The sequence below is a fragment of the Acinetobacter minutum genome, from assembly GCF_035916735.1.
Lineage (GTDB): Bacteria > Pseudomonadota > Gammaproteobacteria > Pseudomonadales > Moraxellaceae > Acinetobacter.
The window spans coordinates 1-93,411 of sequence record NZ_JAQIHG010000009.1; the positions used below are offsets into that span (position 1 = coordinate 1).

The following is a 93,411-nucleotide window of genomic DNA, read 5'->3' on the forward strand; positions in this document are numbered from 1 at the left end:
TCGCGCTGATGGTAGTGTGGGGTTACCCATGTGAGAGTAAGTCATCGCCAGCTCATTATTCTAAAAACCCCCGCCATGATTGTATGGTGGGGGTTTTTTCTTTGCCGGGTGAAAAGCTGAATTAGGATATTTGAGTTGCTGAAATAAAAATAAATACATAATAAATAAAGGGTTTTTAGACTAATGTTGAATTTTAAACCTCGATGTTTTGTGTGAAAGTTGCTCTATCTACCGAGAGGCTAAAAAGTAATTTGAAGTGCTAAATGAGCTTCATTTTATAGTTGGCGATCACGGTTCATTGAAACATAACCCACAGGAGGTGAGGAATGGCACATCAAGCAGTGAATGCCAATAACGTCATTGATCACGCAAAATTTGGTCCCTTTCATTTTAAAGTCGTGGCATGGTGTCTACTGATCATTTTATTTGATGGCTATGACTTGGCCATTAATGGCGTGGTTTTACCGCTATTAATGGAAGATTGGGGGTTGAGTGCTGTACAAGCAGGTATGTTAGCCAGTACAGCATTGGCGGGTATGATGTTCGGTGCGATGACTTTTGGATCTTTGGCCGATAAAATTGGCCGTAAAAAAGTCATCATGATCTGTATCGTGCTGTTCAGTGGTCTAACTTTTGCGGGTGGATTTGCCTCCAATCCAACTGAATTTGCGATTTTACGTTTTCTTGCCGGTTTAGGCATTGGTGGCGTGATGCCAAACCTCGTAGCATTAACTTCCGAATATGCACCGAAGACCATGCGCAGTACTTTGGTTACGACCATGTTTAGTGGTTATGCGGTAGGCGGTGTGATGGCTGCTTTACTGGGTTCTTGGTTTACTCCAGTGTTTGGCTGGAAAATCATGTTCTTTATCGCAGGTATTCCATTGTTTTTACTGCCAGTGATTTGGAAGTTTCTGCCCGAGTCTCTTACTTTTATTGTTAAACAAAACAACCAAGTACAAGCTCGACAGATCGTACGTCGGTTGGCACCTGAGGTGACAGTTACGGATACTACGATTTTTGAGTTACACAAGGTGGATGTGCCTGAGTCAGCGAGTGTAGTCAGTCTATTTAAACGTGGTCGTGCCACCAATACTCTCTTGTTCTGGCTAGCATTCTTCACTTGTCTATTGACTATGTATGCACTCAGCAGCTGGTTGCCAAAACTGATGATGGCGGCAGGTTATTCCATGGATAACAGCCTGATGTTCATGATGACCATGAATATGGGTGCTGTCGTGGGTATTGTGGGTGGTGGTATTCTGGCTGACCGTTTCCATTTAAAGCCGGTTCTGATGTGCCTCGGAATCATGGGTGCAATTGTGATGAGCTTGATGGGGCTACAATCTTCTCAGTTCTTGTTATACATCCTAGTGTTCTTGGCCGGTGCTGCATCGATTGGTTCGCAAATGTTGTTGTATAGTTATGTTGCACAGTTCTATCCATTGGCCGTACGTTCAACTGGTATTGGTTGGGCCTCTGCGATCGGTCGTATGGGGGCAATTGTGGGTCCGATTCTGATCGGTGCCTTACTGGGGATGAGTTTGCCTGCGTATGTAAACTTTATTGCCGTGGGCATTCCGGTGTTGATCACTGCGATCGCCGTGGCATTAATTTGTCATGATCAGCAGTCTGATAAAATTGATACAACAGCACCTGCTGCAGCGGAATTAGAAACTGCCTAATATTAAAGCATTGAAAAAAGCCTTCATGAAAATGAAGGCTTTTTTATTGTCTGCAAATTTCCATAGATGATCGATATTGATTCAATAGCCCCGCTATTTCTAACGAAATGAACCTCTTTAATTTTGCCGATTTCATTTGAATGCGGAACTGTTCTATAGCCTCATCTATTAAATGAGTTAAATCTGTTATGTGATCTGGAAAAATGCCATTTTGCAAATGAATATAAGGAGAGATTCCATTCCTTTATTTCAAATGGTTGAAGAGACAGACAAAATTTCGCTGATTTGATTCCCTTAAAAAGATTCGGTGTTATGCTCATTCAGTAGATGGATGCATTAAATTGATGACTCTAAGCAAGGATGTGGCTGTGCTGAGTGTTTTAACACAACTTTTGGGTGGGATTGGCCTGTTTCTTTTGGGAATGTCCTTGATGACGGATAGCCTGAAAGCGATTGCAGGGGAGAGCCTACGCCTGTGGCTGACCCGATTTACTGGATCTCCGCTCAAGGCTATGTTTTCCGGTATAGGTTTGACTTTACTGGTGCAGTCTTCAACCGCCACAACTTTAGCGACGATTGGTTTTGTCAGTGCCGGAGTGCTCAGTTTCAGTCATGCGATTGGGGTGATTATCGGCGCGAATATTGGAACCACCAGTACTGGTTGGATGGTAGCCTTGCTCGGGTTGAAATTCTCGATTGCCAGTTTTGCCTTACCGATTATCAGTATGGGGGCTTTATTAAAACTCTTTGGCCGTGATCATGTCGCTTTACTTGGACTGGCAATTGCAGGTTTTGGCTTATTATTTTTTGGTATTGATCTTTTGCAAACGGCAATGGCCGATGCAGCACAACGGGTTGATTTTTCAGCCTGGTCTAGTGAAACACTACTCACTCGCCTGATGTTGGTACTGATTGGTCTGGTCATGACCATTTTATTGCAGTCTTCCAGCGCTGCCGTGACTACCACACTGGCAGCTTTGGCAACTCAAACCATCGACTTACAACAGGCCTTGGCCCTGGTGATTGGACAGAATATTGGAACTGTTGCAACTGCAGTACTCGCAGCAATTGGCGCTACTGCCAGTGCCAAACGGACCGCTGCAGTACATGTGATCTTTAACATGCTAACAGCCGTCATGGCTTTTTTCCTGCTCTTACCCGGTTTTGTTTGGCTGGCACAATCGGTGGCTTTATTGCAGCATGTTGATGCTGTAGTTATGGTTGCTGCTTTCCATACTGCTTTTAGTTTGCTGGGAGCACTGATTTTTATCCCGCTGATCAAGCAGCTGGAACAGCTGATTGTGTATTTGATTCCAGAGAAAGAGCTGACCAGTATCCGTTATTTGGATGACTCTTTGCTTGAGGTTCCCGCACTTGCGATTGCTGCTGCTGAAAGTGTATTACGCCAGACAATCGTCGATATTTATACCTTGCTGTTGAAGTGCCTGCGGGGTGAGATTATTGCCTCGATGGTACACACCCAGGAATTGGGCACCATCTTGCAAAAAGTGGAGCAATATCTGCAAGACATGCCTGTGCCTCAATCCAAGGCAGACCAGCAACGGCTGATCGCACTGTTACGATTGATGGTTTATGCACGGATTTTATATGGGGATTTACAGACGATTGCTAATATTGAAGTCTTGAGATCACAAACCGGACTGGATCAGGTATTACAGCAGTTTGCCGATCTGCTAGACAAGCATATTCCGTATTTGCTGGTTGATCCGTCGGAAAAATTACCACTCGCGTTGGTGGAAGAACTGACAGCAACCCGTTTCTGGATACGTGAACAGCAGACTGTATTACGGCATCAAGTTATTGAACGTTCGGCGAATGCTCAAATCTCTGCCGCACAGGCGTTGAATCTTTTGGCTGCACAGCGCTGGCTGGAACATGTGGTGGACCATACCGAGCGCGTGGCAAAAATTCTACATGATGAACAGCATTTAGAGACTGGTTAATTGTCGGCGTGCGTGTTTCAGGGCCGTACGTAAGCCTTCTTCCAGGGTTGGATGATAGAACGGTTTTTGCAAAATGGCATCTACCGTCAACTGCTCATCAATCATCCAGGCAAGTAGATGAGCCAAATGTTCACACTCGGTCAGGAATAGTTCTGCACCCAGAAGTTGTCCCGTCTGAACATCGACGTAAACTTCAATGGCACCTTGATTTTTACCCAGTACCAAAGCCCGTCCCTGTTTTTCGTAGCTACTTTGCCCTGTGACAAACTTATGCTGCTCGCTTTCTAGTTGCTGGTAAGACTTTCCTGCAATTGCCATTTGTGGAGAACTGAAAACAATCGCTAAGGGGGTTAGGGTTTTAATCGGTTGAGTTTGTGGATAACTCAGGCAGTTGTGCACAGCCTGTTTTCCTTCATGGGCTGCTTCATGCTGAACTGGAGTTTGGCTGAAGGCATCACCCACAATAAAGATGGGATAATCACCTAGCTGTTTGCTCTGGGCATCAACCGGTAGTGATTTAATCTCGTTAAAGGCCGGATCGATATTTTCCAATTTTAAGCTTGTTAAGAGGCTTTGTCGGCCTGTGGCATTCAACACATAATCGACTCTGATTTTTTTTGCTTTGCCTTGATGGGTATAGGTGATTTCAACTTCATCATTGTGTCTTTGCATACTGTCCGGCAGTGTTTCAAACAGGATATTCAGCTCTTGGCCAAGCACTTGCTGGGATAAGGTTTGCAAGGTTGGGCTAGACAGAATTCCGGCTTTATTGCTACGGGCAAAAATGGTGGTTTCAACCCCCAAACGTTGCATGGCTTGTGCTAGTTCCAATGCAATCACACCGCTGCCAATCACGGCCAAAGCGCGTGGTAATTCAGGCAATTCAAAAATCTGATCTGAGTTGATCAGACGCTCAGCCAAGACCTGTTGCCATTGTGGTTGCAGTGCGGGTGTTGAACCTACAGCCAGAATAAAATGTTTGGCTTGATAGCGTTGTCCCTCTACTTCAACGGTCTGTGCATCAACAAAATGTGCCTTACCGGAAATTTTGTGTTCTGCCGGCCATTTTTCCACACTTTTTAAGGTTCCGGCAGTAAAGCGGTCACGCAAGCTACGCACATGTGACATCACTTGAGAGGTGTCGATTTGACTTGTTACCTGCAAAGCGACCTGTTCGGCATGCTGAATATCATGCATACGCTCGGCGGCCGAAATGAGAACTTTACTCGGCATACAGCCGACCCGTGCACAGGTGGTATCCCATGGGCCATCATTGATGATTAAAATGTTTTGAGTGTGTTTAATGGCTTCTTGATAAGCGGCAATACCTGCCGTCCCCGCACCGATAATAATAATGTCGTACATAAGATTCTAGGAATAAAGAAAAGCGTATTTTCAATATATAAGAAAATCCGGGATGCGGAAGGGAAATCTTGCAAATCCTTACATTCACTGCAGAGTAAAAAACTTGAGTAAGGTTGGCTTGCTGCTGTTAATGGATGGACGTTCCTACAGAAACGCTCGCGGTTGGGCGTATTTGCATGGAAGAACAAGCACTGACACTGATCAACACGATACAGAGCAAAACTAACTTTTTCATCATTCATCCTTTAAACCTGATTTCGGCCATCAGCTTAATCGAAAAACATGGGGGTGTTTATAGCAATTATGCAATTTCAAATGAGGTGTAATGATGGGAATATTGAGGAGATAAAAAAAGCCCGAAAAAATTCGGGCTTCGCTTAGCGAGAGGATTAGTCGTCTAGCAGATCCATCTGTTTGGCAAGCTGATACAGGTTGTTTGAGCGATTACCAGTACGGCAGAACATCAAGACTGGTTTTGGCAATTCATTATAATGATTGGCGAAAGTACGTACATCCACTTCGGTGATTTGACCGGCAACCACAGGTTGGTAGACATAATCCAGGCCTGATTGACGTGCTGCTTCTTCAATTTGTGCACTGGTCGGTTGTTCTGGGCCACCTTCCATATCTGGACGGTTGTTAATAATCGATTTGAAGCCTTTCTCAACCACTTGAGCGACATGTTCAGGACCAATCTGGCCTGCAAAGCCGACATTCTCACTCATTTTGTTACTCCAGAGTATCTGTATGTTTTATGCAGTATGATAGCATTAAGCTCGTTCTTGAGTTGCAGTCACCTGAATTTTTACAAGAAAATACCAACAAAATATAACGTATGGGAGCAGCTATGTACGCTTATACAGTTGAACCACTGTATGTCAAAAGCGGTCAGGATGTGATTGCTGCCGATTTTTATCGCCCTAAAGCCTTAGAAAAACCTGCAGTGATTCTTATGGCACATGGTTTCGCAGGATTACGCCATTTCAAGCTGATTCGTTATGCACAGCGTTTTGCACAGGCCGGTTATGCTGTCGTGCTATTTGATTATCGGTATTGGGGTGGAAGTACCGGCCGGCCGCGTGAACTGGTCTCTATTGAAAAACAGCTGGATGACTGGCGCACCATGATTCAGCACGTAGCGGCACGTAAGTCGATTGATCCTCATCGGATTGTGCTTTGGGGTACGGGGCTGAGTGGGGGCTATGTGCTTAGCCTTGCTTCTGAACTGAATAATCTACAGGCCGTGATGGTACAAGTGCCATTTGTTGATGGTGCCGAAAGCGTTAAACGTTATCCATTAGCATATTTGCCAAAAGCGCTGAAGTTATCGAGCCAGGACTATATGGGCAGTAAGGTAGGTTTAACGCCGGTCACCTTACCGGTGGTAGATCCGAATGGACTATGCTTCCTGCCACGTGAGGATGCCTATGTCGGCTATCAGGCTATGCTAAATCCAGACTATTACTGGAGTGGAGAGGTACCAGCCCGGGTATTTTTTCATTTAATGCGCTATCGTCCGATACAAGCAGTGCGAAAAATTAATATTCCCGTCCTGATGATTGCAGCACAATATGACAGCCTGATACCGGTTGAGTCGGTACGGCAAACGGTGAACCATCTGGCCCCTTTTGTCGATTATCATGAGTGGGAAATGCAGCATTTTGATATTTATCAGTCTGTTTGGTTGGAAAAAGCCATCATGACCCAATTAGAATTCTTAAAACAGCATATTGGAGTGAACTCATGATTATTGTATGTCCTCATTGTCAGGCCAAAAACCGGGTGCCTGAAGAAAAACTGGAAGCCGGGCCGGCGTGCGGACAATGCCACTCTGCCTTATTACCATTGGCACCGATTGAGCTGAATGAACAGAATTTCAGTCATTTCATTTCCAATAGTGATTTACCTATTTTGATTGATTTATGGGCCGATTGGTGTGGACCATGTAAAATGATGGCGCCGCATTTTGCTCAAGTCGCAAAACAGAATCCTCGAGTGATCTTTGCCAAAATCAACACGGAAGAATCACCTCGACTCAGTGCTGCTTTTCATGTACGCAGTATCCCGACGTTGGTGCTGATGAATAAGACCACTGAGATCGCGAGGATGAGCGGTGCACTTCGATCTAACGAGTTACAACAATGGTTAGATCAGCAACTTAATGCCCATGTTCGGAGTTAATGTGTCAGATTCTTATATAAAACCGGAAGGGACGCTTTCCCTTCAAACCATCGCAATGCCAGCCGATACCAACTGGAGTGGAGATGTTTTTGGGGGATGGATTGTTTCGCAAATGGATTTGGCGGGAGCGATTCACGCTGAACGTTTTAGTAAGGGCCGCTGCGCGACCATTTCGATCAACCAGATGACTTTCCTGGTGCCGGTCAAAGTTGGGGATGTGATCAGCTGTTACACCAAAATTCTCAAGGTGGGCAATACTTCCATCCAGATGCAGATTGAAGTGTGGGATAGCCATGACTCTTCCCGTCCTGCAAAACGTGTGACCGAAGGTGTTTTTACCTTTGTTGCCGTGGATGTGAATGGCAATAAACGTCAGATTCCGCAAGAGGTCAAACAAAAATTCCTCGATGCACAGCATTAAATCTCCTGTATAAAAAAAGCCCCTTGTGGGGCTTTTTTTGCTGTGGGATGTGCTGTAGAGCAGGATTGCCCATGCATGCACATCGGATCAGGAAGCGTGGGCTGTGCGGGTTTATGAGCCGATTAGTCTTTAAAGTTATTAAATTGCAGAGGTAGGCCAAATTGCTGCTCACGCAGGAAATTCATCACTTGCTGCAGGGTATCGCGTTTTTTGTCCGTCACACGGATCTTGTCGCCCTGAATAGATGACTGCACTTTGATGCCACTTTCTTTAATCGCCTTGTTGATCTTTTTCGCGCTATCTGAATCTAAGCCATCTTTGAGCTTGATCACTTGAATGACGTTTTTACCTGATGCAGTGGCTTTTTGCGGATCAAGGGCTTGAACATCGACCTTACGCTTATAGAAGTGGTTTTCCAGCATGTTGTAGACTTGTTCACACTGGAAGTCACTTTCGGTAGAAATCTTAATTTCTTTCGCTTTTTCATTTAGTTCAATAGAAACGTCTTGCCCACGGAAATCAAAACGTGTTGCAATTTCTTTTTGAGTGTTTTGTACAGCGTGATTCACTTCGAATAGTTCAAGTTCAGACACAATATCAAAAGATGGCATGGTTTAGACCTTTACAAAGGGAAAGAATATTTGAGATGCTAGGGATGTTTTCTTCATTTGCCAAGTGTTGTTTATATCAAAGGAGTGCGCAATGATCCGTAAACAAGAAATTACAACATTTGAGTTCCCAGAAGGAGCGATTATCTGGGATGTCCGTGATTCAAATGCCTATGCAGAGGGTCATGTTAAAGGTGCGGTAAATCAACCAATTAATGGTTTAACGGCCGACAGCCTAACTCAAGTGGCAGCGGATCAACCGATTTATATGCTGTGTGGCGGTGGTAGTAAGGCCCTGCGTGCGGCAGAAAAATTAGAGGCATTCGATCAAGCACGTGAATACGTGATCCTTGTGGGAGGTACGCGCGCAGCACGTGATGCTGGTTTGCCTCTTGAGCAGGGATAAGCAAAAAAAGCGCCTTCGGGCGCTTTTTTATGGATCAGTGCGAAGAAAACAACAACACTTTAATCTCACTCATGATGCGCTTTCTGAGCATGATAGGGTTTTTTGCTCTTGCTCTTTTTGAAAAAACGTTGCGGATTCAGTCGCTGTAACACAGCCTCTGGAACAGGGCAGGCTTCTTCTAGAATCAGTGCAGCGAGTACCTCACTGCAGAGAGGTGCAAATAAAAAGCCCTTTGAGCCCAAGCCAGCAAAGGTGTAAATCTCACTGTCGGGATCAAGTTTACCAAGCACAGGGAAATAGTCCGGACTTTGTGCCCGTATTGAGGCGCGTCCTTGCCAGCGTTCAATCGCTGGAAAATCTTGTGACTCACCCGGAAAGACGGTGTTAAACAGATCAGCATTGTGCTGATGATCTTCCAACAATACGTCACTGTCATCCCGCTGTGGATGGAATGAAGCCCCTAAAATCAGATGTTGTGGATCCAGTTGCATACAATAACCACCATAACTGAAGGCCTGATCGACCGGCAGTATTGGATGTGCTAAAGGAATCCAGCTCACCTGACCGCGAATCGGTTTCAGTAGTGGATAATTCTCGAAGAAATCTGCGCTTTGTTGTGCACAGCACACCACGGCATGATCAACACGGGCAATACAATCACCGGCCTGATTGAAAACCTCAATACCCGCATCCGACTGAACCAGTTGTTTAATCGTGGCGATTTCAAGCTGAATGAGAGGATGTTGTACAATCTGATCACGCAGCTGATGCGGAAATACCGCTCCCGCCTTGCTGAGTTTCAGGCTGGCATACGGTGTATTTAACAGGGACTGTTGCGGCGTCTGTGCGTGCAGTAGTCCAGCAGGGTACTGTTGGGCTAAGTCCAAAAGTTCATCAGGCTTTTTCAATGCCAGCTGATTGACCTGCAGAGGACGGAAGGCTAGGAACTGGGCATAATGGCGCAACGCATGTTGCCAGCAGATGGTCATTAAATGGGTATGACTTTGCTGAATCGGGCTGAGTTTTGGGTTGAGTAATGCCAGTGGATTCCCCGATGCACCCGATAAGGCCGCTTTCCGCTCGTAAATCTTAACTTGATGGCCACGTTGTGCCAGAGCCCAAGCTACACTTAAACCGGCAATACCCGCGCCAAGTACTGCAATCGTTTTGCAGTTGTCTCGCTGATTTAGGGACGGAGAAGAACACGTAACGCCGTCACTGGTAGTAGGCTCAGGGGCCTGCCAGATAGCCTTGAGCATTTCACGTTTATGACCAAAACCACGCGGTCGTGAAATTTGGACACCATGAGCAGACAACCCTCGTTTTAACACACCTGCCACACTGAACGAGGCAAAGGTCGTGCCGTAACCCGACAGACGAATGATATGTTGTAAGACATTTTCCGCCCACATATCTGGATTACATGATGGGGCGAAACCATCTAGAAACCAGGCATTGACTTGCTGGGTTTTCACCATGGCAGGGAATACAGCTTGGGCATCACCCAACCATAAGTCCAGGCTGAAGCGTTCTTTCGGAAAAGAGAGACGATGGCAGCCAGCAATCGGTAAAGGGTATTGGGCGATTAATTGTTCAGCCAAAGGTGCGAGTTCTGGCCAGGCATTTAATGCACGGATCAGATCAGCCTTGCTGAGTGGAAATTTCTCCACGCTAATCGCATGTAAATGGCTGTGATTGTTGGGGCGAACTTGTTGCCAGAGTTGCCATAAGGCCAAAATGTTCAGACCGGTACCAAAGCCGGTTTCGCCCACACAAAAATAGTCATAGTCTGCCAGTGCAGCCAGACGTGGTGAAAGGTCGTTACCATTTAAGAAAACATGGCGGGTTTCCAATAAGCCATTATCTTTGGAAAAATAGACATCACCAAACTGTTTCGACACTGGCACGTCGATGCCATCGACCTGCTGCCATTCCAGATCGGCGGTTTGAATCGCATCTGACATGATGTTTGTCCCTTGTACGAAAGCCAGTCGTGCTGTATCCGGGTTTTACCACTGACGACGACGTTTGGTATAGATATAACTGGCAAGAAGAAAGCCAAGCAGCACACCAACCGCTAGAGTCGCAGCGCCGTATAGAAACATTTGTGCGCTACGTTCACTTTGTAGTACCTGTAACTGCACGCCTAAGTTATCGTTTTTGAGTTGTAGTTCCTGATTTTGTGCCAGCGCAGCAAGATTGGCTTTTTCTAGCTGTTGCAGGCGCGTGCTCTGGTCTTTGACCAGGGCTTTAATTTTGGCATCCTGTAACGCTTTGTTCTTGGCAATCTGTTCAGCAGTCAGTGGTTGCACTTCTTGAGGTTGACCGGTTGGACTGGCTGTGGCATTGGCTGGAAGAATACCCGGTTTGGCTGCGGGTACTGTTGCAGTCGTCGCCGGGGCGGAAGTTGCCGGAGCCGGCCGTACCGCTGCGGGTGCTGGCGTTTCGACAGCCCAGGCAGAAGAACAAAAGAGGCTTAACGCGAAGAGGCTTTTGACCACACCCTGCATGACATTATCCTTTTGGAAATGCTTTGTTGAATGGTTTAACATCAATATGGCCATACACACCGGCTTTTAGGAATGGTTCATCTTGTAACCAGGTATCCAGCGCTTCACGGCTGTCAAAATCGACAATAATCGTACTGCCATAAAAACCCGCCTGAGGATTGCTTGGATCTTTGGGCATTGCACCTGCCACAATTAAACGACCTTCATCATCTAATTGCTGTAAACGTTCAACATGTGCAGGACGGGTTGCCAGACGTGTTTCCACGGTTCCTTCGTTATCGGTGCAGGTGACTACAAATAAAGGCATAGAATCTGTTTCTCTTGAGAATCGGTGAATTATTCTTCGGTTGACTTAAAATGCTTACGCAAGATGATGAACTGGATAATGATAAAAGAAAACATCACGATCATGTCACCAAAAGCGGTAAATTCTCCCCAATATTTTCCACCCATAAATAAAAAGGCAAAAAATACATGTAGACAGGACATGACCACAAACATGGCGGCCCAGGCAAAATTCAGATTTTTCCATCCTGCAGCTGTCAGATGCAGAATCGGACCGAATAAACGCTTGATCAGTGGCGTGCGATCTTTACTGAACCAAGGAGATAGCAAGAAAGCGCCGGCAAATACCAGATTGAGCAATGCCGCTTTCAGACGGATATAAAAGTCATCACTTAAAATCAGGGTAATGCCACCAAAAATCACCGTCATGAACAGCACTAGCCATTGCTGTTTGTCCAGACGGAATTTTTGCATGACAAATAAAGCACCGTACACCACCAGCATGGAAATAATTAGTCCTGTGGTTGCGACCAGAATATTGTTGTTATCGACACCGCCTGCTGAACCGATCAGTTGTAAAAGAGGATGTTGTTTGTCTGTTGGCTCAACAGTTTTATAGAGGTAGAAGAAAATTATGAGCGGCACAAAGTCGAAAAGTGCTTTCATGTTAGAGTATCTGATCTGTTCAAGTGAATGGCATAGTATAAAAGATGCAAGGCGTAGATTTACATACACACAGTAATATTTCTGATGGAACTTTGTCTCCAGCAGCACTGGTCGAATCTGCAGTCGCACATGGCATTCATACCCTGGCACTGACAGATCATGACAGTATGGATGGGGTGCTATTGGCACAGCAGGCGGCACAGTCACAGCCACTCGATATCATCACGGGCGTAGAAATTTCCAGTCAATGGTCGCGGCCAGCCACCCAGAAAAGCTATGGCGTGCATATTGTGGCCTTGAATATGCAGAATCCGGAACCGCTCTATGATGCACTGGCCAAACAGAAGCAGATCCGTGCACAACGTGCTGAACAGATTTGTGCCTTGTTACAGCCACTGATTGGCCGGCAGATTTATGATGAAGTCTTGGCTTTGGCGGATTTTCAAGCGGATCATATTACCCGAACCCATATCGCCAAAGTTTTGGTGAATCAGCAGATCGTTAGCCGGCCGCAACAAGCCTTTGATCGTTTTTTGAAAGAAGGAAAGAAAGCCTTTGTGCGTTTTGATGGTTTAAGTCTGCCAGAGACAGTGCAGGTGATTCAGCAAAGCCGCGGTTTTGCCGTATTGGCGCATCCGACTCGTTATGATCTCTCCGCCACCAATGTCCGCTACCTAATCGAGTTGTTTGCGCAAGCAGGAGGTCATGCTGTTGAACTCCCACCAGGCATAGATCCTTTATCTACCCGGCAGATGATTGACCGTATGATCGCACAATACCAACTCAAGGTCTCAGTCGGCAGTGATTTTCATGGTGAGAATATGCCCTGGATTCGACTCGGACATATTCCTAAGGTGAATCCTGAACAGTACGGGATCTGGCAGGATTTTCAATAAATAGACGAGACGGCTTAGAGCAAGTTATGGTCTTGGGCTTGAATGGGCGGTGGAGTCGGTTTGCCGAGACTGCCGAGTAATTCAATTTCAATCATGCGCACCATCGAATCAAGTGGCAGGTCATTGCTTTGCGTGCCGAAGGGTTCTTCAATTTCACTGCTCAGTGCATCAAGGCCCAGAAAGGTGTAAGCCAACAGGCCGACCAACAGTGGCGTCACCAAGCCTAGCGTTGAACCTAAACTGAAAGGCAACATAAAACAGAAAAAATACACGGTTCGGTTCAGCAGAACCGAATAAGCAAAAGGCAAGGGAGTGTTGGCAATTCGGTCGCAACCGGTTTGCACCATACTTAGCTCTGCGACATGCTGGTTCATTTGCATGTAAATTACGTCGGATATTTCACCATCTTTGAGTGCTTGCAGCAGTTCCCAGTGAATCAAGGTGAGGGTGTATTGTGGCGCATTGTGATGTTGGTACAGCTGGGTGAGTGCCTGCTGACTGAGTCCACTGGTTTCAACCAGCTCGGTCGGATTCGCGGTCTGGTGGCGTAGACGGTCACGCAACACATTGGCAAAGACAATCACATGCTGAATCACACGTTCACGGCGGGCTTGTGTCAGAACCCGACAGTCACGATCAAAATGCCGGGAGTTGGCGATGAGAATTCCCCACAATTTTCGCGCTTCCCACCAGCGGTCATAACAGGCACTGTTTCTGAATCCCAGGAAAATCGACAACACTACTCCGATCAGGGTAAAGCCCACCAAAGGGACTTCTGGCACATGCAAAATATTGAGGTAAGTGAGGCCGCCGATAATGGTCGAAATCAGCATCACAAAGCCCAAAGAGGGCAAAATTTTCGGCAAGATGGTGCCGCGCCAGGAAAACAGAACTTTCAGGATGCTGGGTTGGTCGCGAACGATCATGTTATTTGAATCATCACTAATTTTGGTTGATCTTTACCAGTTGTCTTGACTTTGTCAATAAGCGGCTGAAGGACTTTATTGAGATTTGATGAGTTGTTGTTCGGCAAAAGAAAAATTGCCATCTGCTGCGATAATACAATGATCTAAAAGACAAATTTCCACCAGTGCGCAGGCTTGCTGTATTTGTTGGGTCAAGTGCAAGTCCTCGGCCGAAGGATGTGCCCGGCCATGCGGGTGATTATGAGCAATCACGATATGGCTGGCCTGTTGGCTGATCGCATAACGTAGCAGTTGATTGATCGAAATGCTGCACTGATTCAGGGAACCGTAGAAAAGCTTTTTAAAATGCAGTTTGCGTAATTCGGCATCGAGACACAGCACGGCAAAGACTTCCTGCTGTTCTTCTAGCAGTTCATAACGTAAATAATCCATGACCAGCTGGGAGTGGTTTAGTTCCGGTCGGGCGTGCTGAAAATGGTTACGTAGATAACGCCGTCCTAATTCCTTGACCGCCATCAATTGAGAGTATTTGCTACTGCCAATTCCATGAAACTGGCTGAGATCCTCTAAGGAGGCATCAAAAATAGGATTCAGATGACCGAAATGCTGCAGCATCAGGCGTGCCAGTTCAACGGCTGAGTGTTGTTGTGATCCCGAGCGCAGAAAAATGGCCAGCAATTCGGCATCGGATAGGCTCTGTGCACCCTGGCTCAGTAGACGTTCACGAGGGCGTTCTTGTTCCGGCCAGTCTTTGATGGATTGATGCATGATTTTTGATTTCTTTTTCTCATGTTTTTTTAATTATTGAATCCCGGTGAATTTGCAGGAGCATCACTTGGGTCTGTCATTATTTAATGCTATTGTTGGCGCCACTGCAACAGAAAGGTAGCCTGTTCGTGAGCTTTGATTTAAGTGTAATTCCTCATAAAAATATTATTTTAGCTGTTACAGGGGGGATCGCCGCCTATAAAAGTGCCATTTTGGTCCGCCGTTTAAAGGACTATGGTTTTAATGTCCGGGTAGTGATGACGGAAGGCGCACAGGCATTTATTACACCGCTCACTTTTCAAGCTTTGTCGGGTAATCCGGTACATACCGCATTATTAGATCCAGAAGCCGAAGCGGGTATGGGGCATATCGAGTTGGCACGTTGGGCGGATCTGGTGCTGGTGGCTCCTGCGACGTGTGACACTCTGGCCAAATTTGCCCATGGTTTGGCAGATGACTTGTTGAGCACGCTTTACCTGGCCACGAAAGCTCCAGTATGGGTTGCACCGGCGATGAACCAGCAAATGTGGGCCGCGAAAGCCACACAACGCAACCTGCAAACCCTGATTGGTGATGGCGTACATGTGATTATGCCGGATGCGGGGGCACAGGCCTGTGGTGATGTAGGGCTGGGGCGTTTGCCAGAGCCTGAAGACATTGCACGTCAGGTCACCGAATATTTTCATCAGGCCCAGCGTGCGATTGCAGAAAAGTTTGGCTTACTGGCTGGAAAACGCGTGGTGATTACCGCTGGACCCACGCGTGAAGCGATGGACCCAGTGCGTTATATATCCAACCATAGTACCGGGAAAATGGGCTTTGCTTTGGCTGCGGCCTGTTATGCAGCCGGTGCTAAGGTGACCTTGGTCGCTGGCCCGGTAACTTTGGATACCCCAAATGGCGTACGCCGGATCAATGTGTCCTCTGCACAGCAAATGCTGGATACCAGTTTGCAGTTATTAGATGAAGGCTGCGACATTTTTATCGCGACAGCAGCTGTTGCAGATTACCGTGTGGCGCATGTGGCGGAACATAAAATCAAAAAAGCGGGTGATGCACTTGATCTATCGCTGGTGAAAAATCCGGATATTGTGGCGACCATCGCACAGCAAGCCAAACGACCGTTTATGGTGGGTTTTGCCGCTGAAACGCAAAATGTGGAAGCCTACGCAGCCGGTAAACTGGTGGCGAAGAAACTGGATATGATTGCCTGCAACGATGTCTCACGTACAGATATTGGTTTCGCTTCTGATGAAAATGCCATGACGGTATTTTTTGCTGAGCATTACCACATGTCAAAACGAGATCTGGAAAAAGCCTCCAAACAAGAAATCGCACAACAATTGGTCGAAGCTATGCATGATGCCTTATATCCTTCGGCTCATATGCAGGATGAGGATTTTTAGCGTTTACTATATTGATAAAAAAAGACCGCTATGGCGGTCTTTTTTTATATCATCAGACGATTACGCTTGGCCTTCAGCGGCGGCTTGAGCACGTTGCATGTTGGCTTCAAATTCCGCATCAAAGTTGATTGGGGTCAACAGTAATTGTGGGAAGCTGCCTTTGGTTACTAAGTCATTCACTGCTTCACGTAAAAACGGGAACAGAATATTTGGGCAGTACGCACCTAGAATGTAGGGCAAACGTTCATCTTCAACGTTGTCGACTAGGAAAATACCGGCTTGAGTGACATCCACGATAAATGCAGTTTCACCTGCATTTTGTGCTTCAACCACAACCTTTAACGCCACTTCAAAATGGTTTTGATCAATTTTTTCTGCAGAAGAGGATAAATTGATGTTCAGTTCAGGTTGCCATTCTTTGGTGAATACTTGCGCGCCAGGAACTTCAAAAGAAATGTCTTTGGTATAGATACGCTCTAATGCCAATTGTGGTTGAGCTTGTTGTTCTTCACTCATGTATTAAGTCCTTAAGATAAAAAATTAAGCCAGTAATGCGTCGAGTTTGCCTTCACGTTCTAATGCGTAAAGTTGGTCAAAACCGCCGATAAACTGCTCGTTAATAAAAATTTGTGGCACTGTACGATGGTTGGTGCGTTGCATGAGCTCTACACGCACTTCAGGTGCTTCGTTAGAGAGGTTAATTTCTTTATAAGCCACGCCTTTACGCTCAAGAAGCTGTTTGGCACGAATGCAGTAAGGGCATACAGTCGTTGAATAGATGGTCACTTCAGCAGCCATGAGAAATCTCCTTAAGCTTTTGCTTTGCTTTTGACGAGAGGTAAGCCTTGGGCTTTCCAGTTACTAATACCGCCATCAAGACGATAGCTATCTGCATGACCGACTTGCTGTAGGGCACTGCCAGCCACTTGACCGAGATTGCAGATAAAGACCAATGGGCGTTCAGCCGCTTTCAGTTCATCTGCATGACTTGCGATTTGGTTATACGGAATATTACGGCTGCCGCTAATGTGACCTTCACGGAAATCTTTGGCATCACGTAAATCAATCAGGATGGCATTTTTAGCTTTGACCAAAATACCGAGTGATTGTGGTGAGATTTTGCGACCGTTGCGTTGTCCCTCAAAAATGACGAACAGTACAATCAACACCCCTAAGGTTCCAAACAAGAAGGGGTGATTCCCCATAAACTCCAGCCAACGTTCCACAAGTCACCTAAATTACAATCAAAAATTGATCTCAAGTATATCCGATATATATGGCGATCAAAATCGCCGCTTCAAGCTTAGTTTGCAAAACAAAACTAATTTTTTTGCTGAGCTTCGGTAATTTCATCGATCAGGCGTAAATAACTCTCTAGGCGTCGTGGCAGGATCTCGCCTTGTTCTGCCGCCTGACGTAACGCACATTGTTTTTCATGCTTATGCGTACAGTTTCTGAACTGGCAATGTCCAAGCAGGTTTTCAATCTCAGGGAAGCCATGACGGACTTTATCTAAGGTTAAATGCCATAAACCAAATTCCCGGATCCCAGGTGAATCAATCAGGGCACCATTTTCGCCAAAACCGATTAAACGCGTCGAGGTCGTGGTGTGCTGACCCAGTGCCGAGTTCTCGGAAATGATATTGGTCTTCTGCGCTGCATCCGGCACGATGTGATTGATCAGCGAGCTTTTGCCCACACCTGACTGACCGACAAAGGCTACGGTTTCACCATCCAGGCGTGTTGCTAAGGCTGATAAATCTCCTGTGGATTGACATAGCATGACTTCATAACCCAGCTGACGATATTCTTCCAACAATTGCAGGATCGGATCATTTTCGGTTAGCAAATCAGATTTGTTGAGTACCAGCAAGGCCGGAATCTCGGCATCTGCACAGGCCACCAGATAACGGTCAATCAGCATAGGGGCAGGTTCTGGCAAAGGTGCAAACACCACCACAATCAGACTGATATTGGCAGCGACAGGTTTGACCTTGTGATAGCGATCCGGACGGGTCAGCAAGGAACGTCGTGGATGAATCGCGGTGATAATGCCAAGTCCAGTATTGGGGTCAGCTTGCCATTTGACCCGGTCGCCTGTGACCAGTAGCTCCAGATTGGTTCGGGTATGACAGCGCCATACACTGCCCAGTTCTATCGGCTTCCAGAACGGTTCAGGTTCACCGGATTCGACCACGGGTTTTTCAGGATGAGGATCAGGAATGGACAGGGCTTGTACTTCTAATTGGCGGCCATAATGTTGTACCACCAAGCCTTCAAGGTCATTGGACGTATCCAATTCTTCCTGACGATTTTGCTGCTGTTTCTGAATCCGACGTTGTTGTTGTTCAGTCAACCGGCGTTTACGAATTAGAGCCATTCATATCCTAGAAAAAACCACGTATTGAGGAGGGCAAAAATAACATGAAGCAGGTGGTGAATTACAGCCAAGATGCAAGAAATTTGCTACCATGCCGCTTTAGCAAAACTTTAAGAATCACCTTTCATGAGTAGTAGCCCAGATACCCGGTTAATTTGGATTGACCTAGAAATGACCGGTTTAGATACCGTTAATGATGTCATTATTGAGATAGCCACCATTGTCACGGATGACCATTTAAATATTCTGGCGGAAGGACCGGTACTGGCAGTTCATCAACCGGATCGTGTCTTGAATGCCATGGATGAATGGAATACCCGTCAGCACGGTCAGTCCGGTCTGATTGAACGTGTGCGTCGCAGCAAATTGACCGCACAGGATGCGGAGCAGCAGACTTTGGAATTCCTGAAAAAATGGGTGAATCCGAAAGCCTCGCCGATGTGTGGTAACTCGATTTGCCAGGACCGTCGCTTCCTGCACCGCTTGATGCCAGAGCTAGAACAATTCTTCCATTATCGCAACCTAGATGTCTCTTCGGTGAAAGAACTGGCGAAACGCTGGCGTCCGGAGATTATGAGTGGCCTGAAAAAAAATGCGTCACACTTGGCGATGGATGATATTCGCGATTCGATTGCCGAACTGAAATATTACCGTCAGTATTTCTTTATTACGCATAATGACTAAATTATTTGAACAATCAGGAAGAGGCATCCGCCTCTTTTTTTATGGAAATGATTCAATCAGCTCGAATCAGATAAGCGGTTACAAAAAGCAGCAACCTATGGCTGAGTTTCTTGTGCATTTGGTCTAATATCAGATTATATCCTAAATGATAACAATGAGATGAGCTATGCAAAGTAACAATCCTATTTTGACCCGGGTCGAGACCTATGCCGATGTTCACAAGCCTATGACCGTGCAGGGTGCGATCCGTAAGTCCATGTTGCTGACCAGTATTTCGGCCATTCTGGGTGTGGCCCTGTTTTTTTATGCGGCATTGACACAAAGTGCAGCGATTGCCTATGCCGCTGCCATGGTCGGTGCAATAGGGGGCTTGATTCTGGCCTTGATCACTACCTTTAAACCGAATACGGCACCAACTTTGGCGATCCCCTATGCGTTATTTGAAGGGGCTTTCCTTGGCGGAATTTCCTTTGTCTTTCAAGCTAAATATCCGGGCGCACCATTACAGGCGTTATTGGCGACCTTTGTTACGACCCTGGTCATGTTTGCTCTCTACAAATTCCAGATTATTCGTGCGACCGAGAAATTCAAATCCGTGGTGATTTCTGCCACTCTGGCGCTCTGTATCGTGTTTGTGGTGCAGATGGTGATGCAGCTGGCTTTTGCTTCAAGTATTCCGTATATCTTTGAAAGCAACTGGCTGGGGATTGGTTTTGCGGCATTTGTAGCTGTGATTGCCTCCTTAAATCTCATTCTAGATTTTGACCTGATTGAGTCCGCAGCAGCCCAGCGCGCCCCCCAATCGATGGAATGGCTCTGCGGCATTGCCTTATTGGCGACCTTGGTCTGGATGTATATTTCTTTCCTGCGTTTAATTGGTCTGTTATCCGAAGACTAAATCTGGACTTTAGGCCAGTAAATCGCCGTATTTTTATACGGCGATTTTATTTTGCATGAAAAAAAGATGCATTATGCAATTACGTAACGGCTCCATAATTGGCATTATGCCCATAAATTATTTCAAGTGAGATTCACATGGCACAAGGACTATTGGCGGGTAAACGCTTTCTCATCGCGGGTGTTGCCAGCAAATTATCAATCGCATTTGGTATTGCACAAGCATTGCATCGTGAAGGCGCTGAATTGGCTTTCACTTATCCAAATGAAAAATTAAAAAAACGTGTAGATGAATTTGCTGAACAGTTTGGTTCAAAGCTGGTTTTTCCATGCGACGTTGCGGTAGATGCCGAGATCGATGGTGCTTTTGCTGAATTGGCAAAACATTGGAATGGTTTAGATGGTGTGGTTCACTCCATTGGTTTCGCACCAGCCCACACTCTAGATGGTGATTTTACCGACGTAACAGACCGTGAAGGCTTTAACGTTGCGCATGACATCAGTGCTTACAGCTTTGTTGCGATGGCACGTGCTGCAAAACCATTGTTACAAGCGCGTCAAGGTTGTTTATTGACTCTGACTTATCAGGGTTCAGAACGTGTTATGCCAAACTACAACGTAATGGGTATGGCCAAAGCATCTTTGGAAGCTGGTGTACGTTATCTTGCATCGAGTTTGGGTCCAGACGGTATTCGTGTGAACGCGATCTCTGCAGGTCCAATCCGTACTTTAGCGGCTTCTGGTATCAAATCTTTCCGTAAAATGTTGGATGCCAATGAGCGTGTTGCGCCATTACGCCGTAACGTGACCATTGAAGAAGTAGGTAATGCTGCATTATTCCTGTGCTCACCATGGGCTTCTGGTATCACTGGTGAAATTTTGTATGTCGATTCAGGTTTCAATACTGTAGGTATGAGCCAAGCGTTATTGGACAACGAAGACTAATTCGCTGTCGGATACATAAAAAAACAGCACCTTGGTGCTGTTTTTTTATGATTGAAATTTTAAAGTTAAGGCCGAGCTGTATTGTTTTGGATTGACGAGCTAGAGGTGATTGGCGAGCCACCTAAAGCTTGCATCAAGGTAACATAAGCTTGGTATTGGCTTTGCTGTGCCTGCACCACCGCAATACGGGCATTGCGGCTGGTTTCCTGAGCGTCTAATAAATTTTTTAGTGCAACAGCACCATTTTTATAACGGATCGCGGTCAGGCGTTCCGTACGTTCCGCGAGTGTCAGATTCTGCTGTTGGTAAGCCAATTGTTGTGTCGTTTGCTCTCGGTTTGACAGGGCATTTTCCACATCGGCAAAGGCCTGATATAAGGTCTGGCGATAATTCAGAATACTTTTTTCATAATCTAGCGCACTGATCTGAAGGTCGCGCTGCATGTCGTTATATTGCAGAAAGGGCAGGCTGAGATTGGTTCCCAGCGTTAGTACTGGATTCTGCAAGAGTTGGGTTAACGAGGTACTGCTGGAACCGACATTCCCGGTCAGGTTGATCGAGGGGTAGAAGCTGGCTTTAGTGGCATCTTTATTGGCCAGGGCTTTACGTAAACGCAGTTCTGCTGCACGTAAATCCGGACGACGTGCTAAAAGATTCGCGGGCAGACCGGCTGCGATAGTCGGTAAACGTGTTTGGCTAAGACCTTTGGGTTCATCTAGATCAAGCTGTTGCACGGGCACATGTAATAACACGGCAAGTGCAGTCCGTGTTTCGATCAATCGCTGTTGAATCTGGCTGAGTGTTGCTTTTTGACTTTGTAGCGCCTGTTGTGCTTGCACGACTTCTAGACCGGAGACTGCGCCCGCACGGTATTGTGCACGCACCAGCTCCAGTAATTTTTCAGAGCTGGCTAGGCTTTGTTGCGCCGTATCTAAATGCTGATGCAAATAACCCAGTTGCCAGTATAAATTGGCTGTGGTAGCAATCAAACTTTGTGCGGTGGCTTGTAAGTCTTCGGCACTGGCGGCGGCTTCCCAACGCGCAGCTTCGGTTTGACGATTAAGTTTGCCAAACAGGTCCAGTTCATAGCTGACCCCAGCATTCAGCGATAGTCCTTTGGACTGGTCTTGACCCGCATTTAAATCGACACTATGCCCCGCTGATGCACTGGAATTGACCCGAAACAGTTCGGCATTTTTAGCTAAGTCTGCTTGTAAACGGGCCTGTTTGAGTGTGATCCCAGCGATAGCCAGATTGCTATTTTGAGTCAGTACCCGATCGACCAGTTGATTCAGTCCAGTATCCTGAAACAGTGTCCACCACTGATCGGCATATACGTCAACAGACCATGATTGTGGCGTGTTTTTGGCCTGTTGAAAACTGTTCGGGATACTGACCTCGGGTGGCTGATACGCTGTGCGTACCAAGGCACTACAACCTGCAAGTGAGCTTGACACTAAGAGTACGGTGGCCAGCTGGGATAAACGTAGAGACATCATATTTTCCTTATTCTCGTGCCAAGGCAGCCACTGGATCCAGTCGTGCTGCATTTCGTGCTGGCAAAAAGCCAAAAATAATTCCGATCAGCGTCGAGCAGATAAAGGCGACCACCATCGATGTGGTGGAATAGCTCATCTGGAAACTACCGTTCAAGAGCTTATTGACCAGCTGACCTAGACCTAAGGCAAGCAATACCCCTAAAATACCGCCTAAAATACATACCAATACCGCTTCAATCAGGAATTGCTGCAAAATATCACTCTGTCGAGCACCCACAGCCATCCGTACACCAATTTCCTGGGTACGTTCAGTGACCGAAACTAGCATGATATTCATCACACCGATGCCACCGACTACCAGCGAAATCACAGCAATCGCAGAAACCAATAAGGTCATGGTTTGTGTGGTGTTCTCGATGGTCTGGCGGATACTGTCCGAATTTTGGCTATACACATCCTGTGCGCCGTGACGTTGTTCTAACAGGGTTAAAATCGCATTTTCAGCAGCGCTGCTGGCATATTCGTCTTTCACCCGAACGACAATACTGCGCAAATTGCTCTGGCCGAGCATCCGACCCATGACGGTCGAATAGGGTAAGTAGACATTCAGGCTGTCAGAACTGAACATGCCGGAATTGGCCTGAACCACCCCGATAATCCGGCTTGGCAGATTGCCGAGCAGAATGACCTGACCAATCGGATCACGCCCATCCGGGAAAAAGGTCTTTTGCGTATTACTGTCAATCACGACATCCTGTGCACGTTCAGTAATGGCTGTTTTGTCAAAGGTTTGGCCGGCTGTAACGCTGAGGCCTCGTACCTCAAAGAACTGTTCACTGACACCGTTTACAATTGCGGTGGCTTCGGTGTCCTGAAAACGCGCGGTGATGTTGCTATTGACTGTTGGGGATACCCCTGCAACATATGGTTGCTGCTGTAACGCATCGGCATCTGCAGGAATCAGCGTTTTGACTTGAGAGGCACGGGAATTGTCACCAAAACCACGCCCCTGATAGATGGTAATGGTGTTGGTGCCGAGGCTACTGATATTGTCCAGAATTTTTTGTTGTGATCCTTTACCTAAAGCGACAACAGAAACCACAGAGGCAATCCCGATAATAATGCCCAGCATGGTGAGGAATGTCCGCATCCGATGGGCATTCATGGCGAGCAATGCCATCTGGAAGGCTTCGGTTAAACGATCGAGTGCTGAACGCCAGGCCGGGATTTTTTTCTCTTCAGCATATTTCATCAACGAAGCATGTTGTTCTAACGGGGCATCATCGCTAGACATTTCAGGTGTATTAGGACGATCGGCAATAATCTGCCCATCGCTGATTTCGATAATCCGCGTGGCATGTTTGGCGACATTCACATCATGCGTGACCAAAATGATGGTATGTCCATTCTCATTCAGCTCACGCAAAATGCGGATTACTTCGATACCACTGTTTTTATCCAGAGCGCCGGTCGGTTCATCGGCCAGAATGACATCACCGCCATTCATCAGGGCACGGGCGATGGAAACCCGTTGCTGTTGGCCACCGGAAAGCTGGCTTGGACGGTGCTGTATTCGTTCCCCTAAGCCTAAATCTGTCAATAACTTGGCTGAACGCTCACGACGATGCCGTGCATCTACACCAGCATAGATGGCGGGTACTTCTACATTGCCAGCAGCACTGAGGTCACCGAGCAGGTGATAACGTTGAAAAATAAAACCAAAGTATTCGCGACGTAGCTGTGCCAGCTCATCGGGCTCAAGCTGTCTAGTTTCTTTGCCATTCACCTTGTAGCTGCCACTGCTGGGCTTGTCCAGACAGCCGAGAATATTCATCAGGGTGGATTTACCTGAACCAGATTGGCCAATAATGGCGACCAGTTCACCCGGGTAAATCTTCAGGTCAATGCCTTTTAAAATCTGAACAGTGCTTTCACCTGCCGGAAATTCCCGTGTCAGCTGGCTGACCTCGAGTAAAGGTTGTTGATCAGGCTGCATCGTTACATCCTCACCGGTGGGCTGCCAGCATTACGGTTGCTACTGCGTTTAGCACCGTCATTGCTACTGTCTGAACCATCTGCAATGATGACTTTATCGCCCTGTTTTAAACCTGCCAGAATCTGTGCCTGAACACGGTTATTTAAACCGACCAATACCTGCTGGTTGCGAACCTGATTATCGGTCAGCAGAATACGCACACTGGCCAGTTTTGCTTTGCCCTGTTGTAACAGATCGCGTTGTGCTGTAGTTAAGTTCAGCGGTTGTGGGCGGATCGGATCTGAACTTTTCGCATCAGTCTTCGCCGAATTATTGGGATTGTGTTGTGGCCGTTTTGCACTGTTCAGGGCTGCGGCAGGAATGGTGAGGGCATTTTTTGCTTCCGCCAAAACAATATAGACTTGTGCCGTCATATCAATTCGCAATTTCCCATCCGGATTGGGCACATCAAATAGGGCGTTATAGTAAACAGCCGTGTTGGATGAGCTGCTTGTGGTGCTGTTGTTTTCGGCATTGATCGAGCTTGGGGCGGGTTCAATCTGTCGCAGGGTTGCATAATGCCGGGTCTCGTTATCGCCTAATGTCGTGAAATAAACTTTTTGTCCCGGTTGAACTTTCATGACATCTGCTTCGGAAATCTCAGCCTTGACGGTCATGGTGTCGAGTTTCGCCAGTTTGACAATCGTTGGTGCACTCTGGTTGGCATTCACGGTCTGGCCTTCTTCCGTCACAATCGCCACAATCGTGCCATCCATCGGCGCCACAATACGGGTATAACCCAAGTCTTCTTTGGCTGTGGCTAGAGTTAACCGAGACTGTTCAATCTGGGCGGCAATCTGGGCAATTTCTGCCTGTGCTGTTTTATAGCTGGCCAGGGCGGATTCCAGTTCAGCTTTTGACGTAGCGTCATATTTATACATCTCGGCTTGACGCTGATATTCAGCAGCCACTTTACTGAGATTGGCCTGTTTCGTCGCGAGCTGTGCCTGCTGACTTTTAATGCTGGCCTCTGCTGTTTTTAACTGGTTTTCCTGCCGGTAGGAATCAATTTGTGCAATCAGCTGACCTTGTTTAACCTGATCCCCCAAATGCACATACATTTTTTTCACCTGACCGGAAACCTGTGAGCCGACACTCAGCATTTGCGTCGCTTCAAGTACACCCGTTGCAAGGACAGAATCTTCCAGATCACTGCGTGTCACATCGGCTGTGATGTATTGTGGCTGGGTATCTTTGGGCTTTAACCCATACCAGCCAATCAGTGCAATTAACAATACAGCAAGGATCAACAGGATCAGTTTAAATGGTTTTGTTTTTAGCATAAGGTCAAAATGGCAACAGTCTATATCGTTTCAGTATAAGGATGAATTGAGGACAAAACGTGTAGATTTGCACGAAAGTATGTTGAATCTTCTCCAGATCACGCTAATGCGATGTTATTTGCTCCAAGGAAAAATAACATAATGCACTGCATCTAATTTTAGATATATATCTTGATGGAAATGCAGAATAGAGATGACTCATGTGTAGGAAAGATTAATACTTTATGTTTCGAGATATTTCACGCAATGTTATTGGATGGCGTGTAATTGCCCTGTGGTGATTAGTCAGGGAGTACGTTGGTAAGTGATCAGGAAAACTGAAGCCAAGAATCAGTTCTATTGTTCTTGATGTGTAATCACATAGAAATCAAATAAAATCAATTTCTTATATTGTGATCTTTTGTTTACCCAACATAATGTAGTTGCAAAATATGAACGTAGATTCTTTAAATCAGGAGAGTTATGACCTGTGATCGACTTGGATTAAAAATGAAAAAATCTGCAATAATCCCTATAGATTTCAAGTTAAAAAGATTATAAGATCAAATCCCGTAAAAAAAATATGGGATTTGATCTTTATGGTCATCTAATAATAATTCTGTAAAAAACATAACTTGATGATGAAAAATAATGGGGCATAAATGATGGAATGGAGTGAAAGTTATAATATTGGAATTGATGTGATTGATAATCAACATCGCCAAATCCTAGATTATATTAATGCATTAGAAAAAATCATTAGTGGAGGGCAGAGAGACAAGATTAAAGAAGTCTTGGATGATCTGATCGACTATACCCAATCACATTTTAGTTTTGAAGAAAACCTGCTTCAGCAGGTCAACTATCAATATCTACCATCGCATAAAGGTATTCATGAGTTATTTGTTAAACGGCTGAATGATTGTCGTCATAAATTTGATCGGGGTGAGTCCGTCGAGAACGACTTATATCGGTTACTGTCCAAGTGGTTAATTAACCATATTCAACATGATGACCAGGATTACGTAGATTCAGTGCGTGACAATATGTTGCATTATTTACGTGCACAAGAGCAGAAAAAAGGTAAAAGCTGGTTCGCGCGTTTTTTTAGCTAAGCAATTGAAGCATCAAATAAAGTTTGACCACACATTGCGCTAATACCCTGGATGATCAAATGTTCTGGATTTTCTTCAGACATGCCTTTGATGGCTGCATCAATGCGTAGAAGGAGCATCGGCCAGGCTAAAAAACACTGTGGGTGAAAGCGGCGCAAGGCTTGTTGGTATACACTAACTTTATTTTTCCAGATGCCCAGTTGCAGGGCATTTTGCGGTTGTTCATACAGTTGCATGAGCAACCGCATTTCTTTACTCAGCGTCCATAGGATCAGGCTGTGCGGTTCACCGGAAGCAACCAGGTACTGAAAGATTTTGATGGCTTGTGCCAGCTTGCCTGCCAGCAGGGCATCACTTAAATCGTAACTGGTATAGCGTGATTGATCCTGTAAGCAGCTATACAGTTGTTCAATCTGGATAAGCGCTTGGTCAGGAAAAGTATCACTCACCCGCATCAGGCTATTTTTTGCGGCCAACAGGTTGTGTTCATGATGCTGCATCAGCCATTGCCATGCAGCAGTATCGAGTTGTATTCCGAGCTTTTCTGCTTCAACACTGAGAATGCGTTGACGATCTTGTGGATAGGTGGCGGTCAGGGGAACCACAACCCCATTGGCTTCAATCACCTGAAAAAAACTGGATTTCAGACTCGCACTGTCCTGCTTGGGCATGACGACCAAAAGCAGATTCTGTTCATTTTGCTGGATATAACTCTTGAGCTGTTTGATGCCATTGGCATCTGGCTTGATGTTACCGTGTACTTCTACCGCGAGCTGCTGTGAAAAGAGTGACAGGCTATTAAGTGCATTGAAGACATTTTTCCAGTCACTGACACTGGCGATATCATAACGTTGCCGCTCGATTTCCTGCTGCTGCCAGTGATGGCGGAACGCATCAAGCAGGTTCTGTTCAAGCAGAGGTTCCTGCCCGTGCAGGATCCAGGCACCACGTGCTTCTGTGACACGTTTTAATGCCTGCAGATAATCCAGTTTCATGAGTCAAATTAAGGTGCAGCAGTCTTAGCGGTTTTTACCAGAGGTAAACGGTTCGCTGCAATCTGTCGACTGATTTGCTGAGCGATATCATCAATCACAATACGGTTTAGATAGCTTTCTTGCTGATTATCGGTGTTAACTGTTTCTACGTCATATTGATAACTGCGTGATGCAGTTAAGGTGCGGGGTTGGGTAATTGGATTGCCTTGACGGTCTTCGATCTGGAAGGTCACGGTCAAACGCAACAACACCTCAGTGAGTTTGCCATTTAATAACTGGCGGCGTGGCGTATATTCCAGCACACGCAGCACATAGGCATCATTCGCTTGGCCCAATTGTACCCCCGATGCGGTCAGGTAGGTGTTGAGCTGACGATTCAATTCATCGGTATTGGCGGGTAAGACCAGGTTCAGTTTTTGATATACCAGAGGGGCAGCGGTGGGATTCATTCCTTTCAAATGAAAACCACAGCCGACCAAGCTTGCACTCAGACCTAAGGTTAAGACAATCGCTGCGAAACGTTGGACAAAATGCATGCGTATTCCTCTGTAATCAGGTCTTAAACGACCAGGTTAACCAGTTTGTTCGGGACGACAATTTCTTTTTTGGTTGGACCAGTCAAGAATTGTTGCACTTCAGGCAAGGCCTTCGCCTGTGCCAAAAGGTCTTCTTTTGAAGTGTCAACAGCAACTTCAAGCTTAGCACGGAGCTTACCGTTCACTTGTACCACAATCGTTTGGGTATTTCGAGTCAAAGCAGATTCATCCACTTTCGGGAATAAAGCTGCGGTCAATTCGATCCCGAACTCTGCCAGCAAGGTCTGGCTTAAGTGTGGAGCAAATGGCGCCAGCAAAATCAACAAGGTGGTGATGGCTTCACGTGCCACAGCAAAGTCATTGTCTGATTGTGGTTCAAACTTGTTGATGCTGTTCAGCAATTCCATCTGTGCCGCAATCGCTGTATTGAATGAGTGGCGGCGCTGAATGTCATCGCCCACCTTTTGGATCGTTTCATGCACCTTACGACGCAGGTCTTGTGCTTCTTTGGACAAGTTTGCCGTATCAATGGTGCTGCTTGCATTGCCTTTTTCCAGGAAGCCTGAGGCTAAACGCCAAACACGTTTCAGGAAGCGGTTGGCACCTTCCACACCGGCATCCGACCATTCAAGTGACTGATCCGGTGGCGCAGCAAACATCATGAACACACGTGCAGTATCAGCACCGTACTGGTCAATGATGGCTTGTGGGTCGATACCGTTGTTTTTCGATTTCGACATTTTTTCCTGACCACCGATGATGACCGGTTCACCATCACCTGTGTATCTGGCTGCAAGGATACGGCCTTTTTCATCGCGTTCGAGTTCGATGTCTGCTGGGTTGAACCATGTTTTTTTGCCTGATGCTTCTTCGCGGTAGAAGGTGTCGGCCAATACCATGCCTTGAGTGAGCAAGTTGGTAAATGGTTCATTGCCTTGTACCACGCCTTCATCGCGCATCAATTTATGGAAGAAGCGTGCATACAGTAAATGCAGGATCGCGTGTTCCACACCACCGATGTACTGATTCACGGGCAACCAGCTTTGCGCAGCTTCAGGTTTGACCATACCACCAGTAAAATCTGGAGACGCATAACGCGCGTAATACCAAGAGGATTCTACAAAAGTATCCAGGGTATCGGTTTCACGACGTGCATCGCCGCCACAGCATGGACACTTGGTTTCATAAAATTCTGGCATCTTGTTCAGTGGATTGCCTGAACCGTCTGGCACCACATCCGTTGGTAGAATCACCGGCAATTGATCTTCTGGAACTGGTACCTGGCCACATTTTTCACAGTTGATCATTGGAATTGGGCAGCCCCAGTAACGCTGACGTGACACACCCCAGTCACGTAAACGGAACTGGACTTTGCTGTTGGCTAAACCTTGCGGTTCCAGTTTTGCCAGGAAGGCATCAAATGCACCCTGGAAATCCAAGCCGTCAAATTCGCCAGAATTGACCAGTTTGCCGTCTTTTGAACCGTACCATTCTTGCCATTCAGTCGCTGAGAAATCAGCATCTTCAGCACCTTTGGCATCAATGACCTGTTTGATTGGTAAGCCGAACTTGTTGGCAAATTCAAAATCACGTTCATCATGCGATGGCACGGCCATCACCGCACCTGAGCCGTAAGACATCAACACATAGTTGGCAATCCACACCGGCACTTGTTCACCTGTGACAGGATGTTTGACGGACAAGCCAGTCGCCATACCTTTTTTCTCGGCAGTGGCCAAATCAGCTTCTGCCACAGAGCCCATACGGCATTCTTCAATAAATGCTTTCAGTTCAGGATTGTTTTCAGCGGCTTTGAGTGCCATTGGGTGTTCGGCAGCAACCGCGACATAGGTTACACCCATCAAAGTGTCTGCACGTGTCGTGAACACGGTCAAGCCATCGGCATAGATTTCCGGATTTGCTGAAGGGAAAGTGATTTCCATCCCTTGTGAACGGCCAATCCAGTTACGCTGCATGGTCAAGACTTGCTGTGGCCAACCTTCTTTGAGTGAATCTAAATCATCAAGTAATTCTTGCGCATAGTCGGTAATACGGAAGTAATACATTGGAATGTCGCGTTTTTCCACCAAGGCACCAGAACGCCAGCCGCGGCCATTTTCCACCTGTTCATTGGCAAGAACGGTTTGATCAACCGGATCCCAGTTCACGGTAGACAGTTTGCGGTAGATCAGGCCTTTTTTATACAGCTGGACAAACAACCATTGTTCCCAGTGATAGTACTCTGGAGTACAGGTGGCGAATTCACGATCCCAGTCAATCGACAAGCCCAAACGCTTTAACTGGTTGCGCATGTAGTCGATATTTTCAAAGGTCCATTTCGCTGGAGCAACTTTGTGGGCAATCGCTGCATTTTCGGCAGGTAAACCGAAAGCATCCCATCCCATTGGTTGCAGCACGGTTTCACCTTTTAAACGGTAGAAACGGCTAATGACGTCACCAATGGTATAGTTACGCACATGACCCATATGCAGCTTGCCGCTTGGGTAAGGGAACATCGACAGAATGTAACGATGTGGACCTTCTACAGTGTCGGCAACTTTAAAGGCTTTGCGATCTTCCCAGTCTTTTTGGACATTTGGCTCAATCGCACTTGCTTGATATTCAGGGTCAATGTGAGTAGTCATAAACGTATCGTGAACAACAATAAAAATTTTGTCGCAAAGCATAGCGCAAAATGCACCTAAAAGTGAATTTTGCGCAGCAGTTTCTTTTACAACCCTAATTTTGCAGCGACAGTCATCATATTCATATACGCTGACCGATCCATGCTGCAATTCCGCTGCAGTTTACAGAGGAGGGGTAATCGGAGCATTACTTTAATTTTTTGCTGCAGATGCAGCTGGCACTTTTTGGGACATGGTGTCGGTCATTTTTGTGCCCGGCACTGCTTTTTCAGTGGCTGCTGGTGCGGTTGCCGCTGTATCGGTTTTATTCTCTACCGTCGAATTGGGTGCCGGTGTTTGGGTGCTTGAAGTGGTTATGTTGTGATGCCAGCCATAGGTATCAATTTTGCCTTTTTTAATGGCGTGATTGGGTGGAGGGGTCGTGGTGTAGTGGGTAGAGCCATTACGATCGACCCATTTGTAATATTCTTTTGCCGACGCCGGTGTTGTGCTGAACAAAACGGCTGAAACCAGCGAAGAAATCCATAAAATATTCTTTATTTGCATTGTCATGAAGCCCCAACAAAAATGCTTAAATCGTGATGTAAATTTATACTGAAAATCATGTGGCATGATCGCCTTATTTTACGCGGACTGCTGGAGAGTTTCTGCATTTTTATTCATGAATGAACGAGAAAAATGCTCGGTTCTACGCATCATTTTTAATAAGTCTCTACAGAAATATCACAGTCTTGCCGATAAGCGTGAAAGCTGTCTGAATCTTGTTCAGGATTTAAAGTATGCGGTGAGAATTTCTGCTTAAATGGGTGGTCGTGAAATTCACTAGAAATTAAAGCAGATTTCCAGACAAATAAAGCGGAAAAAGCCGAGTTTTGATCTTGACTTTAATAGGCGAAACTACAAAAATGCTTGCTTTGGTTTTATGTGCTTTTATTCGATCACCCTTTGAATAAACGTCATGACGTGCAATGGGCATTTTCTCTAGCCGAGAAGATGATCAAAGCGAAGAAATATGTGTATCCCGACATATTTTAAATCAACACGAAGCTTATTCGGTTGTGTTGTCAGAATTTTTCCTATTTGCAGCGAAAACCACTCCACATGTGTGCTATAAACAGTGCAGACAGTTAAATGAATGAAACGCGGTTTGTGCCTTCCACAAATTGCGAGAAGATTAGGGTGAATCACGTTGGAACTTTTATCTGGTGGTGAAATGCTCGTTCGTGCTCTTGCGGACGAAGGCGTTGAGCATGTTTTTGGGTATCCAGGCGGCGCAGTTTTACATATTTACGATGCGCTTTTTCAACAAGACAAAATTAATCATTACCTCGTGCGTCATGAGCAAGCTGCTGGTCATATGGCAGATGCCTACTCACGTGTCACCGGTAAAACCGGTGTGGTGCTGGTGACTTCAGGTCCAGGCGCAACCAATACCGTGACTCCAATTGCAACTGCATACATGGACTCCATTCCAATGGTGATCCTGTCAGGTCAGGTTGCCAGTCATTTAATCGGCGAAGATGCTTTCCAAGAAACCGATATGGTGGGTATTTCCCGTCCAATCGTAAAACATAGTTTCCAGGTGCGTCACGCCAGTGAAATTCCTGCGGTTATTAAAAAAGCATTCTATATCGCGGCATCAGGCCGTCCAGGTCCAGTAGTTGTTGATATTCCAAAGGATGCAACTAACCCGGCTGAAAAATTTGCCTACGAATACCCAGAAAAAGTGAAGATGCGTTCGTATCAACCACCGCATCGTGGTCACTCTGGTCAGATCCGTAAAGCGATCGATGAACTGATCGTAGCGAAGCGCCCAGTGATTTACACCGGTGGTGGTGTGGTGCAGGGTAATGCTTCTGGATTGCTGACGGAACTTGCACATCTTCTCGGTTACCCAGTGACTAATACCTTGATGGGTCTTGGTGGTTTCCCAGGTGATGATGAACAGTTTATTGGTATGCTCGGTATGCATGGTACCTATGAAGCCAATATGGCGATGCACCATGCAGATTTGATCCTGTGCGTTGGCGCGCGTTTTGATGACCGTGTGACCAATAACCCTGCAAAATTCTGTCCGAATGCCAAAGTCATTCATATTGACATTGATCCGGCAACGATTTCAAAAACCATTATGGCGCACATTCCAATTGTCGGTGCAGTAGAGCCTGTATTGCAGGAAATGCTGGTGCAATTGAAGCAGATGAATGTGTCTAAGCCAAATCCTGAAGCGATTGCGGCATGGTGGTCACAAATTAATGAGTGGCGCAAAGTGCATGGCCTGAAATACCAGGTTCCTGCGGATGGCTCAATGAAACCACAACAAGTGGTTGAGGCGCTGTACAAGGCGACCAATGGTGAAGCGATCATTACTTCTGACGTGGGCCAGCACCAGATGTTTGGTGCTTTGTATTACAAATACAAACGTCCACGTCAATGGATCAACTCGGGTGGCCTAGGTACCATGGGTGTTGGTTTGCCGTATGCAATGGCTGCGAAACTTGCTTGCCCAGAGCAGCAAGTGGTGTGTATCACGGGTGAAGCATCGATCCAGATGTGTATCCAAGAGCTTTCAACCTGTAAACAGTACGGTTTGAATGTGAAGATTCTATGCCTGAACAACCGTGCCTTGGGCATGGTGAAACAGTGGCAAGATATGAACTACGAAGGCCGTCATTCAAGTTCTTATGTTGAATCTTTACCAGACTTCCCGAAACTGATGGAAGCCTATGGTCACGTCGGTATTCAGATTGACCATGCAGATGAGCTTGAAAGCAAGCTTGCTGAAGCGATGGCCATTAATGACAAATGCGTATTTATTAACGTTATGGTCGACCGTACCGAGCATGTTTATCCGATGCAGGTCGCAGGTCAATCTATGCGTGATATGTGGGTTGCAAAAGGGGAGCGTACCTAATGAGACATATTATTTCCGTTCTCGTTGAAAACGAATCAGGTGCGCTTTCACGTCTCGTGGGTTTATTTAGCCAACGTGGCTATAACATCGAAACTCTGAATGTTGCACCGACTGAAGATGCAACATTATCTCGTCTAACCCTCACGACGTATGGTGATGAGCATAAAATTGAGCAAATTACCAAACAGCTCAATAAACTAGTTGAAGTAGTAAAAGTAGTGGATCTGTCAGAAGGTGCTCACATTGAGCGCGAATTGATGCTGATCAAAGTCAAAGCACTGGGTTCAGCACGCGCCGAGATCAAGCGCACAGCGGATATTTTCCGTGCGCAAGTGGTTGATGTGACACCAACGACTTATACCATTCAGATTGCAGGAACAACTGATAAATTAGATGGTTTTATTGATGCACTTGCAGAAAACACCATTCTTGAAGTGGTTCGTTCTGGTGTGTCCGGTATCGCTCGTGGCGAAAAAGTACTGACCATCTAATTCAATTTAAAAGCATTTTAGCGGAGAAAACAGATGCAAATTTTTTACGATAAAGACTGTGACTTATCAATCATCCAAAGCAAGAAAGTTGCGATTATTGGTTACGGTTCTCAAGGCCATGCGCATGCGCAAAACCTTAAAGATTCTGGTGTAGACGTAACTGTAGGTCTACGTGCAGGTTCAGCTTCTTGGAAAAAAGCTGAAAATGCAGGCCTTAAAGTTGCTGAAGTACCAGCAGCTGTTGCGCAAGCTGACCTTGTAATGATCTTGACTCCAGATGAGTTCCAAGCTCAACTTTATCGTGACGTGATCGAGCCAAACATCAAGCAAGGCGCGACACTTGCATTTGCTCACGGTTTCTCTGTTCTTTATAACCAAGTTGTTCCACGTAAAGACTTAGACGTGATCATGGTTGCTCCTAAAGCACCAGGCCACACTGTACGTTCTGAATTCCAACGTGGTTCAGGTGTTCCAGACCTTATCGCGATTCATCAAGATGCTTCTGGTAATGCACGTAACGTTGCGCTTTCTTACGCTTCAGGCGTAGGCGGTGGTCGTACTGGTATCATCGAAACTTCATTCCGTGAAGAAACTGAAACTGACTTGTTCGGTGAACAAGCGGTTCTTTGTGGTGGCGCAGTTGAATTGGTGAAAATGGGCTTCGAAACTTTGGTTGAAGCAGGTTATGCACCAGAAATGGCTTACTTCGAATGCTTGCACGAACTTAAATTGATCGTTGACTTGATGTTCGAAGGCGGTATCGCGGACATGAACTACTCAGTGTCTAACAACGCTGAATACGGTGAATACGTGACTGGCGTTGAAGTGATCAATGAACAATCTCGTGAAGCAATGCGTAATGCGCTTAAACGTATCCAATCTGGTGAATATGCGAAGATGTTCATTCAGGAAGGTGCATTGAACTATCCTTCAATGACTGCGCGTCGTCGCCAAAATGCAGCACACGGTATCGAAGTTACTGGTGCTAAATTGCGTGCAATGATGCCTTGGATCCAAGCGAACAAGATCGTTGATAAAGAGAAAAACTAATTGGATTGATTTTTTCAATTAGTCAAAAATCCCCCTTATCTTAGGGGGATTTTTTATTCAAGAATAAAAATAGGTGACTGTAATTTAGGCTCTTTTTTGATCGAGAGTATCTGGGAAAATCGATTAGATTATAAATCCCATTTTTTCTGTTTAAATAAAAGCAGTATAAATGCCATTTGCTATCTTTTTATTTAAAAAAATATGAGTTAAAGCAAGATTGGTAATGATCTAGGTTCTGAAAATTGGTTTTTTTGAGAATACGTAACAAGATATAAATAAAGGCTGGTTTTTTAATATAAATATAAGTTGTTGAAAATATACTATAAAAATAGTCCGTTGAATTGTTATGTTAATTATAAAAGCCAGTTTGAGCTGATATTAAAAGTACTATTATTATATTTATAATATAATGGATAAAAACAATATATAAAAAAACAATTAGTTAGGGGTGTATCTAATATATTTATCTGTTGAATAAATATATCTATTGTGAAATGTGTTGTTTCGTTGTGAATTTACTCCAGTCCCCTAAGATAAAACTACAGTTACAAAGTTGGATTATCAACCTGATGGTAAAACCAAGTAATTGTGTCTATAAAATCTTTTTATAAAAAGACGGGAGAATTCCTATGAAACTATTATTAAAAACAACATTGTATACTCTAGCCCTAGGTGCAAGCGTATTAAGTGTGGGTACTACATATGCTGGTAATAACACCAATAATTGTGGAGGTGATTCAGGAAATGAAGTATGTAATGGTGAAATTCCAATCACTGTGTATGTACCTGAACGCTGTGAACTTGAGACAGGTGATGCAATTTCCTTTACTGCAAATGGGTTAGGCAGCAGTGATTTTAAAGTTACCAGTAATGCATCATATAATTTATTATTGACAACGGCAGGTAACGGCACAGGAACAACGTCAACTGCTAAGCTTGATGGTGGTGGTGATGATCAAACTATTCCTATTAATGTAATTACTTCATCAAGTGTTAACCCTAGTTATAATCTTGATCAACAATACACTGGTATTGCTAAAACTGTAACAGATTATACTGTGAAAGTAAGTACGTCTGGGTTGAATCTGTTGACTACAGATGCTGGCACCTATCGTGATACATATTTCATTAGAGTATCTTTCTAAGTTCTAGGAGCTGGTTTTATTCAAGGATAAGGCCAGCTTTATTTATAAAAATAATTACTTAAAAATCAAAATATTATGTTGGGTTGGGGGTGGTAATGAATCGTTTTTCATATTCTTTATTTGTATTATGTGGAATAATTTTTTTTCATCAGCAAGGCTATGCAGCGATTGCAATTGAACCAGTTCAGCTTTATTTATCGGATCAAGCCAAACAGCGTAGTACAACTTTAACATTTGATTCTAAGCGTGAAAAAATATCACGAAATTTTGAAGTTAAAGCAGTTAAGTGGACTCAAAATGAACAAGGTCAGGATATCTATGAGGTTGATCCTAGTATTATGATTAATCCTAAAGCCTTTATTCTCAAGCCGGATTCTAAACAAATGATACGTGTGGGATTTAATCGCCCGATTGCGAGTCTAGGTTTAAAAAAAGAAATGAGCTGGAGAATAGTATTTACTGAAATACCTTCAGTAATTGAGGAATCTGGATTAAATTTTGCTTTCAATATTAGTGTACCTTTGTTTGTAGGTAAGCAGAGTGATATTAATATACAATTAAAAATAAAGAAAAATAATAGAAATTCATATTTGAATATTTACAATATTGCAGACTCTCATATTCAAATTAAGGAGTTGTCTATTCTTGATCAGAGCGATAAAGAAGTTTTTAAGTTGGATAGTATGAGGTATTTGTTATCCCAGTCTCAGGTTAATTTGGAATTGGGTGATTTAAAAATCGGAGATTGGAATAAATATACAGTATTAATTAAAACGGATAAAGAAGAAAAGGGGATGAAATTTAAAATAATGGAGTAACTTTATAATGAATAGAAGAATTTCACTACTTTTGTGCTGTATTGTGTCTGTACAGGGTGTTTTAGCTACAGAACTAACAGTAAAAAATTCATCTGTTTTAAGTACAATATGGTTGAATGGCCTAGATATGGGTACAGAAATTTTATTTTTAACTGAAGATGATAAACAGTATTTAGAATGTTCTGTGCTTAATAAGTTAAATATTAATATTAAGTTGTTTGAAAATCATAAAACAGACAAGGATTTTTGTTTGGTAACAAAAAAAGAAGTTAAACTTTTATTCGATTCCTCACTTCAAGCAGTTAAATTGGATATTCCAGCAAATTATTTTATTTCTTCGAGTGATAGAATTTTATTTACAAAGCCGGAAAAGGCCAGTCTAGGCGCTTTTTTAAATTATAATTTTTATTATACAAGAGATAAAGGTGATAATGACTTTAATGCTTTGTCTGAAGTGGGAGCTTTTAAGGATAACTGGTTATTTAAAAATTCGGTTATTTATCGAAAGAATGATGTACTAGAAGGAGGAGGGGGGGTGTTTACACGCCTGAATACATCTTTGGATTTCGATTTTTCAGATAGTTTAACTGGTTTAACCTTGGGTGATACTACAACGATTTCCAATCCATTAATTAACTCGTTCCGATTTGGAGGGTTGAATTGGGGAACTAATTATACTAAATATCCAGATTTTATTTATTGGAATGTTCCGAGTTTAAAAGGCAGTGCAATTGTACCTTCCACCGTAGACTTGTTTCTTAACGGTGTAAATATTTTTAGGGAGAATGTAACTCCTGGCGATTATAGTTTACAGGTCGGTGCAAATATACAAAATGCCGGTGAGGCACAACTTGTAGTTGAGGATGTTTTGGGTAATAAGACAGTACAGAGTTTTCCTGTCTTGATTAGTAATCAGTTATTACAAAAGGATTTAAGTGAATATAATATATCTTTAGGTAAAATTCGTTATAACTATGGCATTGAAGATAGTGACTATCGTGATTTTTTTACTAGTCTATATTTTCGAAGAGGTATTACATCAGGAACTACCCTTGGTATAAATGCTAGTTATAGTGAAGACTTAAAAAATCTAGGTTTATTGTGGACTCAAGCAGTAAGTACATATTTTGTTGTGGATGTGGTTGGATTGGCTAGTCATAGTAATGATCAGAAAGGCTACTCGGTGGGATTATCAATCAATAAAAACTTTGGTAATTTTAGTTTCGGGGGAAGTAGTCGTTATTCTAGTGAAAATTATAAAGTTTTGGGGTATGAAAATAACTTTTCGATGCCTAAGTGGGAAAATTTATTATATTTAGGATTAACGGATCTTCCTCTTATTCATAATTTTAATTTGAACTATGTCGAACAAAGACAACATCAAGATAGAAATAATGTTCAAGCTGACAGAAAAGTATTAACAGCTGGATTTTCTCGAGAGATTACTTCTGCTCTATCGATGAGAGCAGGTTATTTTAAAGAATTTGATGATCAGGCCGATACAGGTGCCTTTTTATCTTTGACTTATAATTTTGAAAAAAATCGTGCGTTATATACTAATTATACTACTGATGGAGACATTGGGCTTAATTATGCCCAATCAAGCTCTGAGCAAGTGGGATTGAACTATGCACTGGGGATTGAACGCAGGGGCGATAATCGAACTTTTTATGATATTGATAGTTTGATTAAAACTCGAGTAGGAGAGTTGAGTCTTCAATATGTACGCTCGGATCAGGATGATCGAATTCAAGCAGACTATCAGGGAGCAATGGTATGGTTGGATGGTCACTTTGGTTTGACTAAATCTGTTGATAATGCCTTTGCTTTGGTTCGTGTGGGTGATTACCCTGATATTGATATTCTTCGTTCTTCAGCTGTAATTGGTAAAACCAACAAAAAAGGTTATTTATTTGTTCATGATATTCCAGCTTATGTGAAATACAATATTTCTTTTGATGGTGATCAATTACCAATTGATGATAAGGTGCCTTTTTCTAGTAAAAAGATTTCAGCTTTGGATCAGAGAGGTTATCTTATTGATTTCCCTATTTATCATGCTCAAAAAGTTCAAGTTCGTCTGATTGATGTGAATCAAAAAATGTTTGTAGCTGGTAGTGAAGTTCATGTGGATAATCTGGAAAAAGACATTTACCCAGTAGGAACGGATGGCTTAGTGACTTTATATGGTTTGTTGCCCGGAGAGCATAAACTAACTGTTTACACTATTGGAGGTAAATCTTGTCAAAGTACTTTTATTGTTGCGGAAAAAATTCCGATTGAGCAGCAAAATCAAATTATTGATCTAGTGTGCAAATAAAAAATGGCAACAGGGGTGGTTAATAATGAAAATAATAATTTCAATAGTGTTATTGCTTTTATGGATACCTGCATTGCAAGCGAAGCAATGTATGGTTGGTTCAATTACAGATCCAAAAATGTATTTGGAATATGAGGATGGAAGTCAGACAGCAACTTCCTTTAAGGTTTCATGTGATCATGCCTATGGTATTCGGTTTGGTAGCCAGAATTTAAGGGATTCAAGTGGAAATAGTTATGTTACCAATGGTAGGGATAGACTAAAAACTAGAATGAGTATATCTGGCGCTGGTAGTAACTTATGGAATGTGTCTATACCTCAATCCGCTAATTTAGATAACAAATATGTGATTTTTGTTCAGTTGGATGAGCATCCATCAGCCCTGATCCCAGCAGGAATGTATACTGATAGAATTTATATCGATTTAGCTTTCTAATTTAAATTGTCTCCTTATATGTTGCTTTAGACATACATGTTTAAAATATTACACAATACTCGAAACGCATCATAAAACTGTCAAAAAACTCGGGTAGGATGACCACGAAAAAGAAAATAATTGGTGGTTGTATGTCTGGTCTATACCCAACAGCCCTATTAAAACAACAAGATTTTCCAGAACCGTTTAAGTTTTACTTTAAACGTAAAAATAAAGAAACAATCACGGAAGAGATTGATCGTTTACAGGTGCTTGTCCGTCCTAAGCTTAAAATTGCGATTGTTACCGAAACTTGGCCACCTGAAATAAATGGTGTGGCCTTGTCTTTGTTGCAACTGTGTAAAGGTCTACAGCAAAAAGGCCATAAAATTTTGCTGATTCGTCCAGAGCAAAAAGTGCCCTGTCATGACTTTATTCCTAATAAAGAATGTTTGGTCGTGGCACAGCCGGTTCCCAAATATCCGGCTTTGAAATTCGGTTGGCCGCAATATCTAAAAGTGAGCCATGCTTTAGAAGAGTTTCAACCGCAGGTGGTACATATTGTCACGGAAGGTCCCCTTGGTTTGACTGCTCTGCAGGCAGCTAGATCGAAGAATATGCCTGTAACTAGCGGATTTCATTCTCCCTTTCAGGATTTTAGTCGTTTTTTTGATCTTGCTTTTTTGGTAAAGCCGATTCAACGCTACCTTTGTTGGTTTCATAACAGCACCCAATTGACCTGCGTTCCGAGTCAGGATACTGAACGTGCTTTACGTCAGTTCGGGGTGAGTTGTCCCTTAAAAGTGGTAGGGCGTGGTGTAGATACGCAACGTTTTTCACCCCGACATCGCTCTGAAAGTCTACGTTATCAATGGGGTGTTTCGGCCGATACCACGGTTATGTTGTATGTAGGACGTCTTTCTCCAGAAAAAGAAATTGACGTGCTGATAGATGCTTATTGTGCCAGAGCCAAAGAAACACATGCACATCAAGTGAAATTGGTGATTGTGGGGGATGGTCCTGATCGCGCACGCCTGCAAAAACTTGCCGCCAGCAGTGATGTCCTGTTCACGGGTAGTTTGACCGGACATGACCTTGCAACGGCTTATGCCAGTGCCGATGTTTTTGTTTTTGCCAGTCAGGTTGAAACCTTTGGCAATGTGGTACTGGAAGCGATGGCAAGTGGCTTGCCTGTCGTAGCTTATGATTATGCCTGTGCTCATCAGCATATTGAACATGGCGAAACCGGCTGGCTCAGTCCTTTAGGTCACAAGCAGCACTTAATCCAGTGTATTAATGTTTTGCCCAATAATCGGGTTCTTCGACAAATGGGCTTACGTGCGGTACAGCAAGCAGAAAGAATGGGTTGGCAACATCCGGTACAACAACTGGAACAGGCCTTGTATGACGTTGTTCAGGAGAACGTCATGATCACATAGCTCCAAGCGTGATGCTTGAGGAGAGAAAGCATGAATTTTAAAAATGCAAAAATTAGAATACTTGATCTCGATTATAAAGGCTGTTTGTACTTCAACCACTTGTCACATTCTCAGCAGGTGGCTGCTTTTTTTAAAATCATTAGCCGGCTAGGCGATGGCATTTTCTGGTATGTGATGTTGGTCATCGTCTGGATCTTGGAGGGACTACGTTACGGTCTGCAAATTTTATACTTGTTGGCAGGCGGTGCGGTTGGAACCAGTATCTATAAATATCTCAAGCATAAAACCACGCGCCCCAGACCTTATCAGGTGCATCAAGTGATCATTCTGGGGGAGCGCCCTCTAGATCATTTTAGCTTTCCTTCCGGACATACCTTGCATGCAGTGATGGTCAGTATCACCCTGGGTTATATTCAGCCGTTGCTGATCACACTGCTGATGCCTTTTACCATTCTGGTAGCGTTATCACGTATGATTTTAGGACTACATTATCCGAGTGATGTCCTGGTCGGTGCTGCAATTGGAGCAATGGTCGCGACGGGGATTATTTTGACTGCACCCTTCTTGAATATCATCCTCTAAGTGCAAAAAATTCTGTGTAGTGAATCTAGCGAAAGTTGAGTAATTTGCTAAAGTACAGACTTTCCTTCCGATTATTTAGGTTGAGCTATGGGTTTACGTTGGACTGATACCATCGATATTGCGATTGAGCTTTCTGAAGCGCATCCTGATGTGGATCCACAATGGATCCGTTTTACCGATTTGCATGCCTGGATTTGTGCACTACCAGATTTTAGTGATGATCCGAATAAATCGACAGAAGGTTTGCTCGAAGCCATTCAAATGGCATGGATTGATGAAGTCCGCTAAAAAATACGCAGAAAAATCTAAACTTTTACATATTGAACGCTGCTAGTTGAGCATTATGTGGTTATAATGCGGCAAATTTTTTGACGTTTAAATCTTAAGGAGCCGATCATGGCAGTTGAACGTACTTTATCTATCGTTAAGCCAGATGCAGTGGGTAAAAACCACGTTGGTGATATCTTTGCTCGTTTCGAAAAAGCTGGTCTTAAAATCGTTGCGACTAAAATGAAACACCTTTCTCAAGCTGAAGCTGAAGGCTTCTATGCTGAGCACAAAGAACGTGGTTTCTTTGCTGACCTCGTTGCTTTCATGACTTCTGGTCCAGTGGTTGTTTCTGTTCTTGAAGGCGAAAACGCGGTTCTTGCTCACCGTGAAATCTTGGGCGCAACTAACCCGAAAGAAGCGGCTCCTGGTACAATCCGTGCAGACTTCGCTGTAAGCATCGATGAAAACGCTGCTCACGGTTCTGATTCAGTTGCTTCTGCAGAGCGCGAAATTTCTTACTTCTTCGCTCAAACTGAGATCTGCCCGCGTACTCGTTAATCGGCAGCATTCAAACCAGATAAGTGTTATTATACTTATCTGGTTTTTTTATTCTCTTCAGAATGGTTTGCTTGAATATTGAGCGAATTGTTTTCATTTCTAAGACATGGTTTAGGTAATACACATGAGTTCCGAAGTGGTCGTTTCATCGGCACATACAGATGAACAGCAACATTCCTCGTCCGCTCACGTACAGCAACCGTCTGTAAAAAAAGTGAATTTACTGGGCATGTCGCGTCCTGAGCTGGAAAAGTTCTTTGAGGAACTGGGTGAAAAGAAGTTTCGCGCCGGTCAGGTCATGAAATGGATTCATCAATACTTTGTGACCGATTTTGCTGAAATGAGCAATATTTCGGGCAAGCTACGTGCCAAACTGGAGCAGATTGCGGAAATCAAACCACTTGAAGTGGTGCATCGTCATTACTCCAAAGATGGTACCCGTAAATGGGTATTTCGTGTCGGTGAGGGTGAAGGATCTCTGGTGGAAACCGTACTGATCCCTGCTGAAGATAAAACCGGTTCACGTAAAACTTTATGTATTTCCTCTCAGGTGGGCTGTGCACTCGACTGTTCTTTCTGTTCAACAGGAAAACAAGGCTTTCAGCGTGATTTGACGCCGGCGGAAATTATCGGTCAGCTGTGGATGGCGAACTATTCCTATGTGGAGGATGTCCCTGTTGCTGAGCGTACCCGTGCGGTGACGAATGTGGTAATGATGGGTATGGGTGAGCCTTTGCTGAATTATCAGGCTGTACTGAGTTCAATGTCGATCATGCTGGATGACTTCGCTTATGGCATGTCAAAACGCCGTGTGACATTGTCAACTTCCGGTGTGGTGCCGATGATTGATCAGTTGGCACAGGATATCGATGTGGCCTTGGCGATTTCCCTGCACGCGCCGAATGATGAATTGCGCAACGAATTGGTGCCAATTAATAAAAAATATCCTTTAAAAGAACTGATTGCGGCAGCCCAGCGTTATATTGCTAAAGATGGCAATGAAAGTGCACGTAAGCATGTGACCATTGAGTACGTGATGCTGGAAGGGGTGAATGATCAGCCTGAGCATGCCCAGCAGCTGATTAAATTGTTAAAAAATTTACCAAGTAAAATTAACCTGATTCCGTTTAACCCGTTCCCGCACGCACCTTATGGGCGTTCAAGCCGCAACCGGATTATTTCTTTCCAAAAAACTTTGTCTGATGCCGGATTTGTGTGTACGATTCGTCAAACGCGTGGTGACGATATTGATGCCGCTTGTGGGCAGCTTGTTGGTCAGGTGGCCGATCGTACCCGCCGAGCTGAGCAATGGAAAAAGAAAGTTGCGCAGCGTAACGAAATTATGCGATCACAAGGATAATAAAACCGAGGAAAAACCAATTGAGAAAGCCTGCGTATAAGTCAGTTGTAATATTTACAGTGTGTATGTCGGCATTCATTGTACAAGGTTGCCAGACCCATACTCCGGGTATGAGTAAAGACCCGGAGAAATCGGTTAAGGTGCGTACTCAATTGGCTGCTGAATATATCCGCAAAGGTGATCTGGATGCAGCAAAACGCTCACTCGATCAGGCACTTGAGGTGGATTCGCGTGATGCCACTGCCAATATGATGATGGGGGTGTTATTGCAGCAGGAAGGCAGTCCGCTTAACATGGAAAAAGCGGATGAGTATTTCCGTAAATCCATTTCGATTGATCCACAAAATGCGCAAGCCCGTAATAATTATGGGACATATTTATATCAGCTTCAGCGTTATAATGAAGCAATTGAACAGCTCAGTATCGCAGGAGCTACACTCGGATATGATCAGCGTTTCCGTGCCTTAGAGAATTTGGGACGGATTTATCTGCAACTGGGTGATGTAGAGAAAGCTGAAAAAGCTTTCAAACAAGCATTACAAGTGAACCGTGATTCTTATGTTTCGATGCTGGAGTTGTCAGAAATTTTTTATTTGCGGCAGCAAATACCGGCAGCTAGCCAGCTCTATCAACAGTATGTCACGGCTGTTGGACAAAATAATCAAGGTGCACGTGCACTCTGGTTAGGTATTCGCCTTGCGCGTGCCAATGGTGAAGACATGAACAAGCAGATTCTGGTGAACCAGTTACGTGCTTTGTTCCCGGATAGCCAAGAATATCAACGTTATTTGCAATTACAGTACAGTACTGAGGCCGTATGGAAGTAAATCCTAATTCACAGCAACCTACTGGTTCAAACGTAGCACCTAATGTTTTAGGAAATGTTCAACGTCCGGGTGAGTACTTGCGTCAAATTCGTGTGGCTCAAAAACTTGAGCTGGCGGATGCGGCAGCTGCTTTAAATATGCCATTAAAAACTTTAACGGCCTTAGAACAAGATGATTATAAGGCCTTGCCAGAAGCGACCTTTATCAAAGGCTATTACCGTTCTTATGCTAAATTGCTGAAAACTGATGCCACTGCGATTATTCAGCGTTTTGATGAAATTTATGCCAATGATACCGGTCTATTACCCAATCATGCCCTGAACAATTCACCGATTAAAATCATGGGGAAATTGCCAGGTTCCAACAGTGATCGCAAAAAGAAGTGGTTCAAGCGCATAGCGATTGCGATCTTGGTACTGCTCGTGATTGGATTGGCGGTAATGGGTATCCAGAACTGGTCATCAAAGAAAGAGACCACATCAAATTCACAAGCTGCACAATCCAATGTTCAAGTTTTATCTTTGGATAATGCCAATAGCACTTCTGGTGATCAGCTGGTCTTGAGTTTTAACCGTCCGACTTCGATCCATATCGTGGATTCAACTGGTAAGGTACTGGCAACAGGTCGCCAATCAAATACAATAACATTAAATGGTCAGTCTCCGTTCCAGATCCGTTTAGATGACGCAACTGCAGTCTCTTTGACTTTGAACCAGGAACAGATTTCCCTGTCTCCTTATACCGTAAACGGACAGGCTGATTTCCGTTTATCACGCTAATTCGCAACAGTAGAGCGATAGAATGATTGAGAATCCAATTAAACGTCGTCCAACCCGCAAAATTCGTGTGGGTTCTGTCTATGTAGGTGGTGATGCGCCGATTAGCGTGCAGAGCATGACCAATACGGAAACCTGTGATGTCGATGCCACCGTAGCGCAAATCCAGCGATGTGTTGATGCGGGTGCAGACATCATGCGTGTTTCCGTTCCATCCATGGAAGCGGCACAAGCCTTTGGTGAAATTCGTAAGCGTGTTGATGTGCCATTGGTTGCGGATATTCATTTTGACTATAAAATTGCGTTGGCGGTTGCTGACCTAGGCGCAGACTGTTTGCGAATTAACCCAGGAAATATCGGTTCAGAACAGAAAATCCGTGAAGTCGTGGCAGCTGCCAAACACCATGATATTTCCATGCGGATTGGGGTGAATGCCGGTTCATTGGAAAAAGACATCCAGAAAAAATATGGCGAGCCAACCGGACAAGCATTGCTTGAGTCGGCAATGCGTCATATCGATATTTTAGACCGTTTGGACTTCCAGGAGTTCAAGGTTTCGGTTAAGGCATCGAATGTATTCCTGACCATGGATGCTTACCGTTTGTTATCGAAACAGATTGATAATCCACTGCATTTGGGTGTAACCGAAGCAGGAATTTATCGTACGGGTACAGTAAAATCTGCGATCGCACTCGGTGGCCTGCTACTCGAAGGCATTGGCGATACCATGCGTATTTCGCTCGCTGCCGAGCCGGAAGATGAAATCAAGGTCGGTTTCGACATTCTGAAATCACTTGGCTTGCGTTCTAACGGCATTAATTTTATTGCCTGCCCGAGCTGCTCACGTCAGGAATTTAACGTGATTAGCGTGATGCAGCAGCTTGAAGAGCGCTTAGAAGATGTGCGCACCCCAATGGATGTTTCTGTGATTGGCTGCAAGGTCAACGGGCCAGGTGAGGCCAAAGAGGCGGATATCGGTGTGGTGGGGGCGAGCCCACGTTCATTGGTGTATCGTAATGGTGAGAAGAGCCATTTAATTGATACCAATCAGTTGGTTGATGAAATCGAGTCTATGGTTCGTCAACGTGTTCAAGAGCTTGAAGAAGCTAAATCTAAAGAGATCATTCGTAGTTCATCATGAGTTCAATCGTCGCAATCAAAGGTTTTAATGACATTCTCCCAACCCAGACCCCTGCGTGGAGACGTCTAGAACAGCAACTGGCTTCCCTGATGGATGCCTATGGCTATCAACAAATTCGTTTGCCGATGGTTGAACAGACCAATTTGTTCAAGCGTTCGATTGGGGATGCAACGGATATCGTTGAAAAAGAAATGTACACGTTCCTAGACAAAGGCAATCCGCCGGAGTCCTTGACCTTGCGTCCGGAAGGCACTGCAGGCTGTGTACGTGCCATGCTGGAACATAACCTGTTACGTGGTGCAACCCCGCGTGTTTGGTATATCGGACCCATGTTCCGTTATGAAAAACCGCAAAAAGGCCGCTATCGTCAGTTTCATCAGTTTGGCGTAGAGACCTTTGGTGTGGCAACACCGGACATGGATGCGGAACTGATCCTGATGACTGCACGTTTATGGCAGCGTATGGGTGTGGCGGATAAAGTCCGTTTAGAACTCAATACCTTGGGTGAAAGTGACGAGCGCGCTGCTTATCGTGCAGCCCTGGTTGAATTTTTGACTCAGCATAAAGATGCTTTAGATGAAGATTCACAGCGCCGTCTAGAAACCAATCCATTACGTATTTTGGACTCAAAGAACGAACGTACCCAGCAGATTCTGGAAAATGCACCGAAGCTGCATGATTTTATGGGTGAAGACACCTTAAATCACTTCGCAACTTTAAAGCAGTATTTAACAGATGCCGGTGTAGAGTTCGTGATTAACCAGAAACTGGTGCGTGGTCTGGATTATTACAACAAAACTGTGTTTGAGTGGACTACGACGCATTTAGGTTCACAAGGTACCGTCTGTGCTGGTGGCCGTTATGACGGTTTGGTGGGACAGTTAAAAGGCAAAGCAGATCAATCCGTGCCAGCCGTCGGTTTTGCGATGGGCATGGAGCGTTTGTTGCTTCTGCTCGAACAGGTTCAAGACAATACTCCAGTGCGCGATTGTGAAGTATTCCTGTTGGCCGACCCATCTTATCAGGGCAAAGCCTTGGTGCTGGCTGAACAAATCCGCAATCAGTTGGAAGCAGCCAAAAGCAATATCCGTCTGAAAGCCGGTTCACAAGGTAGTCTGAAAAGCCAGATGAAAAAAGCAGATCAATCCGGGGCGATTTATGCTCTGATTCTTGGTGAGCGAGAGTGGGAAGCACAGCAACTGGCCGTGAAACAGCTGGCGACTGCCGAGCAGTACGAAGTTGCTGTGGCAGAACTGGTTCCATTCCTCATTCAACAACTTGCACAATAAGCTAAAAAGCAGCAGAAAAGGACAATCACATGAGCGCGTTAAGTGATGCTGAGCAACTCGATAATTTGAAATCATTCTCCAAAAAATATGGCTCAGCCATGGTGAGTGGTGTCTTAATTGCGTTGATTGCCTTTTTCGGCTGGGAATATTGGCAGAAAAAAAATCTGGCAGAGTCGCAAAAGCAAACCGCCAAAGTACAATTGTTAATGGATGAGGCCAATGCACAGGCAGGAAATAAAAATGCCTTCAACCAGCTTGCAGCCTCTGCCGACAAAATCGTAAAAGATACGCCAGATTCTGTACAGGCCCTGCAGACTCAGTTGGTTTTGGCGAAAGCTGCTTATGAGCAGGGCGATTATGCACATGCGGAAAAAGCCTTGAAACGTGTAGAAAATTCTAAGCTTGATGATCAGGGCTTGGTACAGATCGTTAAATTGCGTTTAGCGTATGCTCAACTGGCACAAAAAAAATATGAAGAAGCCTTAAAAACACTGAATGACGTCACTGATCCAGCTTTTAAGGCAACTGCTGAAGAAGCGCGTGGTGATGTATATGTCGCAAAAAATGATATTGAAGGTGCAAAAAAAGCCTATCAAAATGCCTGGAATGCGTTACTTGAGCGTCAGCAAGAACGTCAAATTTTACAAATTAAACTCGAAAGTGTTGGCGTTTTAGTAGAAGATCCGGATATTGAACGCCCAGTTTTGAAAACACAAATGGATGAATCTTCATAATGTATAGCAAATATAAAATTCCATTCGCGCTTGCCGTTTTATCCATTGCGCTCGTAGGTTGTTCGAGCAACAAAATTAAAGTTGAAGAAGCAAAACCGAATCCGTTGCCAAAGCTGGCTCAATCTAAAAGCCTGGTTCCTGTTTTTAGCCATGACGTGAGTGCAACAGAACAAGCTGATCCATTGCGCTTGCAGCTGGATGTCTATAATGGTGTGATTTTTGCACTCGATCCGAAAGGTGAAGTGGCTGCCTATCGCGGCAAACAGCGCATCTGGGAAAAGAAAGTCAGCAAACGGGGGCTGAGCTCCGGTGTGACCGCTGCTGAAGGTCTGGTGATTGTTGGCAACCAGAAAGGGCAGTTGTTTGCCTTAGATCAGGCGAGTGGTGAACAAAAATGGCAGGCCCAGCTCTCTGGTGCGTTGTTGTCACCTTCATTGGTTCAGGCTGGCCGTGTGATTACTTTAGCGAATGACGGTACAGTTTTTGCACATGACCTGACGACTGGACAGCAAGTTTGGGCTTATAAACTGCAGAATGCACAGTTCAGCCTGCGTGGTTTGGCTTCTCCTGTGAATTTGGATGGTCGAACCATCTTGGTAGCATCTTCGAATGCGTATGTGTACGCGATTGATGCGCTCAGTGGTGTGCCTCGTATGCAGCGTCGTGTAGCAGTCAATAATGGTCGTTCTGATATTCAGCGCCTGAATGATATTGATGGTGATCCTGTGGTAGCTGGACGTTTCATGGTCACCAGCAGTTTCCAGGGGCAAGTTACTGTCACTGACTTAGCGGCGATGCAAGTGGTATGGAGCGAGGATGCCAGCAGTAACAAGCGTCCGGAAGTGGCTGATAATAAGGTCTTTGTCGCGAAAACCGATGGTAAGTTGATGGCTTATGATCTCGGCACAGGCCAATTAGTATGGGAAAACGATAGCCTGCTCAACCGACAGCTGAGTAATCCCGTGATGCTGGGTTCTGATCTGGTGGTCGGTGATCTGGATGGGGTATTACATCTGTTGGATCCAAATTCAGGTCAGCTAGTGGGGCGTTCGAAAACCAGCGGTGAAGTACGTTCGTTACGTGTAATTGACAATCAATTGTATGTTTCTACTCGCAAGGGGGCGTTAAGCGTTTGGCAGAATCGTTAATTTTCTGCTGCCTTATGTTAAACTAAGCACAATCCGTATTTTTAAACACGGGGTATTTGAATCAGTTCAATGCCCCGTGTTTTATTTAATTCTCTAATTTATTATTTCTGCTATTGTTTCTGATGTTCAGACCAGTCTCACTGGCTGATCTTGAATAAAGGTTAATCTATGAAACCCGTAATTGCGCTCATTGGTCGTCCGAACGTCGGAAAATCAACGTTGTTTAACCAGATTACCAAAAGTCGTGATGCACTTGTGGCCGACTTTGCCGGTCTGACCCGTGACCGTAAATATGGTGATGCTGTTTATCAGAATAAATCATTCATCGTGGTTGATACCGGTGGTATTGGTGAAAATGAAGGGGGTATTGACTCCTATATGGCGGAGCAGTCTAAAACCGCCATTCATGAAGCCGACATGATCATTTTTGTGGTCGATGCTCGTGCCGGACTGCTTGCCTCTGATGAACAGATCGCCCGTGAACTGCGTACTTTAGGTAAAAAAGTTTTTCTGGTCGCCAACAAAGTAGATGGCGTGCATGCAGAAGCTGCACTGGTTGAGTTTTATAAACTCGGTATGGGCGAGCCGATGCAAGTGGCCGCGAGCCATGGCCGCGGTGTACAGCAAATGCTGGAAGAAGTCTTGGCTGATGTGCCTGAAGATGAAAATCCAGAAGAACATGACAAGAACACTGGCTTGCGTCTGGCGATTATTGGTCGTCCAAACGTGGGTAAATCGACGCTGGTGAACCGTCTATTGGGTGAAGAGCGCGTTGTTGCCTTTGACCAGCCGGGAACTACCCGTGACTCAATCTATATTCCTTTTGAGCGTGATGGTCGTCAGTACACCCTGATTGACACCGCTGGTGTGCGCCGTAAAGGTAAAGTAGATGAAATGATTGAGAAATTCTCAATCGTAAAAACCTTGCAGGCGATGAAAGATGCGCATGTGGTGGTGATTGTCGTTGATGCCCGTGAGGGGATTGTCGAGCAGGACTTGCACCTCATTGGTTATGCACTAGAAGCGGGCCGTGCTATGGTGATTGCGATCAACAAATGGGACAACATGTCCGAATATGATCGCAAACAATGTAAGCTCGATGTAGAACGCCGTTTCGACTTTATTCCTTGGGCGAAAATTCACCTGATTTCTGCTTTGCATGGTACCGGTGTTGGCGAGATGTATCCGTCGATTCATCGTGCTTATGATTCTTCACATCTGAAAGTATCACCAGCGAAACTGACCCAGATTTTGAATGATGCCACTGAAGCGCATCAGCCACCGATGGTTTCTGGCCGCCGCATTAAAATGCGTTATGCGCATATGGGTGGACAAAACCCACCGACGATTGTTATCCATGGTAACAAGGTAGATAAAACGCCGGCAGACTATCGCCGTTATCTGGAAAACGTGTTCCGTAAAGTTTACAAACTGGAAGGTACACCGGTTCGTATCGATTTCAAAACTTCGGAAAACCCGTTTGAAGGGCGTAAGTCGCAAGTGGATGAGCGTACTGCCGCACGTCGCCGCCGTTATATCCAGAAGTTCAAAAAAGCTGAGAAAAAGTTTAAACGCTAATTTTTCAGCGCTCGCAAAGCCCAAACGTAGTTTGGGCTTTTTTTATTTTGTGGGAAAACCGCCTATACTCACCTGAAAGTTGTGATGGGGAATCAGAGATGCTACGCATTGATCTATGTGCCTTAGACCTAATTTATCAGCCGGATGTATCCTTGCCCCGTCCGACCATGATCCAGCAGCGTAAACAGGCAATATATGCCTATCGCAACCAGTGTCTGAGTCAGCTGAGTGGACAGCGGATTGAGCAGGATAGTTTCGCCCATACGCTTCATGGTAAGCCTTATCTGAAAAATCAGATTTTGGTATTTAACCACTCGCATAGCCAGCAGCATTATGCGTTGGTCAGCAGTGTACAGCATGCCCATGTGGGCGTAGACGTTGAGGATCTCAACCGCCGTGTACGGATGGATGCCTTAGCACAGCATGCCTTTCATCCCGAGGAATATGCCACTTGGAAAGCCTTGGATGAGGATCGTCATTACTGGTTTAAGGTCTGGACGACCAAGGAGGCGGTGTTAAAAGCACATGGGTTGGGTATTCGCCTGAGCCTGAATGAACTGAATACCCAAGTGCATCCCACACAAGATAAAGGGCAGATTGAACATGTCTTGTTAGGCAAGGTGGCTTATCAGAACTTTGTGTTGAATCAGGTCATGCTGACAGTTGCCTGGTGTCTTGGGGAGGGGCAAACTGAATCGGAATGGCCGCAAATCGAACTATTTCAGCATTAAAAAAGCCCATCCGAAGATGGGCTTAAATGAACAAAGTGCAACCGGATTAAGGTAAATCATCTTCAAATTCTGGTTTGACTTGCACAATAAAGTCTTGACGGTTCAGGCCACGCCATAAGGCAAAAGCGGTTCCGATATAAATCGAAGAGTAGGTCCCGACAAATACACCGACAAACATCGCGACGGAGAACCAGCATAGTCCTTCACCCCCGAGCACCATCATGGCAACCACGACCAGTAACAGGGTCATCGAGGTATGAATGGTACGGCGTAAGGTTTCAGTCAAGGCAATATTGACGATTTCACGCGGTTCAGCACCACGAATCTTACGGAAGTTTTCCCGGATACGATCCGATACCACGATATTATCGTTGAGTGAGAAACCGATCACGGCCAATACCGCCGCCAACACCGTCAGGTCAAATGGCCACTGCATCAGGGCAAAAATACCCAAGGTCATGATAATGTCGTGGAACAGGGAGAGTACTGCACCAATCGCCATTTTGAGTTCAAAGCGGATGGTCACATATACCAGCATCAGTAATAGTGCCAATGCAACAGCCCCTGCAGAACGGATATAGAGCTCATTCCCGACCTGACCACCGACAGAGTCCACCTTATGCAAGGTAGCCGCATTACCCGGTAATTGGATCGCTTTATTCAAGCTGTTGTTCAGGTCTTCAACTTTCACATCCTGCACTGGCATGCGCACAATCAGATCGGTATTACTGCCCAGGGTTTGCACCACAGCATCTTTGAATCCAGCCTGATCCAGGGCTTGAATCACCTGAGTCTGGTTGACCGCTTTTTCGTATTTCAACTCAGCTGAAATACCACCAGTAAAGTCGAGACCTAAATTTAGACCTTTGGTTGCGATAAAAAACAGGCTGGCCAAAGTCAGAATGATCGAGAGGATTGCCGCAGGGCGAGCAATCTTCATAAAGTCAATCACGCGCTCATCATCTGGGCGACCATATTGTTTGGCTTTTTGTGCTTGAGTCACATCAGTCATCATAGATCTCCTTATATGCTCAACTTGCTCAAATTACGGCGTTTGCCATAAATGAGCTGCACAATGGCACGGGTTACGGTAATCGCAGTAAACATCGAGCAGACGATACCGATCATCAACGTGACTGCAAAACCTTTAATCGGGCCAGAACCAATTGCAAACAGAATGAAGGCAACAAGGAATGTCGTCAGGTTGGAGTCAAAAATGGTGTTATAGGCGCGGTCATAACCCGCCACAATCGCCTGTTTTGGCGAGGCCCCCCATTTCATTTCTTCCCTGATCCGTTCGCAGATCAGAACGTTGGCATCGACCGCCATACCGATGGTGATCACGATACCGGCAATCCCTGGTAGGGTTAGTGAAGCACCAATCCATGACATGACGGTTAAGATCATCGCGAGGTTAAACACCAGAGCAAAGTTGGCAATCAGACCGAACAAACGGAAGAACACCACCATCCAGATCGCAACCAGCAAGAAACCGATTTGTGTTGAAAGGACGCCTTTATCAATATTTTCCTGACCGAGGCTTGGACCAACAACACGTTCTTCGACGAAGTACATTGGTGCAGCAAGGGCACCCGCACGTAACATCAAGGCCAGTTCAGCTGCTTCTTGTGGTGAATCCAGACCCGTAATACGGAATTGTGAGCCCAGCACGGCTTGTACCGTCGCAGCATTAATGACGACCGATTCAGCATATGGAGTACGTACTTCAGTTTGAACACCGGTTTTTGGATCGGTCACATAGCTGATTTTTTGTTTGTTCTCAATAAACAGAACAGCCATACGTTTACCGACGGCATTACGCGTTGCATCTGCCATCAGTTTACCGCCGGCACTGTCCAGGGTAATGTTGACTTCAGCGCCGCCCGTATCCTGGCTAAAGCCAGAGCTGGCATTTTGTACACGTTCACCGGTCAAGATACGGTTACGGTTTAACAGGAGCTGTTGACCGCTATCTAGTGAACGATAGGCAAATGCTTCGGTACCCGGTGGCAGTGGCTGATTGGCTTTACCGGTATAAGGATCGATATATTGATCATTCAGATCAGACACCAAGCGGAATTCAAGGTTTGCAGTACGACCAAGAACACGTTTCGCCTCAGCAGTATCCTGTACCCCTGGTAGTTCCACTACAATACGGTTGCTACCTTGGGTTTGTACCAGTGCTTCCGCCACACCGAGTTCGTTAATACGGTTACGTAATGTGGTTAAGTTCTGGTTGACGGCATAGGACTGAATTTCCTGTTTGCGTACATCGCTATAGGTCAATTTCAGCATTGAGCCGTTGGCAGTCGCCAGCGCCTGCTGGGTAAATTCATTGCCATTGCTGCGCAGGAAGTCCATCGCGGCTGTACGGTCTGCATTATTGGCAAACTGAACAGTAATGGCATTGTTATTCAGACTGAGACTGTTGAATTTAATTTTGTTGTCACGTAACTGGCGGCGTAAATCTGTCGCCGAGGTTTCTAGACGTTGCTGGATGGCCTTATCCATATCCACTTCAAGCAAGAAGTGAACACCACCACGCAAGTCGAGACCGAGCTTCATCGGTTTTGCACCAATTTTTTGTAGCCATTCTGGCGTCGTCGGTGCAAGGTTTAAAGCCACCACGTAGTTTTCACCCAGACCACGGCGTAAGGCATCCTTGGCTTTAAGCTGGGCTTCGGTAGAATCAAGACGTAACAGGGCGGCATTATTGGTGAAGCTATTATCGTGCGTACTAATATTTTCGCTTTTTAAAATTTGCGCTGCTTTTTGTACCACACTCTGATCAATCTGAGTGCCCGCCTTAGCACCTGAGATCTGCACAGCAGGTTCATCAGGGTACAAACTTGGCAGTGCGTATAATGTACTGATCACAAGTACGACAATGATCAGTAGATATTTCCATGCTGGATAACGCATTTGCTTTCTTCTTAAAATGAAAAAGCCGTGCGGGGTGCACGACTGTTTTTTGATTAGATGTTATTTAAGGTGCCTTCAGGCAAGACTGAAATCACGCTGGCACGCTGGATTTTGACCTCTACGCCACGGCTCAATTCAACTGCAGCGAAGTCACCTTCAATCTTGGTAATTTTACCCATTAAACCACCTGCAAATACCACTTCACTGCCTACACCCAGGCTTTCCACCAAAGTGCGGTGCTCTTTGGCACGTTTTGCTTGTGGACGCCAGATCAAGAAGTAGAAGATCGCAACGAATGCTGCAATCATCAGCAGGTTTGCTACCAGACTTGGTTGTTGAGCAGCTTCGCCAGCAGCGTGAGCAGTAGAAATAAACAGGCTCATTTTATATTCCTAAATTTAACTAAAATTGTCGTCAAAGGATGACGTGATTCGACTTGTTCTGCAATTTACCCTGTCTTTGCGTTGAGCGCAAATTTGCCCGGATCAGTCCATTGGACAAGGGGGAACTTCGAGACCACGGCGTGCATAAAAGTCTGTGACGAATTCATCAAAGGTGCCGTTATCCAGTGCATCCCGCATGCCTTGAGTCAGGCGTTGGTAGTAGCGCAAATTGTGGATTGTACCCAGCATCGACGCTAACATTTCACCGCATTTTTCCAGATGGAACAGATAGGCACGGGTAAAGTTCTGGCAGGTATAGCAATCGCAATGTGGATCCAGTGGACTTTGATCGTGACGATATTTGCTGTTACGGATACGTACCAAACCGTCGGTGACAAAGTAATGGCCATTACGTGCATTACGCGTTGGCATCACGCAGTCGAACATATCGACCCCGCGGCGCACCGCTTCCACGATATCTTCCGGTTTTCCGACGCCCATCAGGTAACGTGGTTTGTCCTCTGGCATTTTGTGCGGTAAATAATCCAGAACCTTGATCATTTCCTCTTTGGGTTCGCCAACGGATAGACCGCCAATCGCATAGCCGTCAAAACCGATTTCGAGTAGGCCGTTGAGGGATTCATCGCGTAAATCTTCATACATTCCGCCCTGAATAATACCGAACAGGGCATTTTTATTGTTCAGTACGTCGTGATGTTGAGTTTTACAACGTTTCGCCCAGCGTAATGACAGCTGCAAGGATTTTTGTGCTTCTTCATGGGTGGCTGGATAAGGCGTGCATTCATCAAAAATCATGACGATGTCAGAATTCAGGGTGTGCTGAATATCCATCGAGATTTCAGGGGATAAAAACACTTTGGAACCATCAATCGGTGAGCGGAAGGTCACGCCTTCTTCTTTGATTTTGCGCATGGCCCCCAAGCTAAACACCTGGAAGCCGCCTGAATCGGTCAGAATCGGCTTGTTCCATTTAATAAATTCATGCAGGCCACCATGTTCTTTGATGACTTCTAGACCTGGACGGAGATATAAGTGGAAAGTATTGCCTAAAATAATTTGTGCCTGAATTTCTTCAATATCACGAGGCAACATGCCTTTGACCGTACCATAGGTGCCCACAGGCATAAAAACCGGAGTTTCAACCACGCCGTGTTCAAGGGTGAGACGACCACGACGGGCACGACCCGACTGGCCTAATTTTTCAAATTCCATACCGCATCCAAATCAAGGCGAAAAAACAGTTCGCTGATTAATTTCTGTCAAAGAGCGTTATTGTCCTTGATTCTGCCCCCGAGTGCCACTGTTAAATGTAAGCGCCCGGTAAATTTTCAGTAGAGAAAAAGCGCCTGAAAGGCGCTTGAATTGCATTGCAGATCGGTGGTGCAGAGCGTTAAAAATTAGGACGGTAGTCAAAATTTTGCAGGTTGTTGTCGCGGAAAGAACGGATCGGTTTTTTCCCCGCTGTGACAGTGTTCACGATATTGTTTGGGAAAATCTGGATATGATTGTTAAACAATTCAACATTGCGGTTGAAAATACTAATCGCCGCGCTGACATTCTCATTCTGCTCATCAATTTCGTTCATCATGCGCAGATAGACTTCATTGGCTTTCAGTTCCGGGTAGTTTTCCACCACTACATGCAGGCTTTGCATCAGTTCTTTATTGAGCGACTCGATGCGTTGTAACTGTGAGATATCGGTGTTGTCCAGATTCAACGTCATGATTTGCTGGCGTAACTCGGTGACTTTTTCCAGTGTGCCTTTTTCAAAACCGGCATATTGTTCCACCAGTGGCGCCAGGCCGTCCAGCACTTTGACTTTCTGGCGTTCATAGGTGGCGACATCCGCCCAAGCGCGCTGTGTCGCGTTGTGATGACGAATGATATTGTTACGAATCACGATGGCTGCAATGCCCAATGCCAGCATCAGCAGCAAGAAAATGATTAGCCCCATAAAAAAACCTCGATGTATCGTTATTTTAAAAACGCGATTAAGTCGCGTTGTAAGTTCTCATATTCCGCCAGACGGAAAGTACGCAAATGGCCGCGCAATTTGGAAATATCATCGATATTCTGCGTTTTTGTGGAAATTTTAAAAAGATCCTGCTCACCCAAAAAGCATAACACTGGCTGTTCCGGGTGCAGGAGTAAATCACCGGAACGTGTTGCAAATAATTGATCGAGACGCAGTACCATCGCGGGAGTCAGTGTCTTGGCCAGCTGCAGGGGATTGGCACCAAAAATCCGTAATTTCTGGTTGATTTGGATGTCGCTGGTATGCCAGTCATGCAGGTACGGAAATTCAAATGTTTTGCGGGAAGACGTGACGGCCAGACCTTGTGCAGCGACTTGAAAAATAAACACGCCCCAAAGATCTTTATGAACCTCTTTGACTTTGGTTTCGTTGCCGTTCCGATCCCGCATGCGGATTTCATTGACGAAATGATATTGAAATAGCAGTACGGGGTATTGCTGTCCCTGATCATCAGTCCAGACAGTACTGGCATAGACGGGAATGGTGTTTGACACCTGACCCTGCTGAAAGAGGGGAAACAGATTTTTCAGATAGGCCTGAAAGAGAGAGGGTTGTACCGGCATGCTGATATGCACAGGTGTCTGATAAAACTGAAAACTATATTTTTGAGTAATAGTTTGCTGTTCAAGAAACTCGATGACCTCAGCAATCGGTGAGCTCTGTTCATAGGTGAGATAGCTGTAGAACCCCAGGCCAAGTGCCAGCCAGAAGGCCAGATGTGACGGGAGACCTGCTGGCAGAATCCAGATACTGAGTAAACAACATCCTGCAATCACAGCCAGCAGGATGGGAAGCACATTGTCAAAGCGTAACTGGTTATCTGTCCCCCAAGGATGTAAACCTTCCAGAAGTTCTTGATGGGATTGCGCCTGTTTGCCCAGTTCCCAAAGCCGAGCGACATTTTGCATGATTCGCTGGTTCTTTCTGCGACGCAGGTGAATCGTACGCTTGATGTTGTCGATCGGCATGGGGGAGTACTCAGGCTTTATCGATCAGCATGGCATCGCCATAACTGAAGAAGCGATAGCGCTCGGCCACGGCATGTTCATAAGCGCGTAAGATGTTGTCCCGGCTAGAGAGTGCTGAAACCAGCATGAGCAGGGTAGACTCCGGTAAATGGAAATTGGTGATCAGACGATCCACCACCTTAAACTCATAACCTGGATAAATGAAAATTTGTGTATCTCCACTCCAGGCCGCAAGTTCGCCCCCATGCGCTTGTGCGGCACTTTCTACAGCACGGGTTGCAGTAGTACCTACGGCAATCACCTTGTTGCCACGTGCTTTGGCAGCACGAATTTTTTCTACGGCTGTTTCAGGTACCTGACACCATTCGCTGTGCATGACGTGATTGGCAATATCCTCGGTACGTACCGGCATAAACGTCCCTGCACCCACATGTAAAGTCACGAAGGTTTGTTCGATGCCTTTGTTTTGCAGTGCAGTCAGTAATGCTTCATCGAAATGCAAGCTGGCAGTGGGTGCAGCCACACTGGCGATTTTAGTCGGATCATGAAATACCGTCTGATAGCGCTCAGTATCAATCGCTTCCGCTTCGCGATTGAAATAAGGTGGGATCGGCAGTTGACCATATTGATCCAGCACATCGAGAATGGGGTGTGAAAATTCTACGATATACAGATTTTCATGACGGCCCTGTACTGTAACTTTGATGGCATCCGGGCCAATAAATAATTCCACCCCGGCTTTTGGGGAATTGCTGGCTTTGATATGACAATGAGCAACATGCTGATCTAGCATGCGTTCTACCAAAACTTCCACGGCACCGCCACTGGCTCTTTTCCCTTTTAGGCGTGCTTTCATGACTTTGGTATCATTCAAGACCAAAAGGTCACCCGGATTTAACAGCTCAACCAGATTCTTAAAGAGCAAGTCATGATACTGACCTGTCGCATCAAGATGCAGCAGGCGAGACGCGCTGCGTTCTGCAAGGGGATAACGTGCAATAAGTTCGTCTGGAAGATCAAAGCTAAAATCAGAAAGTTGCATGATTTTGATAGGGAATAGAGCAGAAAATTATCCGGCATTATAAACATTTCCCTTTAAAAACGGCGGATTTGCTGATTTTTAGTACAAAAATAGTCTTTATGGTTTAAAATTAATCAACCGGTATTGTGTTGTGATTGACAGTGAAAAAAAACCGAGTATTATACGCATCACAAGCTACAAACCTTCTCTTCCCGAGGTGGTGAAATTGGTAGACGCGGCGGACTCAAAATCCGCTGTCAGAGATGACGTGTCGGTTCGAGTCCGACCCTCGGGACCATATCTTATCTCCTTTAAGATATGTTAAAAAAATCCTAAATTTTAAATCAAAATCTTCCAAGATCACTCTTGCGTTGATGTTTTTTTATTGTCATTCAGTAAGAAATTTGCAATGCTCTATGAGCCTTATTGCAATCATCTGTTGCAGAGGTTTTGTTAAGTCACTGGATGAGGGAAAGCATGGGATTAGCCTTATTAGAGATTGGTCAGGCCGATCAGCTCAGTGCATGCAGACTTTCCCTCCTATTAGGCGTCTTTACTCCGCATAATCAGGTTGAGGGTTTTTTAAACCTGGCGCGTAAAATGCTCTCTGCAGAAAAAGCACTACTTTTTTTTCATGATGAACCTTATTTCTGGCATGCAGCTCCTAACCAGTTCCATGCTGTACGGGCACAACCAAATACAACGCTTGCGCCTTTCTTTGCGGGTCAGTTTATGATGGATGAATCACATCCACGCTATGCCGACTTTTGTACCCATTTGCGACAGCTGGGCGTGATGCATCAACGTGCGCTGGCCATAGATTTACAGAAAGCAGATCATGGTTCTATCGGGCAAGTGGTTTTTTTCGATGAGCAGCCTCATCGCTTTAGCGCTGAGCAGAAACAGCTCGTCAGTGAATTTAGTGCGAGTTTGGTTCCTTATCTGACCCTGAAATTTGAACATGCAGAATTACAAGACTTGTATGAGCAGCAACGTGCCCTCAATTTTAGTAAGACGAAATTTTTGCAGGTAATCGCACATGATTTGCGTGCGCCGTTTCATGGTCTGTTAGGGTTTTCAGAGGTGTTGGCTCAGGAACGTGAAACGCTCGATGAGCCTGCAATCCAAAATATCGCCGATTATTTACATGATACTGCGCAATCGACCTATAACCTGTTAGAGGGCCTACTGAATTGGGCAATGGCTGAGGGTGGGCGTTTTGTCTATCATCCGATTAGTTTTAATCTGAAACAGGTATCGAATATTGTTTGTTCGGTATTGAATTCCTTGGCGGTAAGGAAAAATATCCAGCTGATTGATCAAGTCCCTGACGAACTTAAAGTCTTTGCCGATATCAATATGATCACCTCGGTCGTTCAAAATCTGGTTTCGAATGCGCTGAAATTTACCCATATGGATGGGAGTGGCAAGGTGGTGATCTCTGCGCGACAGCGAGAACAGCAGGTCGAGATTATGATTCAGGATACCGGTCTGGGCATGACGGAGGCTCAGCTGGCTAAATTGTTTGAACCGCAAATTGCGGTCAGCTTTCAGGGAACGGCTGGGGAGAAAGGAACCGGGCTGGGGCTGGTGCTATGTAAGCGGTTTATTGACCTGAACCATGGGGAAATTCACGTGACTTCGAAAGAGGGGGAAGGGAGTCTTTTTACGGTGCTGTTGCCTGCGGTGCAGGAGAGTACTCAATGTCTAAATGATGAACAATCTTCACAAAACCAAATCGATCCCTCGGTAAAAATGGCATAATTCATTTCCCAAACTCCGTTTTCACCTGCTATAACTACATAAAAATATTCAGGTTAAGGGGGTGTTATGGATACCCAGCAGTTACAAAAAACATTACGTGCCAGTCAATATGCCGAACAGGTTTTAGGATTATATCCTGCACAATTAGAACAAGATTACACACTCGATCAGTTTGCTGGGACTTTATCGACGCTACAAATTCAACAACGTGTCTATTCTGTTTTGACGGATATTCAGGATGAAGCCGAATGGATGCGCAAGATGCGTGCACTGCGTGCCTGCCTGATGTTTCGCTGGATCTGGCAGGATGCCAACCAGTTGACGGATGTGGTAACCCTGACGCGAGAATTGTCTGATTTTGCCGATGCCGCAATTTGTGCAGCTAAAGAATTTGCCCGTGCACCACTGGTTGCCAAACATGGTGAACCGATTGGTTATTCCGGACAGGTGCAAGACCTGATCGTAGTGGCAATGGGAAAACTGGGCGCACAGGAACTCAATCTGTCGAGTGATATTGATCTGATTTTTGCCTTTGATGAACAGGGCGAAACCAATGGCCGTAAGTGCATCGATGTGCAGCAGTTCTGTATTTTATGGGGACAGAAGCTAATTTATTTGCTGGATCACATTACGGCTGAAGGCTTTGTTTTCCGGGTAGATATGCGTTTGCGTCCTTGGGGCGATGGTTCTGCATTGGCAATTAGTCATGTGGCCTTGGAAAAATATCTCAGCCAGCATGGTCGTGAGTGGGAACGTTACGCCTGGATTAAAGCCCGGATTGTTACGGGTGGCCAAGCAGGGCATGAGTTGATGGAAATGACTCGTCCATTCGTGTTCCGCAAATATGTCGATTACACTGCCTTTGAAGCCATGCGTGAAATGAAGGCGATGATTGAGCGTGAAGTCATGCGTCGCAATATCGCAGATGACATTAAACTAGGCGCGGGTGGAATTCGTGAAGTCGAATTTATTGTCCAGGTGTTTCAGCTCATTTATGGCGGTTCCAAGCTGGAACTTCAGGATCGTCAATGTTTAGTCAGCTTGCATCATTTAGGTGAAGTTGGCCTGCTGGAGCAAACTGCGGTACAGGAACTTGAGGATGCCTATCTCTTTCTGCGTCGTGTGGAACACGCGATCCAGGCTTTAAATGACAATCAGACCCAGTCTTTGCCTGCAGAGCCAGATTTACGGCAGCGAATTGTGGATACTTTGGACTTCGCCTCTTGGGATGAATTTTTACAGCTACTTAATCAAAAACGTGCCAAAGTCACATATCAGTTTGAACACTTGATCAAGGATGAAGCACCTTCACTCAGCGCGAGTTTTGGTCAGCTGGAAGAACGTTTGAATGCTGTACTGGATGAAAATGCCCGAAATTTGGTGTATGAGTTCTGGAATGGACATGCCATCAAAAAGCTGCCCGCCAAAGCCATTCAGCGCTTGAAAAGTTTCTGGCCGCATTTGATTGAAGCAATTTTACAGTCTGAACATCCACAGATGGCCTTATTGCGTTTAATGCCATTGGTGGAATCCGTACTGCGCCGTACTGTTTATCTGGTCATGCTGATCGAAAGTAAAGGGGCATTGCAGCGTCTGGTGAAAATGGCAACGGTGAGCCCCTGGATCTGCGAAGAGCTGACGCATTATCCGGTTTTGCTAGATGAATTCCTGTCAATGGATTTTGAATTGCCAAAACGCAAGGATCTGGAGGATTCGTTACGCCAGCAACTGTTGCGTATCGAAATTGATCAGGTCGAAGATCAGATGCGGGTTTTGCGTCTGTTTAAAAAATCGAATGTCTTGGCGGTGGCAGCGAGTGACGTACTGGCAGAAAGCCATTTGATGAAAGTTTCAGATGCTCTAACTGATATTGCTGAAGTTTCGGTGAATGCTGCGCTGAATCTTGCCTATCAGATCGTGGCGAAAAAACATGGTTATCCGCAAGATGTCGATGGTCAGCGTTGCAGTTTGGATCGAAAAGCCTTTGCTGTGGTGGGTTATGGCAAGTTGGGTGGTATTGAGCTGGGTTATGGTTCGGATCTGGATCTGGTGTTTATCCATTATTTTGATGAACAGAGTGAAACCAATGGGGCTAAATCGATTAGTGGGGCAGAGTTTGCCATCCGGGTAGCCCAAAAATTCTTGTCCTTGATGACGACACAGACTTTGGATGGCCGTGTGTATGAAATTGATACGCGCCTGCGTCCTTCCGGTGAAGCAGGCATGCTGGTGACCAGCTTAAAAGCTTATGAGCAGTATCAGTTAAAAAGCGCCTGGCTCTGGGAGCATCAGGCTTTGGTTCGTGCACGTTCCATTGCCGGTGATCAGGACTTGCGCCAGCAGTTTGAAGCATTACGCTGTCGCATCTTGACCCAGCCGCGTGATGAAGTTGAGGTGCGGGCAGAAGTGTTGCAGATGCGCCAGAAAATGAAAGACCATCTGGGTTCATCCCAAGAGCAAAAAAAACATGGAATTTTTCATTTAAAACAGGATGCAGGTGGTATCGTTGACATCGAATTTATGGCACAGTATATGGTGCTTGCATGGAGTGGGTCGAAACCAGATCTCGCCCATTATTCCGACAATGTAAGAATTCTTGAAGATGCTGCTAAAGCAGGCTGCTTATCCAGTGAAGATGCCACAGCATTAATGCACGCTTATCTACGTGAACGAGCCGAGAGCCACCGTCTAGCCCTTGCAAATCAATCCATGCAAGTGAACGCTGCGGACTGGCACGATACCCGAGAGATCGTTTGCAAGTTATGGCAAAGATTAATTGATCCAACTGCATCTGCGTTGGATAGTGAATGATTGTGTAAAAATTTGGAGTGTGTGCCATGAATTTGGCTGATCGTGATGGTTTTATTTGGCAAGATGGACAAATGGTTGATTGGCGCGATGCCAAAATTCACGTCCTCACGCATACGTTGCATTACAGTATGGGTGTCTTTGAAGGTGTCCGTGCGTATGAAACTCCTAAAGGCACCGCGATTTTCCGTCTTCAAGACCATACGAAGCGTTTGTTGAATTCTGCAAAAATTTATCAAATGAAAGTACCATTTGATCAGGCTGCGCTCGAACAGGCGCAAATTGATGTGGTACGTGAAAACAAACTTGCATCTTGCTATTTACGTCCATTGATCTGGATCGGTTCAGAGAAATTGGGTATTGCCGCGACCAACAACACTATTCACGCTGCAGTTGCAGCATGGGGTTGGGGTGCTTACCTTGGTGAAGAAGCCATGGCGAAAGGCATTCGTGTGAAAACTTCTTCATTCACGCACCATCATCCAAACGTGACCATGTGTAAGGCCAAAGCATCAGGTAACTACACTTTGTCTATTTTGGCACACCAAGAAGTAGCCCATGCCGGTTATGACGAAGCCATGCTAATGGATCCGCAAGGCTACGTTTGTCAGGGTTCTGGCGAGAACGTGTTCCTGGTGAAAGATGGTGTGTTACATACACCTGATATCGCCGGTGGTGCACTGGATGGTATTACCCGTCAAACCGTAATTACGATTGCCAAAGATCTTGGCTATGAGGTCGTTGAGCGCCGTATTACTCGTGATGAATTCTATATCGCTGACGAAGCATTCTTTACTGGTACTGCTGCAGAAGTGACCCCAATTCGTGAATATGATGACCGTGAAATTGGTTGCGGTTCACGTGGTCCAATCACCACTCAAATCCAGCAAACCTTCTTTGATGCTGTTCAAGGTAAAAATCCGAAATATGAGCACTGGTTAACTTACGTTAAATAAGTCGATCGGCTATCATTTAGAGGCGAAGCGTAAGTTTCGCCTTTTTTATTGGGAAGATGTTATGCATATTGTCTATGTCAGTGATGGAAAAGCCGGACACCGTTCACAGGCGTTAGGGCTATATCAGGCAATGCAAAGACAAAGTGTAGTCGATGTGACTTTTCAGGAAATTCCACTTCAGGAGTTGTCATTACTGGATTTGTTCTCCGCTTTATTTTCCCATCAGCTTGATGGCATCACCCCAACACCAACTTTCATTTTTGGGGTAGGCAGTCATACACATTTGCGTGTCTGGCTATTGGGGAAAATTTTCCCAACTGCTAAAACCGTGATCTTGATGAAACCGAGTTTACCCATCGCTTGCTTTGATTATGCGGTGATTCCAGAACATGATGGAATTCCGGCATCCGACCATGTGATTGTGACTAAAGGGGCATTAAACCCGATTGTAAATGAACAGCGGCATATACCGAATCAGATTCTGATCGCACTCGGCGGTAATTCAAAACGTCATCAATGGAATAGTAAGAAGGTGCTGAAAGCACTGAAAAATATTGTTGAACAGAATCCGGATGCAGACATTATACTGACGACATCTCGACGTACACCCGCAGAATTTCTTCCCTTGCTGTCACAACAGGATTGTGTGAAAAAAATACAGGTCTTTCCTGTAGAGCAAACGCCACAGGGCTGGATTTTTGAACAAATGCAACAGGCTGAGGCGGTCTGGGTGACAGAAGACAGTATCTCGATGATTTATGAGGCATTGACTGCAGGGTGTAAGGTAGGGGTGATTGCAATTGATCAACTGAAACAGGATCGGATCATTCGTTCCATTCAAGAATTGATGCAACGAGAAGATATTTCATTGAATACCAGACTGAAGGAACTTAAATCACCCGCAACTTTAAAAGAAGCAGAGCGTGTGGCAACATACCTGTTATCTCAAAAATAACGAGACAATCTTGTGATTTATTTTTTGCTACTGTTCCTGATTTTGTTGATTGCATTCAGTTATAAATATGCATGGTGGAAACCAGCAGTGAATTGGAAACAACCACGTGTATTAATGTATCACATGGTACGTGAGCCTATCGATGGTGCGAAATTCAATAAATTGCGTGTGAAACCAGCTGAATTTGAAAAACAGGTGGCTTGGATGAAAGCGCAAGGTTTTCATTTTGTCACCATGCAGGAATTACAGGATCATTGGGGGAGGCATCCAGAAAAAACCGTGGCTATTACCTTTGATGATGGTTATCTGGATAATCTGAAAAATGCCTATCCGATTTTGGAAAAATATCATGCCAAAGCAACGATCTATGTCGTTGTGGATCGTCATGATCGTGACTGGTCGACCTATAAAAAAGCTCATCATAATAGTGGCGAGTTAGCAAAAGAACCTAAATTGAATGATCAGCAAGTCCAATTTTTGGCGCAGAGTGGTTGGGTAGAAATTGGTTCACATACCTTGACCCATGCCAATCTGGATAAACTCAGTGATGAAGAATGTTTAAAAGAATTGGTTGAATCTAAGCACCAGTTAGAGCAACTCATCCAGCAACCAGTGAACAGTTTTGCTTACCCGTTTGGTATTTATAGTGCACGTGATGTTGAGCTGGCTCGGCAAGCCGGCTATCACAATGCAGTGACGACCCAAGAAGGGATTGATTCAGTCGATCCTGATTTTATGCAGCTGCAAAGAATCAAGGTCAGTGGAAAGGATACATTATTTGCTTTTAAATTACGTTTAAAGCTGGGTTCCCGAGAAGGTTAAGTATGCGTATTACACTTGTGATGGCCAGTGATGAAGACGGTGGACTGGAAAAGCATGTTTTAGAATTAGCAGATGGACTAGCTGAAACAGGACATCGGGTTTCTGTCATTGCGCATCCATGTTACCAGCATCAACTCAAACAACATATCAATTTTGTTGCATTTGACATGAGCGGTAGTCGTTACAATCCTTTGACTAAATATCGATTAAAGAAAGAAATTCTGAAAACTGATCCTGAAATTTTACATGCACATGCCTCTAAAACGGCAAAACTGCTGCAATCGATGTTGCAGCAGTTTCCATGTCCGAGTGTAGTGACGGTACATGGAGCAAAATCCAACTTAAAACCGTATTTGGCTTTTGACCGGATTATTGCCGTGAGTCAGCGTGTGGCTGATTCGTTTGCTCGACCGGATAAAACGGTCGTGGTTTATAATGGGGTGAAAATTACCCAGTCTCCACAACCCTATCAGCCCAACCGAAAATTTATTGCAATTGGCCGTTTAAATGAAGTGAAAGGTTTTGACCGATTATTACAGGCTTGGCAACAGATTCCTCATCAATTGACGATTGTTGGGGATGGCGAGCAACGGATACAGTTGGAGCAGTTGGTTCAGCAGTTACAACTGGCCAATCGAGTCACATTGCTAGGTTATTCTGATCAAATTGCGCAATTATTGACTGAGCATGAGGCATTGATCGTATCCTCCTTGCGTGAAGGTGGGCCTTATACTTTAAGCGAGGCTTTATTGTTGCATCGCCCAGTGATCGGGACTGATGTCGGGATGATGCGAGAGTTCGTACCAGAACAATTTTTATGTCCGCCTGATGATGTTGCAGCACTGTGTGCTGTTATTAATAATTATCTGAATACTTCAGATGTCGATAGACTGTTTCAGTCAGCCTATCAACATGCAGCTGCAAAGTTAACTTTTACTGCGATGATTGGGCATACTTTGGATGTCTATCAGAGTATGGCTAAAACAACGGTCAAAATATAAAGGACAGGTCATGAAACCTTATATTCTCGCTCTAACAGATGGCAAAGGTGGTCATGAAACCCAAACCAAAGGGATGATCACCTTACTGAGCGTGGAAGGGCAATATGAGGTTAAATGGTTAACAGTCAAAAAAGTCGGAAAGCTAAAGAAGTGGTTGCTGAAAACGGCTTTTTCTATTTTAAATCCTTCTAGGGCTTTAGGGTTTTATTTGAATTCTGCCTCGGAATGGCAAAGTTTATCATGTGCTTATGTGGTTTCTGCGGGCGGTGAGACGCTTCTGCCGAATGCATTACTTAAGAAATATTTTTATCAACAGGGGCAAAACACTAAGAATGTGATTGCGACTTCACTCAGAGGAATGCCTGCTGCTAATTTTGATGCTGTTTTTACCATTGATGAAAAATATAAAAATCAAAAGCCTTTTATTTATTACCCAATTGCACCGAATAAGCAACTTACCTTTGAGCTAGAGAAAGCGGTTGAGCAGGCCAAGAAAAATCTGGATTTAATGGAACAAAAAGTGTTGAGCATCCTAATCGGAGCAGACACCAAAACCTCCAAAATTGGGACTTCTTCTGAATGGATTGAGTGGATTGAAGCCCTCACGTTGAACTATCCGGATTGGAAATTTCTGATCAGTACATCCAGGCGCACCCCCAAAGCTTTTGAGCATGATCTGCAGCAAGCCTTCACAGCAAATCTACAGATGGCTTTAACGTTGGTCAACCATGGTCAGCAATGTGATATTGCTGATTATATTTACGCAGCAGATTTAATCGTTTGTTCACCTGAATCAACCTCGATGATTAGTGAGGCATTGGTGAGTGAAAAGAAAGTATTGATTCCTGTATTCAAATCCAGTGTATTCGATACGGAACTTGACAATTATCTGGCTAAGTTTGAACAAGAGCGATGGCTTAGTAAGCTTTATATCGATAAAATGACAGACCTAATCGGGGTGGTTGAGAAGATTACACCGCAGAAACATAGAATGAATTTGCTCGATCAATTTATAGATATCTAACTCTCACTATAGAGCTTAACTATTCTGATCGATGTTCTAAACATTCTTCTTTGATATTATTGGTGTAGTCTAGATTTTTGGGGGAAAAATGAGATTTTTAATTACAGGTGGTGCAGGCTTTATTGGATCTGCAGTGATTCGCCATATTATTCAGAATACAGAACATGAAGTCTTAAATGTTGATAAACTGACCTATGCTGGTAATCTAGAATCTTTAAGTTCCATTTCTAATCACTCTCATTATCAATTCTCTCAAACTGATATTTGTCATCGTGCTGCGCTCGATCAATTATTTACAGATTTCCAACCTGATGCAGTGATGCACTTGGCTGCAGAATCCCACGTAGACCGTTCGATTTCTGGGCCTTATGCTTTTATTGAAACCAATATCATCGGCACTTATCAAATGTTGGAAGCAAGCCGTGCTTACTGGTTGGGTTTAGATGACGAAAAGAAGGCTACATTCCGTTTTCACCATATTTCCACAGATGAGGTCTATGGTGATTTAGAAGGAACAACAGACTTATTTACAGAAACAACCTCTTATTCTCCTAGTTCACCTTATTCAGCAAGCAAAGCGAGTTCAGACCATCTGGTTCGTGCTTGGAATCGGACCTATGGATTACCGGTTTTAGTGACCAACTGCTCCAATAACTACGGTCCTTACCATTTTCCAGAGAAACTCATTCCATTGATGATCTTGAATGCTTTGCAAGGAAAAGCACTTCCAGTCTATGGGAATGGCCAGCAAATTCGTGACTGGTTATTTGTAGAAGATCATGCTCGCGCACTTTATACCGTAGTGACTCAGGGTCAAATAGGCGAAACCTATAACATTGGTGGTCACAATGAAAAAGCCAACATTGATGTGGTACTTACGATTTGTTCTTTACTAGAAGAATTGGCTCCTAACAAACCCCAAGGTGTTGAATACTATCGAGACTTGATTACCTATGTAAAAGACCGCCCAGGCCATGATGTACGTTATGCGATTGATGCTTCAAAAATTGAACGTGAATTGGGCTGGACGCCGCAAGAATCATTTGAAACGGGACTACGTAAAACAGTTGAATGGTACTTAAACAATAAAGAATGGGTTGAACACGTGCAAAGTGGTGAATATCAATCCTGGTTAAACAAGCAATACCAAGGATAAATATGAAGATTTTATTGCTTGGAAAAAATGGTCAGGTCGGGTGGGAACTACAACGTGCTCTGGCTCCTTTAGGTGATGTAATTGCATTAGACCGTCATTGTCTAGCAGGCTTGTCTGGTGATATGACCCAACCACGAGCGATTTATGACACCATCATCACTGTAAAACCTGATGTGGTCGTGAATGCTGCTGCTTATACCGCCGTGGATTTAGCTGAAACGGAACAGGAGCAAGCCGATTTAGTCAATCATCAAACTGTAAAAGCTGCAGCTGAAGCGTGCCAACAAGTCAATGCGTTGTTCGTGCATTATTCGACAGACTATGTTTTTAATGGCTTAGGTCAGACAGCATTTCTTGAGATGGATCACATTGCACCCTTAAGTGTTTATGGTCTAACCAAAGTGCAAGGTGAGCAGGCAATTATTGCAAGTGGTTGTGATTATCTAATTTTCAGAACCTCATGGGTCTATGCTGCCCGAGGAAAAAACTTCCTGAAAACTATGCTGAATTTGGCTCAGCAGCGAGAAGAACTTTCTATTATTGATGATCAAGTGGGTGCCCCCACCTCGGCTGAGCTGATTGCGGATATTACGGCACACGCTATTCCACCAACAGTGGTTGATAGCACAAAAACAGGGGTTTATCACCTTGTAGCAAGTGGTGAAACTTCATGGTTTGGGTATGCCAATTATATTTTTGAGCAGGCACGAGTCTTAGGATCGGAACTGGCTGTCCAAAAGGTCAATCCCATTCCAACCACGGCGTATCCAACTCCAGCCACACGACCACATAACTCACGATTGAACAATCAAAAATTACAGCAAACCTTCAGATTGAATTTGCCGCATTGGCAAGAAGGTGTAAAACGAATATTAGCGGAGCTATTAAGCAAATGAGTATGACGCGTAAGGGTATTATTTTAGCGGGCGGTTCAGGTACACGCTTACATCCAATTACCAAAGGTGTGTCCAAGCAACTTCTACCAATTTACGATAAGCCGATGATTTACTATCCGCTTTCTGTATTGATGCTGGCGGGTATTCGTGAAGTTCTAATTATTTCAACACCTGAAGACCTTCCAAACTTCGAAAAATTATTGGGAGATGGTTCCCAATTTGGTATTGAACTGAGCTATAAAGTGCAACCTTCTCCTGACGGTTTGGCACAAGCATTCCTGATCGGTGAAGAATTTATTGGCCAAGACAATGTTTGTCTAATTTTGGGTGATAACATCTACTACGGCCAACACTTCAGTGAACAGCTTGAAGCTGCGAATGCACGTGAGCATGGGGCAACGGTCTTTGGCTATCATGTTACGGATCCTGAGCGTTTTGGTGTGGTTGAATTTGACAAAACCGGTAAGGTGCTCAGTATCGAAGAAAAACCTTTACAACCAAAATCTCCTTATGCGGTTACGGGTTTATATTTCTATGACAATCGTGTCGTTGAATTTGCCAAACAGGTGAAACCTTCAGCACGTGGTGAACTTGAAATTACCGACATTAATAATGCTTACTTGAAAGATGGTTCACTCAACGTCGAACTACTTGGCCGTGGTTTTGCCTGGCTGGATACTGGTACCCATGAATCTTTGCTTGAAGCAGGACAGTTTGTTTATACCATTGAAAAACGCCAATCGTTAAAAGTGGCCTGTCTGGAAGAAATTGGTTTTCATCAGGGCTGGATTAACAAAGCGCAGCTTTTAGAAAGTGCCGAAGCCTTGAAAAAAACCGAATATGGCCAATACCTGTACAAGATTGCGGATGAAGCACAATGAAGATTGAACAAACCAAAATCGAAGGCTTGTTAATTCTACATCCACAAGTGTTTGGCGATGATCGTGGCTGGTTTATGGAAAGCTTTAACCAGCAACGTTTTGAAGCAGCCTTAAAAGAATTAAATTTACCCATCCCAACCTTTGTTCAGGACAATCACTCCCTGTCGCAAAAGGGGGTGCTACGCGGTTTACATTTTCAAAAAGCACCTTATACCCAAGGTAAATTAGTACGCGTGGTACAAGGCAAGGTTTGGGATGTGGCTGTGGATATTCGTCCCGAATCCAAGACTTATGGTGAGTGGGTAGGGGTTGAGCTGAGTGCAGAGAACAAGACCATGTTCTGGATTCCGGAAGGTTTTGCCCATGGTTTTATTGCCTTGGAAGACAACACTCAGTTCTTATATAAAACCACCAATTACTATAATAAAGAAAGTGAAGGCGCGATTATCTGGAATGATCCGACACTGGCAATTGACTGGCCTTTAAATCAGGTTGATGAAGTGTTAGTGAGTGAAAAAGATCAGGTGGCCTTATCTTTTAATGGTAAATTATCTTTAAAAAACTAATATAACTAATTAAGATAAAAAATAGTTCTTAAATTTAAGAACTATTTTTTATCTTAGAATGTTTTTTTTTAATGGTTTCTTTAATTAGATTTTGGCTATTTTCTGAAATTTCACAATAGGAAAATGATCGCGAGCTCCTATTCCATAAGGTCGTATGAACATTTTCCTTATGATTAACTATAAACGGAATGGTAGTAATTACATTCAAGTTTTTATGGTTTTCTATGTATCGATCTATAGCATTTTCCCCTAATAGTTTCTTACTATAATCCCAATTTGCAATGTATTCAAAGATTGGTTGGTTGTATATATTAAAAACCATTCCAGTTGTTTTATTCGTTTTTATTAATTGATATTTACCTAAAGACTCTAACGTTGTTATATTAGATTCGGGATGTAAATCAGTAATATAACCAGAAAATATATCCCAGTTATTAGTAGTGCAACAGAGATAATCACAGATTTTATTAAGAGTTTCTTTGAAATCGTTGGGGAATTTTACATCGTCTTCACAAATTATAACTTTTTTAAAATTATAATCTATAGCATATTGGAATATATATTTGTAGCTTAGTCCACAACCAATCCACGGTGTAAGGTGTCGCACTCCAGGGAATTTCCAAATTTTATTATATTTTAATAATTCATTAGAAAATTCATGCTGTCTTTCGATAGCTTCGGGTAATCCTAAGCACCAAAATTGATCTGTTGGTTTCCATATTTTATGGGTTTTTTTATAAAAATCATCAAAGCTAATTAAGTCCAAAGACATTAGGATACGAAATAAATAAAAATCAAATATATGTTGTTCCTTTGTTATATGATTATATATTTTTCTCTTTTGGAGACAGTATTCCTTAGGATGGTTGATCCAAAAGTCGATTCTTTCAATCATCCCCTCAATATCCCCTATTTCAACAAAGTCAATATAAGGCATCAAATTATCATGCTGTTCAAAATCAGAGCTTTTTTCTGACACAATAATAGCATTATTAGAGAGGCATTCCTGCAGGCGAGTTGTTTCTAATAAGGCATCCTCATAATAGTGAATATTAATAACAACTTTTGATTTTTTGATTTCATTCCAAATATCCTCTCCAAAAGCATTATTAATAATTTTTACTTTATATTTGTTTTTTAATGCATCTAAATAATTTTTTCTTCGCTCATTATTTGTGTCACCATAGAACAGAACATCATATTCATAAACATTGTTTTGATTATCAAAAGATGAGGTTGATACTTCAGTTTGTAATTTAAAGCATGATATTGGAGTAAAATATAATTGAGAAAGTGGTAAATGAGTGCTTAAGAATTCAATATTTTTTAATGAATAATCCATAACTAATAGAGAATTTTCTAATTTTTTGATGTGTTTTTTAGAAAACCAACGATTAGAAATAGACTGTTCAAGTTGGAAAACAATACGATTTTTCGGAAGTGTTTTGAATGATTGTGGACATATTACAAAATATAAATTTTCTGAAAATTTTTTCTTATTATTGTTGATTTCAATTTGCGAAGATATTCCAATCTTTTCTAATGAATTTGATATTAGATTGGCAATAAAAATGGTATGTGGTGTTGCTAATATAGTTATTTTTTTGTTTTTTGAGATAGCCCATTTTTTAAAAATAGCTTCTTTTTTATTTGTGTTCCATAGCGTTAGAGTTGAAGCAAAACCATTGTGGATGAAGTGGCGACGAAATAACTGCCATAATTTTCCAAAACTTCCTTCTTTGTTTAATATGTATTTTAAAGTTAGGATATTATCCATAGAATTAAATTTTCATTTCAAGGACTTAAGGCTTAATTATAACATTTAATTTTAATTATTTAATATAGAGTTTAGATAAATATTATTGATGGGGGGGATTACCATGGTAAGTTTTAGCTATTTTAGGTATTTTAATGTTGCTTTATAAGGTGCTACTATAAGGAAGGATAAGATACATTGTAGGATTAATTGTAAAAAAAAGAATGGTTTTATATAGAATGGTAGAGTTTTTAATGCTATGAAGCTGGTGGGAATAATTCTGTCATAATAGCGACGTCGTATTGCTAAAGAAGCATTCTTGCGAAGGTCTTTTGATAAACTTTTCTGATTGATGCTGTAGGCTTTATTTGCATTAGGATGTGTTTTTCGATAATGACCTAAAAAGTGAGACAGGCTTTGTCGAAATAATATAATTTGACGTCTAACTTCAAAATGATCTTTTTTCTTTTTTGCTTGAGCGATGACACTTGTGTCATGGTAACGAAAATAATTTAAACATTCGTGAGAAAAGAAGATTTCTCCTTGTGATGCAATTTTTGCCCAAATTTCCCAGTCACCAATAAAGCGTAAACTAGGGTTTGCTCCACCGACATCAAGATAGGTTTGCTTTTTAAAAACTACGGCACTAGCATTGGGAATAGTATTGCCTGTGTTTAAAAACTTTTCAAAGTATTCTAAGCCACACATCTCGAAATCATTTTCAAATAGAGTCGGGTTAAGATGATCAGTCGCATCTTTCCATGAACCCGTCACTATGCCATTTGCATTCATGCGATAAGACTGACTATAGGCTAAGACTAACTCTTTATTTTTATAAAATGGAGCAACGAGTTTCTCTAACAAGTGTGGATCAGCAATATCATCTGATTCTGCAATCCAGATTAAATCTCCTTTTGCTAGTTCGATCCCTTTATTCCATTGGAAAAAAGTTGAGCCGGAGTTTTTTTTATTGATAATACAATGCGAAACTTTTGGGTGGTTGGAATATCTTTTTAATATTTCAGCACTGTTATCTGGAGAGAGATCATCAAGTAGAATAATTTCGAAGTTGGATAAAGTTTGATTAAGAATGCTTTTAATACGTTCTTCTAAATATTTTTCATGATTATAACAAGGAACAATGACGCTAACAAACACGGAATGGGCAACCTATCTACATTATTGTGAAATTTGTGAATTAATTAATAATTCAACTAGAGTTTTTAACCTATTTTTATAGGTATGGTGATAATGGACTTTATCTTTTGCTAACTCAGCATTAATTATGGTTTCTTTAAGTTTACTTTTCAATTCTTGGGGATTTGAAAAATAAATAATTTCCTCGTTGATTTTAAATACTAATTCTAAATCCTCAACATATTCACTGACTAATATACATCCGCATGCCGGTGCTTCAAAACATCGCATATTCATACCTTGCCTAATATTTTTCCTGTTAATCAGGTTCAAAATATATTTATGTTTGCGATAAAGATCTGCTACTTGAGTTAAAGGAATATTGTATGGATGAATAATGCTATCTACTTTTTGGAGTTTGTCCCAACCTTTACCATAAATCGTCAGCGGAAGAGGAATTTGTTCAATTAGTTCTTGTCTGTTAGGTGACCATGCACCAATAAATAATAAGCGTTCAGCTTTCGGCTCATTGCTTTCAAAAAAGATATTGGGATTATAGGCTAATGGCAAATACAGGCTATTTGTAATACCTAATTTTTTTGCATCCTCTATGAAGCTTGAGTCTGTAAAGCAAAATAAATCGATAATCTCTTTCGATTTGGCTAATCTTTGATCAAAAAAGTCACCAATCCAATGCACTTTTTTACATGGATATTTCGATAAAATGTTTAGTAAAGAAGGGGAGAAGTAAAATAAATCGACAATTAAAATTAAGTCTGGTTGAAATGAAGCTAACTTTTTCTCTAGTAATTTCGCTGTATATATATCTTTATTAGGAATTATTTTTTTTAAAAAACGTTCTAACGTATTGTTATGATTAAGTGCGAAACCATCAATAATGTAATCAGAACATTCATTTTTTATTGAAATTAAGTTCTCATACCACTGAAGAACTCCATTGCGTTTTCCAATAATGAGGATTTTAGGCATAAATGATATCTTGATAATAATTAGAAAAAATTATATTAGTACTATTTTTAATAGCAATAAAATGGGTCTATTAATATAAGTCTTAAGATAATTGTGAAATTTTAAAAACGTTTTCCACTTTTATATACTTCATTTTGCCAAGGTGAATCCAAAGGTTTTTCGTAAATCAATTTTAACCATTGCTCTAAAATATTCTTTGCTTCAAAAGTTGAATGTGCTAATTCATAACCTCGTTGAGCTATCTCAATAGAATGTTCAGTATTTTTTTGATAGTAGTTGAGTTTTTCAAGTAAATCATTTCTATCTTTAAAATATACAACACTATTCTCTGGAAATAATTCTATCATACCAGGTGTTTGAGCTGTAAAGACTAGGCAACCCATGCCTGTTAGTTGTGCAATTCGGTCACTACTATACATATAGACATCATTGTATTTTGAATAGTTGATACCCATCAAGCTATTTCGAACTGATTTTTGGTATTCATTGCCCAGTAAAGATGGCTGACCTAAACATGCACCTAGTTTAATTCTAAAACTTGGTAATTGTTCCTTTAAGTAGCTGATGAGTTGTTCGCGCTCAGGATACTTACTATTTGAGCCACAAAAAATGAGGTCATATTGATAATCAAGCCAATCTTCGCGGGCATATTCAATTGAAGCTAGACTTAGATTTGGGGTGAATGCGAATATTGAGTAGCCACATACTTCAGATAAATTCTGTAAATGTTGTCCGGCGGTCGTTACAAAAATATTATCAACTTCATTATTCATGTCTTTGAAATGTTCAAGGCGATGTGGTTCATTAATTGGATCGACAAACCACATGGCAATTTTTGCTTGGTTAATTTTTTTAAGCTGTTTTAATAAATTTTGGGGTAAGTGAATATGCCCAATTAAAATAAGATCAAACTGTACATTCTGACAAAGTTCTATCAATTGTTGATGTGTTTTTTTATGGGAAAGAGAAGTAGTATTGAAGAGATTACTTTTTCTGACCATATATTTATAGTCAAAAGAGTGCACATAATGTCCTAGCTCAATTAGGCCATGTTGAATTTTGCAATCTGTGTTATAGAACATCACTCCATTATGTTCAGTCTTGAAATTGGCTATATGTAAAATTTTTAATTTTGGGGAGCTGGTCACGATCTATTCTCGAAATAAGTTGGCTATAAGATATAAGGAATATTAGAGATCACTTTTGATTTTTATTTCCTTTGAGTGCCATATAAAGTAAACCCGCCATCACCATCCACGCACCACCGAAGGCACTAACACAAAATGTAAGAATACGTTCACCTTTGGTCATTGGCCACCAGTTGCCATTGAGTGCCATTGTGACAAAAGCCCACTGCAAGATACCAATCACAATGAACACAATTGCACGACGACGAACTTCAGGACGCATAGCCATCAGGATTCTCACAGCAGAATAATATTAGGAGGCTATTATGCCACTCTCACAGCCTGATCTCAATGACTTGAAAAAAATGAGAAAATACACACATGGGAAAAGAAATTTTATTTAAAATAACAGGATGTTGAAAAATACAAAATTTTAAAGAGATTGTTTGTATGAATTTCCCACCTGATCTTCTGCAGTATTTAATTGTTCCCATATTTATATTGTGTTTAATTTTTAGTTGTAGTGTTCTTAAATATATACCCAATACCAATCAAAAATTTGATTCAATTAATAGAAGCTCTCCTCTCGATGGTTTGCGTGGCATACTTGCTCTTTCTGTTTTGGTTCATCATTTTTATATTACTTATGCATGGAAGACTGAGGGTTTTTGGATTAGACCGGAAAGTAACTTATTGAATAATCTAGGATCTATATCTGTTTCACTCTTCTTCTTAATAACAGGATTCTTGTTTTTTAATAAGATTAAAAATAAAAATATAGATTGGAAAAGATTGTATATTTCTCGGTTTAAAAGAATTATTCCATTATATGTTTTTGTATTTATTTTTATTGTGTTGATTACATTAAATTCTGTAAATATAAGCAATGGTTTTTTATTTGATTTTTTAAAGTGGTTTGTTGGGTGGTTGTTTTTTAATGGAGGAAGTTTAAATGGTTTTAATTCTAGTTTAATTATTGCAGGTGTGAATTGGACACTTATCTATGAATGGGGGTTTTATTTCTCTCTTCCTATTTTTTATGCATTAATTCACAAAAGAATTTCAGAGAAATTGTTTTTTTATTTATGTGCTTTTATTTTCTTGTTAATTTTTTTGACTACAAAAAGAAGTCATTACTTGTTATTTCTCTTTTCTTATTTTGCAATTTTTTATGATTTTAAGATTGTGGATATGATTAAAAATAAAAAGATGTACATAAATTTATTAATCCCTACTCTGATATTGGTAGGATTATTTTTTACAAATGCCTATTCATTTATTCAGAAAGTTTTATGTGGGATTGTATTTGCTTTTATGGCAAATGGTTATAGTTTTTTCGGAATTCTAGAATCGAAAGGTTTAAAAATATTAGGTGATATTAGTTATAGTATATATCTAGTCCATGGTTTGGTTTTATATACATTATTTTCTATCTTGGGAATTTTTGATTTTGGCAGAGGGTTATTTAGCTATTATATTTTATTCCCTTTGGTGTTTTTTGTGGTCATTATTTTTTCTTTTTTTACCTATTCTTTTGTAGAAAAACCTTTCCTTAAAAAGTGATAATTATTCCCAAAATGGCGTTTGTAAAAAGTGTATCTTAAACTTATAAATAAAAAAGAGAGCATATAATAGATATGCTCTCTTTTTATAAATGAAGCTTTCTAATTAAGCTTCTTTGCTTTCAGCTTTTGGTTTTTCGCGTAAACGAATCCCCAAATCACGCAACTGGTTGGCTTCAACAGGAGCTGGCGCTTGAGTCAACGGACATTCAGCTGTCTTGGTTTTTGGGAATGCAATCACATCACGGATTGAAGAGGCACCGGTCATGAGCATCACCAAGCGATCCAGACCAAAGGCCAAACCACCGTGAGGAGGCGCACCATAGCGCAGCGCATTCAATAGGAAGCTGAATTTTTCTTCGGCTTCTTCCGCATCAATACCCAAGGCTTCGAAAATGGCTTGTTGCATTTCTAGCGTATAGATACGTAATGAACCACCACCGATTTCTGTACCGTTCAACACCATGTCATAGGCAACAGAAAGTGCTTCACCTGGGTTACTCTTCACTTCTTCTACGCTTGATTTTGGTAGCGTGAACGGATGGTGAACAGAAGTCCATTTACCGTCATCCGTTTCTTCAAACATTGGGAAGTCAACGACCCAGAGCGGCGCCCATTCACAGGTCGCAAGGTTCATGTCATGACCGATCTTGACACGAAGTGCACCCATCGCATCATTGACCACTTTGGCTTTGTCTGCGCCGAAGAACACGATATCGCCATTCTCTGCACCGACACGCTCAAGCAACTGCATCACGATTGGTTCGATGAACTTCACGATCGGAGACTGGAGGCCTTCAACGCCTTTTTCAATTTCGTTGACCTTGATATAAGCCAAACCTTTCGCACCGTAAATACCGACAAATTTGGTGTATTCATCGATCTGGCTACGGGTCAATGCACTTGCACCCGGAACGCGAAGCGCTGCGATACGGCCTTTCGGATCTTTAGCAGGGCCAGCAAAGACTTTGAATTCAACTTCCTGCATCAAGTCTGCCACGTCGACCAGTTTCAATGGGATACGCAAGTCAGGCTTGTCCGATGCATAGTCGCGCATTGCTTCGGAATATGGCATACGGCGGAATTTATCGAATTTCACACCCAACAATTCATCGAACAGTTTGATGGTCATGCCTTCCATCAGATCCATGATGTCATCGTCATTCATAAACGATGTTTCAACGTCGATCTGGGTAAATTCAGGCTGACGATCCGCACGTAAGTCTTCATCACGGAAACATTTGGCGATCTGGTAATAACGGTCAATACCACCGACCATCAACAATTGTTTAAACAATTGTGGTGATTGTGGCAAGGCGTAGAAGCTACCATTCGATACACGACTTGGGACCAAATAGTCACGTGCACCTTCTGGGGTTGCACGGGTTAAGATTGGAGTTTCAACATCCAGGAATCCATTGTCATCTAGGTAATTACGGATCAGATTGGTCACTTTAGAACGGAAACGCAAACGATCCAACATTTCCGGACGACGGATATCCAGGAAACGGTACTTTAAGCGATGCTCTTCAGAAATATTGACGTTTTCATCGTTCAATGGAAACGGTGGAGTTTCAGAAGCTGCAAGAACTTCGATCTCTTTGCCTAAAACTTCAATTTGACCGCTCACCATGTTGGCATTTTCTGTACCGGCGTAACGACGACGTACACGGCCAGTAATTTTTAATACATATTCAGAACGTACTTTATCTGCAGTTGCAAAGGCTTCCGGCGTATCAGGATCGATCACCACTTGCACTAAACCATCACGGTCACGCATATCAAGGAAGATCACACCGCCATGATCGCGGCGACGGTGTACCCAACCGCATAATGTTACTGTTTGGTCAATTTGGGCTTCAGTTAAAGAGCCACAGTAGTGTGTTCGCATCATGGCGCGCTAAATCCAACTTCTATTATTCAAAAATAAGTGATACGTAAGGGGTTACGTTTGAAAACACTCAATTATGCCTTTTTGAGGGGGAGCCCACAAGAACTAGATCAAAAAAGCACAGCTTTTCCCATCAACCGGAAGACAAAGGTCCTCATTTGGGTAGGCCCGGGGTTAATTAAGGTTATGGGGTTTTGTTTCGTACTTGCTGATCTGGGGAAGATTTTCCTTCCAAAAATAGCAATAACAGGCATCCTATCGTCATCACAATGAGCCAGCCCTGCATAAAAATATTGATGGATCGGCCTAAAAAATAATAGGCATGCTGTTGCCATAGCGCTGTAGAAATCAGCTGGATGTAGTGCCAACATGAACATGTTGCATAAATAAGGCTCATAACAACCAGTAAGGCAAAATAGGCACGTATCCATCTTGCCGTCGCTTTAGGCTTGTGATGCTGTTGATAATAATGCCAAACCATCCAGATCAAGATGGGAAGGGCGAGAACTGAACTGCCAATTTGTAGCAGGTAGTGTAGTGGATAGGTCTGATGGAAAATTTGAATATGATGGCTTAACAGATCGCGAAATGCCCAAGTACGATAATCGACGTGCGTAACACTATCCCACAGCAGATGGGTGATGTTACCGAGTAAAATCGCCACACTGATGCTAAATACAAACCGCAGAAAGTTTTTAAAATTGTGAATTCTTAAAGGATCAGACAAGCTAAATACCTGATAAAGCACTGGACGATAAATCAAATACCAGAGTGCTGAAAATCCGAGACCGATCCATAAATTGGGATGGAGCATGCCTGACCATAAATGAGTGCTATGATCATTTGCTGCGGTAAACAGGCGGAATAGATCCGGAACCATACAGCCGATTGCCAGTGCTGCAATAGGCAAATGACGGCCAGTGATGCGTGACAAGACCGGTGCAAGAACTGTATGAGAAATTGTAAAAGGCATTGAAAAATATAATAAATAATTTTGCTGTAGGAGATGCAACTAGCTTAACCTAAGTTTTTATAATGAAATGTTTTTTATTGCAAAACAAAAGAAATGTTATAATATAACGAAAAATTATCCGATAATGACCGAGTTTTGACCATGTTATTTCCAAAAAGTATGCTGACCCTGTCAATTTTGGCGGCAGCCTCTCAATGGGTATGGGCAGAAGATGCACCCGAAACAACACAACAACTAGAAACGATCCAGCTGACCGCACATCCTTTGGTACAGACAGCAGCAGATTTTGCGGTGGCAGATCATGTCGTTGAACAAAAGACTCTGGCCGAGCGTGCCGCGACCATCGGTGATGCGCTGAGCGATGAACTTGGGGTCTATAGCAATCAGTATGGTTCGGGTTCTAGTCGTCCGGTCATTCGTGGTCAGGACGGCGCACGAGTGAAAGTGTTACAACACGCTTCTGAAACCATTGATGTTTCTACATTGTCACCCGACCATGCGGTGATGGTGGATCCTTTATTGGCGAAACAAGTTGAAATCATTCGGGGGCCATCGACCTTACTCTATGCTGCAGGGACTGTGGGTGGTCTCGTCAATGTTACAGACAATAAAATCCCGACCCAAATGCCTGAAAAAGGTTATGAAGGTACAGTCAACCTACGTTATAACTCTGGTAGTGATGAGAAATTAGCGAGCTTGGGCACGACGGTTGCGCTGGGAGATCAGATTGCCTTACGCGTTGAAGGGCTCAAACGTAAAGCCAACGACTATATTGCACCGGATTACTATCATGAACATGACGGTGAATTAGAAAAAGAACGTCGGGTGGGCAACACCTTTGCAGAAGGTGAAAGTGTCAATCTGGGCCTTTCTTGGATTCATGATCGTGGTTTTACCGGAGTTTCTTATAGCAAGCGCCAAGATAAATATGGCTTGCCAGGACATAGCCATGGCTATCATGGTTGTTATCCAGATACGGATATGCAGTTGCAATGTCCAACTCCAACCGGTGAAGAAGATAATCATGCGGGAGGTCCATGGATTGATCTGGATTCGGAACGTTATGATTTTCGTACTGAATTGAATCAGCCATTTGCCGGTTTTGACAAACTGCGCGCACATGCCAGCTACACCGATTATGCCCATGATGAAAAAGAAGGGCAGACGGTCTCGAGCCGTTTTGAAAGTCGTGGTTATGATGGCCGTTTAGAATTGGTGCATGTGCCCGTTATGGGATGGGAGGGGGTGATTGGTGCCCAGTATGGTCAACAAAAAATTGATCTCAGTGCACCCGATGAACATGAAGCAAATCCAATATTGGATGTAGCTCATGAAGAACATAATCACAATGTGCTGATGGCAAATAGCAAAACGCAAAAATACAGTCTGTTTGGTTTGGAACATAAACAGCTCGGTGATGTCCATGTGGAATTGGGAGCACGTTTAGACCATCAGAAAGTCAATATTGATTCTAAAAAGCAAGATTATAGCGGTACGGGTTTCTCGTATTCGGCTGCGGGTAACTGGGCTTTTGCACCAAACTATAAACTGTCATTAGTGGCCTCACATCAGGAGCGTTTACCTCTTGCGCAAGAGCTATATGCTGACGGTTTGCATTTTGCGACAAATACCTATGAATTGGGCAATGAAAACTTGGATAAAGAGACATCCAATAATCTTGAGCTAGGCCTGCATTATGAGAAAGATAAGCTCGATTATCATGTACATGTCTATCACAACTGGTTTGATGACTATATTTATGCCCAGACACTCGACAAGGAAGATAATTTACGTTTAGTGCAATATACCCAGGATCAGGCACGTTTTTATGGTGCAGAAGCACAACTGGGCTATCAGTTGACTTCGGATTATAAATTCAGTGTTTTTGGTGACTATGTCCGCGGTAAAATTGATAATGATAATGCACCACGTGTACCGGCAGGTCGTCTAGGAGCCAAAGTCGATGCAGATTTTGCTGATGGCTGGTCGGGAATGATGGAGTATTATCATGTGTTTAATCAAGATAAAACCGCTAGCTATCGCACACCTCTCGGTGAGAAAGTCAGTTATGAAGATGAAACACAAGGCTATAACATGCTGAATATGGGCATTTCTTATGCAGGACAGTATGCAGCGAACAATAGCTATCGTGTGTTCCTCAATGCAAACAATTTGCTGGATGACCAGGTTTATCAACATGCATCATTCTTGTCGAATATCCCACAAGTGGGGCGGAATTTTACCGTTGGTTTGGAATTCGTGTTTTAAGTTGAACTGAAAAGTCCATACAATCACCAAATTACCCTTGAAAAATCAACCAATAAAACCTAGCCTGATCGTATCAGGTTAGGTTTTTTGTTATGCGTTTATTTCGACGAATCCAGCAACGTTTAAATTGGTCACGTCGCCATTATTTTGGTGTAATTGGCGCTGTAATCTTGCTTGCCTATCTATCCTCAGCTGTTTATCAAAGCCATAAGCCTTTACCTGAGGGACTGAACCTTACCGGTCCATTACGTCATGCTGATGTGCAATTTTTGGCGGATCAAACCTATCTAGATTATCAGGGGCAACAACAGCATGACCAGCATATTTTTAATGTGGTCTTTCAACTGATTGAACAGGCCCAGAGCACGATTGTGTTGGACATGTTTTTATTTAATGCTGAGGTGGGTAAATCCACCTTGCACTACCGTCCACTGATGCAGCAATTAACGGATGCCCTGATCGCCAAACGACGGCAAAATCCACAGATCGAAATTAAACTGATCACTGATCCGATCAATTCGGTTTATGGGGGGCTGAACCCTGAGCATTATCGGACACTGCGTCAGGCTGGAATTGATGTGATTGAAACAGATCTGACCCCATTACGTGCCTCCAATCCGCTCTGGTCGGGGTTTTGGTATTTATGTTGTCAGGATGTTGGGAATCATCCGGCAAAAGGCTGGTTGCCCAATCCATTCGGTACACATCCGATCACGCTGCGCAGCTATTTGCATTTATTTAATTTTAAGGCCAATCATCGAAAAACTATTGTGGTCGATACAGTTGAAGGGTGGAAAACCTTGGTGACTTCGGCCAATCCCCATGATGGCAGTTCATTGCATTCTAATGTGGCTTTGCTGGTGACTGGACATACGGCTGTGGATGTGCTGAATACCGAACGTGCCGTCGCAGCATTTTCGGGTGCAGATATGCCTGCCGTGATTGTTGGCCATGTTCCTGAAAATCCGACTCTGCCGCAGGTGCAGGTGTTAACTGAAGCTGCAATCTATCAGGCAGTACTCAATCTGCTTGATCATGCTCAGGCGGGGGAGCAGGTGGATGTGGCGATGTTTTATCTTTCCGAACGTCGGGTCATTACTGCCTTAAAACAGGCACACAAACGTGGGGTGAAGTTGCGGGTCTTGCTTGATCCCAACAAGGATGCCTTTGGTCGACAAAAAAATGGTATTCCGAACCGTCAGGTGGCTTCCGAACTCCACGCAAGCGGTATTGCTGTGCGTTGGTGTAATACCCACGGGGAGCAATGTCATAACAAAATGCTCCTCAAACATGGCAAGACGGAAAATGAGCTGATTTTGGGGTCTGCCAATCTCACCGCACGTAACCTGAAAAATTATAATCTGGAAACCAATCTGCGGGTGCTTGGTTCAGCGCAGGCAGCTGTGTTTGTGGATGCTGGTGCCAATTTTGAAACGGCTTGGTCAAACTTGCATGGACGGTTCATTAGTGTGGATTATGCGCAGTATGCAGATGAGTCCAAATTGAAATACTGGCTTTACCGTTTTACAGAGTGGTCAGGCCTCTCCACATTTTAGTCAGGGTGCAAAAATGAATTGAGTTAAACCTGATTTTTTATTTTTTCGATTCAGTTGGCGAAAGCTACTGGTAGTGCTGAGTGTTTCAAATTTTCCATGAAAAAATAATAGGATAGCTGTTTCGTTCTTCATTGTTTCTTCTTAACAAAGCGTTAAACTTTGGACTGAACAAAAACAAGGAGAAATCCAATGAAAAAGGCAGGCATGCTGATTGCACTTTCAATGCTGTTGGGGTCAACTGCGGTGATGGCCGATCGTCACGACGATCATGGCCGTCATGATGGGGGGAAGCAGTACGGTCGTGAAATTAAACATGAACACGATGATGATCATGAGCATGAATATAAAGAGAAACAAAAGTCTAAAAAAGCACCGCCTGCACATGCCCGTGCCTGGGGACATGAGTCACGTCAGTTTAAACAGGGTGATTACCTGCCAAAAGAATACCGCTCTAGTCGTTACTATGTGAATGACTGGGAAACGCGTCAGTTGAGTGCGCCGCCTGTTGGTTATCGTTGGACTGAAGTAGATGGTAAGTATTTATTGGTTTCCATGGCCAATAATGCGATCAGCAAGATTGTTTATGGTCGTTAATTCAAAGGGTTCTGAAGTTGATCGCCTACTCGGGTAATAAAAAGGTCAGTTTACACTGACCTTTTTATTTATTGCATTGGTGGAATCAGTTGGTCGAGCTCTTTGGCGGACAATTGTTCCAACTCACTGAGATCGGTTTTAATTTTCCACTGGTCTGCATCTTCGACTGGATTCGGTAAGCGTGCTTCTAGCCAGTCACATACCACATCTGGGCTAAATTCAGCATGGTTACACTGGATCACCCAAGCCAAAAATTCTTTGGCATCGCCATTCATATAAGGCGGTGGTGAAACCGGGAAAAACTGGGTTGGCAGACGTTCATTGGTCGATAAATAGTTCAACACATGGCCCAATTCCTGTACGGTTTGCCATGCAAGTGGATGTTCAATATCTATATTAAACTTAAACCACCAGGCATGTTGGCCATCGGATCCATGTGCCACGATATTTTTTTCCTGAACACTCGGGACCTTGCAAAAGAACTGATACAGTCGGTCAAAACTTAATTCAGACACAATGATGATCTCATCCTGAAAAATTGCATCTTAGCATATTCTGCATTTAAAGCAGCAGCACCCTATCTGAGGTGGAGGTCTGCCGTCTGTGAAACCATACCCTTAGTCATGTTTGCTGTATTTTTTCTGTGCATTTCTTCTATACTGATCAGATTAAAGCTTGAACAGAATACATCATGATACAGTCAATCTTTAGCCGTACTTTGATTACTCTGCTTACATCATTCACCGTCATGACGGTTTTTGCAGGGACGAGTAACTGGGGAAATTACCGTGGTGTCGAGCGTCCGGTACCTCATGAATATCCCCCTATGCATTCTCATTACCCTGATCATGCTTATCCGCGTTATTGGGGAGATCAGCACTCGCATCAGCGAGGCTATTATCAGTTTCGCTACACGCCCTCCACGGAATATGAATATCGTTATGAGCAGCGTTTCTTTGTAGGAGACCAAGTGCCGTTTCAGTATCGCGACAGTCGTTATTATGTAAATGACTGGGCAGCACATCGCTTAGATGAGCCTCCCGAGGACTGTCGTTGGATGATCATTGAAGGGCGCTATGTTCTGGTCTCGACACCGACTTTTACCATCACCGTGGTACGTTAACGATCTTTAGGGCTTTCGCAGCTTCATCCCGGGGATCCAATTTAGTGCATTTTGATTTTAGGATCGTTTAGTTAAATTACAAATTGTTGCAGTGCAGTGCCTTTTATCCATTATTTCTCCTTATCTGCTGTTTAGACTAGCTTCAAAGGTAAGAATAAGGAATAAGTCGATGAACAAGCTATTTATGCTCGTGGCACTTTCTGGTGCAGTGTTGACTTCTACAGCGGCAATGGCGGATCGTGATGATGATTATGACCACAAACGCTGGGGTTATGAGCATCAGATGAAATATGACCATCGTTATGATAATCGTGACCGTTACGGATATCGTTATGATGATCGTGATCGTTATGGACATCGTTATGAGGATCGTCGTTACAAATACAAAAAGGCACCGCCTCCGCATGCTCGTGCTTGGGGGCATGAATCACGTCGTTTCCAGCGAGGTGATGTGTTACCAAGAGAATACCGTTCTAGCCGTTATTATGTAGAAGACTGGCGTTCACGTGATTTATATGCCCCACCATACGGTTATCGCTGGACGGAAGTTGATGGCAAATACCTGTTGGTTTCTACCGCCAATAACGTGATCAGCCGCATTGTCTATGGTCGTTAAAACTCAATTAAAAAAGCAGGCAAATGCCTGCTTTTTTATTTATGCTGTCTGTTCAAGCTAATTCATCATCTTGTGGACGTGGGGTGAGGTCATGGGGGAGTGGTTTCTCGCTGTGTTTATCCCGAATTACAGATGGGTAATGCCAGGAGGCAAAACGGACCACGAGAATGGCAGCAGCCAGAACCAGAATAGACCCGGTAATGATCACCAGATCCATATCAGCCTTATGATCGTGCTGAATATCGGAGATCAGCAAGCGGGTAAGTGCAGTAATCGCGACATAAATCAGAAAGCGCACAGGCATATGGTTGGTCTTGAAATAAATGCCAACCATGGCGCCCAGTTCCAGATAAATGAACAGCAACAGGATGTCATCAATGCTGGCATACTGTTTGACCGTCAGAATTTCTAACACGGTATGGACCGCTGACCAAGCGACCATACAGCCAATGATAAACAGGGCGATATAGTGAAAGCTTTCAACAGCATAATGACCTAAACGATCCAGTAAAGTTTCAACTTTCTCCACTCGGGTTTTCTCTTCTGACATGACTTGATTCCTCACATAGGGAATGTGACTGCTCAGAAAGAGATGCAAGATTCGTGCACAATTTAGTTTTTAAGCCAAATATGCATAAAAAATGCCTGACGCATCAGGCATTTTAGGGATCAAATTGGATTAATATTGCGCAGTAAAGAAGTCTTCACTGAAGTTCATAATCAGTTCGGAGCCAGCGTTGATTTTGGCGATACGGCTTTCTAGTTCAGGTAATACACGTTCGACAAAGTACTGTGCCAAGGCCAGCTTGTTGCGATAGAACTCACCTGATTGACCCTGAGCAGCCGCTGCAATACGGGCAAACATGTAGGCAAAGCTGAGCAGACCGACCGCATGCAGGAAGTCTACTGCTACCGCATTCGGGAAGTTCGCATCTTCACTGCCTTGTTGAATGATGAACTGGCCGATAGCTTCCACTTCAGTCGCTGCATCGAGTGTTGCATCTTTAATAAAGTTCAGGTCATTGTCGAGACTATTGGCAAAATCACGAATTTCACTAATGTACTCAGCGAGGAATGCGCCTTTATTTTTAATCAGTTTACGGCCGATCAAATCTTGTGACTGGACACCGTTGGTGCCTTCATAAATTTGTGAAATGCGGACATCGCGCACACATTGTTCCAGTCCCCATTCACGGATATAGCCATGTCCGCCAAACACCATTTGTGCATCCAGAGTGGCCTGGAATGCAGTATCGGTCAGATAGGCTTTGGCAATTGGGGTGAGTAATGCTACACGGTCATTGGCTTGACGGATCGCTTCGGCATCGGTCGAGAATTTGGTGATATCGAGCTGTTGTCCTACATAGACGGCAAATGCACGCGTGGCTTCATTGTTAACGCGAACATTCAGTAACATGCGGCGCACATCACCATGCACCAAAATGCTGTCAGCCGGTTTGTTTGGGCTGATCACACCGGTTGCACTGCGACCCTGCAGGCGGTCAGTCGCATACTGGGCTGCGTTTTGATAAGCAAATTCCGAAGCACCTAAGCCCTGAATCCCCATGGATAGACGTTCATAATTCATCATGACGAACATCGCAGCCAGGCCTTCATTTTCCTTACCTACTAGGTAGCCGGTAGCGCCATCAAAATTCATGACGCAGGTGGCGGATGCCTTAATCCCCATTTTGTGCTCAATCGAGCCCGGGCCTACAGCATTACGCTCACCCAGTGAACCATCGGCATTGACCAGGAATTTTGGCACGATAAATAGGGAAATTCCGCGTGAGCCTGCAGGGGCATCCGGGGTTTTGGCCAAAACCAGATGGATGATGTTTTCGGTCAGGTCCTGATCACCGCCAGTAATAAAGATTTTAGTCCCGGTAATGCGGTAGCTGCCATCCTCATTACGTTCAGCTTTGGTTTTGATAATACCCAGATCTGTACCCGCGTGTGGTTCAGTCAGGCACATCGTACCCGCCCATTCACCAGAATAGATTTTAGGTAAATAGGTTTCTTTCTGCTGCTGTGACGCACAGCTGCTGAGCGCCACGCCGGCACCGATGGAAAGTAGGGGATACAGAGTAAAAGAAGGATTGGTGGCCATCAGCATTTCATCGGTCAGAACCGTGAGCATTTTTGGCATACCCTGACCGCCCCACTCAGGATCTGCCCCTAAGCCAATCCAGCCTGCTTCGGCATATTGGCGAAATGCTTCTTTAAAACCAGCCGGTGTGCTGACACTTCCGTTGTGATAGCTTGCACCTTCTTCATCACCGCTACGGTTGAGCGGCAAGGTCACGTTTTGGGCAAATTTGGCCATTTCTTCGAGGATGGCATCTGCAGTCGCCGTATCAAGATGAGCCAGATTTTCATTGGATTGCCAGAATTGTTCCGCGTTAAAAACTTCATTCAAAATGAAACGCATATCCGCAATTGGCGCATTATAAATTGGCATAATTATTCACCGTTCTTACACATCGATGTGTTTGTAATGGAATGAAATGTAATAGAAACCCGTATCTTCGCTGTTCAATTTAGCATTTATTTCATAAAAAAAGGACGATCAAAACTGATCAGTCCTTTTTTTAAATTTACAGCATATTGCCAGTGATTTTTAGAAGGCAAAATGCTCAGCATCCAAAGCCATAATTGGATCAGCACCAGTCAAGATCAGCTCGACATGCGCACGAGTGCGTGGGAGCAATTTCTTGAAATAGAAACGTGCGGTAGTAATTTTGGCCTGATAGAAATCCACCTCTGTGCTGCCAGCTGCCAACTGTCGTTGTGCCACTGCAGCCATACGTGCCCACAGATAGGCCAAGGTGACATAACCTGAATAGAACAGATAATCCACGGCTGCTGCCCCCACTTCCTCTGGATCCTGCTGTGCAGCTGCGGCAATTTTTTGGGTGATGTCAGCCCATTCCTGATTAAGGCTAGTCAACACATCGGTAAATTCACGCATACCCGGCTGTTCTTGCTGTTCTTGCACAAATTGATGAATGATCTTGCCGAAGTCACGAAGCATTTGACCTTTGTTTTGTAAAACCTTACGACCGAGTAGGTCAAGTGACTGAATTTCGGTAGTGCCTTCATACATACAGGAAATTCGGGTATCACGGACGATCTGTTCCATGCCATGTTCAACAATAAAACCGTGTCCGCCAAAGACTTGCATGCCTTTGTTGGCAGCTTCCAGACCGGTTTCCGTGAGGAAAGCTTTCGCAATCGGGGTCAGCAAGGACAACAGATTGTCGGCATAAATCCGCTCTTCTTCGCTTTCGGCTTTTTCGACACAATCTGCATACTGGGCCAGCAAATAGACCAGTGCACGTCCACCTTCAGCAAAGGCTTTTTGTGTCAGTAACATATTACGTACAGCGGGATGCACGATAATCGGATCTGCTTCTTTTTCAGGGGCCTTGGCTCCTGAGAGTGCACGCATGGCCAGACGGTCTTTGGCATAACGCAAAGCCCCTTGGAAAGACAATTCTGTTGCTGCCAGCCCCTGAACGGCTGTACCGATCCGTGCAGCATTCATAAAGGTAAACATACAGTTTAGGCCACGATTTTCTGGCCCTACCAGGAATCCGGTGGCTTGATCAAAATTCAGTACGCAGGTGGCATTGCCATGAATACCCATTTTATGTTCAATCGAGGCACAACGAACCTGATTGCGTTCACCCAGGCTGCCATCGGCATTTACCAGAAATTTAGGCACGATAAACAGGGAGATGCCTTTCGTACCTTTGGGTGCATCAGGTAAACGTGCCAGCACGATATGCACAATATTTTCGGCCATGTCGTGCTCACCAGCAGAAATAAAGATTTTCTCCCCGGAAATTGCATAACTGCCATCGGCATTCGGCTCGGCTTTGGTGCGAATAATTCCGAGATCAGATCCGGCATGGGATTCCGTCAAGCACATGGTGCCAGTCCATTCTCCAGAAACCAGTTTAGGCAAGTAGGTGTTTTTTTGTTGTTGCGAACCGTGATGTTCGAGTGTGCGCATGGCACCATGCGATAATCCCGGATACATACTCCAAGCCCAGTTGGCACTGCCCACCATTTCGGAAATCACGGTGCCGAGCGAGTTGGGTAAAGCTTGCCCGCCATATTCTTCATTGCCGGAGAGAGAAGGAAAGCCCAGTTCAATATATTTCTGGTAGGCTTCTTTAAAGCCAGTTGGCGTGGTTACAATGCCATCATTCCACTGGCAGCCTTGCTGATCGCCAATCTGATTGAGTGGGGAAAGTTCATTTTCACAGAAATCTGCGGCAGCCTCTAAGTATTGATCGACCAACTCACGGCTTACGTTGTCCTGAAATGCCGGGAGTTTGGCATAGTGTGCTTGAGCATCTAAAAGTTCATGCAAAACAAACTGCATGTCACGTAAGGGCGCTTTGTATTGTGGCATATCGGGTTCCTCAATACTGGTTAGACAACCAGCCATATAATCCTAATAAACGATAAACGTGTCAGCGGTGACACATATCTGAGCGATACATTGTGCAATCATTTATACCGCTGAACGGGCAGATGGGCGACTTGTGTTGGTGACTGCAAAGTCAAGGATTTTACAATTTTATTAGGGTGTGTTGACATTTTTAGCTTAAAAAAATAGCGAAGTAGTAAAATCAAATCGCCAAACCCAATTTCACTATTCGCTATGCCTCGTACCATGCTGACAGATCAACACTGGCAAAAGTTGAAAGCTATTTTGCGTAATTTATCTATTCATCACAACTCAAATTTACGTAATTTTATTGAAGCTATTCTCTATAGAATTAGAACAGGCTGCCCGTGGCGAGATATTCCTTCCTATTTTGGTCAGTCAAACTCTATTTTCAAACGTTTTAATCGTTGGTCAAGCAGTGGTAAGTTGCTTAAATTATTCAAATTATTAGCATCACACCCTGATATGGAGTGGATTTTTATTGATGGCTCTTACGTACGTGCTCATCAAC

At 43.8% G+C, this 93,411-nt stretch carries 88 protein-coding genes and 1 tRNA gene; 51 read left to right on the forward strand and 38 right to left on the reverse strand.

The window, feature by feature from the left end:
* Positions 1–326: 326 nt before the first annotated feature.
* Positions 327–1,685, forward strand: coding sequence for an aromatic acid/H+ symport family MFS transporter (locus tag PAE54_RS05395; protein ID WP_326518711.1), 1,359 nt, complete (start codon positions 327–329; stop codon positions 1,683–1,685).
* A 368-nt stretch (positions 1,686–2,053) separates the two neighbouring features.
* On the forward strand, positions 2,054–3,649 hold the full coding sequence (locus PAE54_RS05400; protein ID WP_326518773.1) for a Na/Pi cotransporter family protein: 1,596 nt from the start codon (positions 2,054–2,056) through the stop codon (positions 3,647–3,649).
* On the opposite strand, the gene PAE54_RS05405 is transcribed toward PAE54_RS05400, so the two are convergent.
* Entirely contained in the window at positions 3,635–5,014 is a 1,380-nt protein-coding gene (locus PAE54_RS05405; protein ID WP_326518712.1) for a dihydrolipoyl dehydrogenase, read from the reverse strand. The genes PAE54_RS05400 and PAE54_RS05405 overlap by 15 nt on opposite strands.
* Positions 5,015–5,403: 389 nt before the next feature.
* Positions 5,404–5,739, reverse strand: a complete 336-nt coding sequence (locus PAE54_RS05410; protein WP_273778437.1) for a protein tyrosine phosphatase family protein — start codon at positions 5,737–5,739, stop codon at positions 5,404–5,406.
* A gap of 122 nt (positions 5,740–5,861) precedes the next feature.
* Here PAE54_RS05410 and PAE54_RS05415 point away from each other — a divergent pair, with 122 nt between their 5' ends.
* The 3 genes from PAE54_RS05415 to PAE54_RS05425 are packed head-to-tail and all read left to right on the forward strand — an operon-like array spanning position 5,862 to position 7,616.
* Positions 5,862–6,761, forward strand: coding sequence for an alpha/beta hydrolase (locus tag PAE54_RS05415; protein WP_326518713.1), 900 nt, complete (start codon positions 5,862–5,864; stop codon positions 6,759–6,761).
* A complete protein-coding gene (gene trxC / locus PAE54_RS05420) occupies positions 6,758–7,195 on the forward strand; it encodes a thioredoxin TrxC (protein WP_273778440.1) in 438 nt (145 codons plus the stop codon). The genes PAE54_RS05415 and trxC overlap by 4 nt, the downstream gene beginning before the upstream one ends.
* A 1-nt stretch (position 7,196) precedes the next feature.
* On the forward strand, positions 7,197–7,616 hold the full coding sequence (locus PAE54_RS05425; protein ID WP_273778441.1) for an acyl-CoA thioesterase: 420 nt from the start codon (positions 7,197–7,199) through the stop codon (positions 7,614–7,616).
* Positions 7,617–7,738: 122 nt separating this feature from the next.
* Here the strand turns inward: PAE54_RS05425 and PAE54_RS05430 are convergent, their stop codons facing one another.
* Complete coding sequence (locus PAE54_RS05430) at positions 7,739–8,227, reverse strand: YajQ family cyclic di-GMP-binding protein (protein ID WP_326518714.1); 489 nt, start codon at positions 8,225–8,227, stop codon at positions 7,739–7,741.
* A gap of 91 nt (positions 8,228–8,318) precedes the next feature.
* On the opposite strand from PAE54_RS05430, the gene PAE54_RS05435 reads away from it, so the two are divergent.
* Positions 8,319–8,630, forward strand: coding sequence for a rhodanese-like domain-containing protein (locus tag PAE54_RS05435; protein ID WP_273778443.1), 312 nt, complete (start codon positions 8,319–8,321; stop codon positions 8,628–8,630).
* A gap of 65 nt (positions 8,631–8,695) precedes the next feature.
* Here the strand turns inward: PAE54_RS05435 and mnmC are convergent, their stop codons facing one another.
* Genes mnmC through PAE54_RS05455 form a run of 4 tightly spaced genes read right to left on the reverse strand, consistent with a single transcriptional unit; the run spans position 8,696 to position 12,091 of the window.
* A complete protein-coding gene (gene mnmC, locus PAE54_RS05440) occupies positions 8,696–10,594 on the reverse strand; it encodes a bifunctional tRNA (5-methylaminomethyl-2-thiouridine)(34)-methyltransferase MnmC2/FAD-dependent 5-carboxymethylaminomethyl-2-thiouridine(34) oxidoreductase MnmC1 (RefSeq protein WP_326518715.1) in 1,899 nt (632 codons plus the stop codon).
* Between the two features lie 45 nt (positions 10,595–10,639).
* Entirely contained in the window at positions 10,640–11,140 is a 501-nt protein-coding gene (locus PAE54_RS05445) for an SH3 domain-containing protein (protein ID WP_326518716.1), read from the reverse strand.
* 4 nt (positions 11,141–11,144) lie between these two features.
* On the reverse strand, positions 11,145–11,447 hold the full coding sequence (locus PAE54_RS05450; RefSeq protein ID WP_326518717.1) for a YciI family protein: 303 nt from the start codon (positions 11,445–11,447) through the stop codon (positions 11,145–11,147).
* Between the two features lie 29 nt (positions 11,448–11,476).
* Complete coding sequence (locus tag PAE54_RS05455) at positions 11,477–12,091, reverse strand: septation protein IspZ (RefSeq protein ID WP_273778447.1); 615 nt, start codon at positions 12,089–12,091, stop codon at positions 11,477–11,479.
* 44 nt (positions 12,092–12,135) lie between these two features.
* Here PAE54_RS05455 and PAE54_RS05460 point away from each other — a divergent pair, with 44 nt between their 5' ends.
* Positions 12,136–12,987 (forward strand): PHP domain-containing protein, encoded by an 852-nt coding sequence (locus PAE54_RS05460; protein WP_326518718.1) that lies wholly within the window; start codon positions 12,136–12,138, stop codon positions 12,985–12,987.
* A gap of 14 nt (positions 12,988–13,001) precedes the next feature.
* On the opposite strand, the gene PAE54_RS05465 is transcribed toward PAE54_RS05460, so the two are convergent.
* Both PAE54_RS05465 and radC read right to left on the reverse strand, forming a co-directional pair.
* Positions 13,002–13,913: a bestrophin family protein gene (locus PAE54_RS05465; RefSeq protein ID WP_326518719.1), complete on the reverse strand. Its 912-nt coding sequence runs from the start codon at positions 13,911–13,913 to the stop codon at positions 13,002–13,004.
* Positions 13,914–13,988: 75 nt separating this feature from the next.
* Positions 13,989–14,681 carry a RadC family protein gene (gene radC / locus PAE54_RS05470; protein ID WP_326518720.1) on the reverse strand — a complete coding sequence of 231 codons (693 nt, stop codon included), beginning with the start codon at positions 14,679–14,681 and terminating at the stop codon, positions 13,989–13,991.
* A gap of 128 nt (positions 14,682–14,809) precedes the next feature.
* Here radC and coaBC point away from each other — a divergent pair, with 128 nt between their 5' ends.
* A complete protein-coding gene (gene coaBC, locus PAE54_RS05475; protein WP_326518774.1) occupies positions 14,810–16,087 on the forward strand; it encodes a bifunctional phosphopantothenoylcysteine decarboxylase/phosphopantothenate--cysteine ligase CoaBC in 1,278 nt (425 codons plus the stop codon).
* Positions 16,088–16,147: 60 nt separating this feature from the next.
* Here the strand turns inward: coaBC and secB are convergent, their stop codons facing one another.
* The 4 genes from secB to rsgA all read right to left on the reverse strand — a co-directional run bounded on the left by secB (position 16,148) and on the right by rsgA (position 18,467).
* Positions 16,148–16,603: a protein-export chaperone SecB gene (gene secB / locus PAE54_RS05480; RefSeq protein WP_273778452.1), complete on the reverse strand. Its 456-nt coding sequence runs from the start codon at positions 16,601–16,603 to the stop codon at positions 16,148–16,150.
* A gap of 24 nt (positions 16,604–16,627) precedes the next feature.
* The gene (gene grxC / locus PAE54_RS05485; RefSeq protein WP_273778453.1) at positions 16,628–16,885 is read right to left on the reverse strand and encodes a glutaredoxin 3; all 258 of its coding nucleotides are present in this window, start codon (positions 16,883–16,885) and stop codon (positions 16,628–16,630) included.
* Between the two features lie 11 nt (positions 16,886–16,896).
* Positions 16,897–17,313, reverse strand: a complete 417-nt coding sequence (locus PAE54_RS05490) for a rhodanese-like domain-containing protein (RefSeq protein WP_273778455.1) — start codon at positions 17,311–17,313, stop codon at positions 16,897–16,899.
* A 95-nt stretch (positions 17,314–17,408) separates the two neighbouring features.
* Positions 17,409–18,467, reverse strand: coding sequence for a small ribosomal subunit biogenesis GTPase RsgA (gene rsgA, locus PAE54_RS05495; protein WP_273778456.1), 1,059 nt, complete (start codon positions 18,465–18,467; stop codon positions 17,409–17,411).
* Between the two features lie 126 nt (positions 18,468–18,593).
* Here rsgA and orn point away from each other — a divergent pair, with 126 nt between their 5' ends.
* The 3 genes from orn to PAE54_RS05510 all read left to right on the forward strand — a co-directional run bounded on the left by orn (position 18,594) and on the right by PAE54_RS05510 (position 20,993).
* Positions 18,594–19,151 carry an oligoribonuclease gene (gene orn, locus PAE54_RS05500; RefSeq protein WP_273778457.1) on the forward strand — a complete coding sequence of 186 codons (558 nt, stop codon included), beginning with the start codon at positions 18,594–18,596 and terminating at the stop codon, positions 19,149–19,151.
* Positions 19,152–19,317: 166 nt separating this feature from the next.
* Positions 19,318–20,049 carry a Bax inhibitor-1/YccA family protein gene (locus PAE54_RS05505; protein ID WP_326518721.1) on the forward strand — a complete coding sequence of 244 codons (732 nt, stop codon included), beginning with the start codon at positions 19,318–19,320 and terminating at the stop codon, positions 20,047–20,049.
* A gap of 137 nt (positions 20,050–20,186) precedes the next feature.
* Entirely contained in the window at positions 20,187–20,993 is an 807-nt protein-coding gene (locus PAE54_RS05510) for an enoyl-ACP reductase FabI (protein WP_326518722.1), read from the forward strand.
* 65 nt (positions 20,994–21,058) lie between these two features.
* Here the strand turns inward: PAE54_RS05510 and PAE54_RS05515 are convergent, their stop codons facing one another.
* Genes PAE54_RS05515 through PAE54_RS05525 form a run of 3 tightly spaced genes read right to left on the reverse strand, consistent with a single transcriptional unit; the run spans position 21,059 to position 25,810 of the window.
* Positions 21,059–22,489 (reverse strand): efflux transporter outer membrane subunit, encoded by a 1,431-nt coding sequence (locus PAE54_RS05515; protein WP_326518723.1) that lies wholly within the window; start codon positions 22,487–22,489, stop codon positions 21,059–21,061.
* Between the two features lie 10 nt (positions 22,490–22,499).
* Positions 22,500–24,488, reverse strand: coding sequence for a MacB family efflux pump subunit (locus PAE54_RS05520; protein WP_326518724.1), 1,989 nt, complete (start codon positions 24,486–24,488; stop codon positions 22,500–22,502).
* A 2-nt stretch (positions 24,489–24,490) separates the two neighbouring features.
* On the reverse strand, positions 24,491–25,810 hold the full coding sequence (locus PAE54_RS05525; RefSeq protein WP_326518725.1) for an efflux RND transporter periplasmic adaptor subunit: 1,320 nt from the start codon (positions 25,808–25,810) through the stop codon (positions 24,491–24,493).
* A 644-nt stretch (positions 25,811–26,454) separates the two neighbouring features.
* Here PAE54_RS05525 and PAE54_RS05530 point away from each other — a divergent pair.
* Entirely contained in the window at positions 26,455–26,904 is a 450-nt protein-coding gene (locus PAE54_RS05530) for a bacteriohemerythrin (RefSeq protein ID WP_273779404.1), read from the forward strand.
* Here the strand turns inward: PAE54_RS05530 and holA are convergent.
* The 4 genes from holA to PAE54_RS05550 form a co-directional block, all read right to left on the reverse strand.
* Complete coding sequence (gene holA, locus PAE54_RS05535; protein WP_326518726.1) at positions 26,901–27,899, reverse strand: DNA polymerase III subunit delta; 999 nt, start codon at positions 27,897–27,899, stop codon at positions 26,901–26,903. The two genes, PAE54_RS05530 and holA, sit on opposite strands and share 4 nt — an antisense overlap.
* An 8-nt stretch (positions 27,900–27,907) precedes the next feature.
* Positions 27,908–28,435, reverse strand: coding sequence for an LPS-assembly lipoprotein LptE (locus PAE54_RS05540; protein WP_326518727.1), 528 nt, complete (start codon positions 28,433–28,435; stop codon positions 27,908–27,910).
* 23 nt (positions 28,436–28,458) lie between these two features.
* Positions 28,459–31,080 carry a leucine--tRNA ligase gene (leuS, locus tag PAE54_RS05545; RefSeq protein WP_326518728.1) on the reverse strand — a complete coding sequence of 874 codons (2,622 nt, stop codon included), beginning with the start codon at positions 31,078–31,080 and terminating at the stop codon, positions 28,459–28,461.
* Between the two features lie 192 nt (positions 31,081–31,272).
* The gene (locus PAE54_RS05550) at positions 31,273–31,692 is read right to left on the reverse strand and encodes a DUF4124 domain-containing protein (protein ID WP_442784381.1); all 420 of its coding nucleotides are present in this window, start codon (positions 31,690–31,692) and stop codon (positions 31,273–31,275) included.
* Positions 31,693–32,269: 577 nt separating this feature from the next.
* Between PAE54_RS05550 and PAE54_RS05555 the strand changes: the two genes are divergently transcribed.
* The 20 genes from PAE54_RS05555 to PAE54_RS05650 all read left to right on the forward strand — a co-directional run bounded on the left by PAE54_RS05555 (position 32,270) and on the right by PAE54_RS05650 (position 52,666).
* Entirely contained in the window at positions 32,270–33,994 is a 1,725-nt protein-coding gene (locus PAE54_RS05555; RefSeq protein ID WP_326518729.1) for an acetolactate synthase 3 large subunit, read from the forward strand.
* Positions 33,994–34,485 (forward strand): acetolactate synthase small subunit, encoded by a 492-nt coding sequence (ilvN, locus tag PAE54_RS05560; protein WP_273778471.1) that lies wholly within the window; start codon positions 33,994–33,996, stop codon positions 34,483–34,485. Before PAE54_RS05555 ends, ilvN begins: the two co-directional genes overlap by 1 nt.
* A gap of 33 nt (positions 34,486–34,518) precedes the next feature.
* Complete coding sequence (gene ilvC, locus PAE54_RS05565) at positions 34,519–35,535, forward strand: ketol-acid reductoisomerase (protein WP_273778472.1); 1,017 nt, start codon at positions 34,519–34,521, stop codon at positions 35,533–35,535.
* A 629-nt stretch (positions 35,536–36,164) separates the two neighbouring features.
* The gene (locus tag PAE54_RS05570) at positions 36,165–36,680 is read left to right on the forward strand and encodes a hypothetical protein (protein WP_326518730.1); all 516 of its coding nucleotides are present in this window, start codon (positions 36,165–36,167) and stop codon (positions 36,678–36,680) included.
* A 95-nt stretch (positions 36,681–36,775) separates the two neighbouring features.
* On the forward strand, positions 36,776–37,498 hold the full coding sequence (locus PAE54_RS05575) for a fimbrial biogenesis chaperone (RefSeq protein WP_326518731.1): 723 nt from the start codon (positions 36,776–36,778) through the stop codon (positions 37,496–37,498).
* Positions 37,499–37,505: 7 nt separating this feature from the next.
* Positions 37,506–39,818, forward strand: a complete 2,313-nt coding sequence (locus PAE54_RS05580; RefSeq protein WP_326518732.1) for a fimbria/pilus outer membrane usher protein — start codon at positions 37,506–37,508, stop codon at positions 39,816–39,818.
* A gap of 25 nt (positions 39,819–39,843) precedes the next feature.
* Positions 39,844–40,254: a hypothetical protein gene (locus PAE54_RS05585; protein ID WP_326518733.1), complete on the forward strand. Its 411-nt coding sequence runs from the start codon at positions 39,844–39,846 to the stop codon at positions 40,252–40,254.
* A 131-nt stretch (positions 40,255–40,385) separates the two neighbouring features.
* Positions 40,386–41,672, forward strand: coding sequence for a glycosyltransferase family 4 protein (locus tag PAE54_RS05590; protein ID WP_326518734.1), 1,287 nt, complete (start codon positions 40,386–40,388; stop codon positions 41,670–41,672).
* A 30-nt stretch (positions 41,673–41,702) separates the two neighbouring features.
* The gene (locus PAE54_RS05595) at positions 41,703–42,254 is read left to right on the forward strand and encodes a phosphatase PAP2 family protein (RefSeq protein ID WP_326518735.1); all 552 of its coding nucleotides are present in this window, start codon (positions 41,703–41,705) and stop codon (positions 42,252–42,254) included.
* Positions 42,255–42,341: 87 nt separating this feature from the next.
* The gene (gene iscX / locus PAE54_RS05600) at positions 42,342–42,542 is read left to right on the forward strand and encodes a Fe-S cluster assembly protein IscX (RefSeq protein WP_273778478.1); all 201 of its coding nucleotides are present in this window, start codon (positions 42,342–42,344) and stop codon (positions 42,540–42,542) included.
* Positions 42,543–42,650: 108 nt separating this feature from the next.
* Entirely contained in the window at positions 42,651–43,082 is a 432-nt protein-coding gene (ndk, locus tag PAE54_RS05605; protein WP_326518736.1) for a nucleoside-diphosphate kinase, read from the forward strand.
* 124 nt (positions 43,083–43,206) lie between these two features.
* Positions 43,207–44,442 carry a dual-specificity RNA methyltransferase RlmN gene (gene rlmN, locus PAE54_RS05610; RefSeq protein ID WP_273778480.1) on the forward strand — a complete coding sequence of 412 codons (1,236 nt, stop codon included), beginning with the start codon at positions 43,207–43,209 and terminating at the stop codon, positions 44,440–44,442.
* 65 nt (positions 44,443–44,507) lie between these two features.
* Positions 44,508–45,269, forward strand: a complete 762-nt coding sequence (gene pilW / locus PAE54_RS05615; protein WP_326518737.1) for a type IV pilus biogenesis/stability protein PilW — start codon at positions 44,508–44,510, stop codon at positions 45,267–45,269.
* The gene (locus PAE54_RS05620; RefSeq protein WP_326518738.1) at positions 45,260–46,048 is read left to right on the forward strand and encodes a helix-turn-helix domain-containing protein; all 789 of its coding nucleotides are present in this window, start codon (positions 45,260–45,262) and stop codon (positions 46,046–46,048) included. The genes pilW and PAE54_RS05620 overlap by 10 nt, the downstream gene beginning before the upstream one ends.
* Positions 46,049–46,070: 22 nt before the next feature.
* The gene (gene ispG, locus PAE54_RS05625) at positions 46,071–47,186 is read left to right on the forward strand and encodes a flavodoxin-dependent (E)-4-hydroxy-3-methylbut-2-enyl-diphosphate synthase (RefSeq protein WP_273778483.1); all 1,116 of its coding nucleotides are present in this window, start codon (positions 46,071–46,073) and stop codon (positions 47,184–47,186) included.
* Positions 47,183–48,475, forward strand: a complete 1,293-nt coding sequence (gene hisS / locus PAE54_RS05630; RefSeq protein WP_326518739.1) for a histidine--tRNA ligase — start codon at positions 47,183–47,185, stop codon at positions 48,473–48,475. The genes ispG and hisS overlap by 4 nt, the downstream gene beginning before the upstream one ends.
* Positions 48,476–48,504: 29 nt before the next feature.
* A complete protein-coding gene (locus tag PAE54_RS05635; protein ID WP_273778485.1) occupies positions 48,505–49,209 on the forward strand; it encodes a YfgM family protein in 705 nt (234 codons plus the stop codon).
* Positions 49,209–50,357: an outer membrane protein assembly factor BamB gene (gene bamB / locus PAE54_RS05640; protein WP_326518740.1), complete on the forward strand. Its 1,149-nt coding sequence runs from the start codon at positions 49,209–49,211 to the stop codon at positions 50,355–50,357. Before PAE54_RS05635 ends, bamB begins: the two co-directional genes overlap by 1 nt.
* Positions 50,358–50,525: 168 nt before the next feature.
* Positions 50,526–51,935, forward strand: a complete 1,410-nt coding sequence (gene der / locus PAE54_RS05645; RefSeq protein ID WP_273778487.1) for a ribosome biogenesis GTPase Der — start codon at positions 50,526–50,528, stop codon at positions 51,933–51,935.
* Positions 51,936–52,033: 98 nt separating this feature from the next.
* Positions 52,034–52,666, forward strand: coding sequence for a 4'-phosphopantetheinyl transferase family protein (locus tag PAE54_RS05650; protein ID WP_326518741.1), 633 nt, complete (start codon positions 52,034–52,036; stop codon positions 52,664–52,666).
* A 46-nt stretch (positions 52,667–52,712) separates the two neighbouring features.
* Here PAE54_RS05650 and secF read toward each other — a convergent pair whose 3' ends face one another.
* From secF to queA, 7 genes are all read right to left on the reverse strand, one after another.
* Positions 52,713–53,681, reverse strand: a complete 969-nt coding sequence (secF, locus tag PAE54_RS05655) for a protein translocase subunit SecF (RefSeq protein ID WP_326518742.1) — start codon at positions 53,679–53,681, stop codon at positions 52,713–52,715.
* Positions 53,682–53,689: 8 nt separating this feature from the next.
* Positions 53,690–55,588: a protein translocase subunit SecD gene (gene secD, locus PAE54_RS05660; RefSeq protein ID WP_273778490.1), complete on the reverse strand. Its 1,899-nt coding sequence runs from the start codon at positions 55,586–55,588 to the stop codon at positions 53,690–53,692.
* 53 nt (positions 55,589–55,641) lie between these two features.
* The gene (yajC, locus tag PAE54_RS05665) at positions 55,642–55,971 is read right to left on the reverse strand and encodes a preprotein translocase subunit YajC (RefSeq protein WP_326518743.1); all 330 of its coding nucleotides are present in this window, start codon (positions 55,969–55,971) and stop codon (positions 55,642–55,644) included.
* A 102-nt stretch (positions 55,972–56,073) separates the two neighbouring features.
* A complete protein-coding gene (tgt, locus tag PAE54_RS05670) occupies positions 56,074–57,204 on the reverse strand; it encodes a tRNA guanosine(34) transglycosylase Tgt (RefSeq protein ID WP_326518744.1) in 1,131 nt (376 codons plus the stop codon).
* Between the two features lie 178 nt (positions 57,205–57,382).
* Positions 57,383–57,946 (reverse strand): LemA family protein, encoded by a 564-nt coding sequence (locus PAE54_RS05675; RefSeq protein ID WP_326518745.1) that lies wholly within the window; start codon positions 57,944–57,946, stop codon positions 57,383–57,385.
* A gap of 20 nt (positions 57,947–57,966) precedes the next feature.
* Positions 57,967–58,995 (reverse strand): hypothetical protein, encoded by a 1,029-nt coding sequence (locus PAE54_RS05680; RefSeq protein ID WP_326518746.1) that lies wholly within the window; start codon positions 58,993–58,995, stop codon positions 57,967–57,969.
* A gap of 10 nt (positions 58,996–59,005) precedes the next feature.
* Entirely contained in the window at positions 59,006–60,037 is a 1,032-nt protein-coding gene (gene queA / locus PAE54_RS05685; RefSeq protein WP_326518747.1) for a tRNA preQ1(34) S-adenosylmethionine ribosyltransferase-isomerase QueA, read from the reverse strand.
* 190 nt (positions 60,038–60,227) lie between these two features.
* On the opposite strand from queA, the gene PAE54_RS05690 reads away from it, so the two are divergent.
* The 12 genes from PAE54_RS05690 (at position 60,228) to rfbC (ending at position 72,845) form a co-directional block, all read left to right on the forward strand.
* A tRNA-Leu gene (locus PAE54_RS05690) sits at positions 60,228–60,314 on the forward strand.
* A 179-nt stretch (positions 60,315–60,493) separates the two neighbouring features.
* Entirely contained in the window at positions 60,494–61,780 is a 1,287-nt protein-coding gene (locus tag PAE54_RS05695; protein WP_326518748.1) for a sensor histidine kinase, read from the forward strand.
* Positions 61,781–61,846: 66 nt separating this feature from the next.
* Positions 61,847–64,591, forward strand: coding sequence for a bifunctional [glutamate--ammonia ligase]-adenylyl-L-tyrosine phosphorylase/[glutamate--ammonia-ligase] adenylyltransferase (glnE, locus tag PAE54_RS05700; protein ID WP_326518749.1), 2,745 nt, complete (start codon positions 61,847–61,849; stop codon positions 64,589–64,591).
* A 26-nt stretch (positions 64,592–64,617) separates the two neighbouring features.
* Positions 64,618–65,544 (forward strand): branched-chain amino acid transaminase, encoded by a 927-nt coding sequence (locus PAE54_RS05705; protein WP_273778502.1) that lies wholly within the window; start codon positions 64,618–64,620, stop codon positions 65,542–65,544.
* 61 nt (positions 65,545–65,605) lie between these two features.
* Positions 65,606–66,499, forward strand: coding sequence for a mitochondrial fission ELM1 family protein (locus tag PAE54_RS05710; RefSeq protein WP_326518750.1), 894 nt, complete (start codon positions 65,606–65,608; stop codon positions 66,497–66,499).
* 12 nt (positions 66,500–66,511) lie between these two features.
* Entirely contained in the window at positions 66,512–67,321 is an 810-nt protein-coding gene (locus tag PAE54_RS05715; RefSeq protein ID WP_326518751.1) for a polysaccharide deacetylase family protein, read from the forward strand.
* A 2-nt stretch (positions 67,322–67,323) separates the two neighbouring features.
* Entirely contained in the window at positions 67,324–68,322 is a 999-nt protein-coding gene (locus PAE54_RS05720) for a glycosyltransferase family 4 protein (protein WP_326518752.1), read from the forward strand.
* A 10-nt stretch (positions 68,323–68,332) separates the two neighbouring features.
* Positions 68,333–69,346, forward strand: a complete 1,014-nt coding sequence (locus PAE54_RS05725; RefSeq protein WP_326518753.1) for an ELM1/GtrOC1 family putative glycosyltransferase — start codon at positions 68,333–68,335, stop codon at positions 69,344–69,346.
* Between the two features lie 88 nt (positions 69,347–69,434).
* Complete coding sequence (rfbB, locus tag PAE54_RS05730; protein ID WP_326518754.1) at positions 69,435–70,502, forward strand: dTDP-glucose 4,6-dehydratase; 1,068 nt, start codon at positions 69,435–69,437, stop codon at positions 70,500–70,502.
* A gap of 2 nt (positions 70,503–70,504) precedes the next feature.
* Entirely contained in the window at positions 70,505–71,398 is an 894-nt protein-coding gene (rfbD, locus tag PAE54_RS05735; RefSeq protein WP_326518755.1) for a dTDP-4-dehydrorhamnose reductase, read from the forward strand.
* Complete coding sequence (gene rfbA, locus PAE54_RS05740) at positions 71,395–72,279, forward strand: glucose-1-phosphate thymidylyltransferase RfbA (RefSeq protein ID WP_326518756.1); 885 nt, start codon at positions 71,395–71,397, stop codon at positions 72,277–72,279. Before rfbD ends, rfbA begins: the two co-directional genes overlap by 4 nt.
* Positions 72,276–72,845 carry a dTDP-4-dehydrorhamnose 3,5-epimerase gene (gene rfbC, locus PAE54_RS05745; RefSeq protein WP_326518757.1) on the forward strand — a complete coding sequence of 190 codons (570 nt, stop codon included), beginning with the start codon at positions 72,276–72,278 and terminating at the stop codon, positions 72,843–72,845. Before rfbA ends, rfbC begins: the two co-directional genes overlap by 4 nt.
* Before the next feature lie 34 nt (positions 72,846–72,879).
* Here the strand turns inward: rfbC and PAE54_RS05750 are convergent, their stop codons facing one another.
* The 5 genes from PAE54_RS05750 to PAE54_RS05770 form a co-directional block, all read right to left on the reverse strand.
* Positions 72,880–74,622 (reverse strand): glycosyltransferase family 25 protein, encoded by a 1,743-nt coding sequence (locus PAE54_RS05750; RefSeq protein ID WP_326518758.1) that lies wholly within the window; start codon positions 74,620–74,622, stop codon positions 72,880–72,882.
* A 117-nt stretch (positions 74,623–74,739) separates the two neighbouring features.
* A complete protein-coding gene (locus tag PAE54_RS05755) occupies positions 74,740–75,759 on the reverse strand; it encodes a glycosyltransferase (RefSeq protein ID WP_326518759.1) in 1,020 nt (339 codons plus the stop codon).
* A gap of 21 nt (positions 75,760–75,780) precedes the next feature.
* Positions 75,781–76,728, reverse strand: a complete 948-nt coding sequence (locus PAE54_RS05760; protein WP_326518760.1) for a CgeB family protein — start codon at positions 76,726–76,728, stop codon at positions 75,781–75,783.
* Between the two features lie 101 nt (positions 76,729–76,829).
* Positions 76,830–77,810: a glycosyltransferase family protein gene (locus tag PAE54_RS05765; protein ID WP_326518776.1), complete on the reverse strand. Its 981-nt coding sequence runs from the start codon at positions 77,808–77,810 to the stop codon at positions 76,830–76,832.
* Positions 77,811–77,925: 115 nt separating this feature from the next.
* Positions 77,926–78,144 carry a hypothetical protein gene (locus PAE54_RS05770; RefSeq protein WP_326518761.1) on the reverse strand — a complete coding sequence of 73 codons (219 nt, stop codon included), beginning with the start codon at positions 78,142–78,144 and terminating at the stop codon, positions 77,926–77,928.
* Positions 78,145–78,305: 161 nt separating this feature from the next.
* On the opposite strand from PAE54_RS05770, the gene PAE54_RS05775 reads away from it, so the two are divergent.
* On the forward strand, positions 78,306–79,418 hold the full coding sequence (locus PAE54_RS05775) for an acyltransferase family protein (protein ID WP_326518762.1): 1,113 nt from the start codon (positions 78,306–78,308) through the stop codon (positions 79,416–79,418).
* A gap of 105 nt (positions 79,419–79,523) precedes the next feature.
* Here the strand turns inward: PAE54_RS05775 and aspS are convergent, their stop codons facing one another.
* The gene (aspS, locus tag PAE54_RS05780; RefSeq protein ID WP_326518763.1) at positions 79,524–81,311 is read right to left on the reverse strand and encodes an aspartate--tRNA ligase; all 1,788 of its coding nucleotides are present in this window, start codon (positions 81,309–81,311) and stop codon (positions 79,524–79,526) included.
* A 181-nt stretch (positions 81,312–81,492) separates the two neighbouring features.
* Positions 81,493–82,281 (reverse strand): DUF4184 family protein, encoded by a 789-nt coding sequence (locus PAE54_RS05785; protein WP_326518764.1) that lies wholly within the window; start codon positions 82,279–82,281, stop codon positions 81,493–81,495.
* A 141-nt stretch (positions 82,282–82,422) separates the two neighbouring features.
* Here PAE54_RS05785 and znuD point away from each other — a divergent pair, with 141 nt between their 5' ends.
* The 3 genes from znuD to PAE54_RS05800 all read left to right on the forward strand — a co-directional run bounded on the left by znuD (position 82,423) and on the right by PAE54_RS05800 (position 86,699).
* Positions 82,423–84,549 (forward strand): zinc piracy TonB-dependent receptor ZnuD, encoded by a 2,127-nt coding sequence (gene znuD / locus PAE54_RS05790; protein ID WP_326518765.1) that lies wholly within the window; start codon positions 82,423–82,425, stop codon positions 84,547–84,549.
* Positions 84,550–84,641: 92 nt separating this feature from the next.
* Positions 84,642–86,105, forward strand: coding sequence for a phospholipase D family protein (locus tag PAE54_RS05795; protein WP_326518766.1), 1,464 nt, complete (start codon positions 84,642–84,644; stop codon positions 86,103–86,105).
* A gap of 189 nt (positions 86,106–86,294) precedes the next feature.
* Positions 86,295–86,699 (forward strand): RcnB family protein, encoded by a 405-nt coding sequence (locus PAE54_RS05800; RefSeq protein ID WP_326518767.1) that lies wholly within the window; start codon positions 86,295–86,297, stop codon positions 86,697–86,699.
* 68 nt (positions 86,700–86,767) lie between these two features.
* Here PAE54_RS05800 and PAE54_RS05805 read toward each other — a convergent pair whose 3' ends face one another.
* Positions 86,768–87,214, reverse strand: a complete 447-nt coding sequence (locus PAE54_RS05805; RefSeq protein ID WP_326518768.1) for a hypothetical protein — start codon at positions 87,212–87,214, stop codon at positions 86,768–86,770.
* Positions 87,215–87,390: 176 nt separating this feature from the next.
* Here PAE54_RS05805 and PAE54_RS05810 point away from each other — a divergent pair, with 176 nt between their 5' ends.
* Together PAE54_RS05810 and PAE54_RS05815 are read left to right on the forward strand one after the other, a co-directional pair.
* Complete coding sequence (locus PAE54_RS05810; protein WP_326518769.1) at positions 87,391–87,822, forward strand: RcnB family protein; 432 nt, start codon at positions 87,391–87,393, stop codon at positions 87,820–87,822.
* A gap of 169 nt (positions 87,823–87,991) precedes the next feature.
* The gene (locus PAE54_RS05815) at positions 87,992–88,438 is read left to right on the forward strand and encodes an RcnB family protein (RefSeq protein ID WP_326518770.1); all 447 of its coding nucleotides are present in this window, start codon (positions 87,992–87,994) and stop codon (positions 88,436–88,438) included.
* Between the two features lie 52 nt (positions 88,439–88,490).
* Here the strand turns inward: PAE54_RS05815 and PAE54_RS05820 are convergent, their stop codons facing one another.
* From PAE54_RS05820 to PAE54_RS05830, 3 genes are all read right to left on the reverse strand, one after another.
* Entirely contained in the window at positions 88,491–88,988 is a 498-nt protein-coding gene (locus tag PAE54_RS05820) for a phosphate-starvation-inducible protein PsiE (protein ID WP_326518771.1), read from the reverse strand.
* Positions 88,989–89,117: 129 nt separating this feature from the next.
* Positions 89,118–90,899, reverse strand: coding sequence for an acyl-CoA dehydrogenase C-terminal domain-containing protein (locus PAE54_RS05825; protein WP_273778524.1), 1,782 nt, complete (start codon positions 90,897–90,899; stop codon positions 89,118–89,120).
* Positions 90,900–91,058: 159 nt separating this feature from the next.
* The gene (locus PAE54_RS05830) at positions 91,059–92,861 is read right to left on the reverse strand and encodes an acyl-CoA dehydrogenase C-terminal domain-containing protein (protein ID WP_326518777.1); all 1,803 of its coding nucleotides are present in this window, start codon (positions 92,859–92,861) and stop codon (positions 91,059–91,061) included.
* Between the two features lie 252 nt (positions 92,862–93,113).
* Between PAE54_RS05830 and PAE54_RS05835 the strand changes: the two genes are divergently transcribed.
* The coding region (locus tag PAE54_RS05835) for a transposase (RefSeq protein ID WP_326518772.1) at positions 93,114–93,411 on the forward strand (298 nt) is incomplete at its 3' end.

Excerpts from the sequence above, each read along its gene's own strand:
- glnE (WP_326518749.1), top strand. The coding sequence starts at position 61,847 with ATGGATACCCAGCAGTTACAAAAAACATTACGTGCCAGTCAATATGCC.
- rfbB (WP_326518754.1), top strand. The coding sequence starts at position 69,435 with ATGAGATTTTTAATTACAGGTGGTGCAGGCTTTATTGGATCTGCAGTG.
- PAE54_RS05520 (WP_326518724.1), bottom strand. The coding sequence starts at position 24,488 with ATGCAGCCTGATCAACAACCTTTACTCGAGGTCAGCCAGCTGACACGG.
- holA (WP_326518726.1), bottom strand. The coding sequence starts at position 27,899 with ATGAAACTGGATTATCTGCAGGCATTAAAACGTGTCACAGAAGCACGT.
- PAE54_RS05620 (WP_326518738.1), top strand. The coding sequence starts at position 45,260 with ATGGAAGTAAATCCTAATTCACAGCAACCTACTGGTTCAAACGTAGCA.
- PAE54_RS05775 (WP_326518762.1), top strand. The coding sequence starts at position 78,306 with ATGAATTTCCCACCTGATCTTCTGCAGTATTTAATTGTTCCCATATTT.
- mnmC (WP_326518715.1), bottom strand. The coding sequence starts at position 10,594 with ATGTCAGATGCGATTCAAACCGCCGATCTGGAATGGCAGCAGGTCGAT.
- PAE54_RS05395 (WP_326518711.1), top strand. The coding sequence starts at position 327 with ATGGCACATCAAGCAGTGAATGCCAATAACGTCATTGATCACGCAAAA.
- pilW (WP_326518737.1), top strand. The coding sequence starts at position 44,508 with ATGTCGGCATTCATTGTACAAGGTTGCCAGACCCATACTCCGGGTATG.
- PAE54_RS05800 (WP_326518767.1), top strand. The coding sequence starts at position 86,295 with ATGAAAAAGGCAGGCATGCTGATTGCACTTTCAATGCTGTTGGGGTCA.
- bamB (WP_326518740.1), top strand. The coding sequence starts at position 49,209 with ATGTATAGCAAATATAAAATTCCATTCGCGCTTGCCGTTTTATCCATT.
- PAE54_RS05580 (WP_326518732.1), top strand. The coding sequence starts at position 37,506 with ATGAATAGAAGAATTTCACTACTTTTGTGCTGTATTGTGTCTGTACAG.
- grxC (WP_273778453.1), bottom strand. The coding sequence starts at position 16,885 with ATGGCTGCTGAAGTGACCATCTATTCAACGACTGTATGCCCTTACTGC.
- PAE54_RS05795 (WP_326518766.1), top strand. The coding sequence starts at position 84,642 with ATGCGTTTATTTCGACGAATCCAGCAACGTTTAAATTGGTCACGTCGC.
- PAE54_RS05725 (WP_326518753.1), top strand. The coding sequence starts at position 68,333 with ATGAAACCTTATATTCTCGCTCTAACAGATGGCAAAGGTGGTCATGAA.
- PAE54_RS05510 (WP_326518722.1), top strand. The coding sequence starts at position 20,187 with ATGGCACAAGGACTATTGGCGGGTAAACGCTTTCTCATCGCGGGTGTT.
- secF (WP_326518742.1), bottom strand. The coding sequence starts at position 53,681 with ATGATGACTGATGTGACTCAAGCACAAAAAGCCAAACAATATGGTCGC.
- ispG (WP_273778483.1), top strand. The coding sequence starts at position 46,071 with ATGATTGAGAATCCAATTAAACGTCGTCCAACCCGCAAAATTCGTGTG.
- PAE54_RS05570 (WP_326518730.1), top strand. The coding sequence starts at position 36,165 with ATGAAACTATTATTAAAAACAACATTGTATACTCTAGCCCTAGGTGCA.
- PAE54_RS05435 (WP_273778443.1), top strand. The coding sequence starts at position 8,319 with ATGATCCGTAAACAAGAAATTACAACATTTGAGTTCCCAGAAGGAGCG.
- PAE54_RS05710 (WP_326518750.1), top strand. The coding sequence starts at position 65,606 with ATGCATATTGTCTATGTCAGTGATGGAAAAGCCGGACACCGTTCACAG.
- PAE54_RS05460 (WP_326518718.1), top strand. The coding sequence starts at position 12,136 with ATGCAAGGCGTAGATTTACATACACACAGTAATATTTCTGATGGAACT.
- PAE54_RS05415 (WP_326518713.1), top strand. The coding sequence starts at position 5,862 with ATGTACGCTTATACAGTTGAACCACTGTATGTCAAAAGCGGTCAGGAT.
- PAE54_RS05465 (WP_326518719.1), bottom strand. The coding sequence starts at position 13,913 with ATGATCGTTCGCGACCAACCCAGCATCCTGAAAGTTCTGTTTTCCTGG.
- PAE54_RS05680 (WP_326518746.1), bottom strand. The coding sequence starts at position 58,995 with ATGCCGATCGACAACATCAAGCGTACGATTCACCTGCGTCGCAGAAAG.
- PAE54_RS05765 (WP_326518776.1), bottom strand. The coding sequence starts at position 77,810 with ATGTTCTATAACACAGATTGCAAAATTCAACATGGCCTAATTGAGCTA.
- ilvN (WP_273778471.1), top strand. The coding sequence starts at position 33,994 with ATGAGACATATTATTTCCGTTCTCGTTGAAAACGAATCAGGTGCGCTT.
- PAE54_RS05575 (WP_326518731.1), top strand. The coding sequence starts at position 36,776 with ATGAATCGTTTTTCATATTCTTTATTTGTATTATGTGGAATAATTTTT.
- secB (WP_273778452.1), bottom strand. The coding sequence starts at position 16,603 with ATGAGTGAAGAACAACAAGCTCAACCACAATTGGCATTAGAGCGTATC.
- PAE54_RS05505 (WP_326518721.1), top strand. The coding sequence starts at position 19,318 with ATGCAAAGTAACAATCCTATTTTGACCCGGGTCGAGACCTATGCCGAT.
- PAE54_RS05820 (WP_326518771.1), bottom strand. The coding sequence starts at position 88,988 with ATGTCAGAAGAGAAAACCCGAGTGGAGAAAGTTGAAACTTTACTGGAT.
- PAE54_RS05750 (WP_326518758.1), bottom strand. The coding sequence starts at position 74,622 with ATGGATAATATCCTAACTTTAAAATACATATTAAACAAAGAAGGAAGT.
- aspS (WP_326518763.1), bottom strand. The coding sequence starts at position 81,311 with ATGATGCGAACACACTACTGTGGCTCTTTAACTGAAGCCCAAATTGAC.
- PAE54_RS05410 (WP_273778437.1), bottom strand. The coding sequence starts at position 5,739 with ATGAGTGAGAATGTCGGCTTTGCAGGCCAGATTGGTCCTGAACATGTC.
- PAE54_RS05595 (WP_326518735.1), top strand. The coding sequence starts at position 41,703 with ATGAATTTTAAAAATGCAAAAATTAGAATACTTGATCTCGATTATAAA.
- PAE54_RS05785 (WP_326518764.1), bottom strand. The coding sequence starts at position 82,281 with ATGCCTTTTACAATTTCTCATACAGTTCTTGCACCGGTCTTGTCACGC.
- PAE54_RS05830 (WP_326518777.1), bottom strand. The coding sequence starts at position 92,861 with ATGCCACAATACAAAGCGCCCTTACGTGACATGCAGTTTGTTTTGCAT.
- PAE54_RS05590 (WP_326518734.1), top strand. The coding sequence starts at position 40,386 with ATGTCTGGTCTATACCCAACAGCCCTATTAAAACAACAAGATTTTCCA.
- PAE54_RS05540 (WP_326518727.1), bottom strand. The coding sequence starts at position 28,435 with ATGCATTTTGTCCAACGTTTCGCAGCGATTGTCTTAACCTTAGGTCTG.
- PAE54_RS05455 (WP_273778447.1), bottom strand. The coding sequence starts at position 12,091 with ATGAAAGCACTTTTCGACTTTGTGCCGCTCATAATTTTCTTCTACCTC.
- PAE54_RS05825 (WP_273778524.1), bottom strand. The coding sequence starts at position 90,899 with ATGCCAATTTATAATGCGCCAATTGCGGATATGCGTTTCATTTTGAAT.
- orn (WP_273778457.1), top strand. The coding sequence starts at position 18,594 with ATGAGTAGTAGCCCAGATACCCGGTTAATTTGGATTGACCTAGAAATG.
- PAE54_RS05810 (WP_326518769.1), top strand. The coding sequence starts at position 87,391 with ATGATACAGTCAATCTTTAGCCGTACTTTGATTACTCTGCTTACATCA.
- PAE54_RS05525 (WP_326518725.1), bottom strand. The coding sequence starts at position 25,810 with ATGCTAAAAACAAAACCATTTAAACTGATCCTGTTGATCCTTGCTGTA.
- PAE54_RS05445 (WP_326518716.1), bottom strand. The coding sequence starts at position 11,140 with ATGCAGGGTGTGGTCAAAAGCCTCTTCGCGTTAAGCCTCTTTTGTTCT.
- hisS (WP_326518739.1), top strand. The coding sequence starts at position 47,183 with ATGAGTTCAATCGTCGCAATCAAAGGTTTTAATGACATTCTCCCAACC.
- PAE54_RS05675 (WP_326518745.1), bottom strand. The coding sequence starts at position 57,946 with ATGGGGCTAATCATTTTCTTGCTGCTGATGCTGGCATTGGGCATTGCA.
- rfbA (WP_326518756.1), top strand. The coding sequence starts at position 71,395 with ATGAGTATGACGCGTAAGGGTATTATTTTAGCGGGCGGTTCAGGTACA.
- iscX (WP_273778478.1), top strand. The coding sequence starts at position 42,342 with ATGGGTTTACGTTGGACTGATACCATCGATATTGCGATTGAGCTTTCT.
- PAE54_RS05705 (WP_273778502.1), top strand. The coding sequence starts at position 64,618 with ATGAATTTGGCTGATCGTGATGGTTTTATTTGGCAAGATGGACAAATG.
- PAE54_RS05430 (WP_326518714.1), bottom strand. The coding sequence starts at position 8,227 with ATGCCATCTTTTGATATTGTGTCTGAACTTGAACTATTCGAAGTGAAT.
- PAE54_RS05585 (WP_326518733.1), top strand. The coding sequence starts at position 39,844 with ATGAAAATAATAATTTCAATAGTGTTATTGCTTTTATGGATACCTGCA.
- secD (WP_273778490.1), bottom strand. The coding sequence starts at position 55,588 with ATGCGTTATCCAGCATGGAAATATCTACTGATCATTGTCGTACTTGTG.
- rsgA (WP_273778456.1), bottom strand. The coding sequence starts at position 18,467 with ATGGCTCTAATTCGTAAACGCCGGTTGACTGAACAACAACAACGTCGG.
- PAE54_RS05815 (WP_326518770.1), top strand. The coding sequence starts at position 87,992 with ATGAACAAGCTATTTATGCTCGTGGCACTTTCTGGTGCAGTGTTGACT.
- der (WP_273778487.1), top strand. The coding sequence starts at position 50,526 with ATGAAACCCGTAATTGCGCTCATTGGTCGTCCGAACGTCGGAAAATCA.
- rfbD (WP_326518755.1), top strand. The coding sequence starts at position 70,505 with ATGAAGATTTTATTGCTTGGAAAAAATGGTCAGGTCGGGTGGGAACTA.
- ndk (WP_326518736.1), top strand. The coding sequence starts at position 42,651 with ATGGCAGTTGAACGTACTTTATCTATCGTTAAGCCAGATGCAGTGGGT.
- PAE54_RS05515 (WP_326518723.1), bottom strand. The coding sequence starts at position 22,489 with ATGTCTCTACGTTTATCCCAGCTGGCCACCGTACTCTTAGTGTCAAGC.
- ilvC (WP_273778472.1), top strand. The coding sequence starts at position 34,519 with ATGCAAATTTTTTACGATAAAGACTGTGACTTATCAATCATCCAAAGC.
- yajC (WP_326518743.1), bottom strand. The coding sequence starts at position 55,971 with ATGAGCCTGTTTATTTCTACTGCTCACGCTGCTGGCGAAGCTGCTCAA.
- PAE54_RS05450 (WP_326518717.1), bottom strand. The coding sequence starts at position 11,447 with ATGCCTTTATTTGTAGTCACCTGCACCGATAACGAAGGAACCGTGGAA.
- tgt (WP_326518744.1), bottom strand. The coding sequence starts at position 57,204 with ATGGAATTTGAAAAATTAGGCCAGTCGGGTCGTGCCCGTCGTGGTCGT.
- PAE54_RS05770 (WP_326518761.1), bottom strand. The coding sequence starts at position 78,144 with ATGGCTATGCGTCCTGAAGTTCGTCGTCGTGCAATTGTGTTCATTGTG.
- radC (WP_326518720.1), bottom strand. The coding sequence starts at position 14,681 with ATGCATCAATCCATCAAAGACTGGCCGGAACAAGAACGCCCTCGTGAA.
- PAE54_RS05635 (WP_273778485.1), top strand. The coding sequence starts at position 48,505 with ATGAGCGCGTTAAGTGATGCTGAGCAACTCGATAATTTGAAATCATTC.
- PAE54_RS05550 (WP_442784381.1), bottom strand. The coding sequence starts at position 31,692 with ATGCCACATGATTTTCAGTATAAATTTACATCACGATTTAAGCATTTT.
- PAE54_RS05760 (WP_326518760.1), bottom strand. The coding sequence starts at position 76,728 with ATGCCTAAAATCCTCATTATTGGAAAACGCAATGGAGTTCTTCAGTGG.
- rfbC (WP_326518757.1), top strand. The coding sequence starts at position 72,276 with ATGAAGATTGAACAAACCAAAATCGAAGGCTTGTTAATTCTACATCCA.
- PAE54_RS05720 (WP_326518752.1), top strand. The coding sequence starts at position 67,324 with ATGCGTATTACACTTGTGATGGCCAGTGATGAAGACGGTGGACTGGAA.
- znuD (WP_326518765.1), top strand. The coding sequence starts at position 82,423 with ATGTTATTTCCAAAAAGTATGCTGACCCTGTCAATTTTGGCGGCAGCC.
- queA (WP_326518747.1), bottom strand. The coding sequence starts at position 60,037 with ATGCAACTTTCTGATTTTAGCTTTGATCTTCCAGACGAACTTATTGCA.
- PAE54_RS05530 (WP_273779404.1), top strand. The coding sequence starts at position 26,455 with ATGGAATGGAGTGAAAGTTATAATATTGGAATTGATGTGATTGATAAT.
- rlmN (WP_273778480.1), top strand. The coding sequence starts at position 43,207 with ATGAGTTCCGAAGTGGTCGTTTCATCGGCACATACAGATGAACAGCAA.
- leuS (WP_326518728.1), bottom strand. The coding sequence starts at position 31,080 with ATGACTACTCACATTGACCCTGAATATCAAGCAAGTGCGATTGAGCCA.
- PAE54_RS05405 (WP_326518712.1), bottom strand. The coding sequence starts at position 5,014 with ATGTACGACATTATTATTATCGGTGCGGGGACGGCAGGTATTGCCGCT.
- PAE54_RS05650 (WP_326518741.1), top strand. The coding sequence starts at position 52,034 with ATGCTACGCATTGATCTATGTGCCTTAGACCTAATTTATCAGCCGGAT.
- trxC (WP_273778440.1), top strand. The coding sequence starts at position 6,758 with ATGATTATTGTATGTCCTCATTGTCAGGCCAAAAACCGGGTGCCTGAA.
- PAE54_RS05695 (WP_326518748.1), top strand. The coding sequence starts at position 60,494 with ATGGGATTAGCCTTATTAGAGATTGGTCAGGCCGATCAGCTCAGTGCA.